The 115,343-nt window shown below is 63.8% G+C and carries 95 protein-coding genes and 5 tRNA genes (1 of these 100 running past the window's edge); 33 read left to right on the forward strand and 67 right to left on the reverse strand.

Going from position 1 to position 115,343, the window contains the following annotated elements; translation table 11 throughout:
* From ABIC76_RS21400 to ABIC76_RS21420, 5 genes are all read left to right on the forward strand, one after another.
* Window positions 1-236, forward strand: the final stretch of a protein-coding gene (locus ABIC76_RS21400) for a sensor histidine kinase (protein ID WP_354535172.1). The gene continues 1,183 nt to the left of window position 1, outside the view; the window shows 236 of its 1,419 coding nt (coding positions 1,184-1,419); the start codon falls outside the window, past its left edge; its stop codon occupies window positions 234-236.
* Between the two features lie 519 nt (window positions 237-755).
* Window positions 756-1,844 carry an ABC transporter ATP-binding protein gene (locus ABIC76_RS21405; RefSeq protein ID WP_102067265.1) on the forward strand — a complete coding sequence of 363 codons (1,089 nt, stop codon included), beginning with the start codon at window positions 756-758 and terminating at the stop codon, window positions 1,842-1,844.
* Window positions 1,845-1,915: 71 nt separating this feature from the next.
* Window positions 1,916-2,956: an ABC transporter substrate-binding protein gene (locus tag ABIC76_RS21410; RefSeq protein WP_102067266.1), complete on the forward strand. Its 1,041-nt coding sequence runs from the start codon at window positions 1,916-1,918 to the stop codon at window positions 2,954-2,956.
* Window positions 2,957-3,059: 103 nt separating this feature from the next.
* The gene (locus ABIC76_RS21415; protein WP_343549538.1) at window positions 3,060-4,328 is read left to right on the forward strand and encodes an ABC transporter permease; all 1,269 of its coding nucleotides are present in this window, start codon (window positions 3,060-3,062) and stop codon (window positions 4,326-4,328) included.
* A gap of 16 nt (window positions 4,329-4,344) precedes the next feature.
* A complete protein-coding gene (locus ABIC76_RS21420) occupies window positions 4,345-5,181 on the forward strand; it encodes an ABC transporter permease (RefSeq protein WP_316887878.1) in 837 nt (278 codons plus the stop codon).
* Window positions 5,182-5,962: 781 nt separating this feature from the next.
* Here ABIC76_RS21420 and ABIC76_RS21425 read toward each other — a convergent pair.
* Window positions 5,963-6,727 (reverse strand): SDR family NAD(P)-dependent oxidoreductase, encoded by a 765-nt coding sequence (locus ABIC76_RS21425; protein WP_343549536.1) that lies wholly within the window; start codon window positions 6,725-6,727, stop codon window positions 5,963-5,965.
* A 131-nt stretch (window positions 6,728-6,858) separates the two neighbouring features.
* On the opposite strand from ABIC76_RS21425, the gene ABIC76_RS21430 reads away from it, so the two are divergent.
* Window positions 6,859-7,785 carry a LysR family transcriptional regulator gene (locus tag ABIC76_RS21430; RefSeq protein ID WP_354535173.1) on the forward strand — a complete coding sequence of 309 codons (927 nt, stop codon included), beginning with the start codon at window positions 6,859-6,861 and terminating at the stop codon, window positions 7,783-7,785.
* 69 nt (window positions 7,786-7,854) lie between these two features.
* A complete protein-coding gene (locus ABIC76_RS21435; RefSeq protein WP_354535174.1) occupies window positions 7,855-9,093 on the forward strand; it encodes a serine hydrolase domain-containing protein in 1,239 nt (412 codons plus the stop codon).
* A 9-nt stretch (window positions 9,094-9,102) separates the two neighbouring features.
* On the opposite strand, the gene ABIC76_RS21440 is transcribed toward ABIC76_RS21435, so the two are convergent.
* The 4 genes from ABIC76_RS21440 to ABIC76_RS21455 all read right to left on the reverse strand — a co-directional run bounded on the left by ABIC76_RS21440 (window position 9,103) and on the right by ABIC76_RS21455 (window position 19,679).
* Entirely contained in the window at window positions 9,103-9,996 is an 894-nt protein-coding gene (locus ABIC76_RS21440; RefSeq protein ID WP_354535175.1) for a transporter substrate-binding domain-containing protein, read from the reverse strand.
* 192 nt (window positions 9,997-10,188) lie between these two features.
* Entirely contained in the window at window positions 10,189-14,562 is a 4,374-nt protein-coding gene (locus tag ABIC76_RS21445; protein WP_354535176.1) for an autotransporter-associated beta strand repeat-containing protein, read from the reverse strand.
* 292 nt (window positions 14,563-14,854) lie between these two features.
* Window positions 14,855-18,961 (reverse strand): phosphoribosylformylglycinamidine synthase, encoded by a 4,107-nt coding sequence (gene purL, locus ABIC76_RS21450; RefSeq protein WP_354535177.1) that lies wholly within the window; start codon window positions 18,959-18,961, stop codon window positions 14,855-14,857.
* Window positions 18,962-19,109: 148 nt separating this feature from the next.
* The gene (locus ABIC76_RS21455; RefSeq protein WP_004626997.1) at window positions 19,110-19,679 is read right to left on the reverse strand and encodes a winged helix DNA-binding protein; all 570 of its coding nucleotides are present in this window, start codon (window positions 19,677-19,679) and stop codon (window positions 19,110-19,112) included.
* 86 nt (window positions 19,680-19,765) lie between these two features.
* Here ABIC76_RS21455 and ABIC76_RS21460 point away from each other — a divergent pair, with 86 nt between their 5' ends.
* Together ABIC76_RS21460 and pgi are read left to right on the forward strand one after the other, a co-directional pair.
* Entirely contained in the window at window positions 19,766-21,361 is a 1,596-nt protein-coding gene (locus ABIC76_RS21460) for an NAD(P)H-hydrate dehydratase (RefSeq protein ID WP_354535178.1), read from the forward strand.
* A gap of 71 nt (window positions 21,362-21,432) precedes the next feature.
* A complete protein-coding gene (pgi, locus tag ABIC76_RS21465; protein ID WP_354535179.1) occupies window positions 21,433-23,052 on the forward strand; it encodes a glucose-6-phosphate isomerase in 1,620 nt (539 codons plus the stop codon).
* Between the two features lie 9 nt (window positions 23,053-23,061).
* Here the strand turns inward: pgi and ABIC76_RS21470 are convergent, their stop codons facing one another.
* Complete coding sequence (locus ABIC76_RS21470; RefSeq protein ID WP_354535180.1) at window positions 23,062-23,772, reverse strand: ABC transporter ATP-binding protein; 711 nt, start codon at window positions 23,770-23,772, stop codon at window positions 23,062-23,064.
* Between the two features lie 73 nt (window positions 23,773-23,845).
* Here ABIC76_RS21470 and ABIC76_RS21475 point away from each other — a divergent pair, with 73 nt between their 5' ends.
* Together ABIC76_RS21475 and lepB are read left to right on the forward strand one after the other, a co-directional pair.
* Complete coding sequence (locus tag ABIC76_RS21475) at window positions 23,846-24,454, forward strand: arylesterase (protein ID WP_354535285.1); 609 nt, start codon at window positions 23,846-23,848, stop codon at window positions 24,452-24,454.
* An 84-nt stretch (window positions 24,455-24,538) separates the two neighbouring features.
* Window positions 24,539-25,231, forward strand: a complete 693-nt coding sequence (gene lepB / locus ABIC76_RS21480; RefSeq protein WP_027681386.1) for a signal peptidase I — start codon at window positions 24,539-24,541, stop codon at window positions 25,229-25,231.
* A gap of 78 nt (window positions 25,232-25,309) precedes the next feature.
* Here lepB and ABIC76_RS21485 read toward each other — a convergent pair whose 3' ends face one another.
* The 21 genes from ABIC76_RS21485 to ABIC76_RS21585 all read right to left on the reverse strand — a co-directional run bounded on the left by ABIC76_RS21485 (window position 25,310) and on the right by ABIC76_RS21585 (window position 51,757).
* Window positions 25,310-27,250, reverse strand: a complete 1,941-nt coding sequence (locus ABIC76_RS21485; protein ID WP_206273680.1) for a SurA N-terminal domain-containing protein — start codon at window positions 27,248-27,250, stop codon at window positions 25,310-25,312.
* Window positions 27,251-27,407: 157 nt separating this feature from the next.
* Window positions 27,408-27,484: transfer RNA gene (locus ABIC76_RS21490), tRNA-Asp, on the reverse strand.
* A 45-nt stretch (window positions 27,485-27,529) separates the two neighbouring features.
* Window positions 27,530-27,605: transfer RNA gene (locus ABIC76_RS21495), tRNA-Val, on the reverse strand.
* A gap of 67 nt (window positions 27,606-27,672) precedes the next feature.
* Window positions 27,673-27,945 carry an HU family DNA-binding protein gene (locus tag ABIC76_RS21500; protein WP_102067277.1) on the reverse strand — a complete coding sequence of 91 codons (273 nt, stop codon included), beginning with the start codon at window positions 27,943-27,945 and terminating at the stop codon, window positions 27,673-27,675.
* Window positions 27,946-28,103: 158 nt separating this feature from the next.
* On the reverse strand, window positions 28,104-30,518 hold the full coding sequence (gene lon / locus ABIC76_RS21505; RefSeq protein ID WP_027681384.1) for an endopeptidase La: 2,415 nt from the start codon (window positions 30,516-30,518) through the stop codon (window positions 28,104-28,106).
* Window positions 30,519-30,688: 170 nt separating this feature from the next.
* Entirely contained in the window at window positions 30,689-31,963 is a 1,275-nt protein-coding gene (gene clpX, locus ABIC76_RS21510; protein ID WP_009238059.1) for an ATP-dependent Clp protease ATP-binding subunit ClpX, read from the reverse strand.
* A 192-nt stretch (window positions 31,964-32,155) separates the two neighbouring features.
* Window positions 32,156-32,803 (reverse strand): ATP-dependent Clp endopeptidase proteolytic subunit ClpP, encoded by a 648-nt coding sequence (clpP, locus tag ABIC76_RS21515; RefSeq protein ID WP_024975598.1) that lies wholly within the window; start codon window positions 32,801-32,803, stop codon window positions 32,156-32,158.
* 41 nt (window positions 32,804-32,844) lie between these two features.
* Entirely contained in the window at window positions 32,845-34,188 is a 1,344-nt protein-coding gene (tig, locus tag ABIC76_RS21520; protein WP_102067278.1) for a trigger factor, read from the reverse strand.
* 244 nt (window positions 34,189-34,432) lie between these two features.
* The gene (gene mnmC / locus ABIC76_RS21525; protein WP_354535181.1) at window positions 34,433-36,451 is read right to left on the reverse strand and encodes a bifunctional tRNA (5-methylaminomethyl-2-thiouridine)(34)-methyltransferase MnmC2/FAD-dependent 5-carboxymethylaminomethyl-2-thiouridine(34) oxidoreductase MnmC1; all 2,019 of its coding nucleotides are present in this window, start codon (window positions 36,449-36,451) and stop codon (window positions 34,433-34,435) included.
* A gap of 76 nt (window positions 36,452-36,527) precedes the next feature.
* Window positions 36,528-37,688, reverse strand: coding sequence for an aromatic ring-hydroxylating oxygenase subunit alpha (locus ABIC76_RS21530; RefSeq protein WP_147215868.1), 1,161 nt, complete (start codon window positions 37,686-37,688; stop codon window positions 36,528-36,530).
* Window positions 37,689-37,785: 97 nt separating this feature from the next.
* Window positions 37,786-38,598: a siderophore ferric iron reductase gene (locus ABIC76_RS21535; RefSeq protein ID WP_354535182.1), complete on the reverse strand. Its 813-nt coding sequence runs from the start codon at window positions 38,596-38,598 to the stop codon at window positions 37,786-37,788.
* Entirely contained in the window at window positions 38,595-40,481 is a 1,887-nt protein-coding gene (locus ABIC76_RS21540; protein ID WP_354535183.1) for an IucA/IucC family protein, read from the reverse strand. Before ABIC76_RS21540 ends, ABIC76_RS21535 begins: the two co-directional genes overlap by 4 nt.
* 18 nt (window positions 40,482-40,499) lie before the next feature.
* Window positions 40,500-41,114, reverse strand: coding sequence for a GNAT family N-acetyltransferase (locus ABIC76_RS21545; protein WP_354535184.1), 615 nt, complete (start codon window positions 41,112-41,114; stop codon window positions 40,500-40,502).
* Entirely contained in the window at window positions 41,104-42,342 is a 1,239-nt protein-coding gene (locus tag ABIC76_RS21550) for an MFS transporter (protein ID WP_354535185.1), read from the reverse strand. Before ABIC76_RS21550 ends, ABIC76_RS21545 begins: the two co-directional genes overlap by 11 nt.
* The gene (locus ABIC76_RS21555; RefSeq protein WP_354535286.1) at window positions 42,339-43,730 is read right to left on the reverse strand and encodes a lysine N(6)-hydroxylase/L-ornithine N(5)-oxygenase family protein; all 1,392 of its coding nucleotides are present in this window, start codon (window positions 43,728-43,730) and stop codon (window positions 42,339-42,341) included. The genes ABIC76_RS21550 and ABIC76_RS21555 overlap by 4 nt, the downstream gene beginning before the upstream one ends.
* Window positions 43,731-44,044: 314 nt before the next feature.
* Window positions 44,045-46,249 (reverse strand): TonB-dependent siderophore receptor, encoded by a 2,205-nt coding sequence (locus tag ABIC76_RS21560; protein ID WP_354535186.1) that lies wholly within the window; start codon window positions 46,247-46,249, stop codon window positions 44,045-44,047.
* Between the two features lie 86 nt (window positions 46,250-46,335).
* Window positions 46,336-46,866: a sigma-70 family RNA polymerase sigma factor gene (locus tag ABIC76_RS21565; RefSeq protein WP_354535187.1), complete on the reverse strand. Its 531-nt coding sequence runs from the start codon at window positions 46,864-46,866 to the stop codon at window positions 46,336-46,338.
* Between the two features lie 160 nt (window positions 46,867-47,026).
* The gene (locus tag ABIC76_RS21570; RefSeq protein WP_027681376.1) at window positions 47,027-47,221 is read right to left on the reverse strand and encodes a hypothetical protein; all 195 of its coding nucleotides are present in this window, start codon (window positions 47,219-47,221) and stop codon (window positions 47,027-47,029) included.
* A 101-nt stretch (window positions 47,222-47,322) separates the two neighbouring features.
* On the reverse strand, window positions 47,323-48,729 hold the full coding sequence (locus ABIC76_RS21575) for an MFS transporter (RefSeq protein ID WP_354535188.1): 1,407 nt from the start codon (window positions 48,727-48,729) through the stop codon (window positions 47,323-47,325).
* 80 nt (window positions 48,730-48,809) lie between these two features.
* Entirely contained in the window at window positions 48,810-49,997 is a 1,188-nt protein-coding gene (locus ABIC76_RS21580) for a CaiB/BaiF CoA transferase family protein (RefSeq protein ID WP_354535189.1), read from the reverse strand.
* The gene (locus ABIC76_RS21585) at window positions 49,994-51,757 is read right to left on the reverse strand and encodes an acyl-CoA dehydrogenase family protein (protein WP_354535190.1); all 1,764 of its coding nucleotides are present in this window, start codon (window positions 51,755-51,757) and stop codon (window positions 49,994-49,996) included. Before ABIC76_RS21585 ends, ABIC76_RS21580 begins: the two co-directional genes overlap by 4 nt.
* A 117-nt stretch (window positions 51,758-51,874) precedes the next feature.
* On the opposite strand from ABIC76_RS21585, the gene ABIC76_RS21590 reads away from it, so the two are divergent.
* Window positions 51,875-52,771 (forward strand): LysR family transcriptional regulator, encoded by an 897-nt coding sequence (locus tag ABIC76_RS21590; RefSeq protein WP_354535191.1) that lies wholly within the window; start codon window positions 51,875-51,877, stop codon window positions 52,769-52,771.
* A gap of 8 nt (window positions 52,772-52,779) precedes the next feature.
* Here the strand turns inward: ABIC76_RS21590 and ABIC76_RS21595 are convergent, their stop codons facing one another.
* From ABIC76_RS21595 to cyoA, 5 genes are all read right to left on the reverse strand, one after another.
* The gene (locus tag ABIC76_RS21595) at window positions 52,780-52,923 is read right to left on the reverse strand and encodes a hypothetical protein (RefSeq protein WP_354535192.1); all 144 of its coding nucleotides are present in this window, start codon (window positions 52,921-52,923) and stop codon (window positions 52,780-52,782) included.
* A gap of 37 nt (window positions 52,924-52,960) precedes the next feature.
* On the reverse strand, window positions 52,961-53,386 hold the full coding sequence (cyoD, locus tag ABIC76_RS21600) for a cytochrome o ubiquinol oxidase subunit IV (protein ID WP_354535193.1): 426 nt from the start codon (window positions 53,384-53,386) through the stop codon (window positions 52,961-52,963).
* The gene (gene cyoC / locus ABIC76_RS21605) at window positions 53,383-54,048 is read right to left on the reverse strand and encodes a cytochrome o ubiquinol oxidase subunit III (protein WP_180815276.1); all 666 of its coding nucleotides are present in this window, start codon (window positions 54,046-54,048) and stop codon (window positions 53,383-53,385) included. The genes cyoD and cyoC overlap by 4 nt, the downstream gene beginning before the upstream one ends.
* A complete protein-coding gene (gene cyoB / locus ABIC76_RS21610; protein ID WP_354535194.1) occupies window positions 54,041-56,044 on the reverse strand; it encodes a cytochrome o ubiquinol oxidase subunit I in 2,004 nt (667 codons plus the stop codon). The genes cyoC and cyoB overlap by 8 nt, the downstream gene beginning before the upstream one ends.
* Before the next feature lie 102 nt (window positions 56,045-56,146).
* Window positions 56,147-57,199: a ubiquinol oxidase subunit II gene (gene cyoA, locus ABIC76_RS21615; protein WP_354535195.1), complete on the reverse strand. Its 1,053-nt coding sequence runs from the start codon at window positions 57,197-57,199 to the stop codon at window positions 56,147-56,149.
* A 158-nt stretch (window positions 57,200-57,357) separates the two neighbouring features.
* Between cyoA and ABIC76_RS21620 the strand changes: the two genes are divergently transcribed.
* Window positions 57,358-58,677 (forward strand): MFS transporter, encoded by a 1,320-nt coding sequence (locus ABIC76_RS21620; RefSeq protein ID WP_102067295.1) that lies wholly within the window; start codon window positions 57,358-57,360, stop codon window positions 58,675-58,677.
* Window positions 58,678-58,814: 137 nt separating this feature from the next.
* Window positions 58,815-59,003, forward strand: a complete 189-nt coding sequence (locus tag ABIC76_RS21625) for a CsbD family protein (RefSeq protein WP_027681365.1) — start codon at window positions 58,815-58,817, stop codon at window positions 59,001-59,003.
* 79 nt (window positions 59,004-59,082) lie between these two features.
* Here the strand turns inward: ABIC76_RS21625 and ABIC76_RS21630 are convergent, their stop codons facing one another.
* From ABIC76_RS21630 to ABIC76_RS21645, 4 genes are all read right to left on the reverse strand, one after another.
* The gene (locus ABIC76_RS21630; RefSeq protein WP_354535196.1) at window positions 59,083-59,487 is read right to left on the reverse strand and encodes a VOC family protein; all 405 of its coding nucleotides are present in this window, start codon (window positions 59,485-59,487) and stop codon (window positions 59,083-59,085) included.
* Window positions 59,488-59,671: 184 nt separating this feature from the next.
* Window positions 59,672-59,758, reverse strand: a tRNA-Leu gene (locus tag ABIC76_RS21635).
* Between the two features lie 153 nt (window positions 59,759-59,911).
* Window positions 59,912-63,031, reverse strand: coding sequence for an efflux RND transporter permease subunit (locus ABIC76_RS21640; RefSeq protein WP_354535197.1), 3,120 nt, complete (start codon window positions 63,029-63,031; stop codon window positions 59,912-59,914).
* Between the two features lie 42 nt (window positions 63,032-63,073).
* Window positions 63,074-64,282, reverse strand: coding sequence for an efflux RND transporter periplasmic adaptor subunit (locus ABIC76_RS21645; RefSeq protein ID WP_354535198.1), 1,209 nt, complete (start codon window positions 64,280-64,282; stop codon window positions 63,074-63,076).
* Between the two features lie 186 nt (window positions 64,283-64,468).
* Here ABIC76_RS21645 and hpnD point away from each other — a divergent pair, with 186 nt between their 5' ends.
* Entirely contained in the window at window positions 64,469-65,302 is an 834-nt protein-coding gene (gene hpnD, locus ABIC76_RS21650) for a presqualene diphosphate synthase HpnD (RefSeq protein WP_354535199.1), read from the forward strand.
* Here hpnD and ABIC76_RS21655 read toward each other — a convergent pair whose 3' ends face one another.
* The 3 genes from ABIC76_RS21655 to ABIC76_RS21665 all read right to left on the reverse strand — a co-directional run bounded on the left by ABIC76_RS21655 (window position 65,303) and on the right by ABIC76_RS21665 (window position 68,663).
* The gene (locus ABIC76_RS21655) at window positions 65,303-66,496 is read right to left on the reverse strand and encodes a DUF1501 domain-containing protein (RefSeq protein WP_354535200.1); all 1,194 of its coding nucleotides are present in this window, start codon (window positions 66,494-66,496) and stop codon (window positions 65,303-65,305) included.
* Between the two features lie 25 nt (window positions 66,497-66,521).
* A complete protein-coding gene (locus tag ABIC76_RS21660; RefSeq protein WP_354535201.1) occupies window positions 66,522-68,147 on the reverse strand; it encodes a DUF1800 domain-containing protein in 1,626 nt (541 codons plus the stop codon).
* Window positions 68,148-68,216: 69 nt separating this feature from the next.
* The gene (locus tag ABIC76_RS21665; RefSeq protein WP_081785417.1) at window positions 68,217-68,663 is read right to left on the reverse strand and encodes a hypothetical protein; all 447 of its coding nucleotides are present in this window, start codon (window positions 68,661-68,663) and stop codon (window positions 68,217-68,219) included.
* 191 nt (window positions 68,664-68,854) lie between these two features.
* Here ABIC76_RS21665 and ompR point away from each other — a divergent pair, with 191 nt between their 5' ends.
* The 4 genes from ompR to ABIC76_RS21685 all read left to right on the forward strand — a co-directional run bounded on the left by ompR (window position 68,855) and on the right by ABIC76_RS21685 (window position 72,417).
* The gene (gene ompR / locus ABIC76_RS21670) at window positions 68,855-69,577 is read left to right on the forward strand and encodes an osmolarity response regulator transcription factor OmpR (protein WP_004627064.1); all 723 of its coding nucleotides are present in this window, start codon (window positions 68,855-68,857) and stop codon (window positions 69,575-69,577) included.
* A 33-nt stretch (window positions 69,578-69,610) separates the two neighbouring features.
* Complete coding sequence (locus ABIC76_RS21675) at window positions 69,611-70,972, forward strand: ATP-binding protein (RefSeq protein ID WP_354535202.1); 1,362 nt, start codon at window positions 69,611-69,613, stop codon at window positions 70,970-70,972.
* A 294-nt stretch (window positions 70,973-71,266) separates the two neighbouring features.
* Window positions 71,267-71,815, forward strand: coding sequence for a peroxiredoxin (locus ABIC76_RS21680; RefSeq protein WP_027681312.1), 549 nt, complete (start codon window positions 71,267-71,269; stop codon window positions 71,813-71,815).
* An 80-nt stretch (window positions 71,816-71,895) separates the two neighbouring features.
* Window positions 71,896-72,417: a carboxymuconolactone decarboxylase family protein gene (locus ABIC76_RS21685; protein ID WP_354535203.1), complete on the forward strand. Its 522-nt coding sequence runs from the start codon at window positions 71,896-71,898 to the stop codon at window positions 72,415-72,417.
* A gap of 81 nt (window positions 72,418-72,498) precedes the next feature.
* On the opposite strand, the gene ispF is transcribed toward ABIC76_RS21685, so the two are convergent.
* Window positions 72,499-73,005, reverse strand: coding sequence for a 2-C-methyl-D-erythritol 2,4-cyclodiphosphate synthase (ispF, locus tag ABIC76_RS21690; protein ID WP_027681310.1), 507 nt, complete (start codon window positions 73,003-73,005; stop codon window positions 72,499-72,501).
* Window positions 73,002-73,760 (reverse strand): 2-C-methyl-D-erythritol 4-phosphate cytidylyltransferase, encoded by a 759-nt coding sequence (gene ispD / locus ABIC76_RS21695; RefSeq protein ID WP_354535204.1) that lies wholly within the window; start codon window positions 73,758-73,760, stop codon window positions 73,002-73,004. Before ispD ends, ispF begins: the two co-directional genes overlap by 4 nt.
* A 172-nt stretch (window positions 73,761-73,932) precedes the next feature.
* Here ispD and mfd point away from each other — a divergent pair, with 172 nt between their 5' ends.
* The 3 genes from mfd (at window position 73,933) to serB (ending at window position 79,564) form a co-directional block, all read left to right on the forward strand.
* Window positions 73,933-77,364 carry a transcription-repair coupling factor gene (gene mfd / locus ABIC76_RS21700; RefSeq protein ID WP_102067317.1) on the forward strand — a complete coding sequence of 1,144 codons (3,432 nt, stop codon included), beginning with the start codon at window positions 73,933-73,935 and terminating at the stop codon, window positions 77,362-77,364.
* Window positions 77,365-77,401: 37 nt separating this feature from the next.
* A complete protein-coding gene (gene argE / locus ABIC76_RS21705; protein WP_102067410.1) occupies window positions 77,402-78,595 on the forward strand; it encodes an acetylornithine deacetylase in 1,194 nt (397 codons plus the stop codon).
* Between the two features lie 111 nt (window positions 78,596-78,706).
* Window positions 78,707-79,564 (forward strand): phosphoserine phosphatase SerB, encoded by an 858-nt coding sequence (gene serB / locus ABIC76_RS21710; RefSeq protein ID WP_102067318.1) that lies wholly within the window; start codon window positions 78,707-78,709, stop codon window positions 79,562-79,564.
* 33 nt (window positions 79,565-79,597) lie between these two features.
* Here the strand turns inward: serB and ABIC76_RS21715 are convergent, their stop codons facing one another.
* From ABIC76_RS21715 to phaC, 9 genes are all read right to left on the reverse strand, one after another.
* The gene (locus tag ABIC76_RS21715) at window positions 79,598-80,812 is read right to left on the reverse strand and encodes a cystathionine beta-lyase (protein ID WP_354535205.1); all 1,215 of its coding nucleotides are present in this window, start codon (window positions 80,810-80,812) and stop codon (window positions 79,598-79,600) included.
* Between the two features lie 41 nt (window positions 80,813-80,853).
* Window positions 80,854-81,597, reverse strand: a complete 744-nt coding sequence (locus ABIC76_RS21720; RefSeq protein ID WP_354535206.1) for a hypothetical protein — start codon at window positions 81,595-81,597, stop codon at window positions 80,854-80,856.
* Window positions 81,572-82,756 carry a beta-ketothiolase BktB gene (gene bktB / locus ABIC76_RS21725; protein ID WP_027681303.1) on the reverse strand — a complete coding sequence of 395 codons (1,185 nt, stop codon included), beginning with the start codon at window positions 82,754-82,756 and terminating at the stop codon, window positions 81,572-81,574. Before bktB ends, ABIC76_RS21720 begins: the two co-directional genes overlap by 26 nt.
* Before the next feature lie 87 nt (window positions 82,757-82,843).
* Window positions 82,844-84,205 (reverse strand): 30S ribosomal protein S12 methylthiotransferase RimO, encoded by a 1,362-nt coding sequence (gene rimO, locus ABIC76_RS21730; protein ID WP_009240757.1) that lies wholly within the window; start codon window positions 84,203-84,205, stop codon window positions 82,844-82,846.
* Window positions 84,206-84,271: 66 nt separating this feature from the next.
* A complete protein-coding gene (locus ABIC76_RS21735; protein ID WP_354535207.1) occupies window positions 84,272-85,252 on the reverse strand; it encodes a tRNA dihydrouridine synthase in 981 nt (326 codons plus the stop codon).
* A 198-nt stretch (window positions 85,253-85,450) separates the two neighbouring features.
* Window positions 85,451-86,005, reverse strand: a complete 555-nt coding sequence (phaR, locus tag ABIC76_RS21740) for a polyhydroxyalkanoate synthesis repressor PhaR (protein ID WP_004627096.1) — start codon at window positions 86,003-86,005, stop codon at window positions 85,451-85,453.
* A 404-nt stretch (window positions 86,006-86,409) separates the two neighbouring features.
* Window positions 86,410-87,150 (reverse strand): 3-ketoacyl-ACP reductase, encoded by a 741-nt coding sequence (locus ABIC76_RS21745; protein ID WP_004627097.1) that lies wholly within the window; start codon window positions 87,148-87,150, stop codon window positions 86,410-86,412.
* 122 nt (window positions 87,151-87,272) lie between these two features.
* The gene (locus tag ABIC76_RS21750; protein ID WP_009240760.1) at window positions 87,273-88,454 is read right to left on the reverse strand and encodes an acetyl-CoA C-acetyltransferase; all 1,182 of its coding nucleotides are present in this window, start codon (window positions 88,452-88,454) and stop codon (window positions 87,273-87,275) included.
* 89 nt (window positions 88,455-88,543) lie between these two features.
* Window positions 88,544-90,337, reverse strand: coding sequence for a class I poly(R)-hydroxyalkanoic acid synthase (gene phaC / locus ABIC76_RS21755; RefSeq protein ID WP_354535208.1), 1,794 nt, complete (start codon window positions 90,335-90,337; stop codon window positions 88,544-88,546).
* A 270-nt stretch (window positions 90,338-90,607) separates the two neighbouring features.
* Here phaC and ABIC76_RS21760 point away from each other — a divergent pair, with 270 nt between their 5' ends.
* Window positions 90,608-90,844 carry a hypothetical protein gene (locus ABIC76_RS21760; protein WP_354535209.1) on the forward strand — a complete coding sequence of 79 codons (237 nt, stop codon included), beginning with the start codon at window positions 90,608-90,610 and terminating at the stop codon, window positions 90,842-90,844.
* Between the two features lie 4 nt (window positions 90,845-90,848).
* Here ABIC76_RS21760 and pgeF read toward each other — a convergent pair whose 3' ends face one another.
* Window positions 90,849-91,658 carry a peptidoglycan editing factor PgeF gene (gene pgeF / locus ABIC76_RS21765; RefSeq protein WP_027681298.1) on the reverse strand — a complete coding sequence of 270 codons (810 nt, stop codon included), beginning with the start codon at window positions 91,656-91,658 and terminating at the stop codon, window positions 90,849-90,851.
* The gene (locus ABIC76_RS21770; RefSeq protein ID WP_354535210.1) at window positions 91,642-92,754 is read right to left on the reverse strand and encodes an RluA family pseudouridine synthase; all 1,113 of its coding nucleotides are present in this window, start codon (window positions 92,752-92,754) and stop codon (window positions 91,642-91,644) included. The genes pgeF and ABIC76_RS21770 overlap by 17 nt, the downstream gene beginning before the upstream one ends.
* Window positions 92,755-92,769: 15 nt before the next feature.
* Between ABIC76_RS21770 and ABIC76_RS21775 the strand changes: the two genes are divergently transcribed.
* On the forward strand, window positions 92,770-93,627 hold the full coding sequence (locus ABIC76_RS21775; protein ID WP_180815277.1) for an outer membrane protein assembly factor BamD: 858 nt from the start codon (window positions 92,770-92,772) through the stop codon (window positions 93,625-93,627).
* Window positions 93,628-93,693: 66 nt separating this feature from the next.
* Here ABIC76_RS21775 and yoaA read toward each other — a convergent pair whose 3' ends face one another.
* From yoaA to ABIC76_RS21790, 3 genes are all read right to left on the reverse strand, one after another.
* Entirely contained in the window at window positions 93,694-95,835 is a 2,142-nt protein-coding gene (gene yoaA / locus ABIC76_RS21780; protein ID WP_354535211.1) for a DNA repair helicase YoaA, read from the reverse strand.
* Between the two features lie 84 nt (window positions 95,836-95,919).
* Window positions 95,920-96,123: a DUF465 domain-containing protein gene (locus ABIC76_RS21785; protein ID WP_027681294.1), complete on the reverse strand. Its 204-nt coding sequence runs from the start codon at window positions 96,121-96,123 to the stop codon at window positions 95,920-95,922.
* Between the two features lie 35 nt (window positions 96,124-96,158).
* Complete coding sequence (locus ABIC76_RS21790) at window positions 96,159-96,923, reverse strand: hypothetical protein (RefSeq protein ID WP_354535212.1); 765 nt, start codon at window positions 96,921-96,923, stop codon at window positions 96,159-96,161.
* 110 nt (window positions 96,924-97,033) lie between these two features.
* Here ABIC76_RS21790 and ABIC76_RS21795 point away from each other — a divergent pair, with 110 nt between their 5' ends.
* Both ABIC76_RS21795 and ABIC76_RS21800 read left to right on the forward strand, forming a co-directional pair.
* Window positions 97,034-99,367 (forward strand): Tex family protein, encoded by a 2,334-nt coding sequence (locus ABIC76_RS21795; RefSeq protein ID WP_354535213.1) that lies wholly within the window; start codon window positions 97,034-97,036, stop codon window positions 99,365-99,367.
* A gap of 185 nt (window positions 99,368-99,552) precedes the next feature.
* Entirely contained in the window at window positions 99,553-99,993 is a 441-nt protein-coding gene (locus tag ABIC76_RS21800) for a hypothetical protein (RefSeq protein ID WP_354535214.1), read from the forward strand.
* Between the two features lie 79 nt (window positions 99,994-100,072).
* On the opposite strand, the gene ABIC76_RS21805 is transcribed toward ABIC76_RS21800, so the two are convergent.
* Window positions 100,073-101,974: a potassium transporter Kup gene (locus ABIC76_RS21805; protein ID WP_027681290.1), complete on the reverse strand. Its 1,902-nt coding sequence runs from the start codon at window positions 101,972-101,974 to the stop codon at window positions 100,073-100,075.
* Between the two features lie 391 nt (window positions 101,975-102,365).
* On the opposite strand from ABIC76_RS21805, the gene ABIC76_RS21810 reads away from it, so the two are divergent.
* Complete coding sequence (locus ABIC76_RS21810) at window positions 102,366-102,605, forward strand: hypothetical protein (RefSeq protein WP_027681289.1); 240 nt, start codon at window positions 102,366-102,368, stop codon at window positions 102,603-102,605.
* A gap of 25 nt (window positions 102,606-102,630) precedes the next feature.
* Here ABIC76_RS21810 and ABIC76_RS21815 read toward each other — a convergent pair whose 3' ends face one another.
* Window positions 102,631-103,665: a quinone-dependent dihydroorotate dehydrogenase gene (locus ABIC76_RS21815; protein WP_027681288.1), complete on the reverse strand. Its 1,035-nt coding sequence runs from the start codon at window positions 103,663-103,665 to the stop codon at window positions 102,631-102,633.
* A 229-nt stretch (window positions 103,666-103,894) separates the two neighbouring features.
* On the opposite strand from ABIC76_RS21815, the gene ABIC76_RS21820 reads away from it, so the two are divergent.
* The 5 genes from ABIC76_RS21820 (at window position 103,895) to ABIC76_RS21840 (ending at window position 106,394) form a co-directional block, all read left to right on the forward strand.
* Window positions 103,895-103,971, forward strand: a tRNA-Met gene (locus ABIC76_RS21820).
* 28 nt (window positions 103,972-103,999) lie between these two features.
* Window positions 104,000-104,076 (forward strand) — tRNA-Met (locus ABIC76_RS21825).
* A 205-nt stretch (window positions 104,077-104,281) separates the two neighbouring features.
* A complete protein-coding gene (locus ABIC76_RS21830) occupies window positions 104,282-104,869 on the forward strand; it encodes an NUDIX hydrolase (protein ID WP_102067332.1) in 588 nt (195 codons plus the stop codon).
* Between the two features lie 24 nt (window positions 104,870-104,893).
* Window positions 104,894-105,640, forward strand: coding sequence for a leucyl/phenylalanyl-tRNA--protein transferase (gene aat / locus ABIC76_RS21835; protein WP_102067333.1), 747 nt, complete (start codon window positions 104,894-104,896; stop codon window positions 105,638-105,640).
* The gene (locus ABIC76_RS21840) at window positions 105,627-106,394 is read left to right on the forward strand and encodes an arginyltransferase (RefSeq protein ID WP_027681285.1); all 768 of its coding nucleotides are present in this window, start codon (window positions 105,627-105,629) and stop codon (window positions 106,392-106,394) included. The genes aat and ABIC76_RS21840 overlap by 14 nt, the downstream gene beginning before the upstream one ends.
* On the opposite strand, the gene ABIC76_RS21845 is transcribed toward ABIC76_RS21840, so the two are convergent.
* From ABIC76_RS21845 to ABIC76_RS21865, 5 genes are all read right to left on the reverse strand, one after another.
* On the reverse strand, window positions 106,395-106,562 hold the full coding sequence (locus tag ABIC76_RS21845) for a hypothetical protein (RefSeq protein WP_343547557.1): 168 nt from the start codon (window positions 106,560-106,562) through the stop codon (window positions 106,395-106,397). It lies immediately after the preceding gene.
* 14 nt (window positions 106,563-106,576) lie between these two features.
* Window positions 106,577-106,891 carry a TM2 domain-containing protein gene (locus tag ABIC76_RS21850; RefSeq protein ID WP_027681284.1) on the reverse strand — a complete coding sequence of 105 codons (315 nt, stop codon included), beginning with the start codon at window positions 106,889-106,891 and terminating at the stop codon, window positions 106,577-106,579.
* A 69-nt stretch (window positions 106,892-106,960) separates the two neighbouring features.
* The gene (locus ABIC76_RS21855) at window positions 106,961-107,242 is read right to left on the reverse strand and encodes a hypothetical protein (RefSeq protein ID WP_102067335.1); all 282 of its coding nucleotides are present in this window, start codon (window positions 107,240-107,242) and stop codon (window positions 106,961-106,963) included.
* Window positions 107,239-108,648, reverse strand: coding sequence for a LutB/LldF family L-lactate oxidation iron-sulfur protein (locus tag ABIC76_RS21860; RefSeq protein WP_354535215.1), 1,410 nt, complete (start codon window positions 108,646-108,648; stop codon window positions 107,239-107,241). Before ABIC76_RS21860 ends, ABIC76_RS21855 begins: the two co-directional genes overlap by 4 nt.
* Before the next feature lie 35 nt (window positions 108,649-108,683).
* Window positions 108,684-109,409, reverse strand: a complete 726-nt coding sequence (locus tag ABIC76_RS21865) for a (Fe-S)-binding protein (protein WP_027681281.1) — start codon at window positions 109,407-109,409, stop codon at window positions 108,684-108,686.
* A 240-nt stretch (window positions 109,410-109,649) separates the two neighbouring features.
* Between ABIC76_RS21865 and ABIC76_RS21870 the strand changes: the two genes are divergently transcribed.
* Complete coding sequence (locus ABIC76_RS21870; protein WP_354535216.1) at window positions 109,650-110,447, forward strand: IclR family transcriptional regulator; 798 nt, start codon at window positions 109,650-109,652, stop codon at window positions 110,445-110,447.
* A gap of 67 nt (window positions 110,448-110,514) precedes the next feature.
* On the opposite strand, the gene pbpG is transcribed toward ABIC76_RS21870, so the two are convergent.
* From pbpG to ABIC76_RS21895, 5 genes are all read right to left on the reverse strand, one after another.
* Window positions 110,515-111,705, reverse strand: coding sequence for a D-alanyl-D-alanine endopeptidase (pbpG, locus tag ABIC76_RS21875; protein ID WP_354535217.1), 1,191 nt, complete (start codon window positions 111,703-111,705; stop codon window positions 110,515-110,517).
* Window positions 111,706-112,141: 436 nt separating this feature from the next.
* Entirely contained in the window at window positions 112,142-112,849 is a 708-nt protein-coding gene (locus tag ABIC76_RS21880) for a nitroreductase (RefSeq protein WP_354535218.1), read from the reverse strand.
* A 15-nt stretch (window positions 112,850-112,864) separates the two neighbouring features.
* Entirely contained in the window at window positions 112,865-113,308 is a 444-nt protein-coding gene (locus ABIC76_RS21885; protein WP_027681277.1) for an acyl-CoA thioesterase, read from the reverse strand.
* A 58-nt stretch (window positions 113,309-113,366) separates the two neighbouring features.
* Window positions 113,367-114,284 carry a DMT family transporter gene (locus ABIC76_RS21890; protein ID WP_354535219.1) on the reverse strand — a complete coding sequence of 306 codons (918 nt, stop codon included), beginning with the start codon at window positions 114,282-114,284 and terminating at the stop codon, window positions 113,367-113,369.
* On the reverse strand, window positions 114,281-115,288 hold the full coding sequence (locus tag ABIC76_RS21895) for a histone deacetylase family protein (RefSeq protein WP_354535220.1): 1,008 nt from the start codon (window positions 115,286-115,288) through the stop codon (window positions 114,281-114,283). Before ABIC76_RS21895 ends, ABIC76_RS21890 begins: the two co-directional genes overlap by 4 nt.
* Window positions 115,289-115,343 lie beyond the last annotated feature (55 nt).

Raw genomic sequence — 115,343 nt, forward strand, 5'->3', positions numbered from 1 at the left:
TGCAAGTGGAAGACGACGGCCCCGGCATTGCCGTGCCCGAGCGCGATGCGGTCTTCGGCCGTTTCTATCGTGGCGCGGCATCGGAAGGCCACGACGGCAGCGGCCTGGGCCTGGCGATCGTCCGCGAGATTGCCCGCCTGCATGGCGGCACGGTGGCGCTGTCGGAAACGCCCGGCGGAGGGCTGACCGTCTCCGTCTACCTGGCGCTGGCCTTGATTGAAGAGCCGACGGCCTGAAAAAAACCGGTTGCTGCACGACAACATCGTTGTGTAGCGGTTGCGCGGGCTCCCAGGCGATGCACCGTTTGCGTGAAGACGCGGCGCACCATTTCCGCGCGGGCCGGACGGGCTGCTGTTCCGGCCAAATTGGTTCCATCCTGGCTCTGTTATGCCCGCCGCACGTGGGCTGGCGCACGACCTAAACTGAAACACATCGCGACCACCACACGATCGGCCGCCGAGCTTGCTCGGGCAAGGCATCCGGGGTTTTCCCTATTGTGGTGCCGCGGGCCCGCACGCCCATGGGATGTGCCTGCGCGGCGGCGATAAATGGCTCCATCAAATAACCAGGATTGGGTCCACTTGGCGGAACAATGAGCCGCTATAGTCCATCAACAATTCGTCACAACACGGCATGTTGGCCGACCCGAACGGATCGGGGAACGGCGCGACGGGGAGCGTGGGGCACGCCAGCAAATGCCGCCTGCAGCCGACAGCGCTCAGCCCGATGACCGACATGGTATGGAGGAAGCAGCAATGAAGACCGACGACGTGATCGTCAGCTTTCGCGGTGTACGCAAGACGTATGACGGCGAGACCCTCGTGGTCAAGCACCTGGACCTGGACATCTACCAGGGCGAGTTCCTCACCCTGCTCGGCCCCTCCGGCTCGGGCAAGACCACATGCCTGATGATGCTGGCCGGGTTTGAATTCCCGACCGGCGGCGAGATCCGCCTCGAAGGCGCGCTGCTCAACAATGTGCCGCCGCACAAGCGCAACATCGGCATGGTGTTCCAGAACTACGCGCTGTTTCCGCACATGACGGTGGCGCAGAACGTCGAATACCCGCTGACCGTGCGCAAATTGCCCGCCGCCGAGCGTGCCGAGCGCGTGCACAAGGCCCTGCAGATGGTGCGCATGGAAGGCTTTGCCAAGCGCTATCCGGCGCAGCTCTCCGGCGGCCAGCAGCAGCGCATTGCACTGGCCCGCGCGCTGGTGTTCGAGCCCAAGCTCGTGCTGATGGACGAACCGCTGGGCGCGCTCGACAAGCAACTGCGTGAACACATGCAGTACGAGTTGAAATCGCTGCACGAAAAGCTGGGCGTGACCTTCGTCTACGTGACGCACGACCAGGGCGAGGCGCTCACCATGTCCGACCGCGTCGCCGTGTTCGACAAGGGCATCGTGCAGCAGCTCGACACGGTAGACAGCCTCTACGAGCGCCCCTGCAACGAGTTCGTCGCCAACTTCATCGGCGACAGCAACACGCTGCGCGGCACCGTCACCCGCGTTGACGGCGAGTACTGCGAACTGCAGCTCAACGACGGCGCCCGCGTGGTCGGCCGCAACGTGGCCGGCGCCAATGTCGGGGCCACGGCCACGGGGTGCATCCGCCCCGAACGCATGCGCCTGGCCGAGGGCGCCTCCGCCGCCGGCAACGCGATCACCGGGCAGACGCGCGGCCTCGTCTACTTTGGCGACCACGTGCGCATGCGCTGCGCCCTGCCCGACCAACCCGAATGTTTCGTGAAGGTGCCGCTGGGCACGCGCGCGCTTGAAGGCTTCGCACCGGGCGCGCCGATCCAGCTGGAGTTCGCCCCGGAACACCTGCGCGTTTTTGCATGACGCACGCGGGCAGCCCTGCCCGCATGCCACGACCACACGTTGTACCCACACGCCAATAAGAGGAGCCAGGAATGAAACACACCACAAAGACGCGTCTGTCCGTGCTTGCCGGCGCGTTCGCCATTGCGTTCGGCGCGCATGCAGCGGAAATCACCGTCGTGAACTTCGGCGGCGCCAATGGCGACGCGCAGAAGGCGGCCTTCAACAAGCCGTTCGAGGCACAGACCAACAACAAGGTCACCGTGGTCGAGTACAACGGCGAGCAGGCCAAGATCAAGGCCATGGTCGAAGCCAAGCACGTCAACTGGGACGTGGTGGAAGTCGAATCCGGCGACATCGGCCGTGGCTGCGACGAAGGCCTGTTCGAGAAGCTCGACTGGAGCAAGATCGCCAAGAAGACCGACCTGATCCCGGAAGCGCCGCAAACTTGCGGCGTGGGCTTCTTCGTGTGGTCCACCGCGCTGGCCTACAACGCCGACAAGCTCAAGACCGCCCCCAAGGGCTGGGCCGATTTCTGGGACGTGAAGACCTTCCCGGGCAAGCGCGGCATGCGCAAGGGCGCGCGCTACAACCTCGAATTCGCGCTGATGGCCGACGGCGTGCCGGTCAAGGATGTCTACAAGGTGCTGGCCACCAAGGACGGCCAGAACCGCGCGTTCAAGAAGCTCGATCAGATCAAGCCGTACATCCAGTGGTGGGAAGCCGGCGCACAGCCGCCGCAGTTCCTGGTGGCGGGTGACGTGGTGATGTCCACCGCCTTCAACGGCCGCATCGACGCTGCGCAGCGCGAAGGCAAGAACCTCAAGGTGGTGTGGAACGGCAGCATCTACGACCTCGACTACTGGGCCATCCCGAAGGGCTCGCCCAACAAGGCCCTGGCCGAGCAGTACATCGCGTACACGCTGTCGCAGAAGCCGCAGCAGGAATACGCCAAGCACATCGCGTACGGCCCGGCCAACGTGGCCGCCATCAAGGCGCTCGACGCCAAGACGCAGGCCAACATGCCGAACTCGCCCGAGAACAGCAAGAACGCGGTGCTGCAGAACCTGCAGTTCTGGACCGACCACGGCGACGAGCTGGAGCAGCGCTTCGCCTCGTGGGCGTCGAAGTAACCGCATCGCGGTGTAACGCAGTGACCGCGCGGATGCCCTGCAGCTTTGGCAAGGCATCCGCCGGACGAATTCCCGTAGCGATGGCGAGGCAGCATTGAACACCATGACGATCGCGGCTGAATCGGTTCCGGAATCGACGGCCAAACTCAAACGCGAATTGAAGAGCGCTGAGGCGCGCAGGCGTGCCATGGCGCTGGCGCTGGTGGCGCCGCTCGCCATCTTCCTGCTGCTGATCTTTGTCGTGCCGATCGGCGCCCTGCTCACACGCGCCGTGCAGAACCCCGAGGTGGCCGACGCGCTGCCCAAAACCGTCGTCGCCCTGAAGGGCTGGGACCGCAAGAGCCCGCCGGCCGACGCCGCCTACGCCGCCCTCGCCGCCGACCTCACGACCGTGAGCGAAGGCGAAGCGATGGGTGCACTGGCGCGCCGGCTCAACACTGAAATCCCGGGTTTCCGCTCGCTAGTGGCCAAGACCGCGCGCGCCATGCCGCTGGCCGATGACCAGGGCAAGGCATTGACGCTCACGCCCGGCCAGACGCGCGCCAAGCTGCTCGAAGTCGACGAGCGCTGGGGCGATGTCACGTACTGGCAGGCCATCGCCAAGAACAGCAGCCGCACGTCGCCGTTCTACCTGCTGGCCGCGCTGGACCACCGGCAAGACGCCTTCGGCCACATCGAAGCCACCGACCCCGACGAGCAGATCTACGTGACGGTGTTCGTGCGCACCTTCGTCATCAGCGCGATGGTGACGCTGTTCGCACTGCTGCTGGGCTATCCGCTCTCGTACTGGATTGCCTCGCTGCCAGAGCGCCGCGCCAACCTCGTCATGGTGATGGTGCTGATCCCGTTCTGGACGTCCATCCTCGTGCGCGTGGCGGCGTGGATCGTGCTCCTGCAGACCGAAGGCCTGATCAACCACGGCCTGATCGACCTCGGCATCATCAAGGAGCCCCTGGCGCTGCTGTTCAACCGCGTGGGCGTGTACATCTCGATGACGCACATCCTGCTGCCGTTCATGATCCTGCCGCTGTACAGCGTGATGAAGTCGATCCCGCCCACGTACCAGCGCGCGGCCGTGTCGCTGGGCAGCCATCCATTTGCCGCGTTCTGGCGCGTGTATGTGCCGCAGACGTATCCAGGCATCGGCGCCGGCGCGCTGCTGGTGTTCATCCTGGCGCTCGGCTACTACATCACCCCCGCGCTGCTGGGCGGGCCGAACGATCAGATGGTCAGCTACTACGTGGCCTACTTCACCAACGTCACGATCAACTGGGGCATGGCGTGCGCGCTGGGTGCGCTGCTGTTGCTGGCCACGCTCGTGCTGTACGCCGTGTATGGACGCTTTACGCGGCCCAAGGTCCGCGTTGGTTGAACGGAGCCCATCGAACATGAAACTCGCCAAACCGATGTTCGCCCCGCACACCTCGCTCATCGAGCGCGTCTGGTACTTCGCATTGCGCGGCCTGGCCGTGCTGACGCTGCTGTACCTTGTGCTGCCGGTGCTGGTGATCGTGCCGCTGTCGTTCTCGTCGAGCACGTTCCTCTCGTACCCGATTCCGAGCTATTCACTGCGTTGGTATCAGAACCTCGTCACGTCCGACGAATGGCGCATGGCGGCCAAGAACAGCTTCATCGTCGCCCCCGCCGCCACGATCGTCGCAACGGTGCTCGGCACCCTGGCCGCCATCGGGCTGAACAAGGCGGACTTCCGCGGCAAGGGCCTGCTGATGGCGGTGCTGGTGTCGCCGATGATCGTGCCCGTGGTGGTCGTAGGCGTCGGCATGTACCTGTTCTTCGCGCCGCTGGGCCTGGCCAACACGTATATCGGGCTGATCCTCGCGCATGCGGCGCTGGGGGTGCCGTTTGTGGTGACGACGGTGCTGGCGACGCTGCAAGGGTTCAATCACAACCTCGTGCGGGCGAGCCTGTCGCTGGGTGCCAACCCGGTCATGACGTTCTTCCGCATCACCCTGCCCGTCATTGCACCGGGCGTGATTTCGGGGGCGCTGTTTGCCTTTGCTACATCGTTTGATGAGGTGGTGGTGACGCTCTTCCTGGCGGGGGCGGATCAGGTCACGCTGCCGCGTCAGATGTTCACGGGTATTCGCGAAAACATCTCGCCGACGATTGCGGCGCTGGCGACGATTCTGATTGTGTTTTCGACGTGTCTGCTGTTGACGTTTGAGTGGCTGCGGGGGCGGGCTGCGGCTAAGGCGGTGGCGTAAGGGTTGTTGGTTTTGGGTTGTTTCTTGTGGTGCATCCCTTGTTTCATCCCCTGCCGGGGCTGACTCACTTTCTTTGTCTTGCCAAAGAAAGTAAGCAAAGAAAGGCGCGCCCGATGCGGCGAAAGACTCCTTGAATTTATGTCGCAAGGAGGGGAAGGGAAAAACTCGCTTCGCTCAGACAGTTTCCCTTCCTTTTTCCTCCTTGCAACAGAAATTCAAGGCGCCGCATAGGGCAGGAAGTCAGAGGCCAAACCATCGATCACCCGTGCAGCAGGAACCACCAACACAACGCGAAGCAAAGCGAGCAACACCGCAACGAATAAGAACCACCTAGGTCAGTGCACAGATTGTGTGGCCGTACCCTGCCCTTGATGGCGCCTTGGATTTTTGTAAGCGGGCGGAAAAAAGACGGGGAACTGTCTGAGCGCAGCGAGTTTTCCCCGTCTCCGCCCGGTTACAAAAATCCAAGGGGAAGTCGCCATCTCGGGCGCGCCTTTCTTTGCTTACTTTCTTTGGCAAGACAAAGAAAGTAAGTCGCCCCCGGCAGGGGGAGAAACAAGAGATACGCCGCCGCGCCAAGCCCCAAGCTCCCACGTTCCCAGTTCTGAACTCCATGCATGGAGCTTTTTGCTCGGCGCCCCGAGCTCGGAGCTCGACGAATGGAGCTCAGAACTCGGCGCATGGAGCTCAGAACTCGGCGCATGGAGTTCAGAGCTCGGCGAATGGAGTTCAGAACCCCACAGTTGACGTTCTGAACCCCATGCGCAGGGACGTGCGCTGCTTACAGGAACATCCCGCCCGACGCCTCAATACGCTGCGCATTGATCCACCGGTTATCCGGCGACAGCAACGAGGCCACCACGCCGCCAATATCGTCCGGCACCCCAGCGCGCCCCAGCGCCGTATTGGACGCCACCATCGCATTGAGGCTCGCGTTGTCGCGCACCGCACCGCCGCCAAAGTCCGTCTCGATGGCACCCGGCGCCACCACATTCACGGCAATGCCGCGCGGGCCGAGTTCCTTCGCCAGATAGCGCGTCAGCACCTCCACCGCGCCCTTCATTGCCGCATACGCGCCGTAGCCCGGCAGCGCAAAGCGCGCGAGCCCCGACGAGATATTCACGATGCGTCCGCCGTCCGCCATGAGCGGCAGCAGGATCTGCGTGAGGAAGAACACGCCCTTGAAATGCACGTTCATCAGTTCGTCGAACTGGGCTTCGGTGGTTTCGGCCACGGCGGCATGCACGCCAACGCCGGCGTTGTTGACGAGGTAATCGAAGCGCTCGGCCTTCCACTGCGCCAGCACGCCGCGCACGGCCTCGGCAAAGGCGGGGAACGTGGCGATCTTGCCGGCGTCCAGCTGCAAGGCGGCGGCGCGGCGGCCCTGGGCAGTCAGTTCAGCGACGAGGGCATCGGCTTCCGCGCGGTTGGTGCGATAGGTGAAGATCACGTCGGTGCCGCGCTGGGCCAGCTTCTGCACCATGTTCTTGCCAAGGCCGCGGCTGCCGCCGGTGACGATCGCGATGGGGGTATGGGTCTGCGTCATGTTTGCTCTCCGGTTGGATTTGAGATGGGTGTCGAACACCGTGAGAGCATGGTATTGGGCGATAAACAAAGAATAAATCTCGCTTATCCTATCGGTGTGTTTGCCCACAGATAACAATCAACCCACCCGCCATGTCCACCAACCGACTCGAAGCCATGCAGATCTTTGTGCGCGTGGCTGAACTTGCCAGCTTCACGCGCGCGGCAGAAGCGTTGAGCATTCCCAAGCCGGCCGCCTCGGTGGCGGTGCAGCAGCTGGAAACGATGCTCGGCACGCGCCTGCTGCACCGGACCACCCGCAAGGTGCAGCTCACGCAGGATGGCCAGACGTTCTACGAGCGCTGCCAAGACCTGCTGGCCGACATGGACGAGCTACAGACGATGTTCCGCCAGAGCCCGCAAGCGCTGCGCGGCCGCCTGCGCGTCGACATGCCGGTCGGCGTTGCACGCCGCATCGTCATCCCGGCCCTGCCCGCACTGCTCGATGCGCACCCCGAGCTGGAAATTGAACTCTCCAGCACCGACCGCCGTGTGGACCCGGTGCGCGAAGGCTTCGACTGCGTACTGCGCATCGGCACCCTGACCGACAGCAGCCTCATCGCCCGCCCGCTCGGCCAGTTGCATCAGGTGAACTGCGCCAGCCCGGCCTACATCGCGCGCTATGGCATGCCGAAAACACTCGACGACCTCGACCACCATCGCATCGTCCATTACGTGCAGACGCTGGGGACGAAATCGCCGGGGTGGGAATACACGGTCAATGGCCGCTCGGCGTTCCGGCCGATGAAGGGCGCGGTGACCGTCAGCTCGGCCGAGAGCTACGACGCAGCGTGCCGCGCGGGGCTGGGGATGATCCAGGCGCCGGTGTACGCGGGGCTGTCGTCGGCGATTGCGGACGGCACGCTCATCGACGTCATGCCTGACTTCCGGCCGCCGCCGATGCCGGTGTCGCTGGTGTACCCCAACCGGCGAAACCTGCCGGTTCGGGTGCAGGTCTTCATGAGCTGGATGAGCGAGTTGCTGGCGCCGTATCTGGAACCGCTGGGCACGAATGCGTAGACGCACTGCCTTGCGGCCGGTGTAGTCTCACGGCTTGCCGCAGCCAGCAACCTCACCCCTGCCCCGGTCATGAAAGCTTTCCGATATTGCGCAACGTGCGCGCTGCTCGCCTGCAGCGTCGCTGCCGCTTCTCCCGATGAAGATCGACTCGGGAAGGCGCAAGGCTATCCGCTTGCGCCAAGCGCCGCACGCATCCACGAGGCGCAGTACATCGTGGGAGCCTTCAGCGGCATGGACCGCATCTCGCCGTCTTGCGACCTGGCGCCGGCCGACCAACCGGTGCAGTTCAAGATCGCAGACAAGGAGGCGGATGTCCGGTATCGCTTCCGCAACCATGACTACACGCTGGCCGACTACATGGAGCATCAGCGCGTAACCGCTGTGTTGATCGTTCAGGACGGCGTCATCCTGGCCGAACATTACGGCTACGACCGCACGCGCGACATGCGCATGCTGTCCAACTCGATGGCCAAAACGCTGGTTGCACTCGCCATCGGCAAGGCGCTGGAGGATGGAAGCCTGCGCTCGCTGGAGGATCGTGTGGACCACTACGTGCCGGAGTTGGCGGGCACGCTGTACGGTGGAACGCGCATCGTCGATCTGCTGCGCATGGCCTCCGGTGCGAAGTACGTCGAGGACTACACCCCCACTGACGACCGTGCACGTTTTCTCAAGACGGCAGCAAAGCAAGGCGTGCTGGCGGCCGCGGCCCAGGTCAACGAGCGCGCCGACGCGCCGGGCACGCGCTTCAACTATGCCGGCGCGCAAACCGAAGTGTTGGCGCTCGTGCTGCAAGCGGCGACGCACCGCAGCCTGTGCGACTTCGTTGACGACAAGCTATGGAAGCCGATGGGGGCCGAAGCCAAGGCGACCTACCTCCTGCGCCAATCCGACAGATCGGCGTTTGCCCAAGGCGGCTTCAATGCAACGGCGCGGGACTACGCGCGCCTCGGGTCCATGCTGGCCAACGATGGCGTGGTGCAAGGCCGGCAAGTCGTGCCGCGCGACTTCCTGCTCGACATGACCGACGCAGCGCGCCAGCCTGATGCCTTTCGCCCGGGGCAGATGACGTATCACGGCAGCCGCTATTACGGTTACGGCTTCCAGGTCTGGCTCCTGCCGGGACAAGCACGGCGATTCGTGCTGCTCGGCATCCATGGACAGGCGATCTACGTGGACCCGCAATCCAGGCTCACCATGGTCCATCTTGCGGTGGGCCAGGACGCGGCCGGCGATGCGAGCGGCGCGCACCTGGGCGCCGAGCGGGAGGCGTTGTGGCGCGGTGTCGTCGAGAAGTTTGGTCGCTAGCGAGGGCGATCACAGCGCCGGCTTGTCGCTGCGCTTTTTCAGGTTGGCGCGCAGCGCATCGCTCATCGGCATGTCGAGGTTTGCCCCGGCCGGCGGAATGGGCGACTCGAACCACTTCTTGTACAGCGCGGTGAACTCGCCGGACTTCATGAGGCGTTTGATGGTGGCATCGACGAGCCGCTTGAAGGCGGGGTCGTCCTTGCGGACCATGCATGCATACGGCTCGACCTGCAGGGTTTCCGCCACGACGTCGAGCGCCGCGGGATTCGCGGAGTTGGCGCGCAGCCCATACAGCAGCACGTCATCGAGCGCCAATGCCGATGCGCGGCCGGTTTCGACAAGCTTGAGCGCGTCCGCATAGTCCTTGCCCGGAATGATCTGGACGTCGATGTTGTGTTCGACAGCAAACTTCTTGAGCACCTTTTCGTTCGTGCTGCCGGCTGTGCTGGCGACGGTCTTGCCGGCCAGGTCCGTGTAGTTCTTGATGCCCGAATCGCGCTTGGTCAGGAGGCGCGTTCCTGCATAGAAGAAGTTGATTGAGAAGGCCACCTCCTTGCCGCGCGCGCTGGTGTTGGTGGTCGATCCGCATTCGAGGTCGTAGGTGCCGTTGACGAGCAACGGAATCCGATTCGTGCCGGTGACGGGAATCGCGTCGACCTGCAGAGACGGCTTCTTCAACCGGGCACGCACATCGTCGACGATGGCTTGCGTCAGATCGACGGAAAACCCGACAGCCCTGTTCGGGCCCAGCAAGTAGCTGAACGGAACCGCCGCTTCCCGATAGCCAACCGTGATCTTGTCCGCCGCGGCGATCTTTTCCAGCGTCTGCGCGTGGATGCCCTGCGCAGCCACCGTTAGGCCCGCCACGACGAGCGTGGAAGCGAGTGTGCGTACCGTGTTCATGTGCGTCTCCGTGGATGCGTCCCGCGCTCTGCTACAGCCCCTCTCTACGGAATCTAGACGCCATGCCGTTCTTGCCATTGACGCAAGTCAACATGCCCGACACGCCTGGCAGCACGCACAAGAAAAAACGCGCCGAGTTGCCCCGGCGCGTTTTCGTGGATGGCCGCGTGCGCATCGGCACGCTGTGCCACGTCAGAACTTGTGGTTGACCCGCACATACGCAGACTGCGCAGACACGTGGCTCGTATTAATGGTGGCATCCACGCCCAAGGACACCGTGGTCGCCTTGGCCGCCTGAAGCGTGACGCTCGCTCCCGTCGTCAGGAACGAACGGGGCAGATCGGTGCCCGGGGCCGCGAACACGGTGTCGTCCTGGCTCTGCACCTGGACGACGCGGCCAGCGTTCATCAGCTCGTGCGCATAGCCCAGGCGAAGCTGCACGTTGACCGGCCGCACATCGCCGAAGGCCTTGTCGAGCGTAACGCCCACATACGGCTGGAGGCTGCGCGCGCTGTCCGGGCCGACTTGCAGGTTCTGGCCGTTGGCGCCGTCCTCTCCGAAGCCGCTGCCGCGCACGTAGGCGTAGCGCAGGCCCAGGTGCGGCGCGAGGCGGAGGCCGCCTATCTCCATGGGCAAGCTGGCTTGCGTGGCGGCCGTGAATTCGTGCGCGAGATGGTCTCCCTCGGCGGTGCCCACGCTGCCGAACGGCCGCTTCTGCGAGAAGAAATCGAGCCCATAGCCGACCGTGGCCGACAGGTTGATGGCGCCCATCGGCTGGGCGCCGTAGAGGGCCACGCGCAACGTGTCGATGGTGCCCGATGCGCCGGTCGTGTCCTCGCCGAGCGTGGTGTGCGTGTAGCCGCCCGCCGCGCCGACGGTGGCCGCGCCCATGCGGCCCTCCGCTCCCGCCAGGAACCCGTACGCGTGCGTGAGGAAGCCCGGCGCATTGCCTGTGCCGCCCACCTTCGTGCTGGAGCCGCTGGCCGTTGCCCATACGTTGTTGGAGCCACCCAGCGTGTCTTGCGGCCCGGACAACCGGCCGAGCAGCGCGGCGTTGGCGCTTTGCGCCTGCAGCAGCGCCGTCGTGCCAAGCGCCGTGTAGATGGAGGTTTTTGTCGGGGCGACGACGGTCCCGCCACCGGGCGCACCGGGCGCCGTTGCTTCCGCGAGCAGCAGATCGACCGCATTCGTTCCGTAGTCCACCGAGGTCTGCAGCGTGCCGAGGCTGGCGCCGGCCGTTGCCGTGCTGACGTTGGCGAAGCGGCCCGTCACGCCGTTGGCCGCGCTCAGCACGGTGTAGCGGCGCGCGGTGTAGGTGCCCGGATCGAACACGATGGCAAGCGACCCGCCGAGCGCCGCGGCGCCGCCCACGCGCAGTTGCGAGGCGTCCGTCGGGCTGACCTCGATGGCGAGCGTCCCGCCCGACGCTTGCGTGTAATTGCCGCCCACGGACAGCGTTCCGATGGAGCCGCCCGGCGCGACCACCCCGCTGCTGGTCACGTCGCCCGAAACCGTGCCGTGGCCGCGCAGCGTGCCCAGCGCGTTCACCAGGACATTGCCGCCAAGCACGGCACTGGCGTTTGCCGCATCGCCGACGGCCAGCGTGCCGCCTGCCACCGTGCTCGACCCAGAGAAGCTGCTGCTGACACCGTTCAACGTGAGCGTGCCCGTGCCTTGCTTGATCAACGACCCGTTGCCGCTCAGGCTGCCGCCGAAGGCTTGGGACGAGTCGTCAGCCAGCGTCAACGCGCTGCCATTCAGCACCACGCGGCTGCCAGCGACGCCCGAGAGATGGGCGACCGTCTGGTTGGCCCCTGCCGACAGATCGAGTGCCGACGTTGCGCCCGTGAGCGCGACCGTCGTACCCGAAGCCAGGCGGCCGGCACCCGTCAACGCCAGCGTGCCGGCGTTGATCGTCGTTGCACCGCCATAGCTGTTCACGCCGGACAGCGCTTGCGTGCCGCCATTCAGCGTGAGGCCGCCCGTGCCGCCGATTGCGCCGCTGAAGGTGCCCGATGCGTTGGCCAGCGTCAGCGTCCGGCTGCCGAGGGCGACGGTGCCTGAGCCCGTCAGTGCGTTGATGGTGGCGCCGGACGTGGTCCCCGAAATATCGAACGTGCCGTTGTTCACCACGCCACTCGACGCGGCAATGCTGCCAGCGCCGGACAGCGCGAGCGTGCCACCACTGATCGTCGTTGCGCCGGTAAAGCCGTTGGCACCGGACAGCGTTTGCGCGCCGCCATTCAGCGTGAGGCCGCCCGTGCCACCGATTGCGCCGCTGAACGTGCCGGCTGCGTTAGCCAGCGTCAGCGTCCGGCCACCAAGGGCGACGATGCCCGAACCCGTCAGCGCGTTGATGGTGGCACCAGACGTCGTCCCGGAAATATCGAACGTGCCGTTGCTCACCACACCGCTGGAGGCAGCGATGCTGCCAGCGCCGGACAGCGCGAGCGTGCCGCCACTGATCGTCATTGCGCCGGTAAATCCATTGATCGCCGACAGCGTTTGCGCGCCACCGCTGACCGTGAGGCCGCCCGTCCCCCCGATCGTGCCGCTGAACGTGCCCGCTGCATTGGCAAGCGTGAGCGTCCTGCCGCCGAGGGCGACGGTGCCCGAGCCCGTCAGTGCGTTGACGGTGGCGCCGGAGGTCGTCCCCGAAATATCGAACGTGCCGTTGTTCGCCACGCCGCTCGACGCGGCAATGCTGCCAGCACCGGACAGGGCGAGCGTGCCGCCACTGATCGTCGTTGCGCCGGTAAATCCATTGATCGCCGACAGCGTTTGCGCGCCGCCGCTGACTGTGAGGCCGCCCGTCCCCCCGATCGTGCCGCTGAACGTGCCGGCTGCGTTCGCAAGCGTGAGCGTCCGGCCACCCAGGGCGACGGTGCCGGAGCCGGTTAGTGCGTTGATGGTGGCGCCGGAGGTCGTCCCCGAAATATCCAACGTGCCGTTGTTCACCACGCCGCTCGAAGCCGCGATGCTGCCGGCGCCGGACAACGCCAGCGTGCCCGCATTGATGGTGGTACTGCCGGCATAGCCCGCCGTGCCTGAGATGGTCAACGTGCCGGCCCCGGCCTGCACCAGATTGCCGGCGCCGCTGATGGTGCCGGCGTACGTCACCGCGTCGCTGCGATTGAAAGCCAGTGTGCCGTTGTTGACGATGTTGCCGGCCACCGAACCGGTGGTGCCGCCGTTGCCGATCTGCAGCGTGCCCGTGGTGATGGTGGTCGCGCCGGTGTAGGTGTTGTCGCCCGTCAGCGTGATCGTTCGACTGCCGGTCACGCCCACGCCGCCCGCGCCCGATATGACGCCTGACACCACGAGGTTCGTCGTGGTCGAATCGAGCGTGACGCGCGACGTGGCGTCGCCCAGCGTGACGTTGTTGGACAGCGAGAGGCCTGCACTGCCGGCGGTGATCTTGGCCGCCGCCCCCGCGGCCACGTCGAGGTTGCCGACGATGTTGGAACCCGTCACAAGTTGCAGCGTGTTGTTCGTCCCGTTGAACTGGATGGCTGCGGCACGCGTCACGCCGTCGCTGAACAATCCGCCGCTGATCGTGCCGCCATTGACGATGACGGCGCCGTTGGCAATGACACCCGCGCCCGCGGCACCGCCGTTGCCCGCGCCGCCGGTAATCGTGCCGACGTTGGTCAACACATTGAAGCCGGCAGCCAGATTGACGCCTGCGCCGCTGGCACCGGCCGTGCTGCCGCCGCCACCAGCAGCGCCGCCAACGCCGCCAACGATCGTCCCAATGTTGGTCACCTGGGTGCCGGAACCCAAGGTCAGCAACCCATCGCCACCGCCACCGCCGCCCCCTGGGTTTCCGCCGCCCCCTCCGTTACCGCCATTGCCGCCGACCAGCGTGCCCTGGTTGTTCACGTCGGCCGCCGGCGTCACCATCACCAGGGCAGCACCGCCGCCGCCGCCACCGCCGCCGTTGGAGGCCGGCCCCGATGTGCCGGCGCCGCCGTTTCCGCCGGCGCCACCCTGCACGGTCATGCCGCTGTTGACCGTGACGCTGGTGCCCGTGGAGTACACGCCGGCGCCACCACCACCGGCGCCGCCAGCAAAATTGAATCCGTCGAACGCCTGGCCTGCGCCGCCCTGTACGTTCGTATTGACCACCGCATCGCCAGCGAGCACCACTGCCGGCGCCCCCGCGGGGCCGTTTTGGTTGCTGTCGTTCAGGGCCCCGGTGCCGCCCGTCCCGCCTGACGTTGCGCCGCCAGGAATCTGCACCGTCGCGCCCCCGTTGCCCAGGCCCGACGAACCGCCGCCACCGCCGTTGCCGCTGCCCCCATTCCCGCTGCGGTCGGGGATGCCGGCGCCGCCGGCTGCGCTGCAGTTTGCGATCGTGCTGGGCGAGCAGGTCGCGGCCCAGCCGGGGAGCGCCGCACCGGCCAGCCCAAGCGATACGCTGATTGAGATGATGGAAGCGCGGCGACGCGCATGCGTGGTGTCGCCGCTGGCGTCAACGCCCCCGTGCGATGCCTTGGTCAGTTCCGATACCACTTGCGGAGCACGCAAGGTGCGGCTCCAGACCAGCCGATAGACCCGGTTCATGTTGATCCCCTCGTCGCATAGACCCATGGGTCGGGCGCTGATCATGGAGAGGCAGGACCGTGGCGCGAATGACCCGTTTTTTGTGTTGTCGTTCTCTGGCGCGCCGGCTGGGGTACTGCGTTTTCGGCTCATCGGCCGGGGCGCATGCGCGCGAAATATAACATTTGCCTAGGAAATATTGCCCGGGCTGTCGGTAAGGGTTGATGTCCGGCCTCGTCGTCCCTACGGAGGGGCGAAAAAAACGCGCCGAGTCGCCCCGGCGCGTTCTTCGTTTTGCTGCTGAGCGGACTGCTTACGCCATCCACTTCCGCGCGTTGCGGAACATCCGCATCCACGGGCTGCTGCCGTCGCCGGCGGCCTCCCATTCCTTCGGATGCCAGCTCATCTGCACGGCGCGGAACACGCGTTCCGGGTGCGGCATCAGCACGGTGAAGCGGCCGTCGTGCGTCGTCACCGAGGCAATGCCCTGCGGCGAGCCGTTCGGGTTCAGCGGATAGGTCTGCGTGACTTCGCCACGGTTGTCGACGTAGCGCAGGCCGACGGCGACCTTGCCGATGTCGCCCTGCTGCGAGAAGTCGGCATAGCCTTCGCCGTGCGCGACGACGATGGGGATGCGGCTGCCTTCCATGCCCGCGTAGAAGATCGACGGGGATGCCTCCACCTGCACGGTCACCAGGCGGCCTTCGTATTGCTCCGACTGGTTGCGCGTGAACTTCGGCCATGCGCCGGCGCCCGGGATGATCGGGGCGAGGTTCGCCATCATCTGGCAGCCGTTGCACACGCCCAGCGCGATCGAATCGGTGCGGTTGAAGAAAGCCGCGAACTGCTCGGCGAGCATGCTGTTGAAGAGGATCGTCTTCGCCCAGCCTTCGCCCGCGCCGAGCACATCGCCGTAGCTGAAACCGCCGCAGGCGACGAAGCCCTTGAAGCTGGCGAGGTTCGTGCGGCCCGCCAGCAGGTCGCTCATGTGGACGTCGTAGGTGTCGAAGCCGGCCTTGTCCATCGCATAGGCCATTTCGATCTGCGAGTTCACGCCCTGCTCGCGCAGGATGGCCATGCGCGGACGCGCGCCTGTGGCGATGAACGGTGCGGCCACGTCTTCCGCCAAGTCGAACGTGAGCTTGGGCGAGATGCCTGGGTCTTCAGCGTCGAGGATGCGGTCGTATTCGCTCTGCGTGCACTCGGGGTTGTCGCGCAGGCTGGCGATGCGCCAGGAGACATCCGTCCAGGTGCGTTGCAGTTCGATGCGCGACGCGCTGAACACCTTCTTGGCGTCGCGCCAGATCTCAATGTGGTCGTTAGCGTTGGGCGCGCCGATCACGTGGCTGCAACCGGCCAGGCCGTGTTCGCGCAGCACCGCAAAGACGGCGTCGCGCTGGGCCAGCGGCACCTGGATGACGGCACCGAGTTCTTCGGCAAACAGCGCGCGCAGCGTCAGGTCGGCGCGGCGGCCGGAGACTTGCTGCGCCCAGTTCTTGGCGTCGCCGTAGTCGGATTCATGCGCGCCGTCGAGCGTGAGCATGTCGACGTTGATCGACACGCCGCAGTGGCCGGCGAAGGCCATTTCGCAGACGGTCGCCCACAGGCCACCGTCGGAACGGTCGTGATACGCCAGCAGCGAACCGCTCGCGTTCAGTTGCTGGATGGCGGCGAAGAAGCGCTTGAGGTCTTCGGCGTCGTCCACGTCGGGCACGCTGTTGCCGATCTGCTCCGTGACCTGCGCCAGGATGCTGCCGCCCATGCGGTTCTTGCCGCGGCCCAGGTCGATCAGGATCAGCGTGGTGTCTGCCGGCGCGTTGGCCGATTCCACTTGCTTGAGCTGCGGCGTGAGCGTCTTGCGCACGTCCGTCACCGGGGCAAACGCCGAGACGATCAGCGAGACCGGCGCCACGACTTCCTTCGCCGCACCTTCGTCTTCCCACTTGGTGCGCATCGACAGCGAATCCTTGCCCACCGGAATGCTGATGCCCAGGGCCGGGCACAGCTCCATGCCGACCGCCTTGACGGTGTCGTACAGGCGGGCGTCTTCACCGTTCACGCCGCAGGCGGCCATCCAGTTGGCCGACAGCTTCAGTTGCGTGAGCGAGTCGATCGGTGCAGCGGCGATGTTGGTGATGGACTCGCCGATGGCCATGCGGCCCGATGCCGGTGCGTTGATGACAGCCAGCGGCGTGCGCTCGCCCATCGTCATCGCCTCGCCGGCGTAGCCCTTGTAGTCGAGCGTGGTGACGGCCACGTCGGCCACCGGCACTTGCCACGGGCCGACCATCTGGTCGCGCGTGTTCAGGCCGCCCACGGTGCGGTCGCCGATGGTGATCAGGAACGACTTGCTGGCGACGGTCGGATGACGCAGCACGTCGCGTGCGACGACTTCGAGGTCCAGACCGGTGACATCGACTTCCGGCAGTTCCTGCGCGACGCGACGCACGTCACGGTGCATGCGCGGCGGCTTGCCGAGCAGCACGTCCATCGGCATGTTGACCGGGAAGTGTTCAGGGAGATCGGCCGCAGTGTCGCTGTCGACCACTTGCAGTTGCTGCTCGTCCGTGGCGAAACCGACCACCGAGAACGGCGCCCGCTCGCGCTCGCACATGGCCTGGAAGCGCGGAAAATCGCCGGGGGCAATCGCCAGCGTATAGCGCTCCTGCGATTCGTTGCACCAGATTTCTGCCGGGCTCAGGCCGGACTCTTCCAGATGCACCTGGCGCAGGTCGAAGCGCGCGCCCTTGTCGGCACCATCGACGAGTTCCGGGAAGGCGTTGGAGATGCCACCTGCGCCCACGTCGTGGATCGACAGGATCGGGTTGTCCTCGCCCAGCGCCCAACACGCGTTGATCACTTCCTGCGCGCGGCGCTGCATTTCGGGGTTACCGCGCTGGACGGAATCGAAGTCCAGGTCGGCGGTGTTGGTGCCGGTGGCCATCGAGCTGGCAGCACCGCCGCCCATGCCGATGCGCATGCCGGGGCCGCCCAGCTGAATCAGCAGCGTGCCGGCCGGCAGCCCGTGCTTGTGCGTGTGGCCGGCGTCGATGTTGCCGATGCCGCCCGCAATCATGATCGGCTTGTGATAGCCGCGCACGGTGCCGCCGACATTCTGCTCGTAGACGCGGAAGTAGCCGCCGAGGTTGGGCCGACCGAATTCATTGTTGAACGCTGCGCCGCCGATCGGGCCTTCGATCATGATCTGCAGCGGCGAGGCGATGCGGTCAGGCTTGCCGACGGGGCCCGGTGCAGCTTCATTCGGATTGCGGTGCGCCACGGGCTGGGCGGTATCGCGCGCGTTTTCCCACGATTGCACGGCTTCCGGCAGCAGCAGGTTCGACACGGTAAAGCCGGTCAGGCCGGCCTTGGGCTTGGCGCCGCGGCCCGTCGCGCCTTCGTCGCGGATTTCACCGCCCGCGCCAGTGGACGCACCCGGGAACGGCGAAATGGCCGTCGGGTGGTTGTGCGTCTCCACCTTCATCAGCGTGTGCGTGAGGGCTTCGCGGCGGCCGTATTGCGGCACGCCCGTCTGGCCTTCCGTGCCCGCGTGCGGGAACCAGCGCTCGGCCATGCCGCCTTCCATCACGGCGGCGTTGTCCGAATACGCGACGATCGTGCCCTGCGGCGCAAGCTGGTGCGTGTTGCGGATCATCGCGAAGAGCGACTTGTCCTGCGTCTCGCCGTCAATGGTCCAGTCGGCGTTGAAGATCTTGTGGCGGCAGTGCTCGCTGTTGGCCTGCGCAAACATCATCAGCTCGACGTCGGTCGGGTTGCGTTCGAGCTTGCGGTAAGCGTCGACCAGGTAGTCGATTTCATCGTCAGACAGGGCCAGGCCCATTTCGACGTTGGCGGCTTCCAAGGCACGACGACCAGCATCCTGGCCACCGGCAATATCGACAAAGCGCAATGCCTTGGCGGGCAACACGTCGAACAGGCCGTAGCCGGCTTCGCGCGAGTCGATGACGGTTTCGGTCATGCGGTCGTGCAGATGCTCGGCAACGGCGGCGCGAGTGGCGTCGTCGAGATGCTTGGCAGCGCCGGTCAGGCTGCGAATGAGGCCCTTCTTGCACGTGACGGTGAATTCCACGCCGCGCTCGATCCGATGGATTTGCGGCAGCGCGCAGTGGCGGGCGATTTCCGTCGCCTTGCTGGCCCACGGCGAGATCGTGCCGAAGCGCGGGATGACCACGAAGCGGTCACCCTCGACATCGGCCGGGGCGGGCGAACCGTAGGTCAGCAGCGCTTGCACACGGGCGGATTCATCGGCTGACAGCGGCGTGTCGGCGGCCACGAAATGCAGGTATTGGGCACTGACGGCATCGATGTCCGGATCGATGCGCTTGAGGGTCGAAAGCAGGCGTTGCTGGCGGAAGGCGGACAGCGCGAGAGCGCCGGGAAAGCACGAGAAATGCGCCATGGTGGGCAAGGCAGGCAGTAGCTGGAAGGAGGGACTTCCCGGCGTGCGCGGGAAAACCGCTATTGTACCTTGCCCGGCCCTCGTTACCGACCCTCAAATCGGCCCGAAATGCGCCTGCCTCGGCCGGAAATTGTCGAAAACGCCCGTTTTACAACGACGTGGCGGACCGCGCCGCTTGCTCGTACAGGCCCGTCAGCACGCGCAGCAGGCGCGCCAGCTCGCCAATTTCGGCATTTTCCTCGCCGCTGGGCGAAATATTGCTGGTCAGGCATTGCTCGCGGATCTCGCGGTACCGGGCGCAGGCCTTTTCGCCGGCTTCGGTGGTCGTGTAGGTGACTTCCTTGCCGTTGCGCGTGCCCTCCACCAGATCCATCCCCTGCAGTTTCTTGAGGGAATACGTGACAAGGTGGGTGTCTTCCACATTCAGCACGAAGCAGATGTCGGCCAGGCGCTTGGCACGGCCACGGTGGTTGACGTGATGCACCACCAGCACATCGAGGAAGGTCAGGTCGCGCACACCGGCGGCGGCCATGCAGCGCACGCACCAGCGGTTGTAGGCGTTGTAGGCGGTGTTGAGCGCAAACTCGAACTCCGACAGCTCCGGACTGCGCGCCGACACCAGGTGTGACGAAGACACGATCGGCCCGCCCTTCCCTGCATCCTCATTGGCTGCGGATTGCGGCAGATCAGCTTTCGGGGTGGTCGGCGATTTGGACATTGCAACGGGCGGGGAAAGGACCGGAAACGCGGGCTATTGTAAGAGAATAGATCGTCATGTCTGCATGGATAAAAGCGTAGTTGCCCATGTCCTCACACCCTACCTGGCGCGAAATCCTGATCGACGGCGCCCTGGCCGCACACAACGGCGCCGATCTGCTGTTCGGCACGGCCGGCATCCGTGCGCTGGAAGCGGCTGCGTACCGAACCCTCGAACCCTTCACCTTGATGGCCCGAGCCGGCGAAGCCGCCGCCGACTGGCTGCAGACGCGCGTGCCACATGGGCATGTGCTGCTCGTTGCCGGCCCAGGCAACAACGGCGGCGATGCGCTCGTGGCGGCGACGGTGCTGCATCTGGCCGGGCGCGCCGTCACCCTGTGGCTTGCCGCCGACCCGGCAAAGCTGCCCGACGATGCGCGCCGCGCCTGGGCGGAGGCGTGTGCCGCGAATGTCCCGATCGAACAGCTGCACACCCCGGCTTCGGTGCCGGCCGCGACCTCCGCCATCGTCGACGGCCTGTTTGGTGTTGGACTCGCCCGGCCGTTGACGGGATTGCATGCGGCGCTGGTCGACACCATCAACGCCAGCGGATTGCCTGTGTATGCGCTGGACATTCCCTCCGGGCTGAACGGCGATACCGGCCACCCCCCCGCCCCGGATTCACCGGTGATTCAGGCGCGCGCCACCATCACGTTCCTGGCCGTCAAACCGGGCTTGCTGACGGGCGATGGTCGTGACGCCACCGGCGACATCGCGCTGGCCGACCTGCAAGCCGCGCAACCGGCTTATGACGGCGTGGTCGAAGCAGACGCCTTCGTCAACACGCCGTCACGCTGGCTCGCGCACGTGCCGCGCCGGCGGCATAACGGGCACAAGGGCACGTACGGCAGCGTGGCGATCGTGGGCGGCGCCGTGGGCATGGTCGGGGCGCCGCTGCTGTCGGCGCGCGGCGCGCTCTATCTGGGCGCGGGCAAGGTGCACGTGGCCTCGCTGGCCGCCGATGCGCCGCGTGTCGACCCTGCGCAACCGGAGTTGATGCTGCACACATGGGGCGCGCTCGATCTCGGCAGCATGCAGGCGCTGGCCGTGGGCCCTGGCATGGGCACCGGCAAGGAATCGGAAGCCGCGCTCGAGCATCTGCTGGACCGCATGCTGTCAGCGCACACGCCTGCCGTGTTCGACGCCGATGCACTGAATCTCTTTGCGAAAACGCCCGCGCTGCTCGCTCGGCTCACGCAGTTGGCCGGAAGCGGTGTGCCGTTGGTGCTGACGCCGCATCCGCTGGAAGCCGCGCGCCTGCTGCAGACCGATGCGCGCGCCGTTCAGCACGATCGGCTGGCCGCCGCCCAGGCGTTGGTCAATCGGACGGGCGCGGTGGTCGTGCTCAAAGGCTCGGGCACGATCATCGCGGCGCCGGGCATCGCGCCGGCCATCAACCCCACCGGCAACGGCGGGCTCGCCACCGGCGGCACGGGCGACGTCCTGACCGGCATGATCGGCGCACTGCTTGCGCAGGGCATGGGAGCGCGCGAAGCTGCACTCGCCGGTGTGTGGTTGCATGGTCGCGCCGCCGACGACCTGGTCCAAGCGGGCGTCGGTCCCATCGGCCTGCACGCAAGCGAGCTATGCGCGCCGGCGCGACGTGCACTCAACGCCTTGCTGGCGTCGGACGTTCGCCGATAGAAAGCCGTCATTCAGCGCCGTTATACTGCCCATTCGTTTTCCCGCACCAACCTCACGTCACATCACGCCGTATGCCCACAGCCCTACCCGCCTGGCAGTCCCTGACGCAACACGCAGAATCGATCCGCGCGACCCATATGCGCGACTGGTTTGCCGCGCCGGACGCCGAGGAACGGGTACGCGCCTTCACACTGGAAGCCGCTGGCCTGACAGTCGACTATTCAAAAAACCGCATCACCCCCGAGACGCTGGCGCTGCTGCTGCAACTGGCCGACGAGGCCGGCGTGCTCACGCTGCGCGACGCCATGCTGCGTGGCGACCGCATCAACAACACCGAGCACCGCTCCGTCTTACATGCGGCGTTGCGTGGCCGCGCGGAAGACGACTATCGCGCCGACGGCGAGCCCGTCATGCCCGAAGTGCTGCGCGTGCGCGCCCAGATGCACGACTTCGCCAACCGCGTGCATAGCGGCGCCTGGACAGGCCACTCGGGCCAGCGCATCACGGACATCGTGAACATTGGCATTGGCGGCTCAGACCTCGGCCCCCGCATGGTGTGCCGCGCCCTCGACCATCTTGCCGTGCCGCAGGTGCGCATGCATTTCGTCTCCAATGTCGACGGCACGGACTTGGCCGAAACATTGGATCATCTGAATCCGGATACCACGCTCGCCATCGTCTGCTCGAAGACGTTCACCACGCTCGAAACGATGGCGAACGCGCATAGCATGCGCCGGTGGTTTGTCGAACATGGCGTGGCGGAAGATCAGCTCAAGCACCACTTCGTCGCGGTCTCCACCAACCGCGAGGCCGTCGTGCAGTTCGGCATCGACCCGGACAACATGTTCACGTTCTGGGATTGGGTGGGCGGGCGGTTCTCGCTGTGGTCGGCGGTGGGCCTGTCGATCATGCTGGCGATCGGGCCGCAGCAGTTCGAAGCGATGCTCGATGGTGCTCGCGCGATGGATCGCCACTTTGCGACGGCCGCGCCACGCGAAAACCTGCCGCTCATTCTCGGGATGCTGTCTGTCTGGTATCGCGGCTTCTTCGATGCGGCGAGTGCATGCACGGTGCCCTACTGCGCGCCGCTGGAACTGCTGACCGACTTCATGCAGCAGCTCGAGATGGAAAGCAACGGCAAATCGGTCCAGCGCAACGGCGCGGCCATCGATACCGACACCGGCCCGATCGTCTGGGGCACCGCCGGCACCAACGGGCAGCATGCGTATTTCCAGTTGATCCACCAGGGTTCGCAGATCGTGCCGGTGGATTTCATCACCACGCTCGAGCCGGTGCGCAACCTGCCTGGCCACCACGCCAAACTGCTTGCCAACTGCTTCGCGCAGGGCGAGGCGCTGCTGCTCGGGCGCACCGCCGATGAAGTCCGCGCGGGCGGCGTCACCGACGAAGCGCTGGTGCCGCATATGGTGTTCGAAGGCAATCGCCCGAGCACGACCATCCTGATGGGACGGCTGGACGCTGCCTCACTCGGCGCGCTCATCGCCTGCGCCGAGCACCGCACCTTCGTGCAGGGCGCGGTGTGGAACATCAACTCGTTCGATCAGTGGGGCGTGGAGCTTGGCAAGAAACTCGCCAAGCCGATTCAGGCAGAGCTGGAAGGTGCACCGGCCTCGGTGGCGCATGACGCATCGACGGCGGCTTTGATCCGCCGCGCCAAAGTCGCGCTCTGACGCAAACGTTCAGAGTTCGGTGACGATCTCGTCGCCGACGAGATGCCCGGCTTCGATGGTGAGAATGCGGCTGCAACGGGCCGCGACGGAGCGGTCGTGCGTCACCAGCACGAGCGTGGAGCCGGCACTGCGGTTGAGTTCAAACATCAGTGCGATCACGGCCTCGCCGGTGGCAGTGTCGAGACTGCCGGTCGGCTCGTCGGCAAAAAGAATGTCGGGCTCGGTCACAAACGCGCGTGCCAGAGCCACGCGCTGTTGCTCGCCGCCCGATAATGTCTTCGGATAGTGCGACAGCCGTGCGCCGAGGCCGACGCTCTCCAGCAGCACCGTGGCGCGACGGCGCATTTCAGCGGTGCTCACATCGCCCTGCAATTCCAGCGGCAACATCACGTTCTCGAGCGCCGTCAGGTGCGGCAGCAGCTGGAACGATTGGAAGACAAAGCCGACGTGGCTGCCGCGCACGGTGGCACGGCCATCCTCGTCCAGTTTGAACAGGTCGTTGCCCAGCAGCTTGACCGAGCCCGATGTCGGCAAGTCCAGTCCGGCGAGCAACCCGAGCAGCGTCGATTTGCCCGAACCGGACGCGCCAACAATCGCCAATGTTTCGCCCATTTCCACACGGAAGGCAACATCGCTCAGAATAGGCAACTCACCGGTGGCATCGCGCACAGTCTTGTGCAGCGAATCGACTTCAATCACCCAGGTAGCGGAAGACGACATGATTGGACGGGTTGGTAGTAGAAGGCGCAGCGTGAAGTGGCTTGCAGCGGCGTTCGGCTGCGCAGTGTTCGGCATGCTGCCGTTCGCACAGACGGCTGTAGCACAAGGCGCGCCGGCATCGCATCGCGTGGTGGTGCTGGGTGACAGCCTGTCGGCAGGATACGGCCTGGCGCAAGGCACAGGCTGGGTCGCGTTGCTCGACAGGCGCCTCAAAGAACGGAAGCCCGATTATAGCGTTGCCAATGCCAGCATCAGCGGCGACACCACGGCCGGCGGCCGCTCGCGCCTGCCCGCCGTGCTGGCCCGCGAAAAGCCCTCCATCGTGATTCTGGAACTGGGCGGTAACGACGCGCTTCGCGGCCTGTCGCTCGCCTCCAGCGAAGCCAACATGAAGGCGATGATCGAAGCATCGCAAGCCGCAGGCGCGAAGGTGTTGCTGGTTGGCATGCGCATCCCGCCCAACTACGGCCCGGATTACAGCGAGCGTTTCTTCGCCATGTTCGGCAAGCTGGCGCAGCAGTACAAGCTGCCGCTGGTGCCGTTCCTGCTGGAAGGCGTTGCGCAACGCCCCGACTGGTTCCAGGAAGATCGCATCCATCCCATTGCCGCAGCGCAGCCAACGATGCTGGATAACGTATGGCCCAAACTGGAACCTCTCCTTAAAGCCCGGGTCGGAAGATGATGCTTCTGCCGCACCGATTGCGTCATCCGGCGCATCCGATTCTCTACTCCGGCACGGCGGCCACCTCTCACTCGGGCGAACACCATGAAGCTTCTGGCAAGCGGGCTACGCGCAGCGCGCGACAACAAGCGGTTCCTGGTCGGCATGTCGCTGCTCTTTGCGTTCCGCGCCTGCATTGCCGACTGGGCAGTCGTGCCGAGCGGCTCAATGAACCCCACGCTCATCGAAGGTGACTACATTTTGATGAACCGGTTGGCCTACGGGGTGCGCGTGCCGGCCACGACCGTCTGGCTCAAGCGCGGCAGCGAGCCGAAACGCGGTGATGTCGTCGTCTTCTCCTCCCCCGAAGACGGCACGAAGCTGGTGAAGCGACTCATCGGGCTGCCCGGCGACGTGGTTGAAATGCGTGACGAAGCGCTCTACATCAATCGTGAGCGGATTGCCTATGCGCCGCTGCCAGACGTCGCACCCGGCACGTTGCCGCAAGCAACGGCGACACTGCCGCACGAACTCTGGTCGGAAGCGCTACCCGGCCGCGAGCACACCGTGATGGTCTTGCCGGAGGTGCGTGCGCTGCGCAGTTTCGGACCCATCACCGTCCCGCAAGACCATTACCTCATGCTGGGCGACAACCGCGACAACAGCCGAGACTCACGTTACTTCGGCCTGGTCCCTCGCAAGAACCTGATCGCGCGCGCTTCCCACGTAGCCCTGTCGTTCGACCCTGACCACTGGTACATGCCGCGCGTCGCGCGCATCGGCAAACCGCTGGACTAGTCGGCAAAAAAAAGGCAAAGAAAAAGCCCCCTCGTTGTAGAGGGGGCTTTTTTGTCTGGCTAGTCGCAGGACGCGGTATCAGTCCTCTGCCGTATTGGCAGGTTTGCTGGTGTCGACCGCGCTGCTGTTGATCTTCACCTTCGAGCGCGCCTTCAGCGCTTCGTAGTAGGCGTTGAACTCCGTCTGGCCTGCCGCTTGCGCCAGTTGCTGTGCATCGGCAGTGCGGCGCGCCTCGTCCACATTGGCCGGCGGCAGCACCTTGTTGATGCGATACAGCGCGTAGCCCTGGGCACCGAGGTCGACGCCGATGGTGACCGGCAGCTTGGTCGCATCCGCACGCAGGATCGCCGTCAATGCTGCCGGCGGCGTGCCCTGCGCCTGCTGGCGCGAGAGGGTCTGTGCAGCGTTGAAACCATCGGCGCTGTTGCTCTGCTTCACGGCGGCCAGCTTTTCTTCGCCGGCCTTCTTTGCCAGCGCAGCCGCTTGCTCGGCGATCACCTTGGCCTTGACCTGTTCCCGCACGTCGGCCAGCTTCTTCACCGTGGCCGGGCGATACTCCGCCGCGCGCGCTGCAACCAGCGTGGTCGGACCTACCTGGATGGCGGCCGTGTTGCGGTGGTTCTTGATCACGTCGTCAGCGAACAGCGCCTTGAGCACCTTGTCGTTGCCGATGGGGCTGCCGGACTGCGCCGGGCTCGGGGTGCGCGTCACGTTGTCGGCCGTCTGGATCTGCAGCTTGAGCTTGTCGGCCACCGGCTTCAGGCTGTCGGACTGGTCTTCCACCGTGTTGGAGAACGCGTCGGCCAGCTCCGAATACTTCTTGTTGGCGAGCTGCGTACGGACTTCACGCTCAAGCTCGGGCTTGACGGCTTCCAACGGCTGCACGCCGCCGCCCTTCACTTCTTCCAGCTTGATGATGTGGAAACCAAAATCGCTTTGGACCACGTCGCTGATGTCGCCCGGCTGCTTGAGCGCAAACAGCGCGTTCTCAAACGGCGGCACGGTCGCGCCCTTGCCGAGGAAGCCTAGCTCGCCACCCTGCGCGGCCGAACCCGGATCGCCCGAGTACTTCTTGGCCAGTTCGGCAAAGCTCGCGGGGTTCTTGCGCACTTCGGCCAGGACTTCTTCGGCCTTCTTCTTGGCGGCGTCCTTGTCGGCAGGCTTGGCGTTGTCCGGCAGCTTGATCAGGATGTGAGCGGCGCGGCGTTCTTCCTGTGTCTTGAAGCGCGCAGCGTTCTGATCGTAGTACTCCTTGATCTGCTCGGGCGTGACCGGGATCTGCTTCATCATGTCCTCGCCCGAGAACACGACATACTCGGCCTTGACTTGCTCCGGCACAGAGAATTCCTGCTGGTGCGCATCGTAGTAAGCCTGGATGGCCTTGTCGTCCGCATTGACCTTTGCAGCGTAGTCGGCCGGCTTGAACAGCAGCGTCTGGACTTCGCGCTGCTGATCGCGTACCTGGATCAGGCGCTCCACCAGCGACTTCGGCACAAACGCCGACGACACGATCGATTGCGGAATCTGTTGCTGCGACAGCTCGAAGCGCAGATTGCCTTCCAACTGCTCGGGCGTCATGTTCTGCGCAGCCAGCAGTCGTACGTAGGCTTCCTGGTCGAACGAGCCATCCGGCTTGCGCAGCGCTGCCACAGCGGGAATCTGCAGGATGGTGTCGCGAATCTTGTCGTTCGAGATGGTCAGGTTCGCACGCGTAACCTCATTGGCCAGCACGCGTTGCTGGATGATGCCGTCGAGCACGTCACGGCGCATCTGCGGACCTTCGAACTGGCGCGGATCATATTGCGCGCCAAGCATCTGGCGCAGGCGCTCCGTCTGCTCGCGCACGCGCGCGTCGACTTCGTTGGTGGAGATGACCTTGCCGTCGACCTTGGCTGCGTCATGCGAGCTGTCCATGAAGCTCGAATAACTCTGCACGCCGAAGAACACGAACGACGGGAACACCAGAATCAGCAGCACCAGAAACATCAAGCGCCGATGCGTACGTACGAAATCAAGCATGCTGGACCGGAGGTGAATGGAAGATGGAAAATCCGGCGATTCTATCAGGTGCCGCCGACATTCCGGACAATCGCGGCGCAGCGCACAGGCAAGACCTGCAAGCATTCGCCGCTGAAAAGACAAAGGCCCGAACGAATCGGGCCTTTGTACAGGAATCTGGCGGAGCGGACGGGACTCGAACCCGCGACCCCCGGCGTGACAGGCCGGTATTCTAACCGACTGAACTACCGCTCCAGATTGGGTTGGACTACCCCGACGCGTGAGCGGCAATACGAACGATGGTGGGTGCTGAGAGGCTCGAACTCCCGACCCGCGCCTTGTAAGGGCGCTGCTCTACCAACTGAGCTAAGCACCCGTTCGTACTGCCGGCGTGAGCCGGACTGTCCGGCGCCCGTGTTGTCACCCACGAGCACCAAAGCCCGCTAGTTTAGCGCATCTTTCAGCGCTTTGCCAGGTTTGAATTTCGCAACTTTACCGCCTTCGATCGTGATGGCCGCTCCCGTGCGTGGATTGCGCCCATTACGCGAAGAGCGCTTGCCGACCAGGAACGTACCGAAGCCGACCAGCGTGACCGACCCACCGTCGCACAACGCATCCTTGATGCCGTCGATCAGCGCGTCGATGGCGCGCCCCGCCGCGGCTTTTGACATGTCTGTCTGCGTCGCCACATGGTCGATGAGATCTGTTTTATTCATCGTGCCACCTCCCCGAACACCCGCTCAGTGTGGATTCATTAAAGTGGCCGTCAATCGACGTGTCAAGGCGAAGAACTGCGTGCTACACGTCGTAGCCTGTGCAAAGAAAAAGGGCCCGAACATGTCGGGCCCTTCTTCAACCTTCGCAGGCTACGGTGTCAGTGATGCACCATTTCCTGCGACTTGCCGTCGTCGCCCTTGGCCGGCGCAGGCTTGGCTTCCTCTTCCGGCAGCGGCTCGGGCTTACGCACCAGCGCCAGCTCCAGCACCTTATCGATCCAGCGCACCGGTTGGATCTCGATGCTGTTCTTCACGTTGTCCGGAATGTCCGCCAAGTCCTTGACGTTCTCTTCCGGAATCAGTGCCAGCTTGATGCCGCCACGGTGTGCAGCCAGCAGCTTTTCCTTCAAGCCGCCGATCGGCAACACCTCGCCGCGCAGCGTGATTTCGCCGGTCATTGCCACATCAGCGCGCACCGGAATTCCGGTCAACACCGACACCAGCGCCGTCGTCATCGCAATACCTGCCGACGGGCCGTCTTTGGGCGTCGCACCTTCGGGCACGTGGATGTGGATGTCGCGCTTCTCGAACATCTCATCCTTGATACCCAGGCGCGCCGAACGCGAACGCACCACCGAGCGCGCAGCCTCGACCGACTCCTTCATCACGTCGCCCAACGAACCGGTGCGGGTGATGTTGCCCTTGCCCGGCATCAGCGCGGCTTCGATGGTCAGCAGATCACCGCCCACTTCCGTCCATGCCAAACCGGTCACCTGGCCAACCTGATCTTCCTTGCCGGCCAGACCAAAGTCGAAGCGACGCACGCCGAGGAATTTGTCCAGGTTGTCCGAATCCACCTTCACGGACGTGCCGGCTTCCTTCTTCAGCAGCAACTGCTTGACCACCTTGCGGCAGATCTTCGAAACCTCGCGCTCTAGCGAACGCACGCCAGCTTCCCGCGTGTAATAGCGGATGATGTCGCGCAGCGCGGCTTCAGTCACCTCGATCTCGCCTTCCTTCAGACCATTATTCTTGATCTGCTTGGGCAGCAAGTAGCGACGGGCGATGTTGACCTTTTCGTCTTCCGTGTAGCCCGACAGGCGAATCACTTCCATCCGGTCCAGCAACGGCGCCGGGATGTTCAGCGAGTTCGACGTCGCCACGAACATCACATCCGACAGGTCGAAGTCCACTTCGATGTAGTGGTCCTGGAACGTGTGGTTCTGTTCCGGGTCCAGCACTTCGAGCAGGGCCGACGACGGGTCGCCGCGGAAGTCCGCACCCATCTTGTCGATTTCGTCCAGCAAGAACAGCGGGTTGCGCACGCCGACCTTGGTCAGGCTCTGCAGAATCTTGCCGGGCATCGACCCGATGTACGTACGGCGGTGACCGCGAATCTCGGCCTCGTCACGCACGCCACCCAGCGCCATGCGGACGAACTTGCGGTTCGTTGCACGCGCCACCGACTGCCCGAGCGAGGTCTTGCCGACACCCGGCGGCCCCACGAGGCACAGGATCGGCGCCTTCAGCTTGTCCACGCGCTGTTGCACTGCGAGGTACTCAAGGATGCGTTCCTTGACCTTCTCCAGGCCGTAGTGGTCCTGATCCAAAACCTGCTCGGCATTCGACAGGTCGTTGTTGACCTTGCTCTTCTTGCGCCACGGCAGACCGACCAACGTGTCGATGTAGTTGCGCACGACCGTTGCCTCGGCCGACATCGGCGACATCAGCTTGAGCTTCTTGAACTCGGACTCGGCCTTCTTCTTGGCCTCCTTGGGCATGCGGGCGGCCTTGATCTTCTTGTCTAGCTCTTCGAGATCGGCGCCTTCTTCGCCTTCGCCCAATTCCTTCTGGATGGCCTTAACCTGCTCGTTCAGGTAGTACTCGCGCTGGCTCTTCTCCATCTGGCGCTTGACGCGGCCGCGGATGCGCTTTTCCACCTGCAGGATGTCAATCTCGCCTTCAAGCTGCGACAGCAGGCTCTCCAGACGTTCGGTCACGTTGAACATCTCGAGAATCTTCTGCTTCTGCTCGAGCTTGATCGGCAGATGCGCAGCGATGGTGTCAGCCAGACGACCCGGCTCGTCGATGCCCGACAACGAAGTCAGGATCTCCGGCGGGATCTTCTTGTTCAGCTTCACATACTGATCGAACTGCGACACGATGGCGCGACGCAGCGCCTCGGTCTCAGCCGATTCGGTGGGTTCCGGGCCGACGGGCACGGCTTCGCAGAAAAAGTGCGATTCGTCGTCGGTGACGGAGAGGATGTTGGCGCGCTGCGTGCCCTCAACCAGCACCTTCACGGTGCCGTCCGGCAGCTTCAGCATCTGCAGAATGTTGGCGATACAGCCGACCTCGTACAGATCCTTATCGGTCGGCTCGTCCTTGGCGGCGGTCTTTTGCGCCACGAGCATGATGCTCTTGCCCGCCTCCATCGCAGCTTCCAGCGCCTTGATGGATTTGGGGCGCCCCACGAACAGCGGAATCACCATGTGCGGAAACACCACCACGTCACGCAGCGGCAACAGCGGCAGGCGAATCTGCTCAGCGGGTAAAAGTTGGGTTCCGGACATTATTTTCCCCAGAAAGTCATGTAAGGGCTAAATTGGGCACAGCGACGGTTTTACAAGACCGCTGCTGCAAGTCGCATGCCGACCCGGTTTCCCGAAGCAAAAAAAGCCGCTCGCGAGCGAACGGCTTCCTGCATGGGACGCATACGGCGCATCCCGGCCGGGCATTCGCGTCAGTTGGAACCTGCAACCTTGGGTTGCTCTTCGTAAATCAGCAAGGGCTTGCCTTCGTCGGAGATCGTACTTTCATCGATCACCACCTTTTGCACACCCTTGTGGTTGGGGAGGTCATACATCACATCCATCAAAGCGTGCTCGACGATGGAACGCAAACCACGCGCCCCCGTCTTGCGCTTGATCGCCTTGCGGGCGATTGCCGTCAGCGCGCTCGGACGAATTTCCAGCTCCACCCCTTCCATTGCCAGCAGCTTCTGGTACTGCTTGACGATTGCGTTCTTGGGCTCGACCAGAATTTCCATCAAGGCAGCCTCGTCGAGCTTGGCCAGCGTCGCCACCACGGGCAGACGGCCGATCAACTCGGGAATCAGGCCGAACTTGATGAGATCTTCCGGCTCCACTTGCGGCAGCACTTCGCTGACGTCGCGTTCTTCCTTGCTCTGCACTTCTGCACCGAAACCGATACCGGTCTTGTCAGAGCGCTGCATGATGATCTTTTCCAGACCGTCGAATGCGCCACCGCAGATGAACAGGATGTTGGTCGTATCCACCTGCAGGAAGTCCTGATTCGGATGCTTGCGGCCACCTTGCGGCGGCACCGAAGCCATCGTTCCTTCCACCAGCTTGAGCAATGCCTGCTGCACACCTTCCCCAGAAACGTCCCGGGTAATGGAAGGGTTGTCAGACTTGCGCGAAATCTTGTCGATCTCGTCGATGTAGACAATACCGCGCTGGGCCTTGTCCACCTCGTAATTGCAGTTCTGCAGCAGCTTCTGGATGATGTTTTCGACGTCCTCGCCCACGTAGCCGGCTTCGGTCAGCGTGGTGGCGTCGGCGATGACGAATGGCACGTTCAACAGACGCGCCAGCGTTTGAGCAAGCAGGGTCTTGCCCGAGCCAGTCGGTCCGATGAGCAGGATGTTGCTCTTCGACAGCTCGACATCGTCCTTCTTGCCGAGATGCTTCAAACGCTTGTAATGGTTGTAGACCGCGACCGCCAGGATCTTCTTGGCTTGCTCCTGACCGATCACATATTGGTCCAGGCTTTGGCGGATTTCATGCGGTGTGGGCAGATCGGACTTGACCGCCAGACCACCTTCCTTTTCGGAGATGGCGGCTTCGTCCCGGATGATTTCGTTGCACAGGTCGATACATTCATCGCAGATGAAGACCGAGGGGCCGGCAATCAGTTTCTTGACCTCATGCTGGCTCTTGCCGCAAAACGAGCAGTACAGCAGCTTTTCGCCAGTCGAGCCTTTCTTGTCCGCCATAACGATTACCAGTAGTTCTTGGCAGCATCATACGCCAAATTATCTGGCGACGATCCGCAGGTGTTGTTCTAAGCAAAAACGAGGCGCGAAGCCTCGTTTTTGACACCGCTTGACATGTTTCGTGCGGTTAGCCGGTGTGCCGTAAAACGCACCAGCCACCATCTACACACATCGACGCATTACATCGACACTTCAGCGCTTCGCGATAACCTGATCGATCAGACCGTATTCCTTGGCCTGTTCGCTGCTCATGAAGTTATCACGATCCGTGTCGCGCGCGATCTTATCGACGGGCTGACCGGTCGCCTCCGAGAGTACCGTGTTCAGACGCTCGCGCAGATACAGAATCTCGCGTGCCTGGATCTCGATGTCGGAGGCCTGGCCGCGCGCACCGCCCAGCGGCTGGTGAATCATGATGCGCGAGTTCGGCAGCGCCAGACGCTTGCCCTTGGCACCGGCCGCGAGCAGGAACGCGCCCATGCTGGCCGCCATGCCCATGCACAGCGTCGACACGTCGGGCTTGATGAACTGCATCGTGTCGTACATCGCCAGGCCGGAAGAAACCGAACCACCCGGCGAATTGATGTACAGCGAGATGTCCTTGTCCGGATTCTCGCTTTCCAAAAACAGCAACTGTGCCACCACGAGGTTGGCAGTCTGGTCGTTGACCTCGCCCACCATGAAGATCACTCGCTCCTTGAGCAGGCGCGAGTAGATATCGTAGGCGCGCTCGCCGCGGCCCGACTGCTCGACCACCATCGGCACCAGACCGAGCCCCTGCGTTTCGAGCGCGGAAGCCTGGGTACGGGCAAGTTGGTCGATCAGTTCATTGCGGATCATGCGGTTCTCCGGTGCTTATTTCGGAAACTCTATCGATCGAATCAGCCTTGCGCCGGCGTGGCGGTCAGCTCTTCGAACGACACGACCTTGTCAGTGACCTTGGCCTTGTCGCACACAAAATTTACCACGTTGTTTTCGAGCACGTAGGCTTCCATCTCGGCCAGGCGCTGTTGGTCGCCGTAGTACCAGCGGATGACTTCCTTCGGATCTTCGTAGCTCTTGGCGAACTCTTCGATTTCAGCCTTGATCTGCTCCGGCTTGGCTTCCAGGCCGTTTGCCTTCACCACTTCGGCCAGCACCAGACCCAGCTTCACGCGGCGCTCTGCTTGCTGCGTGAACATCTCAGCCGGGATCGGCATGTTCTTGGCGTTCGGCATGCCGCGCGATTCGAGATCGCGGCGGGCCATTTCGACCAGGCGCTCCTGGTCTTGCTCGACCAGCGACTTCGGCACGTCCAGCTCTGCCACCTTCAGCAGCGCTTCCATGACTTGGTCCTTCAGCAGCGCGTGCGTGCGGCGCTTGACTTCTCGCTCGAGGTTTTCGCGGATGTCGGCGCGCATCTTGTCGAGATTGCCGTCGGCGATGCCCAGCGATTGGGCGAAGGCTTCGTTGACTTCCGGCAGGTGCGCCCACTCGACTTGCTTGAGCGTGACGGTGAATTCGGCCGTCTTACCGGCAACATCCTTACCGTGGTAGTCCTCGGGGAACGCCAACGGGAATTTCTTCGACTCGCCTTGCTTCAGGCCCAGGGTGGCTTGCTCGAACTCGGGCAGCATGCGGCCTTCGCCCAGCACGAAGCTGAAGCCTTCAGCCTTGCCGCCCGCGAATTCCACGCCGTCGATCGTGCCGACGAAATCGACCGTCACGCGGTCGCCGTTCTGTGCAACGGCTGCACCGCCGTCACCGTGCTCGCCGGCTTCGCCGCGCGGATGGTAGTGCACGCGCTGCTTGCGCAGGATGTCGAGGGTCTTGTCGATCTCGGCGTCGGTGATTTCGGTCTTGGTGCGGGTCAGTTCCGCGCCGGCCAGATCGCCGAGCTTCACTTCCGGATACACCTCGAACGTCGCGTCGAAGGCGACTTGATCGTCAGCCACGCCTTCGGTCTTCAGTTCGAAGCGCGGTTGGCCGGCAACCTTCACACCCTGCTCGTTCGTGATGTCGAAGAACTGGCGGGCAGCCTTGTCGTAGCGCACTTCGAATTCGACTTGTTGGCCGTATTGCTTCTCGACCATCTTCATCGGGACCTTGCCCGGGCGGAAGCCGGACATCTTGACGGTCTTGGACAGACGCGCCAGACGGCTTTGCTTCTCTTGCTCCACTTCGGCCTTCGGGACAGCCAGGGTCACTTTGCGATCAAGCTTGCCGAGGTTTTCGATAGTCGACATGGTCGTAATTCCAGATTCAGAAGATGGTTGCGTCGAACGGCGCAGCGCCAGCAGCAGCCGTGGTTCAAAGTTCTTGGTGTTGCCGGGCTTGCAGGAATGCGGCGCGAGGGCCGCTTGACTGCACAATGCACGGCACAACGGGCGCGTTCAGGCTGGCAAACGCAAAACGCATATTATGGCATGGAACGTTCGGCGGCCCTGATTTTTTGGGTCGGAACGCTAGGAAAACCCTTCAAACCGCGTGTTAATCCAGCGGTTCCGCGGCTTCGTTTTCCGGGGGTGTTGCGCCCTGCCCTTGATGGCGCCCATGCTGCAACGCACGCAGAACAAACCGGCCGGGGTCAAGCGCCGCGGCCAGGTCGGATTCCAGCGGGAGCGGGCCACCGTCGATCTGGGCCGCCAGCAACTCTGCGCCCAGTACCGACCATGTGAGGCCTCGCGAGCCATACGCAAGTGCTGCATACAGCCCGGCAAGGCGAGGCAGTTGCGCATGCGGACCTCGCAGACGGAAGCCGCGCGCCGTGGCCGCCGCCTCATCCACCAGCGGGCCGATTAACGGCAACCGATTGGCCGAGACGCACCGCACACCGACATACCCCTGCAGTTGCGCCGGGTCGAGCTTCGCCAGCGCGCCAGATTGCTGCGGCTGCAATCCGGTCAGCCGCCGGAGGTTGGCGGCATGATCGGCGACACGCTCCGTCAGGTCGAATTCACCCGGTTGGAATGAGGAGCCTATGCGAACCGAACGCGCGCCCGGCTCGGCAGGCAGCAGATAGCCATCGCCGCAAACAACGACTTTCGGCCATGCGAGGCCAGCTTCCAACCCGGTGACGGGCACATCCGTGAGTTGACCGCGCACCGGCTTGAGCGATGCGGAATTCAGTGGTGCCAGACGTGCCGCACCGAGACTGCTGGCCAGAACGATGACCGGCGCACTCGCAATCACAGCGCCCTGCGCATCCAGCGCCTGCCATTGGTCGCCGTCTTGGCGCAGCGATTCAACGTGCGTGTTCCAGCGTGCATCGACTGCCGCACCGGCAGCGGCCAGATTGGCGCGGCAAATATCCGGCGGAGCGACCCAGCCCGCTTGCGCAAACCACCAGCCGCCCTGCGGCACGCTGGCGCCGACGCGTTGCGCGGCCTCCTCTACATCGAGCCAGTCGATGTAATCAGTCGGATAGCCGAGCGTTTGCACGATGCGTTGCTGCTCGGTGGCGTCATCGGCGTCTTCAGCCAGCTGCAGCACGCCGGTGCGCTGGAAACCTGTGGCGAAGCCGGCGCGATCGAGCGCGTCCCAGTGGCGGCGCGCAAGGAGGTTGCCTGCGCGCGATAGCCGCGACAGCACGCTGTCGTCGACGGATACGTGCGGATGCATGGCCGCTGCACGATGCGCCGACGTGCCGCGCGCGGGGCCGTCGTTTTCGTCGATCAGGGTGATGCGCCAGCCGCGCGACGCGAGCCGCTCCGCAACGGAACAGCCCGCCAGCCCGGCGCCCAGCACGATGGCGTGACGCTGGCTCCAGACTGGTGCTTCCACCGGCCCGCGCCGCGTGCGCCAATGGGTCGGGAATTGCGCGACGGTCATGTCGCGCTTGCTGCCGAAACCCGGCGCCTTGCGCACCTCGAAGCCGGCTTCCTGCAAGCCGCGTCGCACGAATCCGGCGGCGGTGTACGTCGCCAAAGTCGCGCCGGCACGTGCTACCCGCGCAAGCTGCTTGAACACGCGCGGCTGCCACAGATCCGGGTTTTTTGCGGGAGAGAAACCGTCGAGATAAAACGCGTCGGCAGCGCACGAGAGTTGCGGCAGCGTCTCCATCGCATCATCGAGCAGCAGTGTGAGCGTGACGCGGCCGTCGTCGAAGGTCAAACGATGCACGCCGGGCACCGGCACGGGCCATGATCGACGCAGCATCTCGGCCAGCGGCGCCAGCACGCCGCTGGCCGGATGCACCATCGACAAGCCCGCGCGATCGAATGGATGCTTCTCGATCGAGACGAAATCGAGCCGCGCACAACGCTGCGGATCGTCGCGCCATGCGGCCCACGTGGCGAGGAAATTCAGGCCCTGACCGAAGCCGGTTTCGACGATGGTGAAGGCGCGCTTGCCGCGCCATGCGCCCGGCAAGCCGTTGCCGCCCAGGAAAACGTGATGCGCCTGCGCCAGACCACCTTCGGAGCTGTGATAGACGTCGTCGTACTGCGCGGAGAACGGCGTGCCGTCCGACGTGAGCTGAGGCGTGGCGAGAACAAGGCCGCGTGGCATGAAACACCCTGGGAAGAAGCGGCGAATTGTAACGCCGCCCCTTCCCTGCGCCTTGATCTAAAGCAGCGGCTCTGCGTTACACGTCGGCGACGGGCAGCGTGCCCATCACGCGCCGGTACCACGCGTGGAAGTGCTGCATGCCGTCTTCGAGCGGCGACTGGTACGGCCCGGTTTCCGACACACCGCGCTCCATCAGCGCACGGCGGCCGGCATCCATGCGTTCGCCAATCTCGTCGTCCTCGATGCAGGTTTCCATATACGCAGCGCGTTGCGCTTCGACGAATTCACGCTCGAACGCGGCGATCTCTTCCGGGTAGTAGAACTCGACCACGTTGACGGTGTCTTGCGGCCCTTTCGGATACAGCGTGGAAAGCACGAGCACATGCGGATACAACTCGATCATGTGGGTCGGAAAATACGTCACCCAGATCGCGCCAAAGTCGGGCGGTGCGCCGCGGCGATAGTCCAGCAGTCGATCGTGCCACGCGCCGTAGATATCGGAGCCCGGCTGGCTGAGCGCCTCGTTGATGCCCACGCGCTGCATGCTGTACCAGTCGGCGAACTCCCATTCAAGGTTGTCGCAGGTGACAAAGTGGCCGAGGCCGGGGTGGAACGGCGCGACGTGGTAATCCTCCAGATAGACCTCGATGAACGTCTTCCAGTTGTAGTTGCACTGGTGAACTTCTACGTGATCGAGCACGTAGTCACCAAAGTCGAATTCCGGACGCGCGAACAGCGGCGCCATATCGCGTGCCGGATCGCGCGGGCCTTCGAACAACAGCCCATGGCAGTTGCGAAGCGTGAAGCGCTGCAGGTTCTTGCATGGCGTGCTGGGAAACTGCGGCGCGCCGATCAGTTCACCGTGGTCTGTGTACGTCCAGCGGTGCAAGGGGCAGACGATATTGCCGCCGGCCGTGCGCAAGTTGCCGGTGGCATTGGCGGGGCCGCGCACATTGCCCGTTTCACCGCCAAGAATCAGCGCCTGCCGATGCCGGCAGACGTTCGACATCAACTCCACGCCGCCGGCGTTGCGAACCAGCACGCGGCCGCCGCCTTCCTGTGGGAGGCGGCGCCAATCGCCGGATTCGGGTACGGCTTTTTCGCTGCCCACGTAGCAGGCAGAATGCTTGAAGATCGTTTCGAGTTCGCACGCGAACAAGGCGTCATCAAAGTACGCGGCGACGGGCAATTGGGTATGCGCTGGCATCACGTGCGCCAGGCGTCCGACATCGGTCATCGGAGAATCTCCAACACGGCGTGGCGGGCGGTTTGACGCGGGGCCAAACCACATCCGCCCCATCAGGTATCGGGGGAATGTGCTCGCGCGGGGATGTTCAGCCCGCTTCCGCCACCAGGCGGGCGATGCGGGCGTCCAGCGAGAGCTTCGGACATGTGCTGCACTTCTCTCCGTCGTGACGGCGGAAATGGTGACAGCAGACCTTGCGGTCGAGGGCGAGTGCGGACGTGCCGTCTCGGGCGCGATAGGCAAAGAAGCCGCATCCGCCGGAGATGCCAAGATGCGCGAGCCAGTCTTCCCCGGCTGCTACCAGGTCCGCATCGGACAACGGCACATGCGGACGCACGGCCATGAGGGCGCCAAGCACGCACTCGGCTTGCAGCCGATCGGCAGCGCGATCGTGTAACGAGACCATCGGTTTCAGCGCACGACGCATCGCCGCGCAGAACGCGCGCAGCTCAGTGGCGGCGACTTCCCTTCGCGCAGCAAACGTCCCCTCGACCGGCACCTGCGCAGGCAAGTGCAGGCCGCTCGGAAAACCGTTCTTCACCGGCTGTGCAAGACCGGACAGCCTGGGCACAGGCGCATCCAGATGGACTGCAATCACGCAGAGATAGATCGGCTGCCAGATGGCCAGGCCCCAGCATCGCAGGGCGAGGTAATGCGCGCCGGCTTCCGGATAGGCACGCGCCCAGTGGTCGCACAGGGCGCGCAATGCATCGTCGTCTCCGAGACGCAGCGCGCCCGCCGGTGCCGCACGGCCCTGCTCACCGCGCAGGCTGGGCAGGACGCGCTGCGCCGCCGCCCATACACGTGCGAGATCCGGCGCAGGCGATGGCCGCCAGGCTACCGCCGTGGCGAAGCCCGGCCCGCTGGCGTCTTCAACGAAGGCGCGCATGCCGTCCGTCATGCAGCCGCTTCCACTGCTTCGGCCGCTGCAATGGAACGGGCCTGCGCAGCACGGCGGAACTTGGCGATCGGGTTGACCAGGTTGCCGGCCATCTTCAGGCTCGATGCCGGGTCGGCCAGATTCACCATCTGCACGTTGTTGCCCAGCTGCAGGCGGTTCAGGCACGAATGCAGGAACTCGGGGACGAACATGTCGTAGTGGGCATACTTGGCGGCGCGTTCCGGATGCGCGTCCTGGTAGTCGTACACGCAATCGGCGACCGCACCCCAGAACTCGTCTTCTGTGCAGCAGCCGTTTTCCACCAGCACGTGATTGATGTGGCGCAGCACACCATCGAACACGTCGATGAAGATGCCGAGCAGTTTGAAGTTATCCGGCACCTCCACGGCCAGGCGTTGCACGCGCTCGGGCAGCCATTCGCGCGCCTTGATTTCCAGGATGGCCGATTCCTCGGCAATGTCTTTCATGATGGCGCGCACGGGCACGTGGTTGTCGATCACGAGGATGAGGTTTTCGCCATGCGGCATGAAGCTCAAGTCGTGTGCATAGAAGCAATGCAGCAGCGGCGTGAGATACGCCTGCAGGTATCGGCGCACCCAGGCCAGCGCCGGCAGGCCGGAGCGCCGGATCAGTTCCGGCATCAGCGCAACGCCGTCCTTGTCGACATGCAGCAATGCGGCCATCGTCATCAGGCGTTCCCCCGGTTGCAGCAGTTGCAGCGGGTTCTCGCGCCACAGCGCCGAGAACATCTTCTTGTACGGCGTATCTACGGGAATCGCCGCCTCGTAATAGAAGTTACGGAAGCCGATGGCTGCCACTTCCTGCAGGATCGTGAAGCCGTTCTCGCGCAGGAAGGCATCGCCCGACACCAGCGCCTTGATGAATTCGTTGATGGCGGGCGTGCCTGACATGTAGTACGGCGACAGCCCGCGCATGAACCCCATGTTCAGGATCGACAGCGAGGTCTTCACATAGCGCTTGGTGCGATCGCTCGTGTTGAAGAACGTCCGGATGGATTGCTGCGCGATGTAGTGATCCGCGCTGTAGTCGAGGCAGATGATCTTGCGCTGTGCCACGTAGCCCGCGAACGCGATGGACAGCTTGTTGAACCACTGCCACGGGTGCGCCGGCATGAAGTGATAGTCAGCCGGGTCGACGCCCTTCGCAGCCACCTGGCGGGTGAATTCGTCGACCGTGTCCTGGCCCAGCTCTTCGGCCAGCAGCTGCGCGTAGTCGAGCGTGGACAGCGTCGACGGTGTGGCGTGGTCCTTGTGCACAGCCAGCCAGATTACGCGGATGTCGGAGCCGGCCTCCGGCGCATAGGCCTGGTAGTCGACGGCGTTGAAGCCGAGGCGTCCGTTGTTGGCGACAAAGCCCGGGTGCCCTTCCATCATGGCGACCTCGATGGTCTGGAAGTCGGTGGCATCGGCCAGTTGGGCGCTGCTTGGCGCGTCGGCCTTCATGCGCTTGTAGGCGCTGCCAAAGAGCGTGCTGCTGATTTCGTCAAGGTAGATGGGGAGCAGGTCGTCGCGGATGCCAAGGCGCTGCCGGCATTCGATGATGAACTGCAGCGCATCCAACGGTTGCTCAGCGCCATCGACCAGGCGGCGAATCGACTCCGGCCGGATGAACCAATGGCGCAGTGCCAACCGCCGCGCCTCAAACTGGTAGCAGACCTTGCCGTCGTCGGAAAACACCTGATACAGCGCGAAGCCGTTGGCCGCATCTTTCACGTGTTCGGGTTCGAGGATGATCTCGTGCGCATATTCGGCAATGGCCTTGCGCAGCAGCAGCCGATTGGCCTGTGCCCACACTTCGGGCGTGAGGTGGGCGGCGGCCTGTGCCGGGTGTTGGGAGAGCTGGTTCTGGAGCGTCACGTTCATGGCGAATCCTTTCGTTGATTAAGCGGTGGCGGTGGTAGCGGCGGTGGCGGCGATGGCGCGCTCAAAATCCCGCCGTGTGCAAAAGGCGAGGCTGGCGATCTTTTCGGTAAAGGCGACGTTGCGGTCGTAGACGAAACCGGCGGCGCGGTTGATGGCGTGAATGCGTTCGTTGTTGGCGTCGGGCTCGACCACGATGCGGGCCGCCCCGAGGTGTTCGAACATGAAACGCATCAACGCGAAGAACACCCCGCGCGTGTAGCCGGGCACGCGCACATCCGATGGGCCGATGAAGATGTGCATGCCCAAGTCGCCGGGCTGCACGTCGTAGAACGCGCGGATGCGGTCGTGCGCGGGGTCGTAGCACTCGGCCAGGAAAACAGGGCGCCCTGCTTTCCAGACGAGATAGGCAGTGGCATGCCCGGAGTCCATCAGCGCTTGATAGATCTGGCCGATCTCGGCTTCGGTCTTGTCGCGCATCAACCAGAACGATGCACGCTCCGGCTGGAACCACCGGTGCAGCGTCGGGATGTCTTCCGGAATGCGCAGCAGACGGAAGGTGTAGCCATCGGCATCCGTGTGCGGTGCACGGCTGGCGTCGGCGCGCCGATGAATGGCATGCAGGTCAATTGGCATGGGCGGGCGCCTCCACGTTGATGGGTTCGCCTGCCCTGCCCGCTTCGCCTGCGTGCGTGGCACTGGGCACGTTCAGGATCAGCCGGTCGAGCAGCGCCGTCAGCGCAAAGCCGCACGCAGCCAACAGGAACGGCACGTGCAATCCGTAGCGATTGACGATCGCCCCGGCTGCAAACGAAGACAGCAGCACACCCAGGTTCTGGAAGAAATTGGTGATGCTGTAGTCGTGCGCATAGCGCTGCGGCGTGGAAAGCCGGAACAGGTTGACATCGAGCTTCACGATGATCTGGAACAACGCCCAGCCATACAGCACGCGCCCGATAACGATCAGCACAGGGTTGGGTGCAGCCTGCAGCAGCAGCCCCGCGGCGCCCAGCAGCAGATTGCCCAGCGTGTGGTCCGGCAACTTGCCACCGCGCGCGCGGATACGGGCATGCAAGCGCAGCGCAAGGATGGCCATGGCACCCGGTATCGCGAAGACAATGCCTGAAACGAACTCGCTGTCGCGGCCTGACACCTGCTGCCAGTACACGGCAAAAAAAGAGCGAATCAGGTATGCGCTGAAATCGAACACCAGCATCACCAGTGCGAGGCGCAGGATCGGCAGACGATCACGCCAGCTCGTGCGTGGCGCCTCGGCGGCCGCGGCTTCCACGTGCTCGCCCGAATTGACGCGCACGATCTTGCCGCTGCGGATCAGATACAGGCACACAGCCATCTGGAAGAAATCGCCCGCTGCCATGGCGACGATGCTGGCACGCGGCCCCCACGTCTGCAGCACGAAGCCGCCCACCACGGCACCGAAGATGGCGCCAAAGTGCACCACCACAGACAGAATGCCCACCGTGGCGGCGTGCTGCTCTTTGGGCGTAAGCCGCATCATGTACGGATACATCAGCAGGTAGCTGCTCTTGCACATGAACATCAGCATCGACAGCACCCAGTACGTCACCACGTCGGGCGCCCAGTCGCTCAGCAGGCTGAATGTCCCCGCCGCACACTGCGTGTAGACCAGCAGGTGCAGCGGTTCCACGCGTTTGGCTACGCGCGCCCAGACCGGCAGCGTGCACATCACCGCAATGGAGATCGCCGCGACGTATGCGCCCACGTGGACGGGGCTGTCGAGCCCATAACGCGCAGCAAAGAACTGCGGATAGAAAGGAATCAGGATGGCATCGCTGATGACGGCAAAGGTCGTCATCAGGATGATGTACACACGCAACGTCATGCGGCCACCCCGGCGGTCTCTTCCGCCATTTCCGGCACGCGGTCCCTGGTTGCTTCCTTGGCTGACTCCCTGGCCGCCAGCGGAATGAAATCGGGCGTGGACGGGATCGCAAAATCCTGGATTGCAATGCGCCGCTCGATCTTGTAGTGCTCCACTCCGGTCAGCTCGCGGATGATGCAGGAGTTGCGGTAGCAGCTCATCCCGAGGTCAGGATTGGTCAGGCCGTGCGTGTGCAGGCCGGCGTTCTGCACGTAGACCTCATTGCCATTGAAATCGGCCGCGTAGTTGCGCGAAAGCTGATAGCGGCCCTTGGCGTCCCAGCGCAGGCGGTGGCGGATGCCATCAATAAACGCAGGGATGTTCTGCTCATAGCCCGTGGCAAGCACTAGCCCCTCTGTGCGATGTGCATAGCGCGCGCCGCTGTCGAGCTGCTGAAATTCGATCTCGTAGGTGCCAGTAGCGGCATCGTGCCGGCAGGCTTGCAGCTCGCAGTTGGTGATGAGGTGCGTGCGCAGCGCGCCCGTCTTGCGCTTGTCGTCGAGAAGATCGTAGATCTGATTGATCAGGCTCGCGTTGACGCCTTTGTAGAGGCTGTCCTGCTTGCGCAGGATGCTTTCCTTGCGGCCATCCGGCAGATTGAAGAAGTAATCGATGTAGTCCGGAGAGATCATCTCCAGCGTCAGCTTGGTGTTCTCCATCTGGAAGAAGCGCGGCGAGCGCGTGATCCAGACGAGGCTGTAATCGTGCTTGTCGCTCTCCTTGAGCAGGTCGTAATAGACCTCCGCCGCGCTTTGCCCGCTGCCGACAATGGTGATGGAGCGTTTTTCGCGCAGCACGTCCCGCACGTCGATGTAGTCGGCAGTGTGCAGGTAGCGATGCCCATCGCGCGGCACGCATGCGGGAAACGACGGTGATGACCCAACGCCCAGCACCAGCTTGCGTGCACGCAGCACGAACGGTTCCCGCTCCGCGCCACGAAAGCCTGTGACGACATAGCAGCCGCGTTGCGCGTCATAGGCCAGCGCGTCCACGTCATGGTGGAAATGCACGCTGCGGAGTTGCGCGATGACCCATTTGCAGTAGCGGTTGTATTCCGCGCGGCTCAGATAGAAGTTCTCGCGAATGTAATACGAATAGATCTTGCCTTCCTGCTTGCAGTAATTCAGGAAGCTGAAGCGGCTTTGCGGGTCGGCTAGGCTTACCAGATCGGCGAGGAATGGATTCTGCAATGTGGTGTTATCAATCAGCATGCCGGGGTGCCAATTGAATTCTTCGGCACGCTCCAGAAATAGGCCGTTCAGACTTTCAATCGGTTCTGCCAGACAGGCCAGACTTAAATTGAATGGACCTAAACCAATTGCAATAAAATCATAAACATCGGACTTCATCACGCTTGAACCTCCTGATTTGCAAAGACTGCATTTACCAAACGACAGCACCAGGAACGCGACCGGGCAAGCGCAGCGCACGCGCACGCTCTCCGTCGGCCGGCGGCTTGGGGCCGCGCCTAGACTGGGTGAATTCAGGTGGGGTTTTGATCACAGCCGATGCGTGCCGGCTGCTGAATGATCATGAATATCGCAAGCGCGATACCGGGAACAGATTCGAAATGCCCGGCGATGCTATATAAGCCAATCGCCGAGCAGCAATCCAAGTCACAATACTACACAGAAAATGGAAGGCTTGTGTGAAGAAAATGTAATTACCATTGATAAGAAATGGTGGCCATCACATTGCGCGCATCACCCCAATAACAATAGGCGTTGCTCAAGCAGGATGCCACGTAATTCTTATTAAAGAGATTCTTGGCAGACAATTGCAGCTTGGCACCCTTGAGCGACGGATCCCAACGTGCAAGGTCAATGCGCAACATCAGATCCACCAGCGTATACGGCGGCACCTTGAAGCTGTTGGCGTTGTCGCCCCAGCTTGTGCCGACGTAGCGCAAGCCCATGCCGGCGGTGTAGCCGGGCATGAAGCGCCAGTCCACCCACGCCGATGCCATATGGCGCGGCACCTGATACGGCGTGTTGCCCACGAAACCTTCTGCCGACTCGATGAACTTCATGTTGGTGAAGGTGTAGTTGGCAAGCACCGAGACGGTGTCCGTCACCTGCGTGCGCGCTTCCAGCTCTACGCCGCGCGTGCGGATCTTGCCGCTCGGTACGTAGTAGATCTGTCCCACCGGCTTGGTCGCCACGTTCTCCTGATCGAGGTTGAACACCGCCGCCGACAGCATCGTGCTGGAGCCCTTCGGCTGATAACGCACACCCGCCTCGAACTGCTTGGCTGTGGCCGGTTGCAGGAGATTGCCCCGCTGGTCTGCGCGCAGGCTCGGGTTGAAACCATCCGAGTAGCTGAAATACGGCGCGATACCGTTGTCGAACAGATAGACCACGCCCGCACGTTTGGTGAACTTCGAGCCGCTCCACTCCGACGGCGTGCCGGTACCGTACAGATTGGACGCCTTCGCATGGTCTTCACGCACGCCCAACGTGAAGCGCCATCGGTCGACGGCGATCTGGTCCTGCAGATACAGGCCGGTCTGCTCGAGCCACCGATCGATCGGCGATGCCGTGACACCCGTGAGCCCCGGGCTGCCATACACAGGATTGAACGCGTTGATCGGGTCAGCGCTGCCGGACTCCCAGAAGCCATCGACATGGCGCTTCTGATAATCGAGGCCAAACAGCATCGTATGTTTGACCGCCCCCGCGGTGAACTTGCCTTCCAGCTGGTTATCGACCGTGTAAGCGTGCGTGGCCTCCTTGGCGCCGGAGTAGTACCGCGTCAGCTCATCCGCGCTCGCCCAGCCGAAGCCGTAAATCTGGCGCAAACGCGTATCGCCGAACACGTAGCGAAAGTTCTGGCGCACGGTCAGTTGGTCATTGAACGCATGCTCGAACTGATAGCCGACCATGCGCTCGGTGCGGCGGTATTTTTCAACCGTGGGGTCGCCATCGAAAAAGTAGCGGGAAATGTAGCGGCCATTGCGCGGGAAGATGCTGCCTTCCGCCGGCACGCCGCTGTGATAGCCGCCTTCCGGATCGTGCTGCAAATAGGCCTGTAACAGCAGATGCGTATCGGGCGTGAAGTTGATGGCCAGCGACGGCGCAATCGCAAACCGCTGTTCGCGCACGTGCTCGAATTGCGTGTCCATGCCGCGCGCCAGACCGGTCACCCGGAAGGCCATCACCCCGTTCTGGTCGATCGGCCCAGAGATATCGAACGCGCCCTCAAGACGGTTGCGATTGCCCACCGTGAGTTCCACCTCGTGATACGGCTGGAAGAGCGGCTTCTTGCTCGTCAGTGCCACCACGCCACCCGGCGACGCACGGCCGTACAGGATCGAACCCGGCCCTTTGAGCACATCGATGCGCTGCAGGAAATAGGGATCGACCTGGAACGAGCTGTAGCTGCCCTGGTCACTCATTAGGCGCAGTCCGTCGAGCAACGTGTTGTCGACGCTGCTGTCATTGAAGCCACGCAGCGCAACGTAGTCGTACCGGTTGGACGCGCCCACCAGTGCGGTAAATGCGCCCGAGGTGTAGTTGAGCGCCTCCGAAATGCCGCGCGGCTTCTGGTCGTCCAGCTGCTGCTGCGTCACCACCGAGATCGATTGCGGCGTCTCGATGATGGGCGTATCGGTCTTCGTGCCCGCCGCGCTCTGCCTGGCAACGAAGCCTTTGCCCGGGCTTTGCGCCGTCTCGCCTCGGCCGACTGCCGTGGTTGCGGGCAGCGTCGCGCTGATCTCGCCAGTGGTACTTTGCGCCATCGCTTGCGTTGGCAGCGCCGCCCCCAGCAGCACTGCACAGGTCAGCCGCGCGGCAAGCGCCATCGGGCGCAGCGTTGTACGGCAGAACGTATCGGATGGAAAAACCGTTGTTGTGTTCGTTTGCATTGGCATGGTGTGTTGGAAGATGCGTGTGGTTTCCACACCCATCGACGATCCACACCGCGAAAGCGGAACCGCTGCGGAATCTTTTTTTTGGATCAGCGCATCGCGCATGTCGCGCAACGCTCAATCGCCTGCACGAGATACTTGCGCACCATGCGCGTCGACTTGCCAAGCTGCTCGGCAATGCACGCGTGGGATTGCCCCTCGATGTAGCGCAGCCGCACCGCTTCGCGCGCGCTGGGCGAGAGGCTTTCGAGCATCGCGCTCGTGTGCTGTAACGACTGCGCCTGCGCCAGGCGCTGCTCGGGCGATGGCGCATGCCCATACTGCGCGGACCGCAACGTCAGTTCATCCAGGCATGCGCATTCAACACGCCGACGACGCGCCCGATCGATCATCAAATGCTTGGCGGTGGTAGTCAGATAGGCGCGCGGCTCGCGCAACTCCCCCAGCCTGTCCGGCGCGGCCATCACGCGCATGAACGTGTCGTGCAACACGTCCGCCGCTTCCTCCGCACATGCCAGCTTTTTGCCCAGCCAGGCGAGCAGCCAGTCGCTGTACTGCACATAAAGCGCATCAATCGCTGTGTCGATCTCGTGCCGCGGCTCGGACTGAACGGCTGGCATGCAGGCTCCCGGGAATCCACCGGGCGCCCGCGCGCAGAAACGCACACATCGCGCCCATACAAATGAGAATCATTCTCATTTTAGGCAACAAAAAACCACGTTTGCAAACGTGGATTGAAAAGGAAGCGCTAAGGATTGCGCCGGGACCAGCGCGAAGGCTTCAAGCTACATCGTCTGGAGACCGGCGCCGCCAAGCCATCAGTGCAACCGCAAGCGCGGCCACTGACAAGCCGATCGCCAGGCCGGTCAACCGCCCTGCGCGACGCGCCTCGTCGGCTTGCTCGCGCGCCTCAATGGCCTGGCGCACGGTTTCCCAGAAGGCCTCGCGGTGTTCGTTCTCGTCAAAGATGGACATGGCGCGCCTCCCCGTTGTGCGTGACTTGCCTTGTCATCGTAGGGAACGTGCGCCAGGTGTGCCACCACGCGTTTCGCGTAGGAGACGGTGGCCCCATCAATTCAGACGGCCGCCGCCGGCTTACCCATTGGACCGGTGTGCGCTGGGGAGGCATCGGCATCACCCTGCCCCAGGTCCATTGCATCGGCGCGTTCGGCGGTGGACAGCTCGTCCGCGCGATAGCCCGTGCGATTGAGCAGTATCAGCGTGCACGCCAGCGATATCAGCGCATACAGCGCCGACGACACCGCCACGCCAACGATATTGCCGGTACCGTTGAGCATCCACTGGGCGAACACCGGCGTGCCCCCGCCCACCACCAGCGAACACAGCTGATACGCCAACGACAACCCGGTATAGCGGATGCGTGTCGGGAACACGCGCGCCAGAATGCCGCCGATAGCGCCATAGAACATGGAGTGCGGAACCGTTGCCAGGCACATGCCCAGCAGTGCAATCCAATACACCTTGGTCTCGATGGCAAAGAACATCACCGGCATGAGCAGGAACTCGGGCAGCACCATCAGGCAGATGGCGCGGCGCATGTCCATGCGCGAGACCAGCCAGGCGCCGAGTGGCTGTGTGATGAACTGCACTACCAGCGCGATCGCGATGATGCCCAGGAAGGTGTCCTGCGCGTAGCCGAGTTCCTTCGTGGCCCAGGCGAGCGCGAAGTTGCTCTTCAGGTACGTCACGTGAATGAGCGGCAGCGTACCGGCACCCAGCAGCACGAGGCCCCAGTGGTCACGCACCACGTCTTTGAGCGGCAGTTTGACGGTCTTTTTCTGCGCCAGCACGCGTTTCATATCGTCCGACTCTTCCAGCTTCAGGCGGATGACCATGCCGACCACGACCAGCAGCGCCGACAGCAGGAACGGCACGCGCCAGCCCCACAGCATGAACTGCGGTGTCGGCAACGCACTCAGCGCAAAGAACACCAGCGTCGCCAGCAGATTGCCCGTCGGGGAGCCCTGCTGCGCAAACGCCGAGTACAGGATGCTCTTGCGCTTGGGTGCGCTCTCGCTGGCAATCAGCACCGCGCCGCCCCACTCGCCGCCCACGGCCACACCCTGGACCACGCGCAGCACGACCAACCCCACCGGCGCCCACATGCCGATCTGCGCATAGCCCGGCAACAGGCCAATGCCCATGGTGGCTACGCCCATCAGGATGAGCGTGATGATGAGCGTGGTTTTACGACCGATCTTGTCGCCCAAATGCCCGAAGATGATCCCGCCGATCGGCCGCGCCGCAAAGCCGGCCCACAGCGTGACGAACGAGAGCAGCGTGGCGATGCCCGGGTCCAGCGTCTTGGAGAAGAACACCTTGCCGAAGACCAGCGCGGCGGCAAGGCCGTAGATGTAGAAGTCGTACCACTCGATGGTGGTGCCGATGAACGCGGCAACCGCGGCGCGCCGCGGCTGCAGGTTTGAAGCTGCGGTGGCGCGGGGCGCAGGCTGGTGAGGCATGTTGGTCTCCTTGGTGGTACTGCCGGTTTGGCGCAGCCTCTGCCGGGCTGTCTGCCTTGTGGTGGTCAACCCGGCTTACTTCATTTCAGAACGCCGGCTTCAAACAAGCGTTGCCGGGTGTCTGCGTCAATGCCGAGCGACGCGAGCACGGCATCGGTATCGGCGCCGAGCGCAGGCGGTGCCTTGCGATACGTGGCCGGCGTGCGCGACAGCTTGATGGGTGATCCGGTCCCACGGTACGCCCCCAGCTCGACCACCATCTGTCGGTGCAGCGTATGCGGATGGCGTGCGACCACATCGACGGTCAACACAGGCCCGCACGGTACGCCGCCGTGGATCAGGTCTTGGGCAAGCGTCTCGCAATCGAAGCGTGCCAGTTGCGCTTCCAGCGCGTGCTTCAGCTCCGCGCGATGTGCGCAGCGGCTGCGGTTGTCGGCAAAGCGCGTGTCTTGGGTCAATTCTGCTGCGCCGATATGCGTGCAAAGCTTGGCGAACTGGCGGTCGTTCCCCACCGCCAGAAAGATCGGTGCGGTGCCAGTCTGGTAGCTGTCGTATGGAGCGATGTTTGGATGCGCATTGCCACTGCGCTGCGGCACCTTGCCCGAACCGAAGTAGTTCGGCAGATGCGGATGCAGCAGCGATACGCCGCAGTCATACAACGCAATGTCGATGGATTGGCCATGCCCGCTCTTTTCACGCTCCGCCAACGCGAGCAGGATGCCGGCCAGCGCGTTGAGCCCCGTCACCATGTCGACGATCGGCAGACCGACGCGCATTGGGCCGCCGTCGCGCTCGCCGTTGACGCTCATCAGGCCGGCCATCGCCTGGATGGCGGCATCGTAGCCGGGCAGCCCGCCGAGCGGGCCATCCGGGCCGAAACCCGAGACGGCGCAGTGGATCAAGCGCGGGAAGCGCGGTTGCAGGTGGCGCTCGAAATCCATGCCCCAGCGGGCGAGCGTGCCGGGCTTGAAGTTCTCGACCAGCACATCGGCATCTTCCAGCAATTGCCAGAGCACGGCGCGGCCCTCATCACACGTCAAGTCGACGGAGATACCCAGCTTGTTGCGATTGACGCCGTTGAAGTACCAGGCGGTATCGCTTTCGTCGAAGGGCGGCCCCCAGGTGCGCGTCTCGTCGCCGACAGGCGGTTCGAGCTTGATGACCTGCGCACCGTGATCGGCAAGCGCCTGCGTGCAATATGGGCCGCCGAGCACCCGGCTGAGGTCGATGACCTTCAGGCCGTGCAATGCCCCGTTGGGTGCACTCATTGCGCGGCTCCAGTTGGCAAGGCTTGCATGGCCAGCGCAAGCGGCACCTCTCGCTGCTTGACGAGCGCATCAAACAGCGATGCGTCACCGTTTGTGGGCAAGGCCAGCGGATCCACCGGCAGTAGCTTGTGACGCAGCGCCAGATGCGCGAATGCCAAACGCCGATGATCCGGCGCCAAGCGCATGCCCTCCACTGCCATGAAGATGGCCGTGGTGATGTGATACAGCGCCGAGCCGGCCTGACGCACCAGTTCATCGCTGCCGTCTTCCGCCACTTTGGCGATTGCCCGGCATACGCGCTCGAGCGTGCCGCGCAACAACACATCGCTTTGCGGTGGCAGGTTGACGCCGTCGAGCAGGCCGATGAGATATGCGCGCAGCGGCTCCAACGCGCCTTCGCGCTTCACGGCGCGCGCGATGTCGAGCGCGACGATATTGCTCGTGCCCTCCCAGATCGAGCCCAGATGGGCGTCGCGCACGAGGCGCGCATCGCTCCACTCTTCGATGTAGCCGGTGCCGCCGCGCACCTCCATCGCGTCTCCCGTCACGCGGCGCGCATCGCGGCAAGCGCGGAACTTGATGAGCGGCGTCAGGATGCGCACGCATTTGCCGGCTTGCGCGTCGCCCGCATCCGCCAGCGGCAGCAGTTGCGCGATCTGCATGAACATCGACCGCGCCTGCTCCGCCGGCAGCAGCATCTTCATCAGCTGACGCTGCATCAACGGCATGTCGATCAGCTTGCGGCCGAAGGCTTCGCGGTTGCGGGCAATGTGCAGCGCTTCGGTGACAGCGCGACGCATCAGGCCGGCAGCGCGCACGCCGTTCGACAGCCGCGACATGTTGATCATGTCGGCCATCTGGTGAAAACCACGGCCGATCTCGCCAATCAGGTAGGCGGTGGCCCCTTCGAGCACGATCTCGCCGCTGGCCATCGAACGGGTGCCCAGCTTGTCTTTCAGGCGGACGATACGGTAGTGATTGCGCGAACCGTCGCGCAGCGTCTTCGGCAACAGGAACAGCGCGAGGCCGTTGATGCCCGATGGCGCACCGTCCGGGCGGGCGAGCACCATGGCGAGATCGGCATCGGCGTTCGAGCAGAACCACTTGTCGCCGTATAAGCGCCATGTTTGCGTACCGTCGGGCGCGGTTTCCAGCGCGGCGCGCGTGGCAATGCGGGCGACGTCCGAACCGGCAGCCTGCTCAGTCATGAACATCGCACCCTGGTACAGCACATCGAAGTCGCGCGACGCCAGCATCGGCAGATAGCGCGCCACGAGTGCCGGGGCGCCGAACTTGCGAAGCGTGCGCGTGAGCGAATCCGTCATGCTGACCGGGCAGCACAAACCGAACTCGGCCTGCACGAACAGATAGGTCAGCGCATATTTGACAAGGGGTGGCGGCGCATTACCGACGTGGCTCATCGACGCAAGCCCAAGCTCGGCATAGGCCACACGTTCGAGCGCGATGTAGTCGGGGTGCTTGTCGATGGTCTGCAGGGCTTCGCCACGGCGAGTGCGGGGGCGTAGCTGCGGGGGGTTGTGGTCCGCGCTGATGGCCCAGGCGTCAAGTTCGTCTGAGGCGCGTTGCCCGAGCGACTGGAGCTGAGGCTCCAGCTCGCGGTATCGAGCCTCGCCCAGGTGCAGCCGCAAAAGGCGCCCGAGGTCAGGATCGACATGGAAGAAATTGATGCCCCGACTGTCGGGGATGTTCTGATGGCCGCCAGGCTGGGTCGTAAGCGGCTCGCGGGCGATGTCGTTCATGCGTATGGCCTCGCTGTCTCCTGTTTTGTTCGGCCAGCATAGAAACGGGATCGATAATCGTCCAATACACGTTTTGTCCTGTACGATAATTTCTCTTTATCGTTTGCCGAGATTGCCATGGACTTGAAACAGCTGCGCTATTTCGTTGCCGTGGCGGAAGAGCTGCACTTCGGACGTGCGGCGCAACGGCTGTTCATCTCGCAGCCGGCGCTCAGTTTTGATATCCGCAAGTTCGAAGATCAACTCGGCGTGCAACTGCTCGCGCGCACCAACAAAAGCGTGGCGCTCACCAACGCCGGCCAGGTGTTATTGGACGAGGCGCGCAAGCTGTTGCAGCAAGCGGCGGAAGTCGAGCGCGTTACGCAGCGCTCGGCCCACGGGCTGGCGGGCCGGCTTCGCGTCGGCTTCGTCAATTCGATGCTGTATCGCGGCCTGCCACGCGCGGTGGAGCGCTTCGAGGCCGATCACCCTGCCGTGGAAATCATCCTGCGCGAGATGAACACCGGCGAGCAGGTCCAGGCCATCCAGCGCCAGCAGATTGACTTGGGCTGCGCCTACTGGGGCACGTTCCCGCCGGAAGTCGTTTCCACGCCGATCTTCTCGGAGCCTTTTGTCGCCTGCCTGCCTACGGCCCACCCGCTGGCCCGTCGCAAGAGCCTGAAACTCGATGCGCTCGCACACGAGCCGTTCATCCTCTTCCCGCGCACGGTGTCGCCGCACTATCACGACCTCATCATCGCGCTGTGCGTGGACGCCGGCTTCAGCCCAGTGATCCGTCACGAGGCGCGGCTGTGGCAAACGGTGGTGACGATGGTGGGGTTCGGCATGGGCGTGGCGCTCGTGCCCAAAACACTGCAGCACGCCGGCGACGCACGCGTCAGCTTTGTGCCGCTGGCCGACGACAAAAAAGAATCGCCCGTGCTGTCATTGCGAAGCGCGGGCGATGCAGAGCCGGTCGCCAGCCGCTTTCTGGAATACCTCGAAGCCGCGGCACAGGAAAACGTGAAACCTTGAAGGCCACCTCACTCACAGCGCCTTGCTGAGGAAAACGCGGCTCGTGCCGGGCGGGCCGCACGGCGGTCACCATAGCCGACGTGCGTATCGTTGAAGTGGTTCAGCCCGTTGCCGATGATCTGAATCGATTCGTCATCGGCGGCGTCGGTCACGATGATTTCTGGAGCCCGCATGCAGACCGTATTGCCCTTATTGCGTTCGGGGCGGCAGCACGGCAGGCGTCGTCTGCGCCGGCCGCATGTGCGGCATCATGTTGGTATTCAGGTGGTACATCACCCAAAGCGAACCGCTGAGCGTGATGACGACCAGCACCAACGTGAACATCAGCGACAGCATGTTCCAGCCGCCTTCGGACTTGGCGTTCATGTGCAGGAAGAAAATCATGTGCACCACGATCTGTACCGCGCCGATGAGCAAGATCGTCACCGCGGTGGTCGATGATCTGTCGAAGACGTTCGCCATCACCAGCCAGAACGGAATCGCCGTCAGGAAGACGGACAGCACGAACCCGGTCAGGTAACCGCCCAGCGTGGCGTGCGGCCCGATCTCTTCTTCGTGATGGTGACCTTCGTGGCCATGACCGTGGCCGTTCATCGTTTGATCTTGCGCGCTCATGGCAGCGTTCCCATCAGGTAGACGAAGGTAAAGACGCCGATCCAGACAACGTCCAGAAAGTGCCAGAACATCGACAGGCACATCAGGCGACGCTTGTTGGCCGTAATCAGACCGTGCTTCGACACTTGCACCATCAGCACGATCAGCCAGATCAGGCCAAACGTCACGTGCAGCCCGTGCGTGCCGACCAGTGAGAAGAACGAAGTCAGGAATGCACTGCGCGTCGGCCCGGCACCTTCGTGGATCAGATGCGCGAATTCATAGAGTTCCACCGCAAGGAACGCGGCACCGAAGACCCACGTGATGGCCAGCCAGATCTGCATGGCCGAGACCTTGTTCTGCTGCAGCTGCAGCATCGCAAAGCCGTACGTAATAGACGACAGCAGCAGGAAGGACGTGTTCAATGCCACCAGCGGCAGCTCGAAGAGTTCCGCCCCGGTAGGCCCGCCTGCGTATTCGCGGCCCAGAACGCCATAGGCGGCAAACAGGCACGCGAAGATCAGGCAGTCGCTCATCAGGTACAGCCAGAACCCGAGCAGCGTGCCGTTTGGCACGTGCGGCTCTTCGGTGACGTGGAACTGGTAGCCGCCCGGCGGTATGTCGTCCACCGTGGTGGTGCCGCTAGGGCCGGTCACATGCAGGGATGCGGTCGTTTCAGCCATGGCCTGCCATCAGTTGGGTGCGCAATGTTTCGGTCCGGATCACCTCTTCCGCCGGAATGTAGTAGTCGCGCTTGTAGTTGAAGGTGTGAATGATCGCCGCGATGATCGTGGCCGCGAACGACGCGATGGCCAGCCACCAGATGTGCCAGATCAGCGCAAAGCCGCACACCGTGGAGAACCCCGCCAGCACGATGCCGGCAGCGGTGCCCTTTGGCATGTGGATCGGCTTGAAGCCTTCCTGCGGACGCCGGTAGCCGTACTGCTTCATCTGCCACCAGGCGTCTGCGTCATGCACGAGCGGCGTCATCGCGAAGTTGTACTGCGGCGGCGGCGACGAGGTGGACCACTCCAACGTGCGGCCGTTCCAGGGGTCGCCGGTCGTGTCGCGCAGTTCTTCTCGACGCAGGAAGCTGACCACCAGTTGGATCAGGAAGCAGGCAATGCCGATGGCGATCAGCAAGGCACCGAATGCGGCAATCTGGAACCAGATCTGCAAGGACGGATCGTCGAAATGGTTCATGCGACGCGTGACACCAAGCATGCCCAGCCAATACAACGGCATGAACGCGATATAGAAGCCGACAAACCAGAACCAGAACGACGCCTTGCCCCACGATGAAACAAGGCGGTACCCAAAGGCCTTGGGAAACCAGTAGGTAATGCCGGCCATGAGGCCAAACAGCACGCCGCCGATAATCACGTTGTGGAAGTGCGCGATCAGGAACAGGCTGTTGTGCAGCGAGAAGTCCGCCGGTGGCACCGCCAGCAGCACGCCAGTCATGCCCCCAATGACGAACGTCACCATGAACCCGATCGTCCACAACATGGGCGGCTCGAAGCGGATCTTGCCGTGGTACATCGTGAACAGCCAGTTGAAGATCTTGGCGCCTGTCGGGATCGAGATGATCATCGTCGTGATCCCGAAGAACGAGTTGACGCTGGCGCCGGAGCCCATGGTGAAGAAGTGATGGAGCCAGACGAGGTAAGACAGCACGGTGATCACGACCGTGGCGTACACCATCGACGCGTAGCCGAACAGGCGCTTGCGGGAGAACGTGGCCACCACTTCCGAGAAGATGCCGAACGCGGGCAGCACCAGGATGTAGACCTCGGGGTGGCCCCAGATCCAGATCAGGTTCACATACATCATCGCGCTGCCGCCCTGCTCGACCGTAAAGAAATGGGTACCAAGGTAACGGTCCAGGGCGAGCAGCGTCACGGCGGCCGTCAACACCGGAAAGGCGGCAACGATCAGCGTGTTGGTGCACAGCGCCGTCCAGGTGAAGATCGGCATGCGCATCAACGTCATGCCGGGGGCGCGCATCTTGACGATGGTAACCAGCAGGTTGATGCCGGATAGCACAGTCCCCACGCCCGCGATCTGTAACGCCCATATGTAGTAATCGACGCCCACATCGGGGCTGGCCAGGATGCCGGACAACGGCGGATAGGCCAGCCAGCCGGTGCGCGCGAATTCGCCCACGAACAGCGACATCATCACCAGGACGGCGCCGCCCGTGGTCATCCAGAAGCTGAAGTTGTTGAGGAAGGGGAACGCCACGTCGCGGGCACCAATCTGCAGCGGCATGACAAAGTTCATGAGCCCGGTCACCAGCGGCATGGCGACGAAGAAGATCATGATCACGCCGTGCGCGGTGAAGATCTGGTCGTAGTGGTGCGGTGGCAGGTAACCCAGGTTGTCGCCAAAGGCCACCGCCTGCTGTATCCGCATCATCACGGCGTCGGCAAAACCGCGCAGCAGCATCACGATGCCGAGCACGACGTACATGATGCCGATCTTCTTGTGGTCGATGCTGGTGAACCACTCACGCCAGAGGTACCCCCAGACGCGGAAGTACGTCAGCGCGCCGACCAGCACCAGACCACCCAGCGCGACGACCGCGAACGTGGCCAGCAAAATCGGCTCGTGATACGGAATGGCCTCCCACGTCAGGCGGCCAAAAAGGATGTTGGCGAGTTCAGAACGCTCGGGCATGGATGTCACCTGGGCCTGTATTGACCAATTCTGGCCGATCAATGTTGGCGAAAAACATCAACGGGGCGGAAAGCGCTAAAAGCCGAACGGGCGAGTCCCGGCTCACCGCAACAACCTTCGACCATCGTTGATGGCCGCATCCGGCGCAAATATGGGCATGACATCGACCGTATTGCTGGCGGTACAGATTTCCGCCGACGGGTCGAAGCGCTTCACGTTGCGGTTGCTCGCCATGGTGTCGGCCAGGCAAGCCTGCCCATCCACACAGCGGTTCAGGATGCGGTCGTAAAGGTCTGGCGCCACGCTGGCGTAGCGCTGCACGGGTTCGCTCTCGCTCGGCTTGGCGAGCTTCAGGTAGGTGTCCTTCGACAGCGACGTGCCCGACGACTTGACCTGCTGGACCCACCGGTCGAACTCGTCGTTCGACAGTCCGTGGAATTTGAACCGCATGTGCGAGAAGCCCGCGCCGCTGTAGTTGGAAGAGAGCCCGTCATAGACGCCGGGCCGGTTGATCACCGCATGAAGCTTGGTTTCCATGCCCGGCATCGCATACACCATGCCCGCCAGAGACGGCACGAAGAACGCGTTCATGACCGTGGTGGCCGTGATCCGGAACGCAATGGGGCGGTCGACCGGGGCGGCCAGCTCGTTGACGGTGGCAATGCCCTGCTCGGGATAGACGAACAGCCACTTCCAGTCCATTGCCACGACTTCGACGGTGAGCGGCTTGGTCTCGGCGGGCACCGGACGGTCTTGATCCAGCCGAGTCAGCGGTCGGTACGGATCGAGCTGATGGGTGCTGACCCAGGTGATGGCACCCAGCGTGATGATGATCAGGAGCGGCGCAGCCCAGATGGCCAGCTCCAGCACGGTGGAATGATCCCAATCGGGGTTGTAGTGCGCGTTTTCAGCGCTTTCCCGATACCGCCACGCAAACAACAGCGTGAGCACGATCACCGGGACGATGATCAGCAACATCAGACATGTCGCGATGATGATCAAGTCCCGCTGTCGCACCGCCATGTCGCCAGCCGGCGACAACAGCACGGCGTGGCTACAACCTGTAAGGGTCACCAACAAGGCAATTGCTGCACCTCGCCAAAGCGACCTTCCCGTAATTCCAAGGGGTGTCACTACTGCATTGAAGCGTGGCATGGGTCTCGGAAGTGGCGTTTGGTTAACGTCGCGCTGGGATGGCCCAACGATCTTTCGACTTGTCGTTGCAGTTTAGGCGCTATTCTGGTCTTGTGATGACGGACTTTTTGATTGCCGTACGACATCCCCCTCCCCCGAATCCCGATGGAGACTCCACGATGGCAAGTCTGACCCACCAGCATCGCGCGTCGCCCACTGCACCGCCCGCCCCAGGACACCATGAAGTTGCCCCGGCCGAGATCGCCATAGGCGTGGTGATCGGGCGAGCGTCGGAGTATTTCGACTTTTTCGTCTACGGCATCGCCTCGGTGCTGGTTTTCCCTGCGGTCTACTTTCCGTTTGCCAGTGAACTGGCCGGGCTGCTGTTCAGTTTCACGGTCTTCTCCTTCGCGTTTATCGGGCGCCCGTTCGGCACGGCGCTGTTCATGCGCATCCAGCGCCGATGGGGGCGCAGTACCAAACTGACGGCATCCTTGTTCCTGCTTGGCACGGCCACGGTGGGCATTGCGTTCTTGCCGTCGTACGCATCGATCGGCCATTCGGCCATCTATTTGCTGGCGCTCTTCCGCTTCATGCAGGGCATCGCGTTTGGCGGCTCGTGGGACGGCCTGCCCTCCTTGCTGGCGCTGAACTCGCCCGAAAACAAGCGCGGCTGGTACGCCATGGTCGGGCAGCTGGGCGCCCCAACCGGTTTCATCATCGCCGGGGCGCTGTTCCTGTTCCTCTATACCAGCCTGACGTTTCAGGAATTCATCGACTGGGGCTGGCGTTATCCGTTCTACGTCGCCTTCGCCATCAACGTGGTGGCGCTCTTTGCGCGGCTGCGGCTGGTGGTCACCCACGAATACACGCAGTTGCTCGAGGAAGAACAGCTGGAACCGATCAGCACCCTGCAGATGGTGAACGCGCAAGGGTTCAACATCTTCCTCGGCGCCTTTGCCGCGCTGGCCAGCTATGCGCTGTTCCACCTGGTCACCGTGTTTCCCCTGTCGTGGGTGTCGCTGCGCAAGACGCAAAGTGTGCCCGCCGTGCTGACCGTCCAGATCATCGGTGCAGCAATCGCGTTTGTGGGTACGCTGGTTTCCGGCGTGATTGCAGACCGTTTTGGTCGGCGCACCACGTTGGCGGCAATGGCCGTGCTGATCGGCCTCTTCAGCCTGGCGGCGCCCTGGCTGCTCGATGGCGGTGTCGCGGGCCAGGACGCCTTCATCCTGGTCGGCTTCGGCCTGCTCGGGTTGTCCTACGGTCAGGCGGCCGGCGTGGTGACCTCTAACTTCGAGAGCCGATTCCGCTATACGGGTGCGGCCCTGACAACCGATTTCGGCTGGTTGTTCGGTGCAGCATTTGCGCCGCTCGTGGCGCTAGGTTTGTCGTCGTTGTTCGGGCTCGGCGCGGTGAGCCTGTATCTGCTGTCCGGCGTGGTGGGGACGCTGGTGGCGCTGCGGATCAATAAAGCGCTCGGAACGCCGGACGCTTAGCGCAGCAATTGCTCGGCACCGTCGAATACGGCGGCCTCATCCTGCGTCGCCACACTCGACGCGCATTGGCGACGCCGTAGGCACGCGGCCTGCTACCACTCGCAGTGCGCAAGAGCGCATTTTCAAAGGAGCAGACCATGAACAAGGATCAAGTGAAGGGTACTGTCGAGAAAATGAAGGGCAAGGTCAACGAGGCCGTAGGCAAAGCAACGAACAACCCTGCGCGTGAGCTGAAGGGCGACCTCCAGCAGGCCGGCGGCCAAGCTCGCAAGGATGCGGGAGACGTCAAGGAAGCAGCGAAGGACATTGCGAAGAAGTCCCGCTGACGGGCGTGCGCATGGGCGTGGCGTGTTAGCGCCCATGCAGACTGCCAAAAAAAAGGGCGACCGGATGGTCGCCCTTTTTTCAAAGGACGGTTTGCCCGATGCCCAGCAGGTTGCCTTCGCTGTCTCGGAACCACGCCCCTTTTTCCCCCGCCCCAGCCTTGGACGGGTAATTTCCTTCAATGCGTGCAATGCCGTTGACCGTCTTCAACCCAGGAAAGTCGTATTCCTCGAATGTCACCCCGCGCTGCCGCAGTTCGCGAACCGTCGCCTCGATGTCGCTGACTTCCCAGCCCATCTGCGTATGGAGCCCAGACGCCGACCCCGCCGATTGGAACAGCGTGAAATAGCCATTCCCGCATTTGTAACGTAGACCGCCGGGTCGTTCCTCAACCGGTTCAAGACCCAGCTTCGACGAATAGAACTGCCGTGCGCGCATGAGATCCTGCGCCGGAAGCCGGGTTGATACGTCGCTGTCTTTGAGCATGGAATATCTCCGAACAATGCTGAGCGGGCGCCGGGTTCAGACGGCCGGAGAGTCTTCAGCAAGGTGTGCTCCCGGCCGTCCTCAATGACCCACCGCAGTCAAATCGAGCAAAAAGCCGGATGCAGGAAAACGGCTGAATTTTCAATGATTTGAAAGTTCAAGTCGTTGATCTTCAAGGGAGTTTTGGTGCGAGGGAGGGGACTCGAACCCCTACACCATTGCTGGCGTCAGGACCTAAACCTGGTGCGTCTACCAATTTCGCCACCCTCGCCGGATGGATCGCGGCGCCCCTGAGCAGGGGCGCCGGAAAGGAAGCCCGCGATTATATCGCAGTCGTTCGGGGGTTTCCATCCCCTGCGCTATTTGGCGTGGTGTAGGGGTTCGAGTCCCCTCCCTCGCACCGGCTGCCGGGCCCGACCGTCAGTCAGACCGTCGGGGCCGCCGCTTGCGCCTCGGGCCGCTTGACGCGGAACCACGCTGCATACAGCGCCGGCAGGAACAGCAGCGTCAAGACCGTGGCGATGATCAGACCACCCATGATGGCGGCGGCCATCGGGCCCCAGAACACGCTGCGCGACAGCGGAATCATTGCCAGCACGGCCGCCGCCGCGGTCAGGATGATCGGACGGAACCGACGCACGGCTGCCTCGACAATGGCGTTCCACGTCGGCACGCCGGCCGCCACATCCTGCTCGATCTGGTCCACCAGAATGACCGAGTTGCGGATGATCATCCCGATCAGCGCGGTAATGCCGAGCTGCGCGACAAAGCCCATCGGCGCGCGCAGCAGCAGCAACGTGGCTGCCGCGCCAATCAGCCCCAGCGGCCCCGTCAGGAACACCATCACCGAGCGCGAGAAGCTGTGCAGCTGCAGCATCAGTAGCGTGAAGATGATGAAGATGCAGAGTGGCATCTGCGCGGCGATGGACGCACCCGCGTTGGCACTTTCCTCTTCTGCGCCGGCAATCTTGATCTGATAATCCGGCGGCAAGTCGGCGCGGATCTTGTCCAGCAACGGGTTGATCTGTGCTGTCACGGTCGGGCCCTGCACACCGTCCACCACATCGGATTGCACGGTGATGCCGTAGTCGCGGTTCTCGCGCCAGATCACGCCAGGTTCCCACGCAAAACCAACGCGCGCCACCTGCGTCAGAGGCACCGTGCGGCCACTGCTGGTCGGGACTTGCACGCGCTGCAGTGCGTCGAGTGTGTTGCGCTCGTCCTCCTGCGGACGCATCACGATGTCGAGCAGCTTGTCGCCGTCGCGATACTGGGCGATGGGCGCGCCGGACATCACCGTCTGCGTGACCTGCGAGATGGAACCGGTCGACACGCCGAGCGCGCGCGCCTTGTCCTGGTCGATGTCCAGGCGCAGCACCTTGACGTTCTCGTTCCAGTTGTCGTTTACGCCGACGGTGTTCGGATTGGCGCTCATGATGGCCTTGACCTGATCGGCAATCTTGCGCACCCCGCCAATGTCCGGGCCCATCACGCGGAACTGCACCGGATACGGCACCGGCGGACCATTCGGCAGCAGCTTGACGCGGCCGCGCAGATGCGGGAATTGCGACTTGAGCAGCCCGATGACGTGTTGCCGCACACCCTCGCGTGCCTCCAGCGAAGTGGGCATCACGATGGCCTGCGCCACGTTCGTCTGCGGAAGAATCTGGTCCAGCGGCAGGTAGAAGCGCGGCGCGCCGGAGCCGATGAACAGCGTCACGCTGTCAACGTTCTGCTCCTTGCGCATCAGCGCTTCAAAGCGTTTGGCTTCGGCTTCGGTCTGGTTGAAGCTGGAGCCCTCCGGCAGCCACAGCTCGACCATCAGTTCCGGACGGCTCGAATCGGGGAAGAACTGCTTCTCGACATACTTGAAGCCAAACACGCCCAGCCCGAACGCCACCAGCGTGATGACGATCACCGTCTTGCGGTACTCCACGCACCAGTTCACCCAGCCGCGGAAGCGGTTGTAGAACGGCGTGTCGAACAGCTCGTGGTGCCCACCGCCCTCCACATGCGATTGCGTCCGCAGCAGCAGGAAGCCCAGATACGGCACAAACACCACTGCCGCAAACCACGAAAGCACCAACGCCAGCGCCGTCACCGCAAAAATGCCGAAGGTGTATTCGCCCACCGTCGACCGCGCCAGCCCCACCGGCAGGAAACCCGTGGCGGTGATCAGCGTGCCGGTCAGCATCGGCATGGCGGTCGACGTGTACGCGAAGGTGGCCGCCTCCATCTTGGAGAAGCCCTCTTCCAGCTTGCGCACCATCATTTCGACCGCGATGATCGCGTCGTCCACCAGCAGACCCAGGGCGATGATCAGCGCACCGAGCGAAATCTTGTGCAGCCCGATATCGAAGATGTTCATGAACAGGAACGTCACCGCCAGCACCAGCGGGATCGTCAGGCCCACCACCAGGCCCGGCCACACGTCGATGCGCAGCTTCGGCTTGGTATGCAGCCCGAGCGAGAGAAAACTCACGCCCAGCACGATCACTACCGCCTCGATCAGCACGTGCACGAACTCGCCCACCGAACTCTGCACCGATTTCGGCTGGTTCTGCACCTGCTGCATCTCGATGCCCATCGGCAGCTTTGCCCGAATCTTGTCGACCGTGGCGCGCAAGTCTTTGCCGAGCTGGATGATGTCGCCGCCCTTGGTCATCGAGATGCCCAGGCCGATCACCTCCTTGCCGTTGAAGCGCATCTTGGCGTGCGGCGGATCCACGTAACCGTGCTTGACCGTGGCGATGTCGCCCAGGCGGATATTCGTCGTGCCGCCGGGGCCGCGCAGGGTCAGGTTTTCCAGATCTCGGATGTCCGAAAACTGGCCCGACAGGCGGATCTGCACGTTGTCGGTCGGCGTGACCAGCACGCCGCTGGGGCCGATGTTGTTCTGCTGGCTGATCTGGGTGGCGATGCTGTTGATGTCGAGCCCCATCTGCGACAGCTTCGCCTGCTGGAACTCGATGTAGATTTTTTCGTCCTGGTCGCCCAGCAGTTCCACCTTGGCGACGTTGGGCACGCGCAGCAGCTGCTGGCGGATCGCATCGGCGTAGTCATTGAGCTGGCGATACGTAAAGCCATCGGCGGACAGTGCATAGATCGAGCCATACACATCGCCGAAATCATCATTGAAGTACGGCCCGCGCACGCCTTGCGGCAAGGTCGGCGCGATATCGCCCACTTTCTTGCGCACGGTGTACCAGAGCTGCTGCGTTTCCTTCGCGGGCGACGTGTCGGCCAGCTGGAAGGTGACGAGCGTTTCGCCGGGCTTGGAGTAGCTGCGGATCTTCCAGGCGTACGGTACTTCCTGCAGCGCCTTCTCGATCTTGTCGGTCACCTGGCGCGACATCTGCTCGGCCGTGGCGCCGGGCCAGAAGGCCTGCACGACCATCGCGCGGAAGGTGAAGGGCGGATCTTCATCCTGCCCCAGCTTGGAATACGCAAAGATGCCGCCGAGCAACAGCGCCACCAGCAAGAAGCGCGTGAGCGGCTGATGTTCAAGCGCCCAGCGTGACAGGTTGAAACGGGAATGTTCCATACGCGCGAAGGTTGGCGTGTTGGGGCGGGAGCCGGGTGTGTCTTACCGGCGCGGCGTGATGGCGGACTGCGCCGACGGCTGATCGGCCGGCGCCATGGGCATCACTTTCTGGCCAGCCTTGAGCAGGTGCACGCCAGCGGTCACGATGGTCTGGCCGGGCTGCAGGCCGCTCGTTACCAGCAGCACGTTGTCGCGCGGCGCACCCACCGTCACCGGCACCGGTTTTACCGTCTGCGATGCGGCGTCATACAGCCACACGACGTTCTTGCCTTGGTCCTGCAGCAGCGCGCTGATCGGCACGCGCACGCCCATGCCGGCGCTATCGCTGCCCCCGCCGGGCCGGACGAACGTCGCCACCGCCGTCATGCCGAGCTTCAGTTCAGGCGGCGGGTTCGGTACCGAAATCTTCACGGTGTAAGTGCGGGTGACCGGGTCAGCCGCTGGCGCAATCTCACGCACCTTGGCCGGAATGCTGCGCGACTGATCCGCCCACAGCTTCACGCTCACCTCGGGCGACTTGCGCAGCGTATCGACCTGATCCTCGGGAATGCCGACCACGACCTCCTTCTCTGCCGTCTGCGCCACGCGCACGACCGGCTGGCCGGCAGAGACGACCTGCCCGACCTCGGCGTCCACCCCTGTCACCACGCCATCCGCGTCGGCTTCGAGGGTGGCATAGCCGGCCTGGTTCACCTGGTTGCGATAGCCGGCCCCGGCTTGCTCGTAGCGGGCCTGCGCGGCGTCATAGTTGGCTTGATGGCGCTGCTGTTCCGCCGCGCTGATGAAGCCCTTGGCGAACAGTTCGGAATAGCGCTTGAGATCAGCAGCGGCCAAGTCGCGGTCGGTCTTGGCCGCCGACAACTGCGCTTGAGCCGATTGCTGGGCGAGTGCCAGATCGGTCGGGTCCAACCGCGCGAGCACCTGGCCCTTCTTGACGGTGGCGCCAACGTCCACGAGCCGGGCGACGATCTTGCCCGGCACACGGAAACCCAGGCGCGATTCGATGCGTGGGCGGACATCGCCGGAGAATTCCGCGGTGCCGGCGCCCTGCTCGCTGGTCACCGTCATGGTCCGCACGGGGCGCACGTCGGGCGCCTTGGGCGCCTCCTTGCTGCAGCCGGCCAGCAGCGCCGCGCTGGTCAGCAAAGCCGCCGATGCCGCTGTCGGCAATGAACGCCGGCGCGGCCGAGACCGCGTGTCGGAGAAACCGGTGAAGTCGGAATGCGGGTACGGCAAACGCAACGCTGGCATGACACGCTCTCAGTAAATAACTGACCGGTCAGTAATATACCCACGGCAATGCGCAGGGTCAACGACACGGCCGCGTCTGATTGACTTTTCTTGGCAGGGGCCCAGGCAAGGCTTTACGGCATGCTGCACCGCAACGCGCTGTAGAATGGCCGCCCTGCTTCAAACCTCACCACGACGGCCCTTTCCGTGACCCCCGACGATTACTGCGCCGACAAGGCTGCACCGCCCGGCAGCGACGTGTACTACAGCGTATTGTTTCTGACGCCCGAACGCCGCCGCGCGACGATCGCCCTCGAAGCCGTGCGCCGTGAGCTGGAAGACGCCGTGCGCGACGCCAGTGATCCGGCGGTCGTGCAGTCGAAACTGCAGTGGTGGCGACAGGAGCTTGCGCGGCTGTTCGAGGGCCGCCCCGAGCACCCGGCCGCAAAGGCCTTGCAGCCGCACCTGGTCCGCTACGACATCGGCGCGGTGCATCTGGGTGAATTGCTGGCCGGCGTCGAGGCCGACGCCATGCAGAACCGCTATCTGGATTGGCCCAACCTGCGCCGCCACGGCGATCAGGTGGCAGGCGTGGCAGGCCGGCTGACAGCTCGCATTGCCGGACAGACGCATGCACGCACGCTGGAATTCGCGCGGCTGATGGCGCTGACCGAGCAGCTCGTCCACTTCATCCGCAACCTGGGCGAAGACGTGCGGCACAACCGCGTCTACATTCCCGTGGATGAGCTGCAGCGTTTCAACGTCCCGGCTGCCGATCTGTTCAACCGCCGGTATGCAGAAGGCTTCAAGCCGTTGATGACCTTTCAGGCCGAGCGCGCTCGGGCAACGTACAAGGAAGCACTCGCCGCGCTGCCGGCTGAAGATCGCCGCGCCCAGCGCTCGGCACTGATTCGCGGCGTGCTGGCCATGCGCCTGCTCGACGAGGTGGAAGCGGACGGCTTCCAGGTGCTCACGCAGCGCACGGACCTGACGCCGCTGCGCAAGCTGTGGTTGGCCTGGAAGACGCAGATCCGCGGTTGATCAGGCCTTGATGAGATCCAGCGGCGCAAATCGCCCCGCCAGCACCGGCTGCGAATCCATCCCCCACCAGCGCTCCAGCACCGTGGCATAAAGCGAGCGGAAATCGACTGACGGGTCGAGATTGCCCCCGCCGTCCAGCCGTTCAAGCACCGGCCCCTGTCCCGCCAGTCCGCCCTTCACGCGGCCGCCGGCCACAAAATGCGCGGCAGCCGTGCCGTGGTCCGTCCCGCTGTTCAGGTTTTCGCGCGGGCGGCGGCCGAACTCCGAGTACGTGACGATCAGTGTGTCGCTCCAACGGCCCAACTCGGTCAACGCGCTCTTGAGCGAAGCGATGCCCTCGCCCAACTGCCGCAGCAGGTTCGCCTGCGTGCCTTGCTGATTGGTGTGGGTATCAAAGCTACCGAGCGACAGGCACACCACGGCGACGTCCGCGCCGCCATGGCCCGGCGCTGCCACCACCTGCATCGCCGCCTTGATCGCGTTGCCGAACCCGCCGTCCGGAAAGCGCGTCTGGAACGCGAACTTGCCGGATTTCGGGCGCAGTCCGTCGGCCGCCTTGACGATATCCGCCTCCACCTTCAGCACGTGCGCGAGCGTGGCGTTGCCCATGGCATGCGAAGGCATCGCCAGCTTGGCTTCGTTGAGGAACGCATCGGGATTGGCGAGTGCGACCGCGCGTGCGCCGCCGTCGAGCGGGCCAAGATCAGCGCTGCCGATGATCACGCCATCGGCGCCGAACGATGCCGGCACCGGCTGCGCGGCAAACGCACGCGTCAACCAGCCTTCGCGCAAGTATTGGTCGGAGCGCGACGCCGTGTCCCAGATCTCGATCGAGCGGAAGTGCGAGAGATTCGGCTGCGGATACGACAACCCCTGCACCACCGACAATTCCCCCGCCTGCCACAGCGGCATCATTGCCTGCAAAGACGGATGCAGCCCGTAGCGGTCATCCAGCTGCAGCACCTGCTCCCGCTTGATGGCGATGCGCGGGCGCAGCGCGTAATACTGCGCGCTCGTGTATGGGACCACGGTGTTCAGCCCGTCGTTGCCGCCCTTCAGTTCAATGAGGATGAGCAGGTTGCCGTAGCCCTTGCGCTTGTCCTGCCCTTGCGCGAAGACAATCCCCGGGAGCCCGGATGCGGCGCCGCCCATGCCGAGCATGGCGCCTGCCTTCAGAAAATCGCGACGTTCCATGATGTGTGCTCCTGCGGCGGTGGCGTTACTTCAACTGGTAAGCCGGGTCCATCATCAGCGTGCGCAGGTACGCCGTACCGGCCAGCTTGACGGGAATCGGCGCCGTCGGCTCGATCGGCAACACGGCGCGCTGGATCGAAATGCGCGGCGCCAGCTGCGGTGGATCATCGCTATCCGCGCCGAACTGTGCGAGCCACTTGGCCGAGTTGAACGACACCATCGTCTGCGACTGCGCCAGCTTGAAGCGGCCCTCCTGCCCCATGCCCTTGAGCGCCTGGCCCAGGCCCTGCACGGCGGGGCCCTGTTTGAGGTCCTCGCGCATGGCGGCCATCATCATGCCGGGCTTCTGCTGTTGCGCCTGCTGCTTGGCCGGCGGCGCCTTCATCTCCGTCGAGCGGAAGAGTTGATCGAGAAACTGCTTGCGCCCCAGCAACGTCGTCGCGTTGATCCACGCATCGCCGCCGGGCCAGCCCTTCACGTTGGGCGGGGCCAGCAGGTTCTGCCCCAGCTGCGCGGACTTGATCGCAAACGGCGTCGGGTCGGTGTACTGCACGTTGAACTGCTTGAGCGTGCCGACGATCATCTCCACCGGCGACTTCACCAGCGTTGCACGCGATTGCGGCGCCCAGAACGCCGGCGTCAGGAACAGCGCGTGCAGCGCCACCTTGATGTCATAGCCGCTCGCACGGAACGCATCGGCGATGCGCTGCGCCTGTGCGGCATCAACGTCAGGTGAAATGAACTCGCGCCAGAGCTTGGAGACGATGAAGTTGGCCGTCTCCGGACGCGACAGCAGGATGTCGAGCATCTGGTCGCCGTCGTAATCCCCGCTCTGGCCGAACACCGTCTTCACGCCCGTGTCGTGAATCTGCGGCCGCCAGATGTAGGCGAAATCGTGCTCGCGATCGATGCTCCAGCCCGTGTAGGTGCGCGCGGCTTCCTTGATGTCCTGCTCGGTGTAATGCCCCTCGCCGAGCGTGAACAGCTCCATCACTTCCCGCGCGAAGTTTTCGTTCGGCTTGCCCTTGCGGCTCTCCGCGCCGTCCAGGTAAATCAGCATCGCCGGGTCTTTGCCGATGGCGTGCAGCATCGTGCCGAAGTTGCCGACCGCGTTCTGCCGCAGCAGCACGTTCTGCCGATACATCAACTGCGCGAACGGCACCTTCTGCGAGCTGGAAACGAAATGGTTGTGCCAGAACAGCGTCATGCGTTCTGTCAGCGGCGACGGCGTCTTGATCATCTCGCCCATCCACCAGGCACGCAATTCCAGCTCGTGCGCGGCATTCTTCTGGCGCGCCGCCTTGCGGGCGTCTTCATCGGGCAGCTTGTTGTAGGGGACGATCGGCTCGTTCACCCACGCCGGGGGCGCTTGCGTGGCGACGGTGCCCGTCTGGGCAAGGACGCGGTCGACAGCCTCGCGGTGCGTGAGCCCGGCGTAGGCATCGAGTTCGTTCTCGGAAGGCGCAAAGCCGACGCGGGTGAGAAAGTAGCGCGCATCGTCGCGGTCCAGGCGCTGCTCGTCGGCAGCGGGTGCCTTGGCCTGCGCAGTGTGGCGATGCTGTTTGCCCTGCGTGACCGCATGCGCGGTCTGCAGAGAGAAGGCGCCGGCCGCTGCCAGCGCCAAGAAGATCGTGGTGCTACGGATTCGCATGTCGGTCCCCCGAAACGACCCTACCGCTTTGCCGGGGCAGCGACTCGTGCGCCGTTCCTCGGCCCCTATCTAGCCGCCACGGTGGTAGATATCCCGCGTGACGTCATAGATGTTCTGACGCAATTGCTTGCGTTCCTCGGGAGACAGCTTGCGTTGCCCAGACCCACGATCGGCATTCTCACCACGGCGGTTTTCCATCGCAGCGGCGCGGCGGCTACGTTCATCGCCGCCATGGCCGCGCGCCGGACCCTGCCCGCCCCTTTTTTCCTGTGCGCCGGCCTGCATCGCATGCCCGCCGCCGAAAAAGCCGCCGAATCCGCCAAAGCCACCGCGATCGCCGCGCGCGTGCGCCTGCGAGCCGGCCGCACAGAGGGCAAGAACACAGGTCAACAGCGCCGCGCGCCGCCGAAACATCACTAAGCGATTCGAAAAAGGGAGTTGAGAAGCCACGTCTTTGTTGCTGGAAACCGATGCGCCATGCATCATTGCGCGACAATCGATAACAGGCAACCGCATTGCACGCCAGTCCCCTCCGCAGGGGGGAAACAGACCCCAAACCGTTGCGAGGAACTGCCAAGGCAGTGTAGCTGCGCGTCCTACAGACTGTTCGCGTGACTCGGTAAATAATGTAACCGTCTGTTTCAATTGGGCTTTTACTGCCTCCTGTTGTCGATTGGGCCCATGTTTTTGTCGTTACCATAAGCGCCATGGAAAATTCCGGTCAAAAGATTCTCGTCGTCGACGACGACCCCCGCCTGCGCGACCTGCTGCGCCGCTACCTGGGGGAACAGGGCTTCACCGTGCTGGTGGCGGAAAACGCCACGGCCATGAACAAACTCTGGCTGCGCGAGCGCTTCGACCTGCTGGTGCTCGACCTGATGATGCCCGGTGAAGACGGCTTGTCGATCTGCCGTCGCCTGCGCGGCGCCAACGATCAGACGCCGATCATCATGCTCACCGCCAAGGGTGAAGACGTCGACCGCATTGTCGGCCTTGAAATGGGCGCGGACGACTATCTCCCCAAGCCCTTCAACCCCCGCGAGCTGATCGCGCGCATCCACGCCGTGCTGCGCCGCCGCGGCCCGGCCGAAATCCCGGGTGCGCCGTCGGAGACGCCGGAAACCTTCGCCTTTGGCGATTTCGTCCTCAACCTGGCCACGCGCACGCTCAAGAAAAACGACGAAGAGATCACGCTCACGACGGGCGAATTCTCCGTGCTCAAGGTGTTTGCACGCCATCCGCGCCAACCCCTATCGCGCGAGAAGCTGATGGAAATGGCGCGCGGCCGCGAATACGAAGTGTTCGACCGCAGCCTTGACGTGCAGATTTCGCGCCTGCGCAAGCTGATCGAACCCGACGCCAGCAACCCGCGCTTCATCCAGACCGTGTGGGGCCTGGGCTACGTGTTCATTCCCGACGGCGCCAAGTAAGCGTCCGGGCAACCCTTCTTTTCCGCATCCGACTTGCGCATCCTGCGTCCGGCCGCGTTGCGGCATCTGCTGATCAGTGTGTTTGGTTCGCTGTTCTGGCGAACCTTCATGCTGATCGCATTGCTGATCGCGATCTCTCTGGGCGTGTGGTTCCAGAGCTTCCGTATTTTCGAGCGTGAGCCGCGGGCGCAGCAGATCGCCATGCAGGTGGTCAGCGTGGTCAAGCTCACACGCGCGGCGCTGCTGTATTCGGATCCGTCGCGACGCCGCTTCCTCTTGCTCGATCTCGTGCAGAACGAGGGCATCAAGGTCTACCCGCGCGAGAAGGAAGACGAATACCGCGAGCCGCACACCAACCCGTATCTGACGCAGCTTGTCCAGCAGGAAATCCGCAACCGGCTCGGTGCCGACGCGGTGATCGCCACGGCCGTCAACGACATCCCGGGCGTGTGGGTGAGCTTCCAAATCGAGGGCGACGACTACTGGGTCGCCATCAGCCCGGACCGTTTCGAGCACGTGCCTGGGCTGCAATGGCTGTGGTGGTCGATGGCGGCGCTGGTGTTGTCGGTGCTGGGGGCGGCGTTCATTACGTCACGCGTGAACCAGCCACTCAAACGCCTGGCCGATACGGCGCGCGCCATCAGTGCCGGGGAGGACCCGAAGGCATTGCCCGAAGGTGGCGGCACCGAAGTGGCGCAGGCAAATCACAGCTTCAACCAGATGGTGCGCGACCTCAAGCAGCTTGAGGCCGATCGCGCCGTCATGCTGGCCGGCATCTCGCACGACCTGCGCACGCCGCTCACACGCCTGCGCCTGGAAACGGAGATGAGCCCGGTCGACGAGCAGACGCGCGAACTGATGGTGGCCGACATCGAGCAGATGGACGCGATCATCGGCCAGTTCCTCGACTACGCGCGCCCCAGCGGCGAGATGCTCGAAGACGTCGACCTGACTGAACTCGTGCGCGACACAGCGCCCGTCTACTCGGCACACGACGACATTGACCTCACACTCAAGCTCGCGCCCGAGGCCATCGCCCGCTGCAACCGCATGGAAACGCAGCGGATTCTCGACAACCTGATCGAAAACGCACGGCGCTACGGCAAGACGCCTGGTACGAACCGCGCCGAAATTACCGTCAGCACATTCCTGCAAGGCAACGAGGTTGTATTGTGCGTGGCCGATCGCGGTGCGGGCGTGCCGACAGATCAGCTCGCGTTGCTCACCCGGCCGTTCTACCGCCTCGAATCGGCACGCAGCGAGGCCAAGGGCGCCGGGCTCGGTATGTCGATCGTCAATCGCATCTTGCAGCGCAGCGGCGGCCGGCTTGCGCTCGAGAACCGCACACCGCCCGAAACCGGACTGCTCGTCAGCGCCTGCTACGCGCGCGCCTGATCCGGCACACCGCCTGGCTGGCGCTTCCCGGCACATCCGGGCACACCCCCTGCTTCCCACGACTGTCATGCGTCGCCGATAAGGTGCGGCGGCAGGCAGCGCTATGGCTGGCGTTGAGAATATCAATTGGCCGGTTTTGAAATCATCGCCAATACTGCAGCCGCCAGGCTGCACGCCTGCGCGTTCTTCGTCTCCGTCCGAACGCCTCAGCCGGACCGGACGGCCGGTGAGCGTGTGTTTGCAAATCCCCGTTTGGGTTCCGTACCCATTGCCACACAACTCCAGGAGAAGCTCATGAAGACCATTGGTGACAAGCTCGAACCGTTCAAGGTCGTCGGCGTCAAGCCCGGGTTCAACAATCACGAAGAGAACGGCGAGTCGGCGTTCGAAGACATCACCGAAACCTCGTTTCCGGGCAAATGGAAAGTCATCTTCTTCTATCCGAAGGACTTCACCTTTGTGTGCCCGACCGAAATCGTCGCCTTCGCCAAACTGAACGACGACTTTGCCGACCGCGACACGATCGTGCTTGGCGGCTCCACCGACAATGAATTCGTCAAGCTCGCATGGCGCCGCGAGCACAAAGACCTGAACAAGCTCAACCAGTGGTCGTTTGCCGACTCAACGGGCGCCCTGGTCGACCAGCTTGGCGTACGCGAACACGAGGCCGGGGTTGCGTTGCGCGCCACGTTCATCGTCGACCCGGACAACGTCATCCAGCATGTGTCGGTCAACAACCTGAACGTGGGTCGCAACCCGGACGAAGTGCTGCGCATTCTCGACGGCCTGCAGACGGACGAACTGTGCCCGTGCAACCGCGCAGTCGGCGGCTCGACGCTGTAACGACCGCCCGGCGCCCTACTCAGCCGAAGCCCGCTCTTGCCGCGGGCTTTCCTTTTCGGTGCTGCTGACGGGAGGCATTCATGGAATTTTTGCAGACGCTCAAAAGCCGGATTCCCGACTACGCCAAGGACATCCGCCTGAATCTGGACGGCACGATCGCGCGCTCCTCGCTGGAGGGCAATGATGCGGTCGGCGTCGCTTTGGCGGCCGCGTTTGCCGCGAAGAGCAAGGTGCTGGCCGACGCCATCCGCAATGCCGGGGTGCTGTCGCCCGAGGAGGTGAACGGCGCGCTGACCGCGGCTGCCCTGATGGGCATGAACAACGTCTGGTACCCGTACGTCGAGATGGCCGACGATTCCGACCTGGCGCAGCAGAAAGCGGAGTTGCGCATGAACGCCTACGCCAACAACGGCGGCGTCGACAAGCGCAGGTTCGAGATGTACGCCCTTGCCGCGTCCATCATCGGCAAATGCCATTTCTGCATCAAATCGCACTACGACTTGCTGAAGAACCACCAGGGCATGAGCGCGCAGCAGTTGCGCGATGTCGGCCGCATTGCGGCTGTCATCAACGCGGCGGCGCAGGTCATCGCGGCAGAGTAACGCGCCGATTGCACAAACGAAAAAACGGCAGCCCGGTTCGCTCCGGTGCTGCCGTTTGCCTTGCGCGATGGCGGCGAGAACTCAGTCCTGCTCGGCGGCTTCTGCGCGATAGATCAACACCACCGCCTGCGCGACGATGCCTTCCTCCTTGCCTTCGAAGCCGAGCTTCTCGTTCGTCTTGGCCTTGACGTTGCAACGCTCAGGCGCAATGCCCAAGTCTTCGGCAAGGTTCGCCACCATGCCCGGCACATGCGGCGCGAGTTTCGGTTTCTGCGCGATGACGGTGGCGTCGACATTGCCGATCGCATAACCCGCCTTGTGCACGCGGCGCACGGCTTCGCGCAGCAGCACGCGGCTGTCGGCGCCGGCAAAGGCCGGATCGGTGTCGGGAAAGTGCCGGCCGATGTCGCCCAGGCCGGCAGCGCCGAACAGCGCATCGGTAATCGCATGCAGCAGCGCATCGGCGTCGGAGTGGCCGAGCAGCCCACGCGTGTGCGGAATCTCCACGCCGCCCAGGATCAGCTTGCGGCCCTCCACCAGCGCGTGCACGTCGTAGCCCTGGCCAATGCGAATGTCCATCCAGTTCATGCTTGCGATGCCTCGTTGGGTTGTGCGCCCTGCGCGAGGATGGCCTCGGCGAGCGCGAAATCGTCGGGATACGTCACCTTGAAGTTACGCAGCGCCCCCGGCACAAGCAGCGGCGAGTGACCGGCGGCCTCAATCGCGCTGGCTTCATCGGTGACGATGCGATGTTGCAGCAGCGCTTCCCGCAAGGCGCGCTCCAGCAGCCCGAGTGGAAACATCTGCGGCGTCTGCGCTTGCCACAGGCCATCGCGCGGCACGGTCGCATCGATGTGCTGGGCTGCATCGGCGCGTTTGAGCGTGTCGGCCACGGGCAGCGCAAGGATGCCCCCCGCAGCTTGCGTGCCTTCGGCCTCCACCGCCGCGACCAGGCGTGCGATGAGGGCCGGCGTCAGACCTGGGCGCGCCGCATCATGCACGAGCACCCAGTCGTCATCGTGTGCACCCAGGCCGCGCAATGCCGCCAGCCCGTGCGTGACGGATGCGTGGCGTGAATCCCCGCCGCAATCGACCTCCACCAGCTTGGGCGCATTGAAACCACTATCGGGAAAGCGCTGCACCAGCGGCTGTGCGCCGGGCGTCGTCACCACCAGCACGGTGTCGATTTCGGGGCTGGCCAGGAACGCCTGCGCGGTATGCCAGAGCATCGGCCGCCCGGCAATCGCCTGATATTGCTTGGGCAGATCGCCACCGGCGCGCGAGCCGGTGCCGGCCGAGGGAATCAGCGCAAAACGGCGTCGGCCAGGGTGGGAAATCGACATGACAGGCGGGAAAGTGAACGTGGGCGCAGCATTTGCGTGGGTTTTGCCCCCGCCAAGCGCGCGGCTGGCGCGGATTTTATAATAGCGGTCTGCGTCACGACACCCCGCCTGCACATGCCGGCGGGGTGTCGTGCTTTGTCTTGCAGTCGTGCCCCACACAACCTCTCGCCTCATGTCCGATTTTTCGCTCTCCGCCCTGCCCGCCGTCAAACCGGGCTCGCGCTTCGTCTTCAGCGGCCTGCAGGGGGCGGCAGACGCCCTGCTGCTGGCGCGCTACCTCGAGCAGCATCGCGCCGCCGTGCCGATGCTGGCGGTGGTCTGCGCCAATGCCGTCGATGCCCAGCGCCTGGCGGAGGAGCTACGCTGGTTTGCCCCGCAGGCGCGCGTGAAGCTGCTGCCGGACTGGGAAACGCTGCCGTACGACAATTTCTCGCCGCATCAGGATCTGATCTCCGAGCGGCTGGCGACGCTGCATGACCTGCAGAACGGGGCGTGCGACATCCTGCTCGTCCCTGCCTCCACGGCGCTGCAGCGCGTGGCGCCGCCATCGTTCCTGGCGGCCTACACATTCTTCTTCAAAAAGGGCGAAAAGCTGGACGAGGCGGCGCTGAAAGCGCAGTTCACCCTGGCCGGCTACGAACACGTCAGCGCCGTGATGCGACCAGGGGAGTATTCCGTGCGCGGCGGCCTGATCGATCTGTTCCCGATGGGCTCGCCGCTGCCATATCGGCTCGACCTGTTTGGCGACGAAATCGAGACCATCCGCTCGTTCGACCCCGACACGCAGCGCAGCCTCTACCCGGTCAACGAAGTCCGCCTGCTGCCGGGCCGCGAATTCCCCATGGACGAGGCCTCGCGCACGGCCTTCCGCGGTCGCTGGCGCGAGGTGTTCGAGGGCGATCCGACGCGTTCGCCTATCTATAAAGACATCGGCAACGGCGTGCCGAGCGCCGGCATCGAGTATTACCTGCCGCTGTTCTTTGAAGAGACCGCGACGCTGTTCGACTACCTGCCGGGCGCCACGCATCTTGCCTTCGTGGGCGACATCGAAGGCGCGGTGCGCCGCTTCTGGGCCGACACCACGCAGCGCTACAACTTCATGCGCCACGACCGCGAGCGGCCGCTGCTGCAGCCGTCTGCGCTATATCTGGACGAAGAGGCGTTCTTCGTCGCCGCCAAGCCGCACGCGCGTCTGGTATTGCGCGCGGAGCCCGGCGATGCGCCGCTTTCGCTGCCGTTGCCGAACGTGGCCGTCAACCGCCGCGCCGAAGACCCGCTGGTCAATCTCGAATCGTTCCTGATGCGCAGCAATTGCCGCGTGATGATCTGCGCTGAATCCGCAGGCCGTCGCGAGACACTTGCGCAAATGCTGGCTGCCAGCGGCCTGCACCCCGAAGGCGTCGCGGACTTCGCCGACCTGATGAGCGGCGATGCCAAGTTCGTGCTGGGCGTGGCGCCGCTGTATCAGGGTTTCATCCTCGGCGACGAACGCATCGCGCTCATCACCGAGACCGAGCTTTACGCGCAGACGGTGCGCCGCGCCGGTCGCCGCAAGCAGGAACAGGCGACCGCCGTCGATTCGATGGTGCGCGATCTGGCCGAGCTGAAGATCGGCGACCCCGTGGTGCACAGCGAACACGGCATCGGGCGCTACCAGGGGCTCGTGTCCATCGACATGGGCAACGGCGAGGAAGAATTCCTGCATCTCGACTACGACAAGGGCAGCAAGCTCTACGTGCCGGTACATCAGTTGCACGTGATCTCGCGCTACTCGGGCGCCGATCCGGAAACCGCGCCGTTGCATTCCCTCGGCTCCGGCCAGTGGGAAAAGGCCAAGCGCAAGGCGGCGCAGCAGATTCGCGATACGGCCGCCGAACTGCTGAACCTGTACGCGCGACGTGCGCTGCGCCAGGGCTTCGCGTTCCCGCTCACGCCGGAGGACTACGCCACGTTTGCCGAGAGCTTCGGCTTTGACGAAACACCCGATCAAGCCGCCGCCATCGCTGCCGTGATTGGCGACATGACGTCGGGCAAGCCGATGGACCGCCTCGTCTGCGGCGACGTCGGCTTCGGCAAGACGGAAGTCGCGCTGCGTGCCGCGTTTGTTGCGGTGATGGGCGGCAAGCAGGTGGCCATCCTCGCGCCGACCACGCTGCTGGCCGAACAGCATTACCAGACGCTGGTCGACCGCTTTGCCGACTGGCCGGTGCGCATTGCCGAGATTTCGCGTTTCAAGAACAAGAAAGAGATCGACGCCGCGATCGAAGCCATCAACGCCGGCACGATCGACATCGTGATCGGCACGCACAAGCTGCTTTCCCCGGACGTGAAGTTCGACCGCCTGGGGCTCGTCATCATCGATGAAGAGCATCGCTTTGGCGTGCGTCAGAAGGAAGCGCTCAAGACGCTGCGCGCCGAGGTGGATGTGCTCACGCTCACCGCCACGCCGATCCCGCGCACGCTGGGCATGGCGCTGGAAGGCCTGCGCGATTTCTCGGTGATCGCCACGGCGCCGCAAAAGCGCCTCGCCATCAAGACATTCCTGCGCCGCGAGGAAGACGGCGTGCTGCGCGAGGCCATCCTGCGCGAGCTGAAACGCGGCGGCCAGGTCTACTTCCTGCACAACGAGGTCGAAACCATCGAGAACAAGCGCGCCAAGCTCGAAGAGCTGATTCCGGAAGCGCGCGTGGTCGTCGCCCACGGCCAGATGCACGAGCGCGAACTCGAACGCGTGATGCGCGATTTTGTGGCGCAGCGCGCCAACATCCTGCTGTGCACGACGATCATCGAAACCGGCATCGACGTGCCGACCGCCAACACGATCCTGATCCACCGCGCCGACAAGTTCGGCCTGGCGCAGCTGCACCAGTTGCGCGGCCGTGTCGGGCGCTCGCACCACCAGGCCTATGCGTATTTGCTGGTGCACGACGTCGACGGCCTGACCAAGCAGGCACAGCGCCGCCTTGAAGCGATTCAGCAGATGGAAGAACTCGGTGCGGGCTTCTACCTGGCAATGCACGACCTGGAAATCCGCGGTGCCGGTGAAGTGCTGGGCGACAAGCAATCGGGCGAGATTTCCGAGATCGGCTTCCAGCTCTACACCGACATGCTCAACCAGGCGGTGAAGTCGCTCAAGGCCGGCAAGGAACCCGACCTGATGGCCCCGCTGGCGGCCACGACCGAGATCAACCTCGGCACGCCCGCCCTGCTGCCGCAAGACTATTGCGGCGATGTGCAGGAACGCCTGTCGCTGTACAAGCGCCTGGCCAACTGCGAAAGCAGCGAGACCATCGACAACATCCAGGAGGAGCTAATCGACCGTTTCGGCAAGCTGCCGCCGCAGGCGCAATCGCTCATCGAAACGCACCGGCTGCGCATTGCCGCCGCGCCGCTGGGTATCCGCAAGATCGACACCGGCGCGAATGCCGTCACGCTGCAGTTCATCCCGAACCCGCCCGTTGACGCCATCAAGATCATCGATCTCGTACAAAAGAATCGGCAGATCAAGCTGGCGGGGCAGGATCGCCTGCGCATCGAAAACATTCCAGCCGAATTCGCCGCGCTCACGCAGACCATTCGCCATGCCATGCGGCAATTGGCGTGATCCGGTAGCATCCGCCGATCAGAACAAGGAAACCATCATGAGCACCGCCGTCACCCCGTTCTCCACCCTCGACTGGACAACCAAGTTGGTCAGTTTCGACACCACGAGCCGCGGCTCGAACCTGGCGCTGATCGAAACCGTGCGCGACTACCTGCGCGGCGTCGGCGTCGACTCGCATCTGTCGCACAACGACGATGGCAACAAGGCCAACCTGTTCGCCACGATTCCGGCCGCGGACGGCAGCGTGCAAGGCGGCATCGTGCTGTCGGGCCATACCGATGTGGTGCCGGTGGACGGCCAGAAATGGGACAGCAACCCGTTTGCGCCGGAAGTGCGCGACGGCAAGCTCTACGGGCGCGGCACCTGCGACATGAAAGGGTTCATTGCCTCCTCGCTGGCGCTGGTGCCGTCGTTGCTGCAGGCCAAGCTGCGCGAGCCGGTGCATTTCGCGCTGTCATATGACGAGGAAGTCGGCTGCGTGGGCGCTCCGCGCATGATCGAAGACCTGATCGCCCGCGGCATCAAGCCCGCCGGCTGCATCGTCGGCGAGCCCACCTCCATGCGCCCGATCGTCGCCCACAAGGGCATCAACGCCTACCGCTGCCGCGTGCACGGCCGCGCCGCGCATTCGTCGCTCACGCCGCAGGGTGTGAACGCCATCGAATACGCCGCGCGCATCATCTGTTTCGTGCGTGACCTGGCCGATGAATTCCGCGCCAAGGGCCCGTTCGACGACGCGTTTGACGTGCCCTTCACCACGGCATCGACGGGTCTCATCAACGGCGGGATTGCGCTGAACACGATCCCCGCGCTGTGCGAGCTGGTATTCGAATTTCGCAACCTGCCGGGCGTGGATGCACCGGCCATCCGCGCGCGCGTCGAGCGCTATGTGCGCGAAACCATCGAGCCCGCCATGCAGCGCGAGCATCCGGACGCCCGCATCGAACTCGACGAGATTGCCGCCGCGCCGTCGCTGGACGCCTCGGAGCAAGCCGCCATCACGCAGCTTGTGCGTGTGCTGACCGAAGACAACGACAAGCGCAAGGTCGCCTACGGCACCGAAGCCGGCCTCTTCCAGCGCGCCGGCATTCCGGCCGTGCTGTGCGGTCCGGGCAACATCGAGCAGGCGCACAAGGCGAACGAATACGTCGAACTGGCCCAGCTCGACGCCTGCGACCGCTTCCTCGCCAAGGTGGCTCGCAGCCTGATGGTCGAGACCGCGTCCGCCTAACGCTTACACAGCAACGCCTCACCTTTTGGTGGGGCGCATGCCGCCCGGGGCGTTCGCTACAATAGCGGGCTTCCCCAGCGCCGAACTGCCGCACCCCGCTCCTGTCACTCCATGCCCGTCATTCTGCAAAGCCTGTCGCCGCTGTCGACCGGCGACATTGAATCCATCCGCAGCCTGTTCGGCAGCGCCACCTATGAGATGCGCGCGCCCAACGTCGCGGCCATCGAATGGGTGCACGAACTGCCCAGCGAATTGCGCGTCCAGCTTGATGCCATCTGCGCCAATCTGAAGCTGGACTACGCGTGGATTCCCGACGAATGGACGTTCGGCGATTTCCGTGTGCTGGCGATGGACATGGATTCGACGCTGATCACCATCGAGTGCATCGACGAAATCGCAGATTTCTGCGGGCTCAAGCCGCAAGTGGCCGCCATCACCGAAGCGTCGATGCGCGGCGAAATCAAGGATTTCAACGAGAGCCTCACGCGCCGCGTCGAACTGCTCAAAGGCCTGGATGCAAGCGTGCTGGAGCGGGTCTATGCCGAGCGCCTGCAGCTCTCCCTCGGCGCGGAAAAAATGCTCAAGGCCGTGCAGGCACTGGGCATTCGCACGCTGCTGGTGTCGGGTGGCTTTGAATTCTTCACCTCGCGCCTGCAGGAGCGCCTGGGGCTGGATCGCACGCGCGCCAACACGCTGGAAATCGTGGATGGCAAACTGACCGGCCGCGTGCTCGGCGAGATCGTCAACGCGGATGTGAAGGCGCAGACGCTCAAGGCGTTCTGCCAGGAACTGGGCGTGTCGCCGCATAACGCCATCGCCATGGGCGACGGCTCGAACGACCTGAAGATGATGGGTGTGGCGGGCCTGTCGGTCGCGTTCCGCGCCAAGCCCATCGTGCAGGCACAGGCCGACGTGGCGTTCAACGTTGTCGGCCTGGATGGGTTGTTGAATCTGTTTCCGCAGCAGTAAGCCGCTGCGGAAATTTCCACCTGCGGAAACGCGTTACGCCGCCCGCAGGTGCGTCTCCATCGCCTGCTTCAAATCCGCAATCAAATCACGCGGATCTTCCAGCCCGATATACAGCCGCACAAAACCGCCCGCGTTCTCCCAGTCGGCCGGCGGCCAAGCGGTCGCCGTGCGCATCGACGGGATGTTGTACGGCAGTGCCAGGCTGTGCGCCCCGCCCCACGAAAAGCCGATCGCAAAGTAGCGCAAGCCTTCAATGAAGGCGTCGATCTGCGCCTGCGAATAGCGCTCGTGCAGCACGATCGAGAACAACCCGCTTGCGCCGGTAAAGTCGCGCTTCCAGTTTTCATGGCCGGGACAATCGGGCAGCGCCGGGTGCAGCACGCGCACGACTTCAGGGCGGTCCGCCAGCCATTCGGCCACTTCGCGGGCGTGCGCGTCATGGGCGGCCAGGCGCGTCGGCAGGCTCGGCAGGCCACGCAGCACGAAATAGCAATCGTCCGCCGAAACGCCCCAGCCCATGCGCATCCGCGTGGCCAGCAGCTTGTGGTGCAGCGCTTCGTCGTTCGTGATGGCAGCACCCATCAGCACATCGCTGCCGCCTGATTGGTACTTGGTCAGCGCCTGCACGGAGATGTCGATGCCGTGCTCGAACGGCTGGTAGTACACGCCGCCGCTCCAGGTGTTGTCGATGGCGGTGATGGCTCCGGCGTTGCGCGCCACCTCGGCGATGGCCGTGCAGTCGGGCACTTCCATCGTGACGGATCCGGGCGCTTCGAGCCACACGAGCTTGGTGTTGTGGCGCATCAGGTCGGCAATGCCGGCGCCGATCATCGGGTCGTAATAGCGCACGGTGATGCCGAACTGGCGCGCCATCCACTCGCCGTGGTCACGGTTCGGGCCGTAGGCGTTGTCCGGAATCAGCACGTCGTCGCCGGATTTGATCAGCGAGAAGTACACCAGCGAAATCGCCGCCAGCCCCGAAGGCAGCAGCAATGTGTGCGAGCCGCCCTCGATCTGCGCCAGTGCCTGGCACAGCGTGTCAGAGGTGGGCGTCGCATGCAGGCCGTAGCGCCAGTGCACCACGCTGCCGCTGCCGAAGGCGCGCATGTCGGCGAGATTCTTGAACACCACCGTCGATGCACGATGCGTGGCATGCGAGAACGCCGTGAAACCCGGCGGGATATGCAGGTCCGGATGCACAGCCTGGGTTGCGGGAAACATCGGCGGGAGCTTGGTGTCGTCGGTCACGTGGTTTCCTGTTGGATGGCGTATGAGCGATTTGGGGCGGCTTACCAATGCGCGCTTGATCGTGTTGGATTGCCGCGGGGTGGCGAGATCTGACCCGGCCCGGCCGGGACCAGCGGCGTCATTGGCGTGGCTGGCGTCGCCGCATTGCTGTTGGCTGCGGCATCGTACGGCGGAATCACGACCACCGCGACGGGCCGCAGCACAAACGGCAGCGTATGGCCGTCGTGGGCGACGTCCGTCCACGTGCCACGCACAATGCCGTGACCGTCGATGGCGCCTTCCCACGTGCCGGTGACGTGCGTACCGTCATCGGACTCCTCCATGAGAAAGCCGCCGTTTTCATATTCGCCGGTCACCAGGCGCACGCCCGCCGCATTGCCCGGGACGTATTCGCCATGGACGCTGTCAATTTCACCGGCCTTGCGGCCAAGACGCATGCGGATGGGCATGTCGCCGATCACACCGGTATAGACAGGATATTTTGCGTAGTCGGGCTGGGGTTGCAGCACACGGAGCGGCGGGGTCTGCGCCGAGAATCCGTTGTCGCCCTTCCGGGCCTGAGCGCGGCGCTTGTCGCCATCGGCAATGGCGCGGTTCAGGCCCAGGTCGCCGGGCTGCACGTTCGTGCTGCCGGTCGACACGTCGTAGCCGTTGTTGGCCGCCGGTGTCTGCGCAGACACCGGCGCCACGCCTGCGGCCAGCACCAGCGCAAACAGCGCGCCGGTTGGCCGAATCAGACGTTCAATCGAGAAAATGCGTTCAGATGCGTTCGAACACCGCCGCAATGCCCTGTCCTCCACCAATACACATGGTCACCAGCGCGTAGCGACCGCCGATGCGCTGTAGCTCGTGCAGCGCCTTGACCGTGATAAGCGCACCCGTTGCGCCGATCGGGTGGCCGAGCGAGATGCCCGAGCCGTTCGGGTTGACCTTGGCCGGGTCCAGGCCGAGTTCCTTCGTCACGGCGCACGCCTGGGCGGCAAACGCCTCGTTGGCTTCGATCACATCCAGATCGTTGACCGACAGGCCTGCGCGCTCCAGCGCCTTGCGCGTCGCCGGCACCGGGCCGATGCCCATGATCTTCGGATCCACACCCGCATGGCCGTATGACACCAGCCGGGCCAGTGGCTTGAGGCCACGCTTTTCGGCCACCGAACGCTCCATCAGCACCAGCGCCGCGCCTGCATCGTTGAGGCCTGAAGCGTTGCCTGCCGTGACCGTACCGTTTTCTTTCGTGAAAACCGGCTTGAGCTTGGTCATGTCGTCGATGGTTGCATCGTGGCGGACATGCTCATCGGTATCGAACTGGATATCGCCCTTGCGCGACTTGATCGTCACCGGAACGATCTGATCCTTGAAGTAGCCAGCCTGGATGGCACGCGATGCACGCTGATGCGATTCCAGCGCGGTCTGGTCCTGCTGCTCGCGGCTGATGCCGAATTCGCGGGCGACGTTTTCTGCGGTGACGCCCATGTGAATGGTGTGGAACGGGTCGTGCAGCGCGCCGAGCATCATGTCGACCATCTTGGCGTCGCCCATGCGGGAACCCCAGCGGGCGGCAGGTGCCAGGTATGGCGCACGGCTCATGCTCTCCGCACCGCCGGCAATGGCGACATCGGCGTCGCCCAACAGCACGGTTTGCGCTGCGCTCACCACGGCCTGCAGGCCCGAGCCGCACAGGCGGTTGACGTTGAATGCAGGCGTTTCGGCCGACACCCCGCCGTTCACGGCGGCCACACGCGACAGATACATGTCGCGCGGCTCGGTGTTGATCACGTGGCCAAACACCACGTGGCCGACCTCCTCGCCCTTCACGCCTGCGCGGGCCAGCGCCTCACGCACAACGAGCGCGCCCAGTTCGCACGGCGCCACATCCTTCAGGCTGCCGCCAAACGTCCCGATTGCGGTACGAACGCCGCTGACCACTACCACTTCACGTGCCATTGCTGTCTCCTGAGCCATCGAAATTGGATGGCGGCCAGTATAAACGCACGACCGTTCGCAAAATTTAGGTACGACTACCTAAGTGGGTCAGACCTCGCCCCACAGGTCGTGGCCGTCCGCGCCGGTAATCTTGACCGACACGAAATCGCCCGCCTTGTAGCGCTTGTAAGGCTTCGACGGCGGCGCGATATAGACCAGGCCGTCAATCTCCGGGGCATCCGCCGATGAACGGCCGATGCCACCGTCCTGGTTCACCTCATCCACGAGCACGCGCAGCGACTTGCCCACCTTGCGCTGCAGACGGCGCGCAGACACGCGCTCGGCGACTTCCATGAAGCGCGCGCGGCGCTCCTCGCGCACCTCGTCGGGCAATGCGCCCGGCAGGTCGTTGGCGGTGGCGCCCTCGACCGGCGAATAGGCAAAGCAGCCCACGCGGTCCAGCTCGGCTTCGGCGATGAAGTCGAGCAGCGTCTGGAACTCTTCTTCCGTTTCACCGGGGAAGCCGGCGATGAATGTGCTGCGGATGGTCAGCTCCGGGCACACCTCGCGCCAGGCGCGGATGCGATCCAGCGTCTTCTCGGCGTTGGCCGGGCGCTTCATGCGCTTGAGCACGTCGGGGTGGGCGTGCTGCAACGGCACGTCCAGATACGGCAGGACCTTGCCCTCGGCCATCAGCGGCATCACCTCATCCACGCTCGGGTACGGGTAGACGTAATGGAGGCGCACCCAGGCGCCGTACTGCGACGCCAACTCGCCGAGCGCGCCAACCAGCTCGGTCATGCGCGTCTTCAGCGGGCGGCCGTTCCAGAAGCCCATGCGGAATTTGACGTCGACGCCGTAGGCGCTGGTGTCCTGCGAGATGACGAGCAGCTCCTTAACGCCGGCCTTCAGCAGGTTTTCCGCTTCCAGCATCACTTCGGCCACCGGGCGCGAGACAAGGTCACCGCGCATCGACGGGATGATGCAGAAGCTGCAACGGTGGTTGCAGCCTTCCGAAATTTTCAGATACGCGTAGTGCTTGGGCGTGAGCTTGATGCCCTGCGGCGGCACCAGATCGATGAACGGGTCATGCGGCTTCGGCAGGTGCGTGTGCACCGCTTCCATCACCTCGCCCAGCGCATGGGGGCCCGTCACAGCCAGCACCTTCGGATGCACGCTGGTGATGATGTCCTGACCGGCGGCGTCCTTCTTGGCCCCCAGGCAGCCGGTCACGATCACCTTGCCGTTCTCGGCCAGCGCCTCGCCAATCGCATCCAGGCTTTCCTGCACGGCCTCGTCGATGAAGCCGCAGGTGTTCACGACCACCAGGTCCGCCCCGCCGTATGTGCCGGAAATCTCATACCCCTCCGCGCGCAGTTGGGTGATGATCTGCTCGGAATCGACCAAGGCCTTGGGACAACCGAGACTGACGAACCCCACCTTGGGGCTCTGGGTACTGACGTCGGACATGGGAACAACCTGATGTGGGAGAGGAGTTGCGCTGCGCACGTGAAATGTGCCGCGCGGTTGCGTATTTTAACCGTTCGCCGCGCCGGGGCGACCAAGCCGAAGCTGCATCTGTTCAATCACGCGCTCGATTTCCAGCGCGTCCTGCAGCCTGCGAATGGCATCGTGCAGCTCCGCAGCCTGGGGCCACGTCCGCTTCAGATAGCTCAGCCACAGCTTGACGCGGCCATGCTCGTGCTTGGCCGAGATGCGCGCATGCAGCTTCTTCAGGTAATCGGCGAGATAGCCGAGCACGATCGGCCATTCCGCCGTGGACGGCGTCTCGTCCATCTGCCCGCGGATACGCTGGGCCAGGAATGGGTCGGACACGGCGCCACGGCCGATCATCACATCACTACAGCCACTGACGGCGCGGCAGCGCTCCCAGTCGGCCACGGTCCAGACTTCGCCGTTGGCGGTGACGGGAATGCTCACGGCGTCGGCAATGCGTGCGATCCAGTCCCAATGGGCGGGCGGACGGTAGCCGTGGTCACGCGTGCGGGCATGCACGACGAGCGATTCCGCACCACCTTCCGCCAGCGCCGTCGCACAGTCAATCGCGCGGGACGTATCGGAAACGCCCAGCCGCATCTTGGCCGTCACCGAGATATTGGCCGGCACCGCGGCCCGCACGGCATGCACGATGTCGTGCAGCACTTCCGGCGTGGCGAGCAGCATGGCGCCGCCGCCGTGGCGGTTCACGACTTTGGCGGGGCAACCGAAATTGAGGTCGATGCCATGCGGCGTGAGGGTTGCCGCGTATGCCGCATTGCGGGCCAGCCATTCCGGATCGCTGCCGAGGAGCTGGATGGTCATCGGCGTGCCGCTGGCGGTGTAGCCACCGTTGCGAATCTCGGGCGTCTCACGTTCATACGTGCGCGCCGGAAGCAACGAGCCCGTCACGCGGACGAACTCCGAGACGCATCCGTCGTAGCCGCCAGCTTGGGTCAGCACGTCGCGCATGACGTAATCGGCAACGCCCTCCATCGGGGCGAGCAAAAGCCGGCTCATGGCAAAACGGAAGACAGCCGGCACGCAGGCCAGGGACGGACATCAAACATGGGGAAACCGGGGCGGGATCGTGATCGTCGGAGAGGCGTACACCTCACCTGAAGGACCGGTATTTTACCTTGCCGCCCTCTCCGGCGTGCGCCCAACAAAAAAGGCGAACCGCCAAGCGATTCGCCTTGTTTTGTCAGCCCGCTGAACTTACTTCTTTTCGGGCGGCTGGTTGAACGGGAAGGTCCCGAACATGTTCTTGGCCTGGCTCTGCATCTGCTCCTGCATCTGCACGAACAGGTTTTTGCTCTGCTCGATGTAGTTGCTCATCATGCCTTGCATCATCGGCCCCTGCATGTTCATGAACTGCGACCACATATCGGGATTGAAGGTGTTGCCGCTGTACAGATCCTTCGAGTTCTCGGCCAGCTTGCTCTGGATGTCGACAAACGCCTGGATATTCTTCTCCAGATACGTGCCCATCATGCCCTGCATTGCGTTGCCGTAGAAACGGATGATCTGCGCGAGCATCGCGCCCGAGAACATCGGCACACCGCCGGTTTCCTCTTCCAGGATGATCTGCAGCAGGATGCTGCGGGTCAGGTCTTCACCGGATTTCGCATCGACGACGCGAAACTCTTCGGTTTCCATGACGAGCTGCTTGACGTCTGCCAGCGTGATGTATGTGCTGGTCTGGGTATCGTAGAGTCGGCGGTTGGGATATTTCTTGATCAGCCGTTCGGTGCCCTTCTTGCTGGTGGCCATCGTGCCTTTCCGTGTTGGCGATGCTGCTGCGGTGCAGTCGATGCAGTGCGAAATGACTGCACCGAGCGATGCAGCAAAATACGCGGTTGCCCGGCTGTTCCGATCTGCGCGCGACTGCTGGATTCAAGAGCAGCGCAGATGCATCCGGTTATGATCGGACGCCCCGTGTCTCCCTGCGGAGCGCCTCCGTGGTTGGATTCTATGCGGATCGCCCTGCAAAGAAAAGGCGACCTCCCCCGGTAAAAACCCGCAGCATTCTGATGCGGGTCACGCACTCGAACAGCCGTCCGAAGCAGACGCGAGAAGCCTGCTGCAATGCAATCGAGCATCGCAGCATGCACGTAACTCAGGGGAATAAATGCTGCGCCCATGCTGCAGCATTGCCGCAGCATGGGCGTGGAGCGTCAGCCCATGTGCAGGCCGCCGTTGAGGGAGAAGTCCGCGCCGGTGGAGAAGCCGGATTCTTCAGAGGCCAGCCACGCGCAGATCGAGGCGATCTCGGTCGGTTCGCCCAAGCGCTTGACCGGGATCGTGCCGATGATCTTGTCGAGCACATCCTGACGAATCGCTTTCACCATGTCGGTCGCGATATAGCCCGGCGACACCGTGTTGACCGTCACGCCCTTGGTCGCGACTTCCTGCGCCAGCGCCATCGTGAAGCCATGCAAACCAGCCTTGGCGGTCGAATAGTTGGTCTGTCCAAACTGACCCTTCTGGCCGTTCACCGACGAGATGTTGATGATTCGGCCCCAGCCGCGATCCGCCATGCCGTCAATGACCTGCTTGGTCACGTTGAACAGCGACGTCAGGTTGGTATCGATCACCGCATCCCAGTCGGCGCGGGTCATCTTGCGGAACACCACGTCGCGCGTGATGCCGGCGTTGTTGATCAGGACATCGACCTCGCCCACTTCGGCCTTGACCTTGTCGAACGCGGCCTTGGTCGACTCCCAATCGCCGACGTTGCCTTCGGACGGCACGAAATCGAAACCAAGCGCCTTCTGTTGTTCCAGCCACTTCGCCTTGCGCGGCGAGTTCGGGCCGCAGCCTGCGACAACGGTGAAGCCGTCGCGCGCCAAGCGCTGGCAAATCGCCGTTCCGATACCGCCCATGCCACCGGTGACGTATGCGATGCGTTTGGTCATGTCCACTCCTAGTCCTTGTTGTTAGAACCGCCCGGCCTCTTGCCGGGCAGCAGATGCTCAGGTGTCTCCGATTGGCGTGTGCGGCATTCGTTCCGCCTCACGCCAATCTCACTGCAAAAAACTTACGGACGCTCAACGGCCAGCGCCACGCCCATGCCTCCGCCGATGCACAGCGAAGCCAGGCCCTTCTTCGCATCGCGCTTCTGCATTTCGTGCAGTAGCGTGACCAGGATGCGGCAGCCGGACGCGCCGATCGGGTGACCGATTGCAATCGCACCGCCGTTGACGTTGATCTTCGACGTATCCCAGCCCATCTGCTGATGCACTGCCAGCGCCTGCGCAGCAAATGCCTCGTTGATCTCCATCAGGTCGAGGTCGCCCACCGACCAGCCGGCGCGCGACAGGCAGCGCTTGGATGCCGGCACCGGCCCCATGCCCATGACCTTCGGGTCCAGGCCAGCACTGGCGTAAGCACGGATCGTAGCCAGCGGCGTCAGGCCCAGTTCCTTGGCCTTGGCGGCGGACATCACGACGACAGCGGCGGCGCCATCGTTCAGGCCCGAGGCGTTGGCCGCCGTCACGGTGCCGGCCTTGTCGAAAGCGGGCTTCAGGCCAGCCATCGATTCGAGCGTGGCGCCATGGCGAACGAACTCGTCCTGCGCGAAGGCAATCGGATCGCCCTTGCGCTGCGGAATCAGGATCGGAACGATTTCATCGTTGAAGCGGCCCGACTTCTGCGCAGCTTCGGCCTTGTTCTGCGACGCGACGGCGAACTCGTCCTGCGCTTCACGCGTGATGCCGTATTCCTTGGCGACGTTTTCCGCCGTGATACCCATGTGGTACTGGTTGTAGACGTCCCACAGCCCATCCACAATCATCGAATCGATCAGCTTGGCGTCGCCCATGCGGAAACCGTCGCGCGAGCCCGGCAGGACGTGCGGCGCGGCGGACATGTTTTCCTGACCGCCAGCCACGACGATCTCTGCATCGCCCGCGATGATGGCGTTGGCGGCCAGCATCACGGCCTTCAGGCCGGAGCCGCACACCTTGTTGATGGTCAGGCCCGGCACCATGTTCGGCAGCCCAGCCTTGATGACGGCCTGGCGCGCCGGGTTCTGACCCGAGCCTGCCGTCAGCACCTGGCCCATGATGACTTCGCTCACCTGGTCCGGCGCCACCTTGGCGCGTGCCAACGCTTCGCGGATCACGGCCGCGCCGAGCTCAGGCGCCGCGATCTTCGCCAACGAGCCACCAAACTTGCCCACGGCGGTGCGTACCGCCGATACGATCACAACATCGGTCATTTGCTTACCTTCCACTGTCGAAAGAGAGGGTCGTTGGACACCGTCGGCGGCCGAAGCCGCGACGGCAACGGGGGTTCATGCGCGCGATCTTACGCTTTCTGTTTGACGTAGCGGCCGGGTGCCGGCTCGATGGCCGGGTAGTCCGCATTGCCGTAGCCCTTGGGTGCAGCTTTCTGCGCACCGGCGTGGGATGCGAGCCAAGTCGACCAATCCGGCCACCAGCTGCCCGGATGCTCGTTCGCACCCTCGAACCACGCATCGGCGGAGTCAGGCAGCTTGGCGTTGATCCAGTGCGAGCGCTTGTTGGCCGCAGGCGGGTTGATCACGCCCGCGATATGGCCAGAGGCGCCCAACACGAAGCGCCGTTTGCCCTTGAGCAGCGGCACCGAACCATAGGCCGACTTCCACGGGACGATGTGGTCTTCACGCGAACCGTAGATGTAGACCGGCGCATCGATCTTGCCGAGATCCACCGGCGTGCCGTTCACCTTCAGCTTGCCCGGCGTCTTGAGGTCGTTCTGCAGATACGTATGACGCAGGTACCAGCAGTACCACGGGCCCGGCAGATTGGTGGAATCGCCATTCCAGTACAGCAGGTCGAACGGCGCGGGCGTCTTGCCTTTCAGATAGTTCTCGACAACGTAGTTCCAGACGAGATCGTTCGGGCGCAGGAACGAGAACGTGTTTGCCAGTTCCACGCCACGCAGCAGGCCCGGGCCGGTCGGCGCATTCGGGCCGATCGTCTGCTCACGCATTTCCACCTGGGCCTGATCGACAAAGACGTCGAGAATGCCCGTGTCCGTAAAGTCGAGCAGCGTGGTCAGCAGGGTCAGGCTTGCGGCCGGATGCTGGCCGCGCTCCGCCAGCACGGCCAACGCCGTCGAGAGGATCGTTCCGCCCACGCAAAAGCCCAGCACGTTGATCTGATCCTGCGCGGAGATCTCGCGCGCGACACGAATGGCCTCGATCGCGCCGCCTTCGATGTAGTCATCCCACGTGCGGGACGCCATGCTCGCATCTGGATTACGCCACGACACCAGGAACACGGTATTGCCCTGCTCGACCGCGTAGCGCACGAGCGAATTGGCCGGCTGCAGATCGAGGATGTAGTACTTATTGATGCAAGGCGGCACCAGCAGCAGCGGGCGCGCATGCACCTTGGCCGTCAGCGGCTTGTATTGGATGAGCTGGAAGTAGTCGTTCTCGAAGACGACGGCGCCCTCGCTGTTGGCGACATTGCGCCCGATCTCGAACGCCGTCTCGTCCGTCTGCGAGATCTTGCCGCGCTCCATGTCCTGCAGCATGTTCAGGATGCCGGTGCGCAGGGATTCGCCGCGCGATTCAATCAGTTGCTTCTGCGCTTCCGGATTGGTCGCCAGGAAGTTGGACGGCGACATGGCGGCCGTCCATTGCGACACAGCGAAACGCACGCGCTCGCGGGTCTTGGCATCGGCCTGCACGGCGTCGGCCATTTCCATCAACGTGCGGGCGTTCAGCACGTAGAAGGCGGCGGCGTAGCCATAGAGCGGGCTCTTGCGCCAGGCATCGTTCGAGAAACGCCGATCAGACGGCGCCACGGCCTCGGCGCTTTCGCCCGTGCTCATGTGGCGCCAGATCTGGAGCCATTCCTCAAGATATTTCTGCTGGATTTCAGCCAGCCGGTCGGGCGGAATCAGCGCGAAAGGCGCCGTGCCATCGCCCGTCGCCCCGCCGTTGAATTGACCAAGGCCCGGCGCCGCTGTGCCGGGTTGCGCGAAGCCACCCGCAAAGGCTTGCCATTGCTTGAACTGCTCGGCCCACTGCGTAGGGTCCGACAAGCCCTGCCAGGGGGCTTGAGTGCGGGCGCTAGATGCTTTGGATGATGTCGATTGACGCGATGCCATAGTGCCCTCGATCCGACGATATGCGTCGCTCCGGTTGGAACGGCGGCGCAACTCGTAGTATTGCGGGGCATTGTTGCCTTGCCGTTTCAAGGCTGTCAATCGGAGTTACCTGAGGATCGCATGGAAACGCCGGCCCCGCGCGGGTTTTGCCGCATTCGACGAAAGCGGAGCCGACCGAATGGCTAAGCGCGGTGCCGGGGCTCTGGTCCAATCTGCGTCATTTCATGCGAGACTGCCACATTGCGCAAACGCCGGGCATCGCTGTCTCCCATGTATATCGTCGCCATCGCCTGGCTCTACGTCGTGCTGATGATGTCCTTGACTGAGCAATCTTGGATTGCCGGCATCGGCACATTTGTCTTCTACGGCGTTGCGCCGCTATCACTCTTCCTGTGGATTGTCGGCACCCCGGCACGCAGGCGGCGCCGGAAAGCCCGGGAAGCCGCCCAGCACAAGGCAGACACCAACCCCACGCTGAGCAACGACACGGGCGACGGCACCGCCTGAACGGTCACTCAGCGCGCCAGATCAGCGTGGCCATGCGGCCCGTGGTGCGCTCGCGGCGGTACGAATAGAAGCGTTCAGCGTCCGTCATCGTGCACAGGCCACCGCCGTACACGTCGGTACAGCCCACGCGGGCCAGCCGCAGTCGGGCCAGCGCATACAGATCGGCGAAGAACTTGCCGGTGGAAGCGCCTTCCACGAAGGCCGCCTCGGTGGCGGGCAGTTCGTCGGGCTGCGCGGCGTCGATAAAGGCCTGGCGCACTTCTGCACCTACCTCAAAACACGAGGGCCCGATGGCTGGCCCAAGCCACGCCAGCCACGTCGGATCGGCTTCCTGGCCGCTGGCGCGCAACCGCTGCATCATGGCTTCCAGCGTGCGTTCGATCACGCCGCCGCATAGACCGCGCCAACCCGCATGCGCCGCACCCACGGTGACGCCTCGGGCGTCGCTCAGCAAGACCGGCAGGCAATCGGCCGTCATGACCACGCAGACGCGATCCCGCCAGGACGCCACCGCCGCGTCCGCGACCACTGGCGCAGAGGTACCGACGAGTTGATCAAGATCGGCCACGCCGGTGCCGTGCACCTGCTCCATCCACGTCGGCTCGGCAGGTAGCGCCGCACGGAGAATGCGGCGGTTTTGATCGACGGCGTCGGGGGCGTCACCCACGTGCTGGCCGAGGTTCAAACCACCGGGCAAGCCACCAGCCAATCCGTAAGGCCCGGTGCTGACGCCACCAAGCCGCGTCGTGGCAAGCGCCTTGACATGCGGATGCGCGGGCCAGTCGGGAACGATCCAATCAGTTGATGTCGGCATCGGGATCCATGTCGAGGGCTTCCAGCAGATCGGCGAAGTCGTCGGGCACGCCGGCTTCCCAATGCACGGATTTGCCCGTGGCCGGATGCACCAACCCCAGGCGTACCGCGTGCAGCGCCTGCCGCGCAAAAGGCACCGGCAGCGGCGCCTTGATCGTCTGCGGCTGGCCACGTCGGAAGTTGCGCGTATAGACCGGATCGCCCAGCAACGGATGCCCCTCCGACTCAAAGTGCACACGGATCTGGTGTGTCCGGCCGGTCTCAAGCTGGCAGCGCACCAGCGACACCTGGGCGCGCCCGAGGTCGACCACGTCCAGCGTCTTGAAATGCGTCCGCGCCGGCTTGCCGCTGGCCGTCTCGATGATGGCCATGCGCGTGCGGTCGCGCGGGTCCCGGCCGATCGGAGCATCGATCGTGGCTTCTTCCGGCGTTTCGCCCCACACCAGCGCGAGATACGTCCGCTTGACGGTACGTGCCTGCAATTGGCGCACGAGGTCGGTCTGCGCAGGCAGCGTGCGGGCGACCACCATCAGCCCGGAAGTGTCTTTATCGAGGCGGTGGACGATGCCGGCACGCGGCAACTCCACGGCGTCGGGATAGCGGTGCAGCAGGCCGTTGAGCACCGTGCCGCTCCAGTTGCCCGCCGCGGGATGCACCACCAGCCCGGCAGGCTTGTTGATGACGAGCAGCGTGTCGTCTTCGTACACCACATCCAGGTCGATGGGCTCGGCGACGAAGGCGTTTTCGTCGGCCGCGCGTTGCGGCACGACTTCGATGCGGTCACCGCCGGAGATGGCCGCTCGCGGGCGCACCACCTCACCGCGCACGCGCACCGCGCCGGCATCAATCCATTGCTGGAGGCGGCTGCGCGAATAGTCGGGCAGTAGCTTGGCAAGCGCCTTGTCCAGGCGTTCGCCATGCATGGCTTCGGGGATCTCCACGATGATCGGTTCGGCAGCCGGAGCCGCACCGGCGGCAAGCAAATCGAGCGCCTCATCGTCGAGGGCGTCTTCCGTCTCCTGGGCAGTGAGGGAAACGTCAGCCAGTGCGTCGTCTGACACAGGGCTTGGGCTATAATGCTTGATGCGATTTTTCATTCAGAAAAGGTGCCCATGTCGGTCACGAGCGTAAAGCAGGCGCGTATTGTTAGTCGAGTCGGCAATCGAATCCGCGCGCAAATCGGAGCAGTGTTGGTGGCAGGCGTGGCATGCCTGGCTATCTCGGCCTGCGGCATCCTGCCGGAACAGCAAGACGAAACGGCTGGCTGGTCAGCCAACAAATTATATTCGGAAGCGAAGGACTCGCTCGACGGCGGCGACTACGCCAAGGCGGTCAAGTACTACGAAAAGCTCGAAAGCCGCTATCCGTTCGGCCAGTACGCTCAACAAGCCCAGATCGAAACCGCCTACGCCAACTACAAGGATGGCGAGACGGCTGCAGCGCTGGCCGCAGTGGATCGCTTCATCCAGTTGCACCCGAATCACCCGAGCGTCGATTACGCCTACTACCTCAAGGGCCTGATCAACTTCAACGACAACCTGGGCTGGCTCGGCCGCTTTTCGAACCAGGACTTGAGCGAGCGCGACCCGAAGGCCGCACGCGCAGCCTACGATGCGTTCAAGACGCTGATCACGCGTTTCCCGAACAGCAAGTACACACCGGACGCCACCCAGCGCATGCAGTACATCGTCAACGCGATGGCCGAGCATGAAGTGGGCGCCGCGCGCTACTACTATCGCCGCGGCGCCTATCTGGCTGCCGTCAACCGCGCGCAGGACGCCATCAAGGATTACGATCGCGCCCCGGCAGTGGAAGAAGCGCTGTACATCATGATGAAGTCGTATGAAGCCCTGGGCATGAAAGACATGCGCGACGACACCGAACGCATCATCAAGCAGAACTACCCGAAGAGCGATTTCCTCGCCTACGGCCAGCGCAAGAAAGACAAAGCCTGGTACCAATGGTGGTAAGCAAGGCTTGAACAGCACAGCAAAAAGCCCGGTCGATTGGCCGGGCTTTTTGTTTGTGCACGCAGATCAGTCTTCAGACCCGCCGGCAGGCGCCTCTTCCGAATCTGGCCGCAACGAACGCAGAAAATCGGCAGCCGTCTCGGCCTCACGCGTACGCTTGAACGGCGGCAGGCTCTGCCAGATCTGGCGACCGTAGTTTTTCTCAACCAGCCGCGGGTCGCAGATCATCAGCACACCGCGATCGGTCTCCGAGCGAATCAACCGCCCTGCGCCCTGCTTGAGCGTGATGACTGCATGCGGCAATTGGTGTACGGCAAACGGGCTCAGCCCCTTCTTTTCAAGCGCCTCCATGCGGGCGCTCAGCACCGGATCATCGGGCGGGGCAAACGGCAATTTGTCGATCACGACCAGCGAGAGCGCCTCGCCGCGTACATCCACGCCCTCCCAGAAGCTCTGGCTACCGATCAGCACGGCGTTGCCCAGCGCCCGGAAGCGGTCCAGCAATTCCGTACGGCTGGCCTGGCCCTGCACGAGCAGCGGGAAATCCCAACCGCGTTGGGCGAATTCATCCGACAATCGCTCGGCGGCGCGATTCACCGCGCGCAGCGTTGTGCAAAGCAGGAACGTCTTGCCGCCCGCCGCTTCAATCAGCGGCAAGGTGGCGTCGAGCACCGCATCGGTAAAGCGCGGATCGCTCGGCTGCGGCAGATCGCGCGGCACATACAGCAAGCCTTGCGAGGCGTAGTCGAACGGGCTGTCGAGCGTCATGGAGCGATCACGGTCCAGGCCCAATTGCGCAGCGTAGTGCGTGAAGTTGCCGCGCACCGACAGCGTCGCGGACGTGAAGACCCACGCGCGCGGCTGGCCGGCACGCTGGCGCGAAAAGATCGGCGCGATCGACAACGGCGTCAGGTGCAACTGCACGGAATTGGCGAATACCTCGACCCACCGCACACGCTCGTCAACGGGGGCCGCACTCTCGCTGTCCGCGCCTGCGTCATCCCCTTCCTTCTTTGGCGCCTTGGGCGGTTTGGGATCGGCCCACGCTTCAAGCTTCTCGCACAGCGCCACCGCACGGCGATGGCATTGCTCGATGGTCTCGGCGCGTTCAGCCTGGGCTTCCAGCGCGCCGGTAAAGTCGGAGAGCGCCTGCTCCAGCTTGGGCAGCACTTCGTAGAACGGCTTGGCGAGCGCCGCATCGTTGTCGATCTGCTTGATCGACAGGCGGGAGCCGTCCTGGCGGAAAACCAGGCGCAGATCACGCGCGGCACGCTCCAGCGGCGCGGCAATCGCGACCCAGTCCACCGCATCCCGTGCGTGCGAAAGGCCTTCTGCCACGCTGTCGCGCGCGAGTTCGAGAATCTGGTTCGTCGAGATGGTCTCGCCAAAGAACAACGTGGCGGTTTCTGGCAGCTGGTGCGCTTCGTCAAAGATGATCGTGTTGGCGGCGGGCAGCAACTCCGCCATGCCGGTGTCCTTCAACATCACGTCCGCGAAGAACAGGTGATGGTTGACCACGACCACGTCGGCCTGCTGCGCCTCCTTGCGGGCGCGCATCACGAAGCAGTCTTTGTAGTACGCGCAGTCCGAACCGAGGCAGTTATCGCGCGTGGACGTCACCAAATTCCACACCGGCGCGTTCTCGGGGACGCTGGCAAGTTCCGCCTTGTCGCCCGTTTTCGTCGTCTTCAGGAACAGGTTGATCTGGCGCAGCCATGCGGCGTCTTGCCGCGAAGAGAGACGCCCGTTCTGCGACGTACGCTCGACGTGGTAATGACAGACGTAATTGGCGCGCCCCTTGAGCAGTGCCACCGACACCGGCGCATTCAGCGCCTTGCGCACCGTCGGGATGTCGCGCAGGAAAAGCTGATCCTGCAGGTTCTTCGTCCCGGTGGAGACGATGACCTTGCCGCCCCACAGCATCGCGGGAACAAGGTAGGCGTACGTTTTGCCCGTGCCGGTCCCGGCCTCGACGATGATCGAATCGGCGGCTTCGATGGCGTTGGCGACGGCCTGCGCCATGGTCAGCTGCGCACTGCGGGGCCGGTAACCATCGATACCTTTGGCCAGCGTGCCGTCGTCGGCGAATAGCGTCGCCAGCTCGGCATGATGGGCATCGGCAGGTACCGAAGCGGCGGGAGCCGAAGCGTCGCCGGCATCGGCGTCGGAGTCGGCCGACGGCTCGGCCAGCGGGGAAAGCGAAGTCAACGCGGAATCCGTGGGATCAAATGACGGAGGCCGCACGTGATTGCGGCCTCTCAGGATGAAAATCGAACCAACTTTAGGCAGGCGCTAGGCCGGCACGTCCGGCTCAAGCTGCAACTGTAGCAGGGTGATGGTGTCCTTGAGTTTCAGGCGACGTTTCTTGAGACGGCGCAGCTGCAACTCGTCGTGATCGGCTGTAGCCGCCAGCCGGTCGATCAGAAAATCGAGATCGCGGTGCTCGATCTGCAACTCAATGATGCGACGCGAGATCGTATTCAGATCGCTGTCCATCGCTTTCCTCCCGGAAACCCGGCCTTGGCTGAAGTTTAGAACCCCAGCGGACTGGTGTTGTTCTGGTTTTGCTCGTTGCGGCGCTTGGTTTGTTCGCGGCGCTCTTCCAGTTCTTTCTGGCGCTTCACGGCGTCTTGCTGCTTTTCCTGGAACTGCTTCGCGCTTTCGGCACGCTTGGCGGCGTTTGCAGCACCTTGCTCCTGCGCGGCCTTCAGCTTGGCGTCGTAATCCGCCTGCTTCTTGGCCGCAGCTTGCGCATTGGCGGCGCGCTGCGGCGCTTCGGCCTGGCGCTGCGCTTCATTCAGGCGCTGCTGCTCCTGCTTGTTGTCAAAATCGGAGCGATTTTTTTGCTCGGCGGCTTCGCGCTGCGGGCGTTCGGCGTTGTACTGCGCATCGCGGATGGCGCGCTCCTGGTCGCGGCGGGCAGCGCGGTCGGCACGCTCGGCTTCGTCCAGCGCAAGCTCGCGCTCTCGGATGGTGTGCAGTTCCGTGCGGCGCACATCCTTGGCCTTGTCGATGCAGCGCGTGACGAGGAATTTGTCGTAGCAAGCGCGTTCGGCCTCGGCGTACCGGTATTCGGCCCACGCTTTGGCGCTGTTGATGCGATCGTGCTCGGCGCCAAAGTCGGGCGATGTAGCGGGCACGGCGGCAGCCGGCGCAGCGGCTGGCTGGGACTGGCTCCATGCAGGCGTGGCAAGCAGCGCAACACTAAGCACGGACGCCGGCAGAACCAGCTGGGAGGCGCGGCGCGCAGCAGCGCGGCGACGGGCAGAAAACAGGGGCGTAGGCATAACGCGCATTTTATCACCGCGCCTGTGCGGCAAACGCCGCGCGGCCACGGATTTACGCTCAGGAACAGGGTTCGCGTTGTGGCAAAATGCGCGGCTTTCCATCGCACTCTCTGGAAGCAATGACTGATTCCGTGTTGCAGAAGATCGTCTCCCGCATCGCCACTGAACTGGCGGTCCGGCCGCAGCAGGTTGCCGCCGCCGTCCAACTGCTGGACGAAGGCGCCACCGTGCCGTTCATCGCGCGGTACCGCAAGGAAGTGACGGACAACCTGGACGACACGCAACTGCGCAACCTGGAAGAGCGCTTGCTGTACCTGCGCGAACTGGAAGATCGCCGCGCGGCCATCCTCGCCTCCATTCAAGAGCAAGGCAAGCTGACGGACGCCCTGCGCACCGCCATCGAGGCGGCCGAGACCAAGCAGGTGCTGGAAGACCTCTACCTGCCCTACAAGCCCAAGCGCCGCACGCGCGCCCAGATCGCCCGCGAATGCGGCCTGGAGCCGCTGGCCCAGGCGCTGCTGGCTGACCCAACGCTTGATCCGCAAACCGAAGCTGCCAAGTTCGTCAACGGCAGCCCGACCGCCGACGGCGGCGTACCGGACGTGAAGGCCGCGCTGGACGGCGCGCGCGACATCCTCTCCGAACAATTTGGCGAGACGGCCGAGCTGCTGGGCAAGGTGCGCGACCACCTGTGGAATCAAGGCCAGGTTTCGTCGACCGTGGTGGAAGGCAAGGAGACCGCCGAAGAAGAGAAATTCCGCGATTACTACGCGTACAGCGAGCCCATCCGCAACGTGCCGTCGCACCGCGCGCTGGCGCTGTTCCGCGGCCGCAACGCGGGCGTGCTGTTCGTCAAACTCGGTCTGGGCGAAGAACAGGACGCGCTGAACCCGCACCCGTGCGAAATCATGATCGCGCGCCATGTCGGCATCGAAAACAAGGGCCGCGCGGCTGACAAGTGGCTGTCGGACGTGTGCCGCTGGTGCTGGCGCGTGAAGGTGCAGCCGCATATCGAGACCGAGCTGCTCACGCAACTGCGCGAGTCGGCAGAAGCTGAGGCCATCAAGATCTTCGGCCGCAATCTGCACGACCTGCTGCTGGCCGCGCCGGCTGGCCCGAAGGCCGTGATGGGCATCGATCCGGGCATCCGCACGGGTTGCAAGGTGGCCGTGGTCGACCACACCGGCAAGCTGCTGGAAACGGCCACCATTTATCCGCACGAGCCGCGCCGGGATTGGAACGGCTCGCTGGCAACGCTCGCCCGGCTCGCGAAGCAGCACGGCGTGGCACTGGTTTCCATCGGCAACGGCACAGCCAGCCGCGAGACCGACAAGTTGGTGCAAGACCTGATGCGCAACGCGCCGGAGCTGAAGCTGACCAAGATCGTGGTGAGCGAGGCCGGCGCGTCGGTGTATTCGGCGTCAGAGCTGGCGGCCAAGGAATTCCCCGAGCTGGATGTGTCGCTGCGCGGCGCGGTGTCGATCGCGCGACGCCTGCAAGACCCGCTGGCCGAACTCGTGAAGATCGATCCGAAGTCGATCGGTGTCGGTCAGTATCAGCATGACGTGAACCAGCGGGAGCTGGCCCGCGCACTGGACGCCATCGTCGAGGATTGCGTCAACGCGGTCGGCGTGGATGTCAACACGGCCTCTGCCCCGCTGCTGGCGCGTGTGTCGGGGCTGAACTCGATCCTCGCCAAGAACATCGTCGAATACCGCGATGCGAACGGCGCGTTCCCCAACCGCGACGCGCTCAAGAAAGTGCCGCGCCTGGGCGACAAGACGTTCGAGCAGGCCGCCGGTTTCCTGCGCATCAATGACGGCGACAATCCGCTCGACCGCTCCTCCGTGCACCCGGAAGCGTATCCGGTCGTCAAGCGCATCCTGGACAGCATCAAGAAAGGCATCGGCGACGTGCTCGGCAACCGCGAGGCACTGCGCGGCCTGACCGCCCGTGACTTCACCGACGAGAAGTTCGGCCTGCCGACCGTGGTCGACATCCTGTCTGAATTGGAAAAGCCCGGCCGCGACCCGCGCCCCGAGTTCAAGACGGCGACGTTCCAGGACGGCGTGGAAGACATCAAGGACCTGCAGCCCGGCATGGTGCTCGAAGGTGTGGTGACGAACGTGGCGGCGTTTGGCGCCTTCATCGACATCGGCGTGCATCAGGATGGCCTGGTACACGTGTCGGCGCTGTCGACCAAGTTCGTGCGTGACCCGCACGAGGTGGTCAAGCCCGGCCAGATCGTCAAGGTCAAGGTGATGGAGGTGGACGTGAAGCGCAACCGCATCGGCCTGACGATGCGCCTGTCGGACGAGCCCGGTCAGGCGGCCCCGCGCACCGGCGGCGGCGACCGGCCGAGCAGCGGCGGCAGTCGCCACGGCGGCCAGCAACGCCGTGCACCGGAGCCGTCCGGCGCCATGGCAGAAGCCTTCGCCAAGCTCAAGCGCTAACGCGCATTCTGTTGAGTGGAACCCGCCCGGTTTTCGGACTCGGCGGGTTTTTTTATGGCCGCCTGCGGCCGTTACAAGTCCTTACGCGCATGGATCTTTCCTAACACTCAGGCGTCGTCGACCCGTCTTTTCGGCCCGTTAAGGAGACACAGGCGCACCGCCTGGGACCCACGAGGAGAAACGCCATGAAGACGAGCCACACCCTGATTGCCGCCCTGCTTGCTGTTGCCGGTACCGCCGCTTTCGCGCAGACCACGCCCGTCCAGCAAGTTCAGCAAGACAATCAGCAGATTCGCCAGGACAACCGTGACATCCGCCACGACAACCGCGATATCCGCCGTGATCGCGCGGACATCGGCGCCGACAAGGCGGCATTGAATGCCGACCGCGCCGCCCGCAACGCCGATCAACGCCGCGAAAACCGTGACCTGGCCAATGGCAACGTCGGGGGCGCTGAATACTGGAACAAGAAGCGCGCGGAAGAGCAGCATGAAGTCAACGCCGAGCGTCGCGACCTGCACCACGATCGCAAAGACCTGAGGCACGACGTGAAGGACCGCAACCACGACATCCACGCCCGCAACGCCGAAGTCCGCGAGCGCAATCACGCCGCTGCAAAGATGTAATTGCAGCGCCGCCCCAACAAACAAAACGGCCCGTGCGTCTCTCTCGCACGGGCCGTTTTGCTATGCAGCGGTAGGTTGATCAGATCTCGACCTTGGTACCGAGCTCCACCACGCGGTTGGCGGGGATGTGGAAAAAGTCCGACGGCTTGGCGCCGTTTTGATGCATCCACGCAAACAGGCGCTCGCGCCACATCGACATACCGGGCAACTTGGACGGCACCACCGACTCACGCGCGATGAAGAACGACGTATCCATCAATTCGCAGCGCGAGCCGATCTGCGGTTGACCGAGTTCGAGCACGCGGTAGACGTCCGGCGTTTCCTTGAAGCCGTATTCCGCCTTGACGATGTAGATGCCGCTGCCGAAATCCCGCACAGACACGCGATGCTTGTCGTCCACGTACGGAATATCGCGCGTGACGAAGCTGATGAAGATCACGCGCTCGTGCAGCACGCGGTTGTGCTTCAGGTTATGCAGCAGCGACACGGGCACGAATTCAGTGTTGCCGGTCAGGAAGACGGCCGTGCCTTCAACGCGATGCGGCGGATGCGCCAGCAGGCCAGCCAGGAACGGCTCCAGCGGAATGCCATCCTCCAGACTGCGCGCACGGACCAGCTTCTTGCCCTTGTACCAGGTCATCAGCAGGAAGAACACGGCGCCGCCCAGCGTCAACGGGAACCAACCGCCATCACGGATCTTCAACAGGTTCGCCGAGAAAAACGCCATGTCGACGACCAGGAAACAGAGGCTCACCAGCGTCACCAGCGCGGGGTGCCAGCGCCAGACCGAACGCATCACCACCGCGGCCAGCACCGTCGTGATGACCATCGTGGTCGTCACGGCAATACCGTAAGCAGCGGCCAGGTTGTCGGACTTCTTGAACGCCAGTACCACGCCCACCACCAGGATCAGCAGCATCCAGTTGACCATCGGCACGTAGATCTGGCCGATCTCGGCTTCCGACGTGTAGCGAATGCGCATGCGCGGCACAAAGCCAAGCTGGATCGCCTGGCTCGTCAGCGAGAACGCACCCGAAATCACGGCCTGCGAAGCAATGACGGTGGCTGCCGCGGCGAGCACCACCATTGGCAGTTGCAGCGCTTCCGGCACCGAACGGTAGAACGGGTTTTCGATGGTGCTCGGGTCGGTCAGCAGCATCGCGCCCTGGCCGAAGTAGTTGAGCAGCAGGCTCGGCGCCACGATAAAGAACCATGCCCAGCGGATCGGGCGCGCGCCAAAATGGCCCATGTCGGCGTACAGCGCTTCAGCACCGGTCAGCACCAGGAACACCGAACCGAGCACGATGAACGCCTGCAGCGCATGGTCGTGCAGGAACGAAATCGCGTACATCGGGTTGATGGCCACCAGCACCTGCGGCGCCTTCACCAGATTCATCATGCCCAGCGCGGCCAGGGCGGCAAACCACAGCAGCATCACCGGGCCGAACAGCTTGCCGACCACCGATGTGCCGCTGCGCTGAATCAGGAACAGCGCCGCCAGGATCACGATCGTGATCGGCAGCACAAACGGCGACAGCGCGGGCGCGGCGATCTCGAGGCCTTCCATCGCGGAGAGCACCGAGATGGCTGGGGTGATGACCGCGTCGCCGTAGAACATGCAGGCCCCGAAGACGCCCAGCATCATCAGCAGCGACATGCGCCTCGAATCGGTATTGGCCGTGCGCAGCGACAGCGCCATCAGCGCGAGAATGCCGCCCTCGCCGTTGTTGTCGGCGCGCATGACGAACAGCACATATTTGAGCGATACCACGATCACCATCGCCCAGAACAGCATGGAGATGATGCCGAGCACCGCGGCACTGGAGAACGGAATGCCGTGATCGGGGCTGAAGCATTCCTTGAGCGAATACAGCGGACTGGTGCCGATGTCTCCGAAAACCACACCGACAGCGCCGATCACCATGGCGCGCAGGTTCACGTTGGTCTGGGGCGACCCGGTTGCTGTTAGAGCTTGACTCATGAACTTGGAAATCGGCCGGACGGCTGGCCGTTCAAAAAATCGTGCATTGCACAATGAGGGCGGATTGTACTCCCCGGCTTCGTCGCGCCAACCCCTCAAACGGCCATTCGTTGCCGCAGTGCATCACGATGCACCGGCCTGTCGGCAAGGCGTTCCACGGGGCGGAAAGAAGATTGCCCTGGCATCGAAAACCCGCTGACACCACATTGTCGGGTACCGATCGCCTCAGTCGGCACCAGCACCACAGGCCGTGCATGCTGTGCTGCACATAGCCGAAAGTAGGACAGCGGCCGACAGAACTTTGTAGGAAAATGCCTGACAAACCTTGATTGCAAACTTTGTTGAGCGACTGGCAACCAGCCCGCCCGACGCTTCCGAAACGGGGACGGCTTTGCCCCACTCATCCATCCGCATCTTGGGTCGCTCCAAGCCTTCACTGACTGCACTGATCGTGTTGCTGGTCGTGGCCGCGCTATTGTTTGCGATCCCGCGCATGATCCTGCCGTGGGCGCAATCGGCCTTCCTGCAGAACCTCGACCCGGCGGTTTGGGCCGACTACGCCGGCCCGTACGATCTGGCAGCCGCAGTGGTGGCTGCCAGCGCGCTCATCATCTTCCTGCTCCGCCGCTAAACGCGGCCCGCTTGCCGTATTTGTTTTAGCGCGCCAACGCGCGGGCGCATTCGGCCACCAAGGCGGGGCCGCGATAGATCAATCCCGTATACAGCTGCACCAGTTGCGCGCCCGCGTCGATCTTCTCGCGCGCATGCTCGCCGGCCAGGATGCCGCCCACACCGATAATGGGTACCGCATCGCCCAGCAAACCATGCAGGGCCCGAATCACCCGCGTCGAGCCTTGGCGCACCGGCTGGCCCGACAAGCCGCCCGCCTCTTCCGCATGTGCCAGACCGGCCACGGCTTCGCGGCTGATCGTCGTGTTGGTCGCAATCACGCCGTCCATCTTGTGGCGCAGGAGCGCGTCGGCAACGTTGGCAATCTGATCGTCATCCAGGTCCGGCGCGATCTTCAGCGCCACCGGCACGTAGCGCTTGTGCTGGTCTGCCAGACGCTGCTGTGCGTCGCGCAGCGTACCCAGCAGGCTGTCCAGCTCGCTCGCGCCTTGCAGTTGGCGCAGGTTCTTCGTGTTCGGCGACGAAATGTTCACCGTGACGTAGCTTGCATGCGGATACACGCGTTCCAGGCAATGCAGGTAATCGTCGACGGCGCGTTCGATAGGCGTGTCGGCGTTCTTGCCGATGTTCAGGCCCAGCACGCCGCCGGCCTCGCGCCACTTCGATGCCTTCACGTTATTGATGAATGCATCGACACCGCCGTTGTTGAACCCCATGCGGTTGATGAGCGCATTGGCCGCCGGCAAGCGGAACATGCGCGGGCGCGGATTACCGGGCTGCGCGCGCGGCGTGACCGTCCCGACTTCAATGAAGCCGAAGCCAAGCGCGCCCAGCGCGTCGATATACGCGCCGTCCTTGTCCAGGCCGGCAGCCAGCCCCACTGGGTTGGGAAACTTCACGCCCATCACCGTACGCGGCTGCGCGGCGACACGGCCCCCGATACAGCCCGAAAGGCCCATCGCGTGTGCCCGCTTGAGCTGGTTCAGCGTGAAGTGATGCGCGTCTTCGGGGTCCATCGAAAACAGCAGCGGGCGGGCAAGCGGGTACAGGGCGTTGAGCACGGTCGGAATCAAGAGAAGAACGCGAAAGGCGGCATTGTAAACGGCCCGCACGCCGCAATGCATCGCGCGCGCCGCTTTCGAACGTAGCGGCGCACGATATGTCCAATGTGAATCTGCGCTTGGGTTCGCAAGCCCGCTAGATGGGCATCACGCACCATCAGCATGCATGCCATACGAGAAAAGTGTTGCATCGCCGCACAGGTCTCGCTATACTCTTTTATTCGACGGACGCGGGGTGGAGCAGTCTGGCAGCTCGTCGGGCTCATAACCCGAAGGTCGCAGGTTCAAATCCTGCCCCCGCAACCAGCCAGAAAGTCGAATGCGTTTCTACGGACGCGGGGTGGAGCAGTCTGGCAGCTCGTCGGGCTCATAACCCGAAGGTCGCAGGTTCAAATCCTGCCCCCGCAACCAGCTAAGTAGAACGGCTCGCTCCAAGACCTGAGCCGAACCATCAAGCCCGCACCCAGCGGGCTTTTTGCTTTTCCGGGCATTGTTTTGCAGGGTTCTACGCGGCGTTTCCCGTGCAACTCAGTCGATACGCGCGCCCCACCCCGTGCCGCACGGGACCGCATCGCCGCGGTGATACACTGAGACATTCCACCCGCGACGATTCCCCATGAAATTCTGTTCCAACTGCGGCCAGTCAGTCGTCTCGCGCATTCCCGCCGGTGACAACCGACTGCGCGACGTTTGCGACCATTGCAATACGATTCACTATGTGAATCCGCGCAACGTGGTTGGCACCGTGCCGGTTTGGAACGATCAGATCCTCCTGTGCAAGCGCGCGATCGAGCCGCGCTACGGCTTCTGGACCTTGCCCGCAGGCTTCATGGAAATCGGGGAGACAACCGCCGAGGCTGCCAACCGCGAAACCCAGGAAGAAGCCGGCGCCAACGTCGAAATCGGCGAGTTGTATTCGGTGCTCAACGTGCCGCACGTGCACCAGGTCCACCTGTTTTATCTGGCCAAGCTGAACGATCTGGATTTCGCGCCAGGCGAAGAAAGCCTGGAAGTCGCACTCTTCAACGAAGCCGATATCCCCTGGGATGATCTGGCCTTCCCGACTGTCATCCACACGCTGCGCTGTTTCTTTGCGGACCGCGCGGCCGGCAAGCTCGCCGACGGCAGCTTCCGCCTCCATACGCTCGACATCTACAAGCCGATGCGCACCGCCGCGATCGACACGCCGGCCACGACGCCTTAACACCCCACCAACGTTGTCCGCATCATGATCGCCTGGCTGGATCCGCACGATCCCTTCCCGCCGGTCGATCGCGCGCTCGGGCCAGACTCTGAAGCGCCCGGCCTGCTGGCGGCCAGCGCTGAACTATCGCCGCAACGGCTGTTGATTGCGTACCGGCAAGGCATTTTTCCGTGGTACGCCCAGGGCCAGCCGGTGCTGTGGTGGAGCACCGACCCACGCATGGTGCTTCGCCCCGAAGACTTTCGCGTGTCGACCACGTTTCGCAAGACGCTGCGCCGCGTGCTTGACGATCCGGCCTGGGAAATCCGCATCGACCACGGCTTCCGTGAAACGATGGTCGCCTGCGCCACCACGGCCCGCCCTGGGCAACACGGTACGTGGATCACCGAAGACGTCATTCAGGCCTATACCGCCCTGCACCGCCGCGGCTACGCGCACAGCGTCGAGACATGGCACGCCGGGCAGCGCGTGGGTGGCCTATACGGTGTGGCGCTGGGCCGCATGTTCTACGGTGAGTCGATGTTTGCCCATCGCACCGATGCGTCGAAAATCGCGCTCGCGGCGCTCTGCGCCTTCCTCGGCGGTCAGGGCGTCGCGATGATAGACTGCCAGCAGGAGACCGAGCATCTGGCGTCGCTGGGCGGTGCCCCGGTGCCGCGCGCGGCGTTTCTCGCACATGTGCGCGAAGCGGCCAACGCGCCGGCCATCGTGCCGTGGCACTTCGACAAATCGGTGCTCCGTCGGTGGACCGTGCGCAATGAGCAAGCTTAAGGAACTTCCCCTCTCGGCATTGCAGTTCTATGCAACCGCGCCGTACGCATGCAGCTATCTCGATGGCCGCTTGGCGCGTTCGCAGGTCGCCACGCCGGCACATCTCATCAACGCAGACGTCTATTCCAAGCTCGTGCGCGCCGGTTTTCGGCGCAGCGGCATCTTCACCTATCGCCCGCACTGCGACGATTGCCACGCATGCACGCCATGCCGTGTCGTCGTCGATCAATACGCACCGTCGCGGGCACAGCGCCGCGCCGCCGAGCGGCATCAAGCCCTTGAGGCCCTGGTTGCACCGCTCACCTATGTCGAAGAGCACTATCAGCTCTACCTGCTGTACCAGTCGGTCCGCCATGCGGGCGGCGGCATGGATCACGACAGCCGCGATCAATACGAACAGTTCCTGCTGCAGAGCCGCGTGAATTCGCGCTTGGTGGAGTTTCGCGAGCCGCCCGAATCGCCATCGGCGGGGAAGCTGCGCATGGTGAGCATGATCGATGTGCTGGAAGACGGGCTGTCCTCCGTCTACACGTTCTACGACCCGATCGAGCAGAGGGCGAGTTACGGAACGTACAACGTCCTGTGGCAGATCGCCCAGGCGCAGGCGCTGGACCTGCCCTACGTCTATCTCGGCTACTGGATCGAGCAGAGCCGCAAGATGGCCTACAAGGCCTTGTTCCAGCCGCTGGAACTGCTTGTCAATGGCGAGTGGCGGCGGTTTGAAGACGTGGCGCCACAAGCCGCGGAAGGATGATCAGCGCGACGTGCGCTCGACCCCGACATCGACCACGCCGTACGTGCTGATGTTGGAACTCTCGCGGTATTGATCGCGCGAAGTCGTGCAGCCTGCCAACGCGCCGGCTGCGCAAATCAAACCAGCCGTCCAGAGTGCGGCGCGCTTCCACCAAGTGGTTTTGTTCATGAGGTCGATTCCTTTCAGGGCGTGGTCGAAAGCCGCTCGGCGAGCGCCGTGTTGTTTGTGCGGACCATGCCCGGGATCAGGAACATGTCCACCAGCACCCACAGCCCGCCGATGACGGCCAGCACCCAGCCGGCGGTGTTACCCATGTCACGAAATGCCAGCCATGTACCGCCGATGTTGGCGATGGCCTGCGCGATACCGCTGCCCGGACGCTTCAGGTAGAAGCGGTGCGCCCCCAGGAAGCCCAGCAGAAACCACCACAGGTAAGCCACGCCCGAACTTTTCTTCTGGGCGTCGTACAGCATGATTTCACGGGCGGTCTGGTTCATGGCATTGGCTGACACGGGAATAAGCTCTCAGACACTAGCACGCATCCCGCGTTCCATGTCGACCAGCGATTACATGCTCGCCAGTTTGGCCTCGGCCTTATCCGTCCACAACCGCATTTCGGCCAGGAGCGATGACGGCGAGAACGAGCAACTCTCTTCGCCGAACGACACCGCCATATCGAGCCGCTGCAGCAAGGAGCGCCGCACCTGATCGTACGCCGGAGGCAAGATCGCCAACGGCGCGAGCACGGCATCGTCGCGCCACTGCTTGAGCAGGTGGGGCAAATCGGCCGACTTTGCGTGGCGATCGAGCGCGTCGCGCAACGTTTGGAGGGATTCAGCGGTGGTCATGCTCGGGCCTTCTTTTCACGGTACAGCTCACGGAATGTTTTGCCTGCGGGGGCCGGCATGTCCCGTGTATCCGTCCAACCTTTGCCGACGGGCAGCGAGTGGATCAACTTCTTGTCCCCGCCCATCCAGCGGAGCACACGCGCTGCCACCCAGGTACCGGCCGAATACAGCGCCGGTCGCCGTGCCATGAAGCCCCACAGGCGCAAGCCAAAGCGCTCCGCCTGCGGGCGAAGTTCGCGCTCCATCTGTTTTTCGCGCAGCGTACGCAGCAGATCCGACAACGGGATCGACGCAGGACACACGCGATTGCATTCACCGCACAGCGTCGCCGCTTGCGGCAGGTCTAGCGCGTTCGACAGCCCAACGTAGCTCGGTGTCAGCACGCTGCCCATCGGGCCCGGATACACCCAGCCGTACGCGTGGCCGCCGATCTTCTGATAGACCGGGCAATGGTTCATGCACGCGCCGCACCGGATGCAGCGCAGCATCTCCTGGAATTCGCCGCCGATCAGCCCGCTGCGACCGCCGTCGACGATGACGAAGTACATATGCTCGGGGCCGTCCTTCTCGCCGGGCGCGCGCGGGCCTGTCAGCAGCGAGAAATAATTCGAGATCGCCTGCCCCGTGGCCGAGCGCGGCAGCAGGCGCATGACGGTCGCCAGATCCTCCAGTGTCGGCAGCACTTTCTCGATACCCGTCACGGCAACGTGCACGCGCGGCATGATCGTGCACATGCCCTCGTTGCCCTCATTGGTGACGATCGCCACGGAGCCCGTCTCGGCAATGATGAAGTTACCGCCCGTGACCCCCATGTCGGCGGAAAGAAACTCCGGCCGCAGCACCTCGCGGGCCTCGCGCGTCATCTCGGGAATATCGGTCAGCCGCGGCTTGTTGTGCGTCCTGGCGAAGAGATCAGCGATCTCTTCCTTATCCTTGTGCACCACCGGCGCAATGATGTGCGACGGCGGCTCGCTGTCGTTGATCTGCAGGATGTACTCGCCCAGATCGGTCTCGATGCTCTGCACGCCCATCTCGCCGAGCACCTGATTCAGGCGCATTTCTTCGGTCACCATCGACTTGCTCTTGATGACCTTCTTGACGCCGTGCTTGCGGGCGATCTCGGCGACCAGCCGCGCGGCATCGGCCGTGGTTTCGGCAAACAGCACTTTGGCACCACGGCGCGTCGCCTCTGCCTCGAACGTGGCGAGCCACACGTCGAGATTTTCTAGCGCGCGGTTGCGGCGCTCCTTCAACGCTTCGCGCGTGGCCGGAAAATCGATGTCCTGGATGGCCGCCGCACGTGCGGTCACGAACTTGGTCGAGAGCTTGGTGAGGTTCTGCTGCAGGCGCTTGTCGGCGAGCTTTTGCCCGGCGCGCGCCTTGAATTCCATGCTGCGGACTTGCATGCGATTGCGTCTCCGTCGTGTTCTTGGCGTCGCGATTACGCGTCGCCGGCGAGGACTTGCGCGATGTGCAGCACGCGCGTGTGCGTGTCGCCCGTACGGCGCAGCCGGCCTTCGATATTGAGCATGCAGCCAACGTCGCCGAGCACCACCGCATCGGCGCCGCTGGCCTTGATGTTGGCGCATTTCTCATCCGCAATCGCGGTGGAGATATCGCCGTATTTGATTGAGAACGTGCCGCCGAAACCGCAGCACGCTTCGCAGGCGGGCATCTCGGTCAGCTGCACGCCCGGCAGTTTGCCGAGCAGCGCTCGCGGCTGCGCCTTCACGCCCAGCTCGCGCAGGCCGGAGCACGAATCGTGATACGTCACGTGACCGTGAAATTCGGAGTCGAGCGATTCGATGCGCGCCACGTTGACGAGAAAATCGGTCAGTTCGTACACCCGCGGTGCCAGGCGCTCGTATCGACCCGCCAGCTCCGGATCATCGCGAAAGAGATCGGCGTAGCCCTTGCGGATCATGCCGCCGCACGAACCGGACGGGATGACGACGTAGTCGAACTGCTCGAATTCCTTGAGCGTTTTCTCGGCCAGGTCGCGGGCCAGGGGGCGATCGCCGGAGTTGTAGGCAGGCTGACCGCAGCAGGTTTGCGCGGGCGGCACCACGACGTCGTAACCGGCCTTTTCCAGCAGCTTGAGCACCGAAAACCCGATCTCGGGCCGCATCAGATCAATCAGGCAAGTGACGAACAAACCTACGCGCATGGGAGTCTCGTGTGTTCTGCGGGAAGCCGCCATTATGCGCCTGCCGCCGCGCGTGGCGCGGGTCTACGGGCACAGAACTTCTTCATGCCGGTGGTGAGTGCGCTTCACGAGGTGGCGCCAAGCACAGTTGCTGGCCGACCGAGAAAGCCCTCGAAAATACCCGGAATCATGCGTCGGGAGGGTGCGCATTTTCACATCGTGGGATAGAATTTTGCATCGCATCCGCAACCCACTGCACCCATGGCAGAAGCAGACAAGGACCCCGGCAAGACGTCCATCCAGGTCATCGAACGCATGATGATGCTGCTCGACGCCCTTGCCGATCACGCTGATCCGGTCAGCCTGAAGGCGCTGTCCGCCAGCACCGGGCTGCACCCGTCCACCGCGCACCGCATCCTGAACGACATGGTGGCCTGCCGCTTCGTCGATCGCTCCGACCCGGGCAGCTACCGTCTCGGCATGCGCTTGCTGGAACTCGGCAACCTCGTCAAGGCACGGCTCTCGGTGCGTGAAGCAGCGCTCGCGCCGATGCGTGCCCTGCACCGCCTGACCGGCCAGACCGTCAACCTCTCGGTACGCCAGGGCGACGAGATCGTCTACATCGAGCGCGCCTATTCCGAGCGCTCCGGCATGCAAGTGGTGCGCGCTATTGGTGGCCGCGCGCCGTTGCACCTGACTTCGGTCGGCAAGTTGTTCCTGGCCGCCGACGAACTCGGCCGTGTGCGGGCCTATGCCACACGCACCGGCTTGTCAGGCCACACCCGCACGTCGATCACGGACTTGCCCAAGCTCGAACGTGAACTCAACTGGGTGCGCACCAACGGCTACGCGCGTGACAACGAAGAGCTGGAACTCGGTGTGCGTTGCATCGCCGCCGGCATCTATGATGATTCGCGCCGACTGGTGGCAGGCTTGTCACTGTCCGCACCGGCTGACCGATTGCAGGAGAGCTGGCTCGACAATCTCAAAGACACCGCGCTGCAAATCTCCAAGGGGATGGGCTACACGCACGAGGAAGAGTCGGTGCGCGCAGAGTAAGCCGCCGACGTTGACCAACAAAAAAGCGCGTCATCGAACGCGCTTTTTTGTTGGGCGATGCCGCGGCTCAAGCGCCGTGCTGATCCGATGCCAGCACGCTTGCCGGCTGCGTCGACACCGGCACATTCCGCAGCGGGGCAGCAGCCTGGGTGGCCGGCTCGATGTGCGGATTGCGCTCCAGCCAATTGCGCACGCGCGTGGCGTCTGCAAAACGCGTGAGGTTGCCGGCCGAATCCAGGAACACCATCACGACATTGCGGCCATGCACATTGGCCTGCATCACGAGGCAGCGGCCTGCTTCGTTGATGAAGCCGGTCTTCTGCAGACCGATATCCCATTCGCCGCCGCGCACCAGACGGTTGGTGTTGACGTAGTGCAGCGTGCGGCCGTTGGCGCTAACCGTATGTTCAGGGGTGGTCGTGAATTGACGAATGAGCGGCACTTTGTAGGCGGCCATCACGATCTTGGCAAGATCCTGCGCGCTCGATACGTTGCTGCTCGACAGGCCGTTCGAATCGACATAGTGCGTGTCGTTCATGCCAAGCTCGCGCGCCTTGCGATTCATGGCGGCAACGAATGCCGGACGACCGCCCGGATAGTTGCGACCGAGCGCCGACGCTGCACGGTTTTCCGACGACATCAGCGCCAGCAGCAGCAGGTCTTCGCGCGTGAGCATCGTGCCGAAACGCAGACGCGAGCCCGTATTGCGCTCGTAGTCACGGTCGTCATCGGTAATCTCGAGCAGCTCGTCCATCGGCTGATGTGCATCGGTCACGACCAGTGCAGTCATCAGCTTGGTGATGGAGGCGATCGGCAGCACGGCCGACGAATTCTTCTGGAACAGCACTTCGCCGTTGTTCTGGTCCATCACCAGCGCGACGGAGGAACGCAGCGCCAACGCATCGGGCGTCGAACGCAGGCCCATCGCTTCACCAAGCGTCGGCGATGCGGGCACAAACGCGGCGCGCACGGGGCGTGCACCACGCTCGACCATGATCACGCGGCGTTTGCCTTTGACGGTGACGACCTTGCGGACTTTGCTGGAGGCGACTTCATCGCCGCTCGCAGCCGCGACTTTGGCGCTGGCCTTGCGATTGGCGACGGTCTTGCCTTTGGATTTGGCTTTCTTGCTGGCGGCGGGTTTTTTGTCGGTCGTGGCAGCGTTGGCCACGGTAGCGACAGAGACGGCAGCGAGCGCGACGGTCATCAGCGAAACAAAGCCGAGACGTCGAAAAAATGAGGAAACAGACCGTGACATGATTCGATCACCCGCGCGTGAGATGGCGCAAGTGTAGGCAAAAACAAAATTCTTAGCAAGATGAAGGACTTAGCTCACGGCCTTAAAGTTTGACCTCTGGAGCCTTATCATTCGGTCATCATTTCGACGCAATTGTCTGCTGGAGCAGGAACCAATCGCGAAGAAAGTTGCGCATGCAGCACATGAAGCTGGACGCGAAGTCAACAACGGATTCTTGGAATGTGCCGTGAGTTTCGTCGTACCTGCCGACAATCACGGTTTACAACATTCTCAACACTTCCTGACAACACGCTCGCCGTGTACCTCGAGTCGCAGATTGAAGTCTAACGACGGATCGGCCGTATCTGTTGACATAATTCGATGACTTTTCACCGCCAATTCTCGCTTTGCACGAAGATGTGCGCTGTAGCGTGCAAGCGGAGCCGTGATAACGGCGTCAGCCCAGGAACCGAGTAAAGTCGGAGACAGGCGCCCGCTCGGTGACCAGCGTATTTTCGATGGCAGCCGGATTGGCGTAACCCATCGACATGCCGCAGACGACCATCTCGTCATCGGTCAGTCCAAGATGCTCGGCGATGACCCGATGGAACTGCGTAAAAGCGGCCTGCGGACAGGTATCGATGCCGCGGGCACGCGCAGCCACCATCACGGCCTCGAGGAACATGCCGTAATCGAGCCAGCTGCCCTGCTCCATCACGCGGTCGATTGTGAAGATGATGCCGACCGGCGCATCGAAGAATCGGAAGTTGCGCGCATGCTGTGCGTGCATGCGTTCCTTGTCGGCACGACCGATGCCGAGCAGGCCATAAAGATCCCAACCGACCTTGCGGCGCCGACTCTGGTACGGATCGATCCACGTGCGCGGGTAATACGGATACTCCTCGCGATGCAGCGAGTCCGCCTCAGGGTGGTCGTACGCCGCCAACACCGATTCGGACAAGCGCGCCTTCGATTCGCCCGTCAGCACATAGACCTTCCACGGCTGCGTATTGCTGCCTGATGGCGCACGGCGCGCGACATCCAGAATCGCTTCGATGTCTTCGCGTGCGACGGGCGTCGGCAGGAACGCGCGCACGGAGCGGCGCGAAGTGATTGCCTGATCGACGAGTTCGACTTCTGCGGAGGTGGGGCGTCGGTCGGTCATGGCGATGCGCAGAATTCAGGCAGGAATATTGGACGCAAGCGGCTCAAGCACGGCACGCAGCGCATCGGGCAGCGGCACCGGCCGGCGCGTTTCACGGTCGACGTAGACGTGCACGAAATGGCCCTGCGCGGCCGCCTCTTGCGCGTCGCCGCGGAACAGCCCCACCTCATAGCGCACGCTCGTGTTGCCGAGGCGCGCAACACGCAGCCCCGCTACCACCGGATCCGGAAACGACAGCGGCGCGAAGTAGTTGCATTGCGTCTCGATGACGAGGCCGATGGTGTCGCTGTGCTCGGGGTCCAGCACGCCCTGCTCGATCAGGTAGGCGTTCACCACGGTGTCGAAGTAGCTGTAATAGACGACGTTGTTGACGTGGCCGTAGACGTCGTTGTCCATCCAGCGCGTGGTGATGGTGTGGAAGTGGCGGTAGTCGTCGCGCGTCTGACGGGGCGTGCTCATGGGCGGCAGGCAGGTGGCAGTGGAAAGTGATCAGGATACGCCAGCCCCTCGCCCTCGGTCACTTGCGGATGACGAGCGCCACACCGCATGCGGCGATGACCATCCCCAGCGCCGCGAGCGGCGGAAAACGCTCGCCGAACAACGCCCAGGCCATCACGGCGGTCGTAGGTGGCGTCAGGTACAACAGCGACGTCACCTTGGTGGCCGCACCCTTGCGGATCAGCACAAACAGCAGCGAGATCGCCCCAATCGACAGCGCCAGCACCGACCACACCAGCGAGCCGATCATCGGCAGCGTCCAATGCACCTCGCGCGTCTCAAACAGGAACATGAACGGCAAACACAGCAGCGCCGAGGCCCCGAACTGGATGCACGCGCCCATCCGCAGGTCGAACACCGGGCAATGGCGCTTCTGATACAGCGTGCCGACAGTCATCGACAGCAGCGCGCCCACGCACAGCGCAAGCGTCGTCACGCCAACGCCTGCCAGGTGCAGCTTGTTCACCACCACCAGGCCCACGCCCGCGATGCCGCAAAGCAACCCTAGCCATTGGCGATTCGACACACGCTCGCCGCGCATGGATACATACAGGGCGGTCAAAATCGGCTGCATGCCGACGATCAGCGCTGTCATCCCAGCCGGCATGCCGAGCTTGACCGCGGCCCAGACGCCCGCCAGGTAGCCCCACTGCATCAGCAAACCGGCCACCGCGATGTGGCCGACGGCCGCCCAGTCAGTGTCGCCCGTGCCGGCGCGGCGCGGCAGCGGCACGCGCGCCAGCCAGACCAGCGGCAGCAGGCACACCAGCACGCCAACGAAGCGGAAAAACAGGAAGGTCATCGGCTCCGCGTACGGCATCCCGTACTTGGCCACGATAAAGCCCGTGCTCCAGATCAGCACGAACAACCATGGCATGGCGACGACAAACAGGGAGTCGCGCGCGGAATTCGGCGCGACGGAAGACACTTGGGTCATGCGGAAAGCGGAAGAGAGGTCGATGCGCCAGCGGCCTCGTCGCGTGCTGCCCAGCGCTGTGCGTGGCGGGCAGCCAGCGCGATGGTCTGCGCGTGGACGGCCACGGTATCGTCGATATTGTTGCCGTAGCCGCCCGCCATGGTAACGGCAACCGGTATGCGCCGCTGATACGCGAAATCGAAGACTTCCTGGTCGCGCCGGGCCAAGCCCTGGAGCGTCAGTTTGAGCCGGCCGAGCCGATCGCCCTCATGCGGATCCGCGCCGGCCAGATAAATGATCAACTGCGGCTTGAAGCGCCCGGCCAGGATGTCCAGTGCGCCGGTCAGCGCCTGAAGATAGTCTTCGTCGCTGCAGCCATCGTGCAGCCCGACGTCCAGGTCCGACGCCTCCTTGCGGAACGGGTAATTCTTCTCGCCGTGCAGCGACAAGGTGAAAACGGTGGCGTCATCACGCAGGATCGACGCCGTGCCGTTGCCTTGATGAACATCGAGGTCGACGATGGCCACCGGAAAATCCGCGGGCGTCCTGCCCGCTTGGCGCTGAATCCAACGTGAAGCGATGGCCGCATCGTTGAATACACAGAAACCGCCGCCCTTGTCCGCATAGGCATGGTGCGTGCCGCCCGCCAGATTGACGGCAATGCCATCGGTCAGCGCGGCCTCGCATGCGGCCATCGTGGCGCCCGCCGACCGACGGCTACGCTCGACCATTTCAGGCGACCACGGAAAGCCGATCTCGCGCTGGCGCGCCGGGTCAAGCCGACCGGCGCTGACCGCATCCACATATTCCAGCGTGTGCGCCAGCAGCAACGCCTCGTCATCGGCACGCGGCGCCTCGGTCATCGACAGGCCCGGCACGTCGGCCAGGACCCGCGCCCGCAGGTCGCTGTACTTGCGCATCGGAAACCGATGGCCCGGCGGCAACGGCAATACAAAATGGTCGGTGTAGAACGCCCGCATGTGAATAACAAATCGCAACGCAACAAAAATGGCACTCGGGCGCATCCTAACCTAGGCTGCACTCGTGTGTTTTTTGAGACGGAATTACGGCGAAAGTGGT

The sequence above is a fragment of the Ralstonia sp. 1138 genome (assembly GCF_040544795.1).
Lineage (GTDB): Bacteria > Pseudomonadota > Gammaproteobacteria > Burkholderiales > Burkholderiaceae > Ralstonia > Ralstonia flatus.

Bases quoted from the DNA above. Each gene is read 5' to 3' on its own strand.
- lon (WP_027681384.1), bottom strand. From the start codon at position 30,518: ATGTCCGGAACCCAACTTTTACCCGCTGAGCAGATTCGCCTGCCGCTG.
- pbpG (WP_354535217.1), bottom strand. From the start codon at position 111,705: ATGTCACGGTCTGTTTCCTCATTTTTTCGACGTCTCGGCTTTGTTTCG.
- clpP (WP_024975598.1), bottom strand. From the start codon at position 32,803: ATGATCCGCAATGAACTGATCGACCAACTTGCCCGTACCCAGGCTTCC.
- ABIC76_RS21570 (WP_027681376.1), bottom strand. From the start codon at position 47,221: ATGTCCATCTTTGACGAGAACGAACACCGCGAGGCCTTCTGGGAAACC.
- mnmC (WP_354535181.1), bottom strand. From the start codon at position 36,451: ATGCCACGCGGCCTTGTTCTCGCCACGCCTCAGCTCACGTCGGACGGC.
- ispD (WP_354535204.1), bottom strand. From the start codon at position 73,760: ATGTCGATTTCCCACCCTGGCCGACGCCGTTTTGCGCTGATTCCCTCG.
- ABIC76_RS21660 (WP_354535201.1), bottom strand. From the start codon at position 68,147: ATGCGAATCCGTAGCACCACGATCTTCTTGGCGCTGGCAGCGGCCGGC.
- ABIC76_RS21440 (WP_354535175.1), bottom strand. From the start codon at position 9,996: ATGAACACGGTACGCACACTCGCTTCCACGCTCGTCGTGGCGGGCCTA.
- ABIC76_RS21775 (WP_180815277.1), top strand. From the start codon at position 92,770: ATGTCGGTCACGAGCGTAAAGCAGGCGCGTATTGTTAGTCGAGTCGGC.
- ispF (WP_027681310.1), bottom strand. From the start codon at position 73,005: ATGAACTGGATGGACATTCGCATTGGCCAGGGCTACGACGTGCACGCG.
- serB (WP_102067318.1), top strand. From the start codon at position 78,707: ATGCCCGTCATTCTGCAAAGCCTGTCGCCGCTGTCGACCGGCGACATT.
- ABIC76_RS21760 (WP_354535209.1), top strand. From the start codon at position 90,608: ATGTATATCGTCGCCATCGCCTGGCTCTACGTCGTGCTGATGATGTCC.
- ABIC76_RS21445 (WP_354535176.1), bottom strand. From the start codon at position 14,562: ATGAACCGGGTCTATCGGCTGGTCTGGAGCCGCACCTTGCGTGCTCCG.
- purL (WP_354535177.1), bottom strand. From the start codon at position 18,961: ATGGCGCATTTCTCGTGCTTTCCCGGCGCTCTCGCGCTGTCCGCCTTC.
- ABIC76_RS21625 (WP_027681365.1), top strand. From the start codon at position 58,815: ATGAACAAGGATCAAGTGAAGGGTACTGTCGAGAAAATGAAGGGCAAG.
- ABIC76_RS21640 (WP_354535197.1), bottom strand. From the start codon at position 63,031: ATGGAACATTCCCGTTTCAACCTGTCACGCTGGGCGCTTGAACATCAG.
- argE (WP_102067410.1), top strand. From the start codon at position 77,402: ATGAGCACCGCCGTCACCCCGTTCTCCACCCTCGACTGGACAACCAAG.
- ABIC76_RS21645 (WP_354535198.1), bottom strand. From the start codon at position 64,282: ATGCCAGCGTTGCGTTTGCCGTACCCGCATTCCGACTTCACCGGTTTC.
- clpX (WP_009238059.1), bottom strand. From the start codon at position 31,963: ATGGCGGACAAGAAAGGCTCGACTGGCGAAAAGCTGCTGTACTGCTCG.
- ABIC76_RS21895 (WP_354535220.1), bottom strand. From the start codon at position 115,288: ATGCGCCCGAGTGCCATTTTTGTTGCGTTGCGATTTGTTATTCACATG.
- ABIC76_RS21620 (WP_102067295.1), top strand. From the start codon at position 57,358: ATGGCAAGTCTGACCCACCAGCATCGCGCGTCGCCCACTGCACCGCCC.
- ABIC76_RS21800 (WP_354535214.1), top strand. From the start codon at position 99,553: ATGAAGACGAGCCACACCCTGATTGCCGCCCTGCTTGCTGTTGCCGGT.
- pgi (WP_354535179.1), top strand. From the start codon at position 21,433: ATGCCCACAGCCCTACCCGCCTGGCAGTCCCTGACGCAACACGCAGAA.
- ABIC76_RS21425 (WP_343549536.1), bottom strand. From the start codon at position 6,727: ATGACGCAGACCCATACCCCCATCGCGATCGTCACCGGCGGCAGCCGC.
- ABIC76_RS21500 (WP_102067277.1), bottom strand. From the start codon at position 27,945: ATGAATAAAACAGATCTCATCGACCATGTGGCGACGCAGACAGACATG.
- ABIC76_RS21565 (WP_354535187.1), bottom strand. From the start codon at position 46,866: ATGCCAGCCGTTCAGTCCGAGCCGCGGCACGAGATCGACACAGCGATT.
- ABIC76_RS21680 (WP_027681312.1), top strand. From the start codon at position 71,267: ATGAAGACCATTGGTGACAAGCTCGAACCGTTCAAGGTCGTCGGCGTC.
- ABIC76_RS21460 (WP_354535178.1), top strand. From the start codon at position 19,766: ATGTCCTCACACCCTACCTGGCGCGAAATCCTGATCGACGGCGCCCTG.
- ABIC76_RS21770 (WP_354535210.1), bottom strand. From the start codon at position 92,754: ATGAAAAATCGCATCAAGCATTATAGCCCAAGCCCTGTGTCAGACGAC.
- cyoB (WP_354535194.1), bottom strand. From the start codon at position 56,044: ATGCCCGAGCGTTCTGAACTCGCCAACATCCTTTTTGGCCGCCTGACG.
- mfd (WP_102067317.1), top strand. From the start codon at position 73,933: ATGTCCGATTTTTCGCTCTCCGCCCTGCCCGCCGTCAAACCGGGCTCG.
- ABIC76_RS21735 (WP_354535207.1), bottom strand. From the start codon at position 85,252: ATGAGCCGGCTTTTGCTCGCCCCGATGGAGGGCGTTGCCGATTACGTC.
- ABIC76_RS21855 (WP_102067335.1), bottom strand. From the start codon at position 107,242: ATGACCACCGCTGAATCCCTCCAAACGTTGCGCGACGCGCTCGATCGC.
- ABIC76_RS21885 (WP_027681277.1), bottom strand. From the start codon at position 113,308: ATGAGCACGCCCCGTCAGACGCGCGACGACTACCGCCACTTCCACACC.
- ABIC76_RS21790 (WP_354535212.1), bottom strand. From the start codon at position 96,923: ATGCGCGTTATGCCTACGCCCCTGTTTTCTGCCCGTCGCCGCGCTGCT.
- ABIC76_RS21685 (WP_354535203.1), top strand. From the start codon at position 71,896: ATGGAATTTTTGCAGACGCTCAAAAGCCGGATTCCCGACTACGCCAAG.
- ABIC76_RS21890 (WP_354535219.1), bottom strand. From the start codon at position 114,284: ATGACCCAAGTGTCTTCCGTCGCGCCGAATTCCGCGCGCGACTCCCTG.
- ABIC76_RS21655 (WP_354535200.1), bottom strand. From the start codon at position 66,496: ATGGAACGTCGCGATTTTCTGAAGGCAGGCGCCATGCTCGGCATGGGC.
- ABIC76_RS21475 (WP_354535285.1), top strand. From the start codon at position 23,846: ATGCTGCCGTTCGCACAGACGGCTGTAGCACAAGGCGCGCCGGCATCG.
- ABIC76_RS21410 (WP_102067266.1), top strand. From the start codon at position 1,916: ATGAAACACACCACAAAGACGCGTCTGTCCGTGCTTGCCGGCGCGTTC.
- ABIC76_RS21420 (WP_316887878.1), top strand. From the start codon at position 4,345: ATGAAACTCGCCAAACCGATGTTCGCCCCGCACACCTCGCTCATCGAG.
- cyoC (WP_180815276.1), bottom strand. From the start codon at position 54,048: ATGGCTGAAACGACCGCATCCCTGCATGTGACCGGCCCTAGCGGCACC.
- ABIC76_RS21485 (WP_206273680.1), bottom strand. From the start codon at position 27,250: ATGCTTGATTTCGTACGTACGCATCGGCGCTTGATGTTTCTGGTGCTG.
- ABIC76_RS21745 (WP_004627097.1), bottom strand. From the start codon at position 87,150: ATGACCAAACGCATCGCATACGTCACCGGTGGCATGGGCGGTATCGGA.
- cyoD (WP_354535193.1), bottom strand. From the start codon at position 53,386: ATGAGCGCGCAAGATCAAACGATGAACGGCCACGGTCATGGCCACGAA.
- ABIC76_RS21585 (WP_354535190.1), bottom strand. From the start codon at position 51,757: ATGAACGACATCGCCCGCGAGCCGCTTACGACCCAGCCTGGCGGCCAT.
- ABIC76_RS21880 (WP_354535218.1), bottom strand. From the start codon at position 112,849: ATGACCGACCGACGCCCCACCTCCGCAGAAGTCGAACTCGTCGATCAG.
- ABIC76_RS21805 (WP_027681290.1), bottom strand. From the start codon at position 101,974: ATGAGTCAAGCTCTAACAGCAACCGGGTCGCCCCAGACCAACGTGAAC.
- ABIC76_RS21405 (WP_102067265.1), top strand. From the start codon at position 756: ATGAAGACCGACGACGTGATCGTCAGCTTTCGCGGTGTACGCAAGACG.
- rimO (WP_009240757.1), bottom strand. From the start codon at position 84,205: ATGTCCGACGTCAGTACCCAGAGCCCCAAGGTGGGGTTCGTCAGTCTC.
- ABIC76_RS21630 (WP_354535196.1), bottom strand. From the start codon at position 59,487: ATGCTCAAAGACAGCGACGTATCAACCCGGCTTCCGGCGCAGGATCTC.
- ABIC76_RS21795 (WP_354535213.1), top strand. From the start codon at position 97,034: ATGACTGATTCCGTGTTGCAGAAGATCGTCTCCCGCATCGCCACTGAA.
- ABIC76_RS21555 (WP_354535286.1), bottom strand. From the start codon at position 43,730: ATGAAGTCCGATGTTTATGATTTTATTGCAATTGGTTTAGGTCCATTC.
- tig (WP_102067278.1), bottom strand. From the start codon at position 34,188: ATGTCGACTATCGAAAACCTCGGCAAGCTTGATCGCAAAGTGACCCTG.
- ABIC76_RS21455 (WP_004626997.1), bottom strand. From the start codon at position 19,679: ATGTCCAAATCGCCGACCACCCCGAAAGCTGATCTGCCGCAATCCGCA.
- ABIC76_RS21430 (WP_354535173.1), top strand. From the start codon at position 6,859: ATGTCCACCAACCGACTCGAAGCCATGCAGATCTTTGTGCGCGTGGCT.
- ompR (WP_004627064.1), top strand. From the start codon at position 68,855: ATGGAAAATTCCGGTCAAAAGATTCTCGTCGTCGACGACGACCCCCGC.
- phaR (WP_004627096.1), bottom strand. From the start codon at position 86,005: ATGGCCACCAGCAAGAAGGGCACCGAACGGCTGATCAAGAAATATCCC.
- ABIC76_RS21830 (WP_102067332.1), top strand. From the start codon at position 104,282: ATGAAATTCTGTTCCAACTGCGGCCAGTCAGTCGTCTCGCGCATTCCC.
- ABIC76_RS21860 (WP_354535215.1), bottom strand. From the start codon at position 108,648: ATGCAAGTCCGCAGCATGGAATTCAAGGCGCGCGCCGGGCAAAAGCTC.
- ABIC76_RS21530 (WP_147215868.1), bottom strand. From the start codon at position 37,688: ATGACCGATGTCGGACGCCTGGCGCACGTGATGCCAGCGCATACCCAA.
- ABIC76_RS21845 (WP_343547557.1), bottom strand. From the start codon at position 106,562: ATGAACAAAACCACTTGGTGGAAGCGCGCCGCACTCTGGACGGCTGGT.
- ABIC76_RS21580 (WP_354535189.1), bottom strand. From the start codon at position 49,997: ATGAGTGCACCCAACGGGGCATTGCACGGCCTGAAGGTCATCGACCTC.
- ABIC76_RS21535 (WP_354535182.1), bottom strand. From the start codon at position 38,598: ATGACGGACGGCATGCGCGCCTTCGTTGAAGACGCCAGCGGGCCGGGC.
- aat (WP_102067333.1), top strand. From the start codon at position 104,894: ATGATCGCCTGGCTGGATCCGCACGATCCCTTCCCGCCGGTCGATCGC.
- ABIC76_RS21470 (WP_354535180.1), bottom strand. From the start codon at position 23,772: ATGTCGTCTTCCGCTACCTGGGTGATTGAAGTCGATTCGCTGCACAAG.
- ABIC76_RS21665 (WP_081785417.1), bottom strand. From the start codon at position 68,663: ATGCGGTTGCCTGTTATCGATTGTCGCGCAATGATGCATGGCGCATCG.
- lepB (WP_027681386.1), top strand. From the start codon at position 24,539: ATGAAGCTTCTGGCAAGCGGGCTACGCGCAGCGCGCGACAACAAGCGG.
- ABIC76_RS21545 (WP_354535184.1), bottom strand. From the start codon at position 41,114: ATGCCAATTGACCTGCATGCCATTCATCGGCGCGCCGACGCCAGCCGT.
- ABIC76_RS21785 (WP_027681294.1), bottom strand. From the start codon at position 96,123: ATGGACAGCGATCTGAATACGATCTCGCGTCGCATCATTGAGTTGCAG.
- ABIC76_RS21560 (WP_354535186.1), bottom strand. From the start codon at position 46,249: ATGCCAATGCAAACGAACACAACAACGGTTTTTCCATCCGATACGTTC.
- ABIC76_RS21435 (WP_354535174.1), top strand. From the start codon at position 7,855: ATGAAAGCTTTCCGATATTGCGCAACGTGCGCGCTGCTCGCCTGCAGC.
- ABIC76_RS21870 (WP_354535216.1), top strand. From the start codon at position 109,650: ATGGCAGAAGCAGACAAGGACCCCGGCAAGACGTCCATCCAGGTCATC.
- ABIC76_RS21865 (WP_027681281.1), bottom strand. From the start codon at position 109,409: ATGCGCGTAGGTTTGTTCGTCACTTGCCTGATTGATCTGATGCGGCCC.
- ABIC76_RS21575 (WP_354535188.1), bottom strand. From the start codon at position 48,729: ATGCCTCACCAGCCTGCGCCCCGCGCCACCGCAGCTTCAAACCTGCAG.
- phaC (WP_354535208.1), bottom strand. From the start codon at position 90,337: ATGGCATCGCGTCAATCGACATCATCCAAAGCATCTAGCGCCCGCACT.
- ABIC76_RS21540 (WP_354535183.1), bottom strand. From the start codon at position 40,481: ATGAACGTGACGCTCCAGAACCAGCTCTCCCAACACCCGGCACAGGCC.
- ABIC76_RS21550 (WP_354535185.1), bottom strand. From the start codon at position 42,342: ATGACGTTGCGTGTGTACATCATCCTGATGACGACCTTTGCCGTCATC.
- ABIC76_RS21850 (WP_027681284.1), bottom strand. From the start codon at position 106,891: ATGAACCAGACCGCCCGTGAAATCATGCTGTACGACGCCCAGAAGAAA.
- pgeF (WP_027681298.1), bottom strand. From the start codon at position 91,658: ATGCCGACATCAACTGATTGGATCGTTCCCGACTGGCCCGCGCATCCG.
- ABIC76_RS21415 (WP_343549538.1), top strand. From the start codon at position 3,060: ATGACGATCGCGGCTGAATCGGTTCCGGAATCGACGGCCAAACTCAAA.
- ABIC76_RS21750 (WP_009240760.1), bottom strand. From the start codon at position 88,454: ATGACCGATGTTGTGATCGTATCGGCGGTACGCACCGCCGTGGGCAAG.
- ABIC76_RS21840 (WP_027681285.1), top strand. From the start codon at position 105,627: ATGAGCAAGCTTAAGGAACTTCCCCTCTCGGCATTGCAGTTCTATGCA.
- ABIC76_RS21590 (WP_354535191.1), top strand. From the start codon at position 51,875: ATGGACTTGAAACAGCTGCGCTATTTCGTTGCCGTGGCGGAAGAGCTG.
- cyoA (WP_354535195.1), bottom strand. From the start codon at position 57,199: ATGCCACGCTTCAATGCAGTAGTGACACCCCTTGGAATTACGGGAAGG.
- bktB (WP_027681303.1), bottom strand. From the start codon at position 82,756: ATGGCACGTGAAGTGGTAGTGGTCAGCGGCGTTCGTACCGCAATCGGG.